A 113,042-nucleotide genomic window follows, 5' to 3' on the forward strand; every position below is an offset into this window, starting at 1 on the left:
GACGCGGGCTCAGGTCATGGCTGGTCAGATCAGAAGCTTCGAACTTAAGTTTCTGAGCAGACTCATAGGACACATAAAGTTCCGGGATTGGGGCCAGATTACTTAACATCGTCATTGGAATACTCTTATCGCAGTGTTGGTTAGCCAGTGGGTAGTGGCATTTTCGGTGCATTTGCACCGACTGTTAGGCAAAGTCCACCGGCGTCAATGAAACAAAGGAGGATATGCGCTGATTTTTTCCGAATTGGAAGAGATTTCTGACATGGAAGCACGCCGTGTAACATGGTTCTATGGAATGGAATTAATTCCCTCACGCAGAGTATGACTGTTCCTGTTTTTGTACGTTTGGCTCTAGTTGCGAGGCGCGCATCACTGGCAGAGCAGGAATCGGCGCTGAGACGCCACGCAGCTCGAGAGCTCGGATATCTGCTTGCGCCACATCTACATCTGCGGCGCGCAGTAATTCGTTAGAAACCATCAGTTCAACTCCTAGAGCTTTGGTTTCGCTCTCAAGGCGGCTGGCTACATTGACCGCATCGCCGATGATTGTTTTTGCGGCATGTCCTTGTGCGCCGATTTCACCAAGAACCAGGTCGCCAAGATGCAGGCCCATTCCGATGCGAATTCCGGGGCTTCCTTCAGCCTCAAGCTGTTGGTTGAACAGATCCAGCGCCCGGCTGATCGCTATCGCCGCACTTAACCCAGCGCGAGCAGAGGCCGCAGAATCGCGTTTCTCGAAAACCGCCAACAAACCATCGCCCATATATTTGTCCACGATGCCGCCTTCGTCTGTAATGGCTGGCACCACCGCATCAAAGAATCGGTTGAGCAGAAACACGATGTCGTAGGGCAACTGCCCCGTCGTGCGGGCGGTAAAGCCGCGCATATCCAGAAACAACACCGCCAGTTGGCGTTCCTCTCCTTGGCTGGCGTGTCCACGGATGCGGCCGCCATCCGGCCGGAAAACACGAAAGACGGTGGTCGGCTCGGTTGGGCGGATCTGACAGGCCAGCCGCGTCTGGGGAGACGCGCCGACAGCGGCCAGACTGCGCGCCTCGACGTCGCTGGGTGGCGGCAGCGCGTTACCGCCATCCTCGACAATGACGCGGCATGTGGTGCAGCGTCCTTTACCGCCGCATAGGGCCGCATGGGGCACGCCGTTGGCTTGGGAAATCTCAAGCAGCGTCATTCCCTTTTCCGCGACTACATCCGGACCTAGGGCATAGGAAACGCGCACCGAATGCCTGCGTCGCCAGAGTTTGCGTCCGATGAAAATCAGACCTGTTGCGCCAAGTGCCAGCCAAAAGGCCATCAGGGCATTGTCCTTGACGCTGAACAGGGTTTGAAAAGCTTCGGGAGACGGCCAGTTGTAGTGCTCGATATACTGCTCGCGCAGAAACTCGTCGGCGAAGTCGGCCCAGATGCGACGGCCTTCGGTCAGAAGGCCAGCCAGCGCGAACAGAGGCACAAAGACGGCAACGCCGATCAGGTAAGGTGCAGTACGCGACCACCATTTTGTCAACCGCAGCCACATGTGCAGGCCGATGCAGCCATGCACCCAGACAACCAGCAGTAGCGCGCTTTGCATCCAGACCGCAATGCTGGGCCACATCAGGATGATGATGTATCCCATCTCGTCATTGACGTCATAAACCTCATGCGCGACCCGGGTGTGAATGATGTGCGAGATCAGCTGCAAAGGGATCAGCAGGCCCAACACCACCTGAAGTGCTGTGCTGAATGGCATGCGCAATGTCCTGCGCTGCGCGATAGATACCAGGGCAAGACCGGCATGAACGAACAGCGCCGCGTAGAGAAGCACGCTCATGGCGTCGTGGCGCGTCACCTCTTTCCGACCGTCTTGCATTCCGTGCAGATAATCGGTGTGAAACAGGCCAAGGCCAATGTTGATGAAGTGAAAAAACGCGAAAACAAACAGGATCAGGCCGCTGCCGATCCGAAGTCGGGTTGCCCACCCGCCGCGCCAAAGAGCGTTGTTCAAAAGCTCACCCGTGTTTCGCCCGTTCTGCAGCAATCCTGATACGGCACTGTGAAAGGGTCAAGGCGGAGGGGCGTAGTCCCCGACCCGTGCCGGGGACCAAAAATCGTTACTATTCGTTTTCTGCCAGAAAACGTTCGGCATCCAGTGCGGCCATACAGCCCATGCCAGCGCTTGTGACGGCCTGACGGTAAACATGGTCTGTCAGATCACCTGCGGCAAACACGCCGGGAACCGACGTTTCAGTTGTGCCCGGCTTGGTGACGACATAGCCGCCCATATGGGTTTCCAGCGTCTCCTTGACCAGCTCGTTCGCAGGGGCGTGGCCTATGGCGACAAAAACACCCTTGCAAGGGATTTCCGTGATCTCGCCGGTTTTGACGTGCTTGACGCGAACGCCTTCCACACCCAAAGGCGCGTCCGTTCCGATCACTTCGTCCAATTCGTGGAACCACAACGGTTCGATCTTTTCATTTTTCATCAGCCGGTCTTGCAGGATCTTTTCGGCCCGCAACTCATCCCGGCGGTGGATCAAGGTCACCTTGCTGGCGAAGTTGGTCAGGAACATAGCTTCTTCCACAGCTGTGTTGCCGCCACCGATGACCACGATTTCCTGTCCCCGATAGAAGAACCCGTCGCAGGTGGCACAGGCCGAGACGCCAAAGCCTTTGAATTTCTCTTCGGACGGTAGGCCAAGCCATTTCGCACGCGCACCAGTGGCCAGAATAACCGCGTCTGCGGTGTAAGTCGTGCCGCTGTCGCCCTTGGCGGTAAACGGGCGCTGGCTGACATCCAGATCGCTGATGATGTCGCCGATCACCTCACAGCCCATTGCCTTGGCATGGTCCTGCATGCGCACCATCAGGTCCGGGCCCTGAACCTCGGTGTCGCCGGGCCAGTTCTCGACCTCGGTCGTTGTAGTCAGCTGACCGCCAGGTTCGATCCCCTGAACTAGAATGGGTTCTAGCATGGCGCGGCTGGCGTAAACCCCTGCGGTGTATCCTGCAGGTCCTGACCCGATGATCAGAACCTTAGTGTGTCGTGTGTCGGCCATGCTGTCCCCGCTCGAATTGCCTGAATTGGGCGTTTAGCCCGTCGCCCCGATATAGCGATCGACTGACCCGGCTTAAACCCCCATCCTGATTGTGATCCCCTACGCTGCACATTGAGCAATTGAGTGATTAGAAAACAAAGAAAACTGCGCATGTGCGAAACATTATTGCGCGCGCTTAGGGGGCTGATATAAGAACCGAAAAACCAGGAGCATTCTATGGTCACGACTCGGCTGGATGACATTGATCGCAAGATTCTGGCGGAATTGCAGGCAGACGGTCGCATGACTAACGTTGAACTGGCGAAACGGGTCGGCATTTCGGCGCCGCCGTGTCTGCGTCGGGTGCGCACACTTGAGGAATCCGGCTATATCACCGGGTATCACGCCGACGTCAATTCACGCGAGTTGGGCTTTGAGGTGCAAGTCTTTGCCATGGTCGGTCTGGACAGCCAGGCTGAAGCCGAGCTGCGCGCGTTCGAAGAACGCTGCCGCGAATGGCCGCTGGTCCGGGAATGCCACATGCTGAATGGCGAGGTCGACTTCATCCTGAAATGCGTGGCACCCGATCTCAGCAGTTTTCAGCAATTCTTGACCGGTGAACTGCTGACCACGCCCAACGTGGCCAGCGTCAAGACTTCGCTTGTCATCCGCGGCGCAAAAGACGAGCCAGGCGTGCCGTTCGACGTTCTGGAAGAACGCATGAACCGGATGGCGTAACGCCCACACGTTTCGGCTGTGCGGTGATTGGTGGCAGCATTGCAGCCACCGCAAGGGATAGAACCCAACTTAATACCAGCTGCATGATGCCCCCCATAATGCAGTACCCATTATCACACTCAGGCCGACATCGCGTCGATCTCTCCGTCTCCGGCGCGTGGCATCAGCAGCGGACCGAAATCGTTGAGCGACTCGATGTGAGCGAACAGGTTCAGATAAATCGACCGCAACGAATGGCTGATCATGCGAACCGCGTTCACACCTGGGTGATATGTTTCGAACTGTAAACCATCTACACGAATAACGGAATGCCGTTTCAGGCAAATGTGAAACAGTTCGACAGGCGTTGGAGGCATTGTTTCAATTACACCCATCCCGTCCTGAAATTCAGAAACTGGCGTGAGAATCGGTTCCCCGCCGTGCAGGCGCCGCAAATGCGCCGGAGCGCCCACGATTCGCGCTGCGGGTCCGGCGATTACACCTGACATCGGTTTTTGCATTCCGAATGTATCTGCCATGATCCGCGTTAACGGGCGTGTGCGACCGCGAGAATCTTCGCGCCCAGGGATCAGAGTGACTGACCCTTTCCATAGCACCGTTTGCGAGCTGCCATCTTGCGTCAGAACCGTGTCCCCTGGCATCAGGTCCTCGATCGCCATTGGCCCATGTTCCGTTTCAACCAACGACCCACGCGAAAAAGCGCAAAAGGCGTCTTCGAACATCGGCAGAGCGGGCGCGATGTGACGGGTCTGAGCCACGTCGCCGTTTGGCAGCAGGCTGCTGACTTCGTAGCGGCGCAATTGCGCCTTGGGTTTCGCGACCGGTCGCGGTGCTTCCCGCAGCATAGCCGACGTTTCGATGGCATTTCTGGCCGCTCGGGCCAATGAATTAGGAATAGTCATAAATATTCCGTCCCCTCAAATGTCCGAACAGGCCTGGCGTACCCCCGTACAGGCCCACCTGACGAACAGGTTCTTTGTCTTGAAACGAATGGAAGACCGTTGGACGGTGACCGTTCTGGCCCCGCATGGCGACTAAATCTCGCGTTCCAATGGTCAACACATTGACCCCCCAGACAAACTCGTACTTCACGGGCGAAAATTGCCCGCACACACACAAACTCCTGAAAAAAGTCGTAAATTTTTACCTACGACTTACGCAACATCGGGCCGGAGCATGCCCGCTGCGCGCTTACCCCGTCTTCAGACCGGCAGCTTGGTCTTGGGGTGATCCTGCTTCAGCGCCGAACCGCAATGCGGCTGGCAACTCTGGCAGAATGGCTTGATACCCGTTTCCATGGCATTTCCAGCTTCTGGTCCCGAGTGGCGGCAACCATGGCTTTGAGAAAGCGTGATTTGGATTTCATAATTCTGGTCCTGCATTGCTCGGGAAGGTCATTCCCGCATCCTTCATGAACCTTTTGTGACGCCGATTTGCGGCAGGGATAAGGCTTATCCGGGATGTTTTGCAGACAAGAGATAAAGATGCACAGTCCTTTCACTCAACACGCCAGCGCTCAAAAAAGGAGCGTCAGATAGCCATCTGATGGCTGGCAAAACTCGTTACGATTCTTGGGTCCGGTAAACACAACAAATGTGGCGGAAAAGAGGCGGGGTGTCTAAATCTGGGGCTGAATCACAGTTTTATGACCGAGATAAGCCGGCCGTAATCGGCCTCTTTCGCATGTGTCGCGCGACGATAGGAATAGAACCGGTCAGAGTCCGAATATGTGCAATGCCGTGTCCACTCCGCCTGCCCAACGCCAGCCGACCGCAACCGGTTCAGGCCAAAGGCGGGCAAGTCGAATTGCAGCCGGTCATCCTGGCCATTGGCAAAGAACCGGGCGTTATCGGGGGATTCCGCTATGAAAGCGTCCAGAAACTCGGGGCCCACTTCATAAGCGCGTTGCGAAATACTCGGGCCGATCACGGCTCTGACGTTGTTGCGTTTGGCCCCTAAAGCCTCCATGGCGGCCAGCGTAGCCTCCAGTACACCGTCCAACGCCCCGCGCCAGCCCGCATGGGCTGCACCGATTACATTCGCATCCGGGTCGGCAAACAAGACGGGCTGACAATCCGCCGTCAGAATCGTCAGGGCAAGACCAGGGGTTGCAGTGACGATGGCATCGGCTTTTGGTCTGTCGCCGATAATCGGGCCGTCTACGGTCAGAACCTCGGGCGAATGGACCTGATGCACCCCGATCATGGCTTCGGGTGCGACATCCATTGCGTCAGCCACCCGCTTGCGGTTCAGCGCCACGACCTCGGATTGATCGGATGAGCCGTAGCCGCAATTCAGCCCGTCAAATATCCCGGACGAGGCCCCGCCGCGACGGGTGAAGAACCCGTGGCGCAAAGGCGACAGCAAGTCTGAGGTTAGAATTTCCAATGTCATGGTTCTAATCCTGGCGGTGGGGCGGCATAGGCCGGGAAAAGGCCCATCACTTTGAACAGATTTCCCATTTCATCCGGGTGCGTCAACCGGCGATGCGCGGCAATCAATACATCCAGCTCAGAACCGCTCAGCGCCTTGGACAGTGCCTGCGCGCGCGCTGTGATGCCAAGCCGCTCCAGAAACACGCCCTGAGGTGTCACGTGTGTATGGCGACACCCACAGGCACGAGTTGTTTCGGCCAAAGGCTCAAAATCCACATGTGCAGTCAGATCGGCCTGACCCGGTGCCGCCAGAGGTTCAGTGCGTTCGTGGTTTTGCAGGGCCTGCAACGTGTCGCCCAGCGAATGCCAGTCGCCATAATCGACGATCAGAGCCGCACCACCATGGCTGGCGATCCGGCCAGCAATCACGGTCAAAATGGGAATCGCTGCCGCACATAGCTCGATCAGATCACCGTCTTTAGTGTCCGCAAGCCTGTCCTTCAACGCTGCTTGCGGTCCGATTGGGCCCCGCCCAAACAGTAGCGCGCCGTCCCGCTCACCCACCAAGCGTTCACTCCACCCGTCGCCATCACGCAGAAACTGACGAATAGGCAGGGCATCAAAGAATTCGTTTGCCACCAAGAACAGAGGCTGGTCCGGCAGGTCTGCGACGCTGTCTATCCAGGTCGGCGCGTAATCCTTCAGGGTCTCGGCCTGCAGCTGCTTAAACGCCGGTGAGACCTCGACCAGTGTCACTCTTGCGGCATCGTGGAACCCGGGTACACCCCGCGTCGCGCGTAGAATGTCGGCCATAAGTGTGCCGCGCCCCGGACCCAGCTCGCACAAGGTAAACGGCGTAGGCTTTCCCTGATCCATCCAGCATTGCGCCAAGGACAGGCCGATCAGTTCTCCAAACATCTGGCTGATCTCGGGCGCGGTGGTGAAATCCCCCTTGGTCCCGAGTGGATCGCGGGTTGTGTAGTAGCCCAGCGTGGGGTGCAACAGGCATTCGGCCATGTAGTCTGCCACGCTCATCGGCCCATCCTGCCGGATGCGGGCGACCAGATGATCGGTTAGGGTCATGCCGCCCGCCGCGCGCGCAGCGCAAACCAAAGGCCAATCGCGATCATCGGCAATGACAGGATTTGACCCATGGTCAGGCCATAGCCGCCCACATGCCAGGCCAGCCCCAGCGGGTTGCCGGGTGACACGAACTGAGCATCCGGTTGACGGAAGAACTCGACAATAAAACGCGACGCGCCATATCCCGCCAGAAACAGGCCCATGATCATGCCCGGTTTTTTAAAGGCCCCTCTGTGATAGACCAGCCACAGCAGCAATGCGCCCAACAACACGCCTTCAAGCGCGGCTTCATACAGTTGTGACGGGTGCCTTGCGCACATTCCCGCAACCACGCCGGGGCAATCCTGTGCGGCGAAGCCGGGGAAAATCACGGCCCAAGGTAGCTCACTTGGTCGGCCCCACAGTTCCGCATTGACGAAGTTGGCCAGCCGCCCCAATAGCAGGCCGGGCGGAACGGTGTAGGCGACCAGATCGCCCAGTGACAGGGTGGGGATCTGATGTCGGCGGGCAAACATGTAGGACGCGAGGATAACGCCCAGCAGGCCGCCATGAAAGGCCATGCCGCCTTGCCAGACTTTCAGAATCTCTAAAGGGTTCGATAAGTAATAGGCCGGCTGATAAAACAGCACAAAGCCAAGCCTGCCACCCAGAATCACGCCCAGAATGATCCAGGTGACCAGATCCTCCAGCTGATCCGGTTTCATCGGAGGGGTATCTGCGGGCCATAGGGCAGGACGCCGCAGCGCCACAACGGCAAGTCGCCAGGCGATCAGAATTCCGGCAATATAGGCCAGCGCATACCACCTTAACGCGAACTCCATCCCGAACAGTGAGATCAAGAACAATTCGGGCGACAGATCGGGGAAATTCAGAACAGCCTGCATGTGCGTCTCATTGCCCGGGGTTTGCAGGGCAAGTCAACCTTGAGCCTGCGCCATTCTTTGCCCATATACAGATAAACCGTGAGACCGGAGTGTACACATGCAGACCCGCAACAAGATCCTGGACGACGTGTCCCAACTGATGACTAACGCCATGGGCGTGGCGCAAGGCGCGCGGGAAGAGGCCGAGAACGCGATGAAGTCGATGATCGACCGCTGGCTGGCCGACCGCGATTTCGTCACCCGCGAAGAATTCGACGCTGTCCGCGCCATGGCCCAGAAAGCGCGCGAAGAAAACGCAGCGCTTGAGGCCCGCATCGCAGCGCTTGAGGCGAAACTGGACAAATAACGCCCCGGCGTTTCCCGTTTCCAAATTATCAGGGCAAAGCTTAAAGCCGCGCAATCCAGCCCGGATTGTGCGGTGATGTGTATTTTGACGCATCGCAGAATTTAATCAAGACAAAGCTGGTGCGAGCGCCAATATTTTGATCGCCGTTGCCGACTGTCCACAACTTATTGCTGTTATCCCCAAGAAATAGGGTTGCCAGAACTCACGCCACATCGCACCATATTTAGTACAGGCCCACGGGGGAAGCCCGGCTTGTAGAGCAGGCAACTAGCGCTGGGGCGCTGCCAGCCCCAAATTGCTAGAGATTAGTGAGGTGGCATTATGGCCCTTTCCGAGCAGTATCTCGAAGAAGACATTCATCCGATCGACATTGTTGAACACCTGGCGGAACACCATGACTGGGATTTTGATCGTATAGGAGACGATCAGATCGCCATGGCTGTCGAAGGACAGTGGCGGACCTATTCGATCACTCTGGCCTGGTCCAACTATGACGAAACGCTGCGTATGGTGTGCTCTTTTGAGATGGAGCCGCCGACAGAGCGTGAAATGCAGCTCTATGAGTTGCTCAACAAGATGAATGACCAGTGCTGGGCAGGTGCCTTTACCTATTGGGCAAACCAGAAGCTGATGGTCTACCGCTATGGTCTGGTTCTTGCAGGGGGACAGACAGCCAGCGCGGATCAGATCAACACGATGATCACCGCCGCCGTCATGAGCGCCGAGCGGTATTATCCGGCGATCCAACTGGTGACCTGGGGTAATCGAGAGCCAGAAGAAGCCATGCAAGTGGCCATTGCAGAGGCTTACGGCCGGGCGTAAAGCTTTGCCCCAAACCGATATGTAACGCGGGAGGGGCAAATGGACATTACACGTGTGGCCGAACAGGGGCTTGTGCTTCTGGGGTGCGGAAAGATGGGGTCCGCAATGCTGGCGGGATGGCTGGAACAAGGCCTTCCGCCAGCGTCCGTTTGGGTGATCGATCCGTACCCGTCAGACTGGTTGAAAGCGCAAGGCGTCAACATCAACACCCCACTGCCCGAAGCGCCCGCCGTGGTACTTGTCGCCGTTAAACCCCAAATGATGGGTGAAGCTTTGCCAGCCATTCAGGCGCTGGGCGGTGGTAAAAGCCTGTTTGTTTCGGTAGCCGCAGGCACATCGATTGCCACATTTGAATCCGTTCTGGGCAGCGACACGCCCATCATTCGCGCGATGCCCAACACGCCTGCAGCGATCCGCCAGGGTATCACGGCACTGATCGGCAACAACCACGCTTCTGGTGATGATCTGACATTGGCTGAAAACCTGCTGTCGGCGGTGGGTGAGACCGTTCGTCTGGACAATGAGGCGCAGATGGACGCCGTGACCGGCCTCAGCGGCTCTGGCCCGGCCTATGTTTTCCACCTGATTGAAACGCTAGCCGCCGCCGGACAGGCGCAGGGCTTGCCTGCGGAACTGGCAATGAAACTGGCAAAGTCCACGGTGGCGGGGGCCGGTGCATTGGCCAAGGTCGCCGAGGATGACCCAACGCAACTGCGCATCAACGTGACCTCTCCAAACGGTACCACGCAGGCCGCTCTTGAAGTTTTGATGCATGATGAGCAGGGATTCCCCGATCTGCTGCACCGCGCCGTAAAGGCGGCAACCGACCGATCCAAGGAGCTGTCACGTGAGTGAGATTTCATTCGACGACTTTCTCAAGGTCGACATCCGTGTGGGCGAGGTGATCCGCGCCGAACCCTATCCCGAGGCCCGCAAGCCCGCGATCAAGATGTGGATCGACTTCGGTGAGGAAATTGGCGAGCGCAAAACCTCGGCTCAGATCACGGCGCATTACGATCCGTCGGCTCTGGTGGGCAAGCAGGTCATGGCGGTTGTCAATTTCCCGCCGCGCCAGATCGGTAAGTTCATGTCTGAAGTTCTGGTGCTGGGCCTGCCTGATGAAAACGGCGAGATCGTTCTGATCGGACCGGATGGCAAAGTTCCAACTGGCGGACGGATGCACTGATGAAACTGCTGATCACGCGCCCAATGACACCGGCGGTCGAGGCCCGCGCCCGTACCGAGTTCGACGTGGAGATACGTGAAAACACTCTGCCCATGTCGCGGCGGGAAATGTTGTCTGCTTTGACGGAATTTGACGTTGTTGTGCCAACACTGGGCGATTTGTTCTCGGCGCAGGTTTTTGCAGGTGTCGGTACAGTGCGCTGCAAGCTACTGGCCAATTTCGGCGTTGGTTACAATCATATCGACGTCGAGGCCGCGCGCGCGGCAGGGATTGAGGTAACCAACACGCCTGGCGCGGTCACCGATGCAACCGCAGATATCGCTATGACCCTGCTGCTGACCACGGCGCGTCGCGCAGGCGAAGGCGAGCGGCTGGTCCGATCGGGCCAGTGGCAGGGTTGGCACCCGACGCAGATGCTTGGGCATCACGTGACAGGTAAGCGTGTTGGTATCGTTGGTATGGGCCGCATCGGGCAAGCCATCGCGCGTCGTTGTCATTTCGGCTTTGGCATGCAGGTGGCCTATCAGTCCCGCAGCGTCAAAGATCTGGACTTCCCGGCAGAGTTCTCACCTGACCTGCACAAACTGGCGGCTTCCATCGATTTCCTCGTGCTCGCGGTTCCCGGCGGCGCGGAAACTCGCCATTTGATAAATGCGCAAGTTCTTAAGGCGATGAACTCTGGGGCTATTCTGGTCAACATTGCGCGGGGCGAGGTCGTGGACGAAGCGGCCCTGATCTCGGCGCTTCAATCGGGTCAGATCGCAGGAGCCGGGCTGGACGTTTACGAGTTTGAACCCAAAGTACCTCAGGCCCTCTGTAATATGGAGAATGTCACCCTGCTGCCTCATCTCGGCACAGCAACCGAAGAAGTGCGCAGCAGTATGGGCCATATGGCGCTTGATAACGTGGTGGCTCATGTGGCGGGCAGGGCGCTGCCCAACCCGGTTTAGTCGCCCACGGCCTCGCGCCAATGCTTACGGCAGAGCGAGACATAGGTTTCGTTCCCGCCGATCTGCACCTGGGCACCTTCGGTAATGGCATTGCCGTTTTCGTCCTGACGAATCACCATTGTGGCTTTGCGGCCGCATTTGCAGATGGTGCGCACCTCGCGCATTTCGTCGGCTAGGGCCAGCAGAGCGGCAGATCCGGGAAAAAGTTTGCCACGAAAATCCACCCGCAGCCCGTAGGCCAATACCGGTACATCCAGATCATCCACGGCACGTGCCAATTGCCAGACCTGATCATCCGACAAAAACTGAGCTTCGTCGATGAAAACGCAAGCAACCCGGCCCTGGTTCAGGCGGTTTTCGATCATGGCAAAGACATCGTCATCGGGCCGGAACATATCAGCCTGTTCAGAAATACCGATGCGCGATGCAATCCGCCCGGCACCTGCGCGCCCATCAATGGCGGCGGTCATCAGATAAGTCTGCATCCCGCGCTCGCGATAGTTGTGCGAGGCTTGTAACAACACGGTCGATTTACCCGCGTTCATGGTCGAATAGTTGAAATACAGCTTTGCCATGACCGGGGTCTAAAACGCTTGGAGATTATGAACAAGACGGCAATCGCTTTTTACGGAAGCGACGTCGCCGTTGCTTTTGCAGGGGCCGAGCTACGCTCTAGGGGATGGAACCCCCACATCTGCAACAGCGACGCCGTCGGCCAACATGTGGCCAAAACGGAGCGAGGCCCAAACAATACCACCTCGCAATCACTCATTACCGGCATGAACTGCCGCCACTCACTCACGAAATCCCTCGCATATCTGAGGGATAGCCAATGTATGACATTTCAATTATGAATCTGTTATGGGAAATTTCCCGGCGCTTTCCCCCGTTTGGACACCGGGCAGGCGATTGCAGGTAACAAAGGTAAAACAATGGCAGATATTGGGGCCTATCTGAAAAAGCATACAGAAGCATTGGTCAAAGACGTCGGAATCGAAGCCGCATGTGAAATTACGGGGAAATCCAAAGCCACATTGGGCCGGTACTATTCCGACAATGCCGAACACGCAGACAGGTTCATGCCTGTGGACGCCGTAGCCCGTCTTGAAAACGCGGCAACTTATCCGCATGTCACGTCGGCCTTGGCGGATCTGAAGAACATCACCTTGTCTTATACCGACCGCAATTCGGAAGAACCGCGCACTGGTGGTGTAAACTCGGACGTGATCGCGCTCAGCCAGCGGTTTGCGATGCTGATGACTGAATATCAGGCGGCCATAGAAGACGGTATCATTACCGTTAACGAGGCCAAGCGGCTGTTGAAAGAAACCAGTTTGTTGCAACAGGTCCTGATCGAGATGAAGCTTCACCTGGAAGAAGAAAGCGTCAGTTAAGTCACTTTTCCGCTGTCGTCGTGGCCAATTCCAGCTAATTTTCGCCGGTCGGGTCGTTTGTGTGGCGCGACACAGATCAGCGGTCAGAGCAAGGTTCCAGATCGCGCCGCCTGCCTCAATAAAGTCACGTCCGTGCGATAGGCTCACCGCGCAGACAATTCCGTTGAGGACCCAAAAGCATGCACCCATCGCAACAGCGTTACAGGAGTCATACGGACCCGGTGGTTCGTTGGGGTTTTCTATGCGCCTGTGCGGCACTTGCGATCCTGATGACGCTCAGCGGCTATTACGAAGGGTCTGATGATGTGATGCGCTTGGTCGGTGTGCGAGATTTGCTGGCCGGACAAGGCTGGTTCGACACGTATCAGCATCGCCTGGGTCCCGACGAGGGTACCTTGATGCATTGGTCCCGCCTGGTCGATGCCCCGATTGCCGGGCTATACGTCGCGCTTCGTGCGGTCCTGCCAGCTGAAACCGCCTTGCAGATCACGGCATTTGTCTGGCCCGCCTCGTTGGCTGCCCTGACCCTGTGGGCCTTCGCGGTCACTGGCGGAGTGCTAGGGCGGCGCGAGGGCGCAATCTCGGCCTTGGTTATCGGAGTGCTGACGCTCGAACATTCGCGGAAGTTCGACTATTTCTCGTTCGATCACCACAACCTACAAATTCTTCTCTTTGCTGCGGCACTAGCGTTTTTTGTCTTACGCAAAGAAAGGCGCTATGCCGCCTGGATGCTGGGTGTCTGCCTAGCCCTTTCAGTGTCCGTTGGAACCGAGTCGATTCTTCAGATCGCCCTGATCGCGGTGTTTTGCGCCATCGACTGGATTTGCAACGGTGCTTCCGCGCGCCACCGCACCATAAGCTTCGGTGTTGCCTTGGTCTTTACTCTTGCGTTGACCAGCCTGGCGACGACCGGGCGCGACGGGTTTCTTTACCCAAGCTGCGACGCTCTGACCCTCAGTGTGGCCTTACCTGCAACTGCTGCTGCTCTTGGGCTTTTGGCTGCGGCCTGGATCGGCTCTGGCTGGTCAATGCCGGGCCGGTTCGGGGCCTGTCTTGGTGTTGGCATCATGACGCTGGCCGTTGCCTTTGCCTTTGCGCCCCATTGCCTCAGCAATCCAATTGACGCGTTGCCTCAGGACATGCGGGACTACTGGCTGAGCCAGGTGGCCGAAGCCCAGAATATCTCGGTTGTGTTAGAGCGGCACAGGGGTGAAGCCCTGGCTCTGATGGCCATGTCTATGCTTACGATGGGTGCAGCACTTGCTTTCGCCGTCAAATCACGTGCTGGGTTGGACTATACCTTGTTTCTGGTTTTGATTGTGTTAGGGTTCTTCGTCTTCCTTTATCAGACACGAATGATGACCTTCCTCAGTGTTTCGCTTGTGGCGGTTCAGGCGCAGATTCTTCGCGTGCTTTATTGTTCTTATGCGCAGGATCGCCGAGTGATCACAGGGTTGGCAATGGTGGCATTTGTAATCTGTGCCTCACCCAAGGCGGGTATCAGTCTGGAAAGGCAGATCGGGTCGCTTTCCGGGCCCGCTTATTCGGCCACGGCCGCAGCCGTAGGGCAGGACACATCTGATACAGGTGCGTCTTGTCGCGCACCGCAAGCCTACGCCGCCCTGCAAGATCTGCCCAGCGGCATGATTCTTGTTGATTTCGACTTTGCTGCGCATGTTCTGCGCTACACGGATCATTCGGTTCTGGGCGGAAATTATCACCGGAATCAGGCAGGGATTCTGGCGCAGATCGACCTGTTCCGATCCAATGCGTCTGAAATCGCGCCGCGATTGGGCGCGCTGGGCGTCGACTACATTATGCTTTGTGCTTCCGCGCCCCGGGCTGAGTTCTGGGCCTGGGCGTCGGGCAGCAAGGGTTTGCAAACCAGGCTGGTTGAAGGCGAGGTCCCGAACTACCTCAGCAGCATTCCGGGCGCGCCCAGCGACGCGTTCCGAATGTTCAAAGTGACTGCCGAAAAATAGGTGCTGGTCAGGCGTGGCGCTTCACGATGACCGATCCAACCGAATACCCGGCTCCAAAAGAACAGATCAGACCTAGGTCACCTTCTTGCAGGTCATCGGAATATTTTGAGAACGCGATGATCGACCCGGCGGAAGAGGTGTTGGCGTAATCCTGAAGGATGTTTGGTTGCTCACCGGTCTCGGGCGTGCGGCCCAAAACCTTCTTGCCAATGAAATCGTTCATGGTCTTGTTGGCCTGATGCAACCAAAGGCGTTTCAGGTCGGTGTTTTCGATCCCTTCCGCTTCCATGTGGTCACTGATGTGCTTGCTGACCATCGGCAGAACTTCTTTGAACACTTTTCGCCCGTTCTGCATGAATTGCATGTCGCGCCGGTCGATCAGACCATCCGGGCGTGAGCGGCGCAGGAAGCCGTTGTTGTTGCGGATATTGTTGGAAAACGCTGTGGCGCAACGGGTCGAGAGGATTTCGAAATGTGGGCCTTGCGCCTCTTCTATCCGTTCGATCAGGGTTGCCGTCGCCACGTCGCCAAAAATGAAGTGGCAATCGCGGTCCCTCCATTCCAGATGACCCGAGCAGATCTCGGGGTTGACCACCAGCGCCGCTCGCACCGATCCAGACCTCACCATGTCCGCCGCCGCCTGTATGCCAAAAGTGGCCGAGGAGCAGGCAACGTTCATGTCAAAGCCAAATCCGTCGATGCCCATCTCTTGCTGGATCTCGATTGCAATCGCAGGATAGGCACGCTCATGGTTCGAAGCCGCGCAGATCACCAGATCAACATCCGCCGCCGTGCGCCCCGCCTGCGCCAGCGCCTTGTTGCAGGCATCGATCGCCATCTCGGTCATGATCCCGGGCTCGTCATCACTGCGCTGACGCAGCGACGGGTGCATTATATCGGGGTCCAACACCCCGGCCTTGTCCATCACATAGCGGTTCTCGATCCCCGAGGCCTTTACGATGAACTCCTCAGACGAATGCTGCATCGGCTCGATCTGACCTGCTGCGATGGCCTCGGCGTTCTTCGCGTTCTGTTTGTCGGCATAAGCGTTGAATGCTTCGACAAGCTCGGCGTTGGTGATGATGTTTTCTGGCGTGAAGACACCGGTACCGGTGATGGCGGGGGTATACATGGCGGGCCCTGAATGTTTCGGATCTGCCCAAAATGCAGTCATGGTGTCATTTGATCAAGGTATGTTGACCCAAGGGAATGCAAGGGGAAGAGCCGCTTCATATCTTGAATAGTTCATAAATTGAAGTATATCGCCCCGTAACGCGCGCGGAGATTCCTAATGACAGACGATATCAGCACCAGACTTGGCCGTCTCAGCCCCGAGATCCAGGCGATCATGGGGGTGTATGCTTTGTATTGGAAACTGGAAGAGACATTTGAATGTATCGAAACGGACCTAAGCCATCCCGAATGCCACATGCTGATCAAGTTGGATCAGCCAAAGCGCATGGGGGTGCTGGCCACAGACATGCTGAGTCTGCCGTCAACGATCACGGCCACTGCGGATTCCCTTGAAAAAGCAGGCTATCTGACGCGCAAACGTGACCCCGAAGACCGCCGGGCGTGGTTGCTGGTGTTGACCGAGCAAGGTGAAGAGGCCCGCAACATGCTGGTGGCCGAGGCCGGAGATCTTTTTCACAGAGCCTCTGGTCTGGACAAAGAAGAAACAGCCGAATTCGCGCGACTGGCGCGCAAAATCCGTGACAACGTGTTGAAAACGGGAATTCCCGAGGGATTGAAGAAATGAAACTCCTGACCTCTATCGGCCTTGCAATGGCCGTTCTGGCAAGCCCAATTGCCGCTCAAGACACCCCGAAACCGGTGAAACTCATTGAGGTGCGCGAAACGGCTCCTGGGTTCACCCGCCAATTCTTTGGCCGCGTCGCTGCGCGTCAGACTGTTGATCTGGCCTTTCAGGTGGCAGGCCAGATCGTCGAGATGCCCATCAACGAAGGTTTTGTGATCCCCAAGGATGGCCTGATCGCGCGACTGGATCAGGAGCCATTTGAGCTGCGCCTCAACCGGGCCCGGCTGCAAAAGGAACAGGCCGACCGTACCGTCGCGCGCCTGTCGCGCCTTAGGGGGACAACCGCCAGCCAAGTGACTGTGGATGACGCCGAAACCGAAGCGCAACTAGCCGCAATCACTTTGCGCGACGCGGAATACGATCTTGAGCACGCGACACTAACCGCGCCCTTTGACGCGCTGGTTTCAAGCCGTGCGGTCGAGGCTTACACCACCGTCTCTGCAGGCACCCCCATTGTCCGTATCCATGACATGTCCGAACTACGGATCGAGGTGGATGTTCCTGAAATTCTATTTCAGCGCTCAGGCCAGAACGACGATATCACGATCACCGCCAGATTCCCTGTTAGTGACGAGGTTTTCCCACTGGAAATTCGTGAATTCGACGCTGAAACCTCAAGCGTTGGACAAACTTTCCGCATCCAGTTTGGTTTGACCCCGCCCGAGGGGCTGCAAATCCTCCCTGGCTCGTCGGTCACTGTCAACGTACAGGTTCAGGACGAGCGTACAGGCATCATCGTGCCGGCGACAGCAATAGTCGCTGATGCGACGGGTGAGCTGAGCGTTATGGTGTTTTCCCCGGCCGGCGCCGACGAAGGCACCGTTCGTCGCGTTCTTGTGACCATTGAACCCACGCAAACTGGCGATGTTCGGGTGCTAACGGGCTTGTCCGATGGTGACGAAGTGGTCGTGGCTGGCGGCGCTGCACTGGCAGACGGTCAGGCCGTGCGCCGGTTCACTGGTTTCGCGAACTGAGGTGCTGACAGATGAACATCGCTCGTGCCTCGATTGATCGGCCGCTATACACATGGCTGATCATACTCATAGCCCTCTTTGGTGGCATTTGGGGTTTTCTGTCGCTGGGCCGGTTGGAAGACCCGGCCTTCACGATCAAAAACGCTGTTATAGCCACGCAATACCCCGGTGCCACAGCGGAACAGGTGGCGCTGGAGGTCTCGGAACCGCTTGAATCCGCCATTCAGCAAATGGGTGAGGTGGACGTTATCACCTCGGTCAACCAACCCGGGCAATCGCTGATCGAGGTTGAGATCAAGTCAACATATGACGGCTCCGAACTACCAGACATCTGGACCCGCTTGCGGGCCAAGGTGCGCGACGCCGCCCGAAGTTTGCCGTCTGGCGTTGGCCAGCCTTTTGTAAATGACGGATTTGGCGATGTTTTTGGCCTTTTCTATGCCGTCACTGCAGAGGGCTTCTCGGACGCCGAAAAGCATGATCTGGCCACGTTCCTGCGGCGAGAATTGTTGGCCGTGGAAGGTGTGGCGGATGTTGAAGTACAGGGCCTGCCCAACGAAGCGATTTTTGTGGAACCTGATCTGGCGATCTCGGTAAACCAGAACGTCCCGCTTCAAGCGATCAACGAGGCCATTGCCAATGCGGATTCAGTAAATTCTTCGGGTTCCCTGCGTTCGGAAAACGGTCGGACACCTATTTTGACGGCTGAAGGGTCCGACAGCGTGTCGGCCATCGCCGGTTTGTCGGTTGGCTCACAGGGGCAGGTGATCAACCTCTTTGATATGTCCGACGTGTATCGTGCCCGCCAAAACGATCCCGATATCGTGATCCGCTATAACGGGACCGAAGCCTTTACCCTTGGCATCGCCGGGCTTTCAACGGAAAACATCGTCGAAGTTGGCAAGCGGGTCGATGCCAAATTCGCCGACCTGAACACCAATATCCCCTTCGGTGTCGATATCCTGCCGATCTACCAGCAACACGTTGTGGTCGAGCAGGCCTCGAACGATTTCCTTGTGAACCTTGCCATGTCGGTGGCCATCGTGGTTGCCGTGCTGGGTATCTTCATGGGGTGGCGTGCGGCCATTGTTGTGGGCTCAACCCTGTTACTGACCGTGGTGGGTACGCTCTTGTTCATGTCGCTTTTCTCGATTGAGATGGAGCGCATTTCGCTTGGGGCCTTGATAATCGCCATGGGGATGCTGGTGGACAACGCCATCGTGGTGGCCGAAGGGATGCAAATCGCGATGTTGCGCGGTAAATCCTCGCGCGATGCTGCCGAAGATGTTGCATCGAAAACCCAGATCCCGCTGCTGGGGGCCACCGTAATCGGTATCATGGCCTTTGCAGGGATCGGCCTCAGCCCGGATGCAACGGGTGAATTTCTGTTCTCGCTGTTTGCGGTGATCGGCATTTCGCTGCTGCTTAGCTGGATACTGGCTATCACCGTGACACCTTTGCTTGGGCACTACTTCTTCAAGCAAGGCAAAGAAGGTGAAATTGATGCTTACGGAGGCATTCTGTTCCGCGTCTACGGCGCGATCCTACGATTTGCGCTGCGCTTCCGCTGGCTGGTTGTCGCAGGTCTCATTGGAGTAACGGTGGTGTGTTACGCCGGGTTTGGGCTGATGAAACAGCAGTTCTTTCCCAACTCGAACACGCCTTTGTTCTTTGTCCATTACAAGCTGCCTCAGGGCACACCGATTGCGCGTACGGCAAAGGATATGGCGGTGTTCGAAGAATGGTTGGCTGAACGCGAAGACGTGGTTTCCGTCACAACTTTCGTTGGACAGGGAGCCACACGTTTCATGCTGACCTATTCGGCGGAGAAACCGAACCCGAGTTATGGGCATATGATCATTCGCACCGAAAGCCTGAATGACATCCCGGCATTGCAAGCGGATCTGGAAGCGTTCGGGTCTGTTGAGTTCCCCGAAGGTGAGTTCGGCACAAAGCGTCTGGTCTTTGGCCCCGGTGGTGGAGACCCGATTCAGGCCCGGTTCTCGGGCAGTGACCCGGTTGTTTTGCGTCAGCTTGCCGACGAGGCGGTTCAGCGTATGGCAGCGGCGTCGCCCAACGCGCTGCTTGTTCACCACGACTGGCGTGAACAAGAGTTGGCGGTGCAGCCGATCTATGCCACGGAACGGGCGCAGACCGCAGGTGTCACGCGCGAAGATATCGCCGCCACGCTGCAATTCTCGACCGACGGCATCACGGGTGGTGTGTTGCGTGAACGAGACCGTTTGATCCCGATCATCCTGCGCCGACCGGCGGATGGGGATTATTCAATCGTCGATCAGGTGGTGTATTCGGATCAGTCCGAGAAGTTTGTGCCCATCGAACAGATGGTCGACGGCTTCGAGTACAAATCGCTCAATACACTGGTGCATCGTCGTGACCGGGTTCTGACCATCACAGTCGGCGCGGACATCCCACCCGACCTGACGGCCGCGCAGGTCCATGCCGAAATCCGCGACGCCATCGAGGCTATCGAGCTGCCCCCCGGATACAAGATGGAATGGGGCGGGGAGTTTGAAAACTCACGCGATGCGCAGGAAAGCCTGGGCAAGCAATTGCCGCTGAGCCTGCTGATCATGGTGCTGATCTCGGTCCTGCTGTTCAACGCAATCCGCCAGCCGATCATCATCTGGCTGCTGGTGCCGATGTCGGTGAATGGCGTGGTGATTGGCCTGTTGGGAACCGGCTTGCCCTTTACGTTTACCGCACTTCTTGGCCTGCTCAGCCTGTCGGGCATGCTGATCAAGAACGGCATTGTTTTGGTGGAAGAGATTGACCTTGTCCGCGCCACGGGCAAACCCCTACGCGAGTCTATCGTTGATGCGTCGGTATCCCGTTTGCGCCCCGTGATGCTGGCGGCGGTCACCACCATTCTGGGCATGGCGCCGCTGCTGACGGATGCGTTCTTTGTGTCGATGGCGGTGACGATCATGGGCGGTTTGGCCTTTGCCACCGCCCTGACCATGGTCGCCGCGCCGGTGTTCTACCTGCTTTTCTTTAAGCGGGAAGAGGCAAAATCGGAAACCGTCGTGGCCTAAATCTGCATAATCTGGTCCATGCCCAAAGCCACACGTTGGTTTTGGGCAAGGCCGCCTGAACCACGCGGGTTTGCAACTTGAAGCCGGTAGGCGACCAGCCCCGCAGATTGTCTGGGACCTGCGCATTCGGGGTAAACATGCGCTGGAAAGCGACTTTTTCGCGCGGTTGTGTTATAGTTCCCTTTTATAAGTTTATTCACATACTTTGGGGGAAGTTTTGGTATGAGCCCTTTAATCGTTTTAGCGTCCAACATCCTGCCCGAAATCCTGAAATCTGTGCTGAGTGCGAAGCACAGGCAGTCAGTTGATACCGTGTCAGACGCAGTAATCAGTGCAGTCAAGGAAACCACAAAGAAAGAAGACCCGGAAGAAGTTGCGGACATTCTGGCCAAGGATCCGCAAATTGCTGCAGACCTGCGGATGAAGCTTGCCGAGATCGCGGCAAAAGAAGAAGCTGAGCAACGCGCTTTCGAGCTTGCGCAACTGGAGAAGAACCAGACTCATGCGCTGAGCGTTATGCAAGCCAAGCTTGATGCAAACAAAGAAGATCAGCAGCAGCAATTTAACGTGTTCAAAGAGGAAATCGCAGATACGCAGGACGCGCGCGGGCGGTTCGCCCAACTTGCAGAAACCGGAAGCAAGCTGGCCTGGGCGCAACCCATAATTTCCATCGTCATAATTCTGGGCTTCTTTGTCGTGCTTGGACTTTTGCTGATGGGAAAGAACCTGCCAGCGTTCAGTAGCGGGCCCGATAACCCATTCGGGGAACGCCTGTTTCAGATAATCAACATTGTGATCGGCGCGCTCACCGCTGCTTTTGCCACGGTTGTCAGTTTCTGGCTGGGGTCGTCGCAAGGGTCCAAGCAGAAGGACATCAACAACTTCAAGGCCCAGGCTCAGCAGTTCGAAGCAGAAGAACAGCGCACCCGGATGCTGGTCAATACGGTCAAGTCAAATCAGCCCGCGGCAGTTCCAACCGTGATTGCGCCGCAGGAAGAGAAGAAGTTTGCCAATGAAAACAATTTTCCCCGCTGCGTGGATATCATCCTCAGCAAAGAAGGCGGCTATGTCGATGATCCGGACGACCCCGGCGGCGCCACGAACATGGGCATTACATTCGATACTTTGAAATCCTGGCGGAAGGCACCGATTACCAAGAAAGACGTAAAGGATCTCAGCGTCGAAGAAGCCAAACAAATATACCGGGCAAACTACTGGAACGCACTCAGTTGCGACGATCTTCCGGCGGGCGTTGATCTGGTTGCGTTCGACTTTGGCGTGAATGCGGGAACAAGCCGATCCGGCAAACTCTTGCAGCGAATCGTCGGTGTGGCACAGGATGGCCAAGTTGGCCCAATAACGCTTGCCGCAGTCAAGGCCGTGGATCCCGCCCATATCATTCGACGCTTTAGCGAACTGCGGCTGAACTACTATCAGAGCCTGCCCCATTTCCCGAAATTCGGCAAAGGCTGGACCAACCGCACAAACTCGATCGAAGCTGACGCGCTGAAGTTTTTGAACGTGTGAGGGCTGGGTGCGCAGGGCAGTTTCAGCCCTGCAGCGACTTTACCTCTACATCCCCTTCGGCCTGCGCCTTGATCGCAAGCGCAGCGGCGTTCGCTCCGGCGGCGGTGGTGAAATAAGGGATCTTGTCATATAGCGCGATGGACCGGATGGCCTTGCTGTCTTCGACCGCCTGCGCGCCTTCGGTGGTGTTCATCACCAACTGCACCTGACCGTCTTTCAGCATGTCCACAACGTCCGGGCGGCCTTCGTAGACCTTGTTCACAACGTCACAGGCAACGCCTTGCTCGTCCAGCCAGCTTTGGGTGCCACGCGTGGCCACCAGGGTAAAGCCCTGATCCACCAGAACCTGCGCCGCTTCCTGCATGGCGTAGCCCTTGTCGGCATCCTTGATTGAAATGAACGCACGGCCCGACGACGGCAGCACCATCCCCGCGCCCATCTGCGCCTTCAGGAAAGCGCGCGGGAAGTCGCGGTCCCAGCCCATGACTTCACCGGTCGAACGCATTTCCGGGCCCAAAATGGTGTCTACGCCAGGGAAGCGAGCGAAGGGCATCACAGCCTCTTTCACCGAGAACCACGGCATATCCGGGTCGGCCAGCGTCATCTGGTCGGCGATCTTGGTGTCCTGACCTTCCTTGTAGGCAGGGCGCATCGGGAAGTTGGCCAGTTTCTCACCTGCCATGACGCGCGCTGCGATCGAGGCAATCGCGCTGTCGGTCGCCTTGGCGACAAATGGCACGGTGCGTGAAGCGCGCGGGTTCACTTCGATCAGATAGATCTCATCGTCTTTGATCGCGAACTGCACATTCATCAGACCAACAACGTTCAACGCTTTGGCCAGCTTGAACGCCTGATCCTTGATCTGGTCGATAATCTCTTTGGACAGCGAATAGGGCGGCAGTGAACAGGCGGAGTCACCCGAGTGAACGCCTGCCTCTTCGATGTGCTGCATGATGCCGGCGACGTGGACGTCAGTACCGTCGCACAGCGCGTCGACATCCAGCTCCACCGCGCCAGCCAGATAACTGTCGAGCAGAACGGGGCTGTCACCCGAAACCACTACGGCCTCGTTGATGTACCGTTTCAGCTGATCCATATCGCGGACGATTTCCATCGCTCGGCCACCCAAGACATAAGAGGGGCGAATGACCAGTGGGAAGCCGATTTCTTCAGCGATATCGAGCGCTTGTTCGTCAGTCGCCGCGATGCCGTTCTTGGGCTGCTTCAGGCCCAGTTCGTTGACCAGCGCCTGGAACCGTTCGCGGTCTTCGGCCAGGTCGATGGCGTCCGGGGTGGTGCCAAGAATCGGAATACCTTCAGCCTCAAGCGCGTTCGCCAGTTTTAGCGGGGTTTGACCACCGAACTGAACGATCACACCGTGCAGCGTGCCGTTTTCCTGCTCTTTGGTCAGGATTTCCATGACGTGCTCAAACGTCAGAGGCTCGAAATACAGACGGTCCGAGGTGTCATAGTCGGTCGAGACCGTCTCGGGGTTGCAGTTGACCATGATGGTTTCATAGCCCGCCTCGGTCAGCGCGAAACAGGCGTGACAACAGCAATAATCGAACTCGATACCCTGACCGATACGGTTCGGGCCGCCGCCGAGAATGACGACCTTTTTACGGTCGCTCGGGCGAGCTTCGCATTCGACCTCGCCCATCATCGGGGCCTCATAGGTCGAGTACATGTAAGGCGTCTGAGCTTCGAATTCGGCGGCGCAGGTGTCGATGCGTTTGAACACGGCGTTGACGCCCAGATTGCGGCGGGCGCGGCGGACGTTGTCTTCGTCACGGCCGGTCAGATTGCCCAAACGGGCATCGGTGAAGCCCAGCATTTTCAGCTTGCGGATACCGTCTTCGGTGACGGGCAGGCCGTCCCTGCGAACCTGACGCTCGGCGTCAATGATCTCGCGGATGCGGGCCAAGAACCAGGGGTCGAACTTGGTCACACCGAAAATCTCGTCGTCAGTCAGACCATGACGCATCGCTTGTGCAATGGTGCGCAGACGGTCTGGCGTTTGCTGGCTGATCGCCTTGATCACAGCGGCTTTGTCGTCGGCTTCCTCCCACACGCCCACGTTCAGGCCGGGGATTTCGATCTCGTCAAAGCCTGTCAGGCCTGATTCCATCGAAGCCAGCGCCTTTTGCATCGATTCGTGGATGGTGCGACCGATGGACATCGCTTCACCCACCGATTTCATGGCGGTGGTCAGGTAGGGCTCGGACCCCGGGAACTTCTCGAACGCGAATTTCGGGATCTTGGTAACGACATAGTCGATTGTCGGCTCGAACGACGCTGGCGTAACCTTGGTGATGTCATTGTCCAACTCGTCCAGAGTATATCCGACGGCCAGCTTCGCGGCGATCTTGGCAATCGGGAAACCGGTTGCCTTGGACGCCAGCGCCGAAGAGCGTGACACGCGCGGGTTCATCTCGATTACGACCATGCGGCCGTCATCAGGGTTGATCGCCCATTGCACGTTCGACCCGCCGGTCTCGACCCCAATCTCGCGCAGAACGGCGATCGAGCCGTTGCGCATGATCTGGTATTCCTTGTCGGTCAGCGTCAGGGCAGGGGCCACGGTGATCGAGTCACCGGTATGCACACCCATCGGATCGACGTTTTCGATGGAGCAAACGATGATGGCGTTGTCAGCGGTGTCGCGCACCACCTCCATCTCATACTCTTTCCAGCCCAGTAGGCTTTCATCGACAAGAATTTGGTTCACCGGCGAGGCGTCCATGCCCGAACGGCAGAAATGGATGTAATCCTCGCGGTTATAGGCCACACCGCCACCTGTGCCGCCCAAGGTAAAGGCAGGGCGGATGATCGCGGGCAAGCCGATCTCTTCCAGCTCGTCCAGCGCCATTTGCACACCTGCCTCCAGATCGGCAGAACCGTCTTCTTTCTTAGGTGCGGTCACGATCGTCGCTTTGGGGTTCTCAAGACCCAGCCGGTCCATTGCCTCGCGGAACAGTTTGCGGTCTTCGGCCATTTCGATGGCGTCACGCTTGGCGCCGATCATCTCGACACCAAACTTGTCCAGCACACCCATCTCTTCCAGTGCGAGCGATGTGTTCAGGCCGGTCTGACCACCCATGGTGGGCAGCAGAGCATCAGGGCGTTCCTTTTCGATGATCTTAGCGACAACTTCGGGGGTGATCGGTTCGATATAGGTGGCATCTGCCAGACCGGGATCGGTCATGATCGTCGCAGGGTTCGAATTCACCAGAATGACCCGGTAGCCTTCCTCGCGCAGGGCTTTACACGCCTGAGCGCCGGAGTAGTCGAATTCGCAGGCCTGGCCGATAACAATGGGGCCCGCCCCGATGATCATGATCGACTGGATGTCGGTTCTTCTCGGCATTGGCCTTGTTCCTTCGATTGTCCGCGAGTCAGGGCACCGCCCCAGTGCCCAAATTGTCCTGCGTTATAGGGACCGCGCAAAAAGGTTCAAGGGGTATCGGAAACAGGGGCGAAATTGCCGCTTTCCCCTCTTTCACTTGGCGGAGTATCCTCTATACGGCCCCTTACGGCAATTGAGGATGCAAGTGCGTATTCGTTTCGATCAGGGACCGGCCGGGCGTGGCACCCGGTTTCAGCGCCCGTCTCAGATCATCCGCGCGGATGTGGCGGAAGAGGTGCCCCAGGCTCTGGCGGCGCTGGATGAGGCGCGCGTGAACGGTGCCTGGGTGGCGGGCTATGCGAGCTATGAGCTTGGTTACGCGTTGGAACCCCGGCTGCTGAACCTGTTGCCCAAGGACCGCCGTCTGCCTTTGCTGTGCTTTGGGGTGTACGACGCGCCGGATCGCGCAGCGTTGCCAATGTCCAGCGGCGAGGTCAGCGACTTTCAACCGCGCTGGGATGAGGCGCGCTATACTCAGGCATTCCGCGCCGTGCACGATGCTATCGGCGCAGGCGATATCTATCAGGCCAACCTGACCTTTCCCATTGACCTGACGGTTTCAGGCGAAAGTGAATCGCTTTATGCGGCGCTGGTCGCCGGGCAACCGGTGGGGCATGGCGCGCTGGTGCAGCAGGACGGGTTGCCGGATCTGCTCAGCCGGTCGCCCGAACTGTTCTTCCGCACGGACGAAGGTGGCAAGATTGAAACCCGTCCGATGAAGGGCACACAGCCGCGCAGCGATGACCTGGAAGAAGACGCACTGCGTCGGGCCTTTCTGACCTCGGATGAAAAGAACCGTGCCGAGAATCTGATGATCGTTGATCTGCTGCGCAACGATATCAGCCGCGTGGCGCTTCCCGGATCGGTGCATGTGCCCGAGCTGTTCAAGGTCGAGACCTACGCCACTGTGCACCAGATGGTCTCTCTGGTGCGTGCTCAGTTGCACAAATACGTGGGGCTGGGTGAGATTCTGACAGCGTTGTTCCCGTGCGGATCGATTACAGGCGCCCCCAAGATACGCGCGATGGAAATTCTGGCCGAGCTGGAACCCTGGCCGCGAGACATCTATTGTGGCACCATTGGATGGGCCGCGCCGGATGGCCGGTCCGAGTTCAACGTGGCTATCCGCACCCTGATGCTTGAGGATGATCGCGCCACGCTGAATGTGGGTGGTGGCCTCGTTTGGGACAGTACTGCCCCTTCAGAATACGAGGAGGCGCTATGGAAAGCCCGCTTTGCCCGGCAAATGAGCCTGATTTCCGCCTGATCGAAACCCTGGCCTTCCGGCCAGACGAGGGATTCGTGCGGCAGGGCCGCCATCTGGCTCGTATGGCCCGCACGGCACGGGTCTTTGGGTTTCCTTTTGACTTGGAAGAAGCCGTAGCCGCGCTGACCGCCGCAAAAGGCGAAACCGCGCTGCGCTGCCGATTGACGCTGGACTCTGCTGGTGCGTTTGACTTGACCATTGGTGCCTTGGCTGAGAATCCACCGGTTTGGCGCGTGGCCGTATCCGAGAACCGTTTGGCGTCCAACGACCTTTGGTTGCGGCACAAGACCACCCACCGTGCGCTTTACGACTCGGCACGGGCGGCTCTGCCGGCAGGTATAGATGAGTTGCTGTTCCTGAACGAACTAGGCGAGCTGTGCGAGGGGACGATCACGAACCTGTTTGCCAAGATGCCCGATGGTCGGTTCCAGACACCTACGCTGTCCTGCGGGCTGTTGCCGGGCATTTTGCGCGAAGAACTGCTGGATAAAGAAACAGTGACCGAGGCCGTGCTGACCTTGACCGACCTGAAAAACGCGCAAACTGTTTATGTAGGCAATTCATTGCGCGGGCTGATCCGGGTGGAGCTGATAGACACGTGACTAAAGACAGCACGATGATCGGACCGCCGGTTGCGCTGCCGCGGCTGAGGCTGGAATTTGGCCTTTTCTATATCGGACTGCCACTGTTGATTGCCGTACTCTTTCCGCCTAACTGGATGTTTCCGGCGCTGTTCGCGCTGACCGGGCTGGGCATCGTTTTGCTGCATCAGACACCTGGCTTTCACTGGGCCGAACTGCGTTATGAATGGGCCAATTGGTCTTTGCGCGAGGTGTTGCTGTTCACCGTAGTAGTGACGGTTTTCTGCGTAGGGCTAATCCAGATGACGCGCCCGGACGCCGCGTTTTTCTTGGCAATCCATCGGCCTGATATGCTGGCCTTCATCTGGGTTGGCTATCCGCTTTTGTCGGCTTTGCCGCAAGAGCTGTTGTTCCGCCCTCTGTTCTTTCGCCGGTACCACGCGATCCTGCCAAAGGGGCGCGCGGCCTATCTGCTGAATGCGGCGATATTCTCGTTCGCGCATCTTATGTATTGGAGCTGGATTGTTGCCTTCATGACCTTAGCGGGCGGGCTTCTGTTTACATGGGCTTACCGGCAGCGCGGCTCATTCTTCTACGCAGTTCTGCTGCACGCGATTGCGGGCAATATCATCTTTGCGGTTGGGCTGGGTGTCTATTTCTACTCGGGCAACGTGCAAAGGCCGTTTTGACGAGGCGACCCGCCTTGACTTTCCGGGCCTGACAGGGTGTATCGGCGCGACGAATTCTGCGCCCGAAGGGATATGATCCATGCACGCCTATCGCAGCCACACCTGCGCCGCTCTGACCGCCGCAAATGTCGGTGAAACTGTCCGCCTGTCCGGATGGGTGCATCGGGTTCGAGATCACGGCGGCGTGCTGTTCATCGACCTGCGCGACCATTTCGGGGTAACTCAGGTTCTGTGCGACGGCGACAGCGCGGCCTTTGCCGAGCTGGAGAAGGTCCGGTCCGAGTGGTGTATTCGCATTGATGGCACCGTCAAGGCGCGCGATGTCGAATTGGTGAACCCGAAACTGCCGACCGGTGAGATCGAGGTTTACGTGCGAGAGCTAGAGGTTCTGGGTGCGGCCGACGAACTGCCGCTGATGGTGTTTGGCGATCAGGAATACCCCGAGGAAACGCGCCTGCGCTATCGCTATCTGGACCTGCGCCGCGAGGCGATGCAGCGCAACATGACCCTGCGTTCGGATGTTGTGGCATCCATGCGTAAACGTATGTGGGATCAGGGCTTCCGCGAGTATCAGACGCCGATCATCACTGCATCCTCGCCCGAAGGCGCGCGTGACTTTCTGGTACCGTCGCGTCTGCATCCCGGCAAATTCTACGCCCTGCCGCAGGCCCCGCAGCAGTTCAAACAGCTGATCATGGTGTCGGGTTTCGACAAGTATTTCCAGATCGCGCCCTGCTTCCGTGACGAAGACCCGCGCGCAGACCGCTCGCCCACCGATTTCTACCAGCTGGATCTTGAGATGTCCTTTGTCGAGCAGCAGGATGTGTTCGACACGATCCAGCCCGTTCTGACCGGCGTGTTTGAAGAGTTCGGAGGCGGCCGCAAAGTCGATCAGGAGTGGCCGCAGATTTCCTACAAGGACGCAGCGCTGTGGTACGGCACCGACAAGCCCGACCTGCGGAACCCCATTAAAATGCAAGTGGTCTCGGACCACTTCCGCGGGTCTGGTTTTGCAATCTTCGCAAAACTGTTGGAGCAGGACGGCACCGAAATCCGCGCCATCCCCGCTCCGACCGGCGGCAGCCGTAAATTCTGTGACCGCATGAACGCGTTCGCCCAGAAAGAGGGTCTGCCGGGGATGGGGTATATCTTCTGGCGCGATCAGGGCGAAGGCATGGAAGCCGCTGGTCCTCTGGCCAAGAACATCGGCCCCGAGCGTACAGAAGCGATCCGTCAGCAACTGGGTTTAGGCGTGGGCGATGCCGCGTTCTTCCTGGGTGGCAAGCCGAAAGCCTTCGAAAAGGTCGCTGGCAAAGCGCGCGATGTGATCGGTGAAGAACTGAACCTGACCGAGAAAGACCGCTTTGCTTTTGCCTGGATCGTGGATTTCCCGATCTACGAGCAGGACGAAGAAACCGGCGCGATCGATTTTGAACATAACCCGTTCTCGATGCCGCAGGGTGGCATGGATGCGCTGAATGGTGATCCTCTGGACGTGCGCGGATACCAGTACGATCTGGCCTGTAACGGGTACGAGCTGGTGTCCGGCGCGATCCGGAACCACAAGCCTGAAATCATGCTGAAAGCCTTTGAACTGGCGGGGTACGGCGAGGATGAGGTCAAATCCCGCTTCGGCGCTCTGTTCAACGCTTTCCACTACGGCGCACCGCCGCACGGTGGCTGTGCTGCGGGCATTGACCGGATTGTCATGCTGTTGGCGGACGAAGCCAATATCCGCGAAGTCATGATGTTCCCGATGAACCAGCGTGCCGAAGATCTGATGATGGATGCGCCCTCTGATCCTACTTCGGATCAGTTGATGGAGCTTGGTCTACGCATTATCCCTCAGGACTAAGAAAAATCGCCCGCATCAAGCGGGCGGTTTTCGTTTGGCGATTGGAAACGTTCCGTCTGTTAGTCCAGTGGGTTTTCCAGATGATCTCGGTTGACCCGAATACTGCGGGCAGCATGACGTGTCTGAAGATATGCCCAAAGGCACACGAGCGTTGCGGTTATGAAGTAGGCCGTCACCATTTTCAGATCGCCTCTCGCTGTTCCAGGCGAGACTGAACCATCCCAGCGACTTGCGCCGCCTGTACGGTAAAGGGCGCGCCGTTTGCGCGGGACCAAGCAAGTTTACGCGCAGCTTCTGCCAGAGGGTTATCCCCGGCTTCCCGTGCGACGCCCTGCAGGAATTGGGCGGCATAATCCAGAGTGTGATGGTCGTTGGGTCCTGTCAGAACATCGGCGATATGGGCCATGTCGTCCTGATAGGCCATTGGATCAGGTTCGATAACCTCATCCCGGATCGCATGTAAGCCGCTTGGTCGCCGGTCTTCGGGTAGGCGTTCCAGAATGGATTTCTGAAAATAAGCCATTGATTTGATCGGCTTGGACAAAAACCCGTCTGCTCCGGCGGCCAGAGCGCTACTTTCGTAGGTATCGTTGCCTGACAGGCCCATAATGACACCGATACGGGGTGTTGCTTCGGCCAGCTCAGAAATTAGGTCGGCCCCGCACCCATCTGGAAGGCCCATATCGATAAGTATGACCGAGGGGCGATAGATCTGAAGGTGTCGTCGGGCCGATTTCAAACAATCCGCGCGGCGAATGCGTGCACCGCTGTGCAGGCACATCAGGCGGATCGCGTCGCAAGCGTAGCGGCTGTCTTCAACAACCAAAATGGTCTGACCCAGCAAAGGCCGCGTTGCGGTGGGCGTGACGGTGGTGGTGGCAAGTAGGCCCGAATCGTCCATGGCAGCTCTCCTATCCAGCAGATGCTTCACGCTAGGAACTTCTGGCTAACACGACGTTAACGCGCGATTTGGCGCACTTGTCCTTTCACGAAACAGCCCCCATAACCCATGAAAAGCAGGACATAGGAGTGAGACATGATTGGACGCCTGAACCACGTCGCCATCGCCGTACCGGATCTTGAGGCGGCGTCCGAGCAATACCGCAATGCACTGGGCGCCAAGGTCGGCGCACCGCAAGATGAGCCGGATCACGGTGTCACGGTTGTGTTTATCGAATTGCCCAATACCAAGATCGAGCTGCTTTACCCGCTGGGTGATGACAGCCCGATAAACGGGTTTCTGGAAAAGAACCCTGCCGGCGGCATCCATCATGTGTGTTACGAGGTCGAAGACATTATCGCAGCGCGCGACCACCTGAAAGAAACAGGTGCCCGTGTTCTGGGATCAGGCGAGCCCAAGATCGGTGCGCATGGCAAGCCCGTGCTGTTCCTGCATCCCAAGGATTTCAACGGCTGCCTCGTCGAGCTGGAGCAGGTGTAACACCCCAAACCCCGGAGGGTTTGAAATGACCATTACTGCCGCACTTGTACTTTTCGCAGTCATCTGGTTTCTGACGCTGCTGATCGTTCTGCCCGTTCGCATAAAAACACAAGGCGATCTGGGTGATATTGTCCCTGGCACCCATGCTGGCGCGCCGGAAGTGCACCACATGAAGAAAAAGATGTGGATCACAACCGGCATTTCCGTGGTTTTGTGGGCCATCATTGCGGGTATTATTTTATCGGGATTGATCTCGGTCCGGGATTTCGACTGGTTGAACCAGCTAGAGCCCCGCTGACCCAATGTCAGGCCCTTGGGCCTGACACCGCGTGATAAATGTGGGTGAACGTGGCTGCACCTATAATTGGAATCACCAGATTGACCAGCGGTACGGACAGTGGAATTGCCATCAAGGTGCCTGCCACCCAGATGGTTGTTGCATGTTTGGCACGTAGCTTGCGCGCTCCGTCGCGCCCGACCCTGCGAATAGCGGCCAGCGTGAAATACTCTCGACCCAGCAGGAACCCGTTCATCGCCCAGAAGATAAAGGGCGCGAGCGGTGTGAAAATTGCATAGAGGATCAGCGCCAGCAGGTTGGCGACAATGAGCACGCCAAGAAAGCTGAGACCGTCAAGTACCGCCTCCGACACCGGAATACGCCGTGCGGGCTGCAGGGATGGAAAATGCTTGTCCTCGACCGCCTGTGCCACCTCATCCAGAAAAATCGAGGTGATCGCCGAGGCCACAGGTACCATCAGGAAAACCGGCAGAATCAGGACCAATACGATGCCGGAATAATTCAAAACGTCGTTCAGCCAGGGCACAGCGCCGATGAAGGGCAGGGAAATTTCATTTCCGGACAACCAGTTGATCAACCAGATCGCCCCAGCGCAGGCGGCAATCAGGAGCAGGATCGTCAAACCAACGCCGCGCAGCAGAACACCCCGGAACTTCGGATCGCCGATCTGTCCGAGTGCGTTGAAAAAGGCATTCAGGATGATCATTCGGTGATCCATTCCGTCAAAGCAGCCACGTCGGGTCGGGGACGTTCGGGCGGTACCGATCCTTCGGTCGCGATATGGATCAGCCCGGCCACACGTTCATTCTCGGCAAGTCCAAAGGCTTCAGCGCAGAAGTCGCGGTCATGCGTTTGCCAGCCAGACAGCCAGTTTGCGCCCCAACCTGCCGCCAGCGCAGCATTCAGCAGGGCCAGACAGACTGCGCCAGCCGAATAGGTTTGCTCAATAGCGGGGATTTTTTCGGACGGTTTTTGCACTTCAATCACGGCCACCGCCAAGTGCCCCATATCAAACTGGCTGCGTGCCTTGGCGATGTCTTCGCTGCTTTTGCCCAGCTTTTGACCACACGCCTCGGTCATTGCCGCCAGGCGTGACATGGCACCTTTTTCCAAAACGACAAAGCGCCAGGGCTCAAGTTTGCCATGATCGGGGCTGCGCGCGGCGGCGGTCAGCAGAGGCAGCAGTTCGTCCCGTGTCGGGGCCGGTGCAATCAGTGTTTTGGCGGGCCGGGACCGGCGCGCCTGTAAAAACTCCAGAGCGGCGGGGTTCTTCAGGGACATATGTTAACCTTCTTTACATCACGACGTTGTATGTTGGTCGGCAACTCGCCTGTTTCAAGGGTGCGCCGATGCGTTGCGTGGATCATTTTCATTCTGGTGCCCGTCATGCAAGACTTTGAAGAAAAAGGGATGACAATGGCGAAATCCAACCTGCGTGACTTGCCTGATCTCAAGTCGCTCGCACAGGCCGGGGCAACATTGAACGTGAAGGTGACGCCCAAGGCAGCGCGGGATCGGGTGATCAGCGAAGATGATCAGATCAGGGTATTCGTGACCGCTGCGCCCGAGCACGGCAAAGCCAACCAGGCGGTTCTGCAGTTGCTTGCCAGCTGTCTTGGCGCTGCGCCTTCAACGTTGAGACTGCAACAGGGGCAGACCGCGCGCAATAAGGTCTTTGTCTATGACCCCTGAGGTCCGGTTTCGCGAATCTGATAAACGCCTTCGGGCAAGTCCAGCGCGGCAGCTAGGTCACGTACCTGTTCCGGTGACAGCGTGATCTTTTGAACCTGTTCGGTGCGTGGATCCAGCTGCTCCAGCGTGACACATTCAGCGAAATTGTTGATCACGACATCTTCCTGCAAAGGTTTCTCACCTTCGTCCACAAGCGTAATGACCGTCGAGTCGAATTCATGCTCAATCGAAAACATGTGACCACAGTGCAAGCCACCGGGATGCAATGCAAGCCGTTCCTTCCGCTGTGGGCTGTGGCATCGGCTGAAGGGGCATACTATGTTGAAATGACGGCCCGAATGGCCCAAAGGAAACACCATGCGCAGATGCTTTGTTTTACTGTTGTCCCTGCTGCTTGCGGCCTGTGCGCAGGATACACTGCGTGTGCAAACATCCGAAGATTGGCTGAGGGACGAGCCTGGTTCCCGTGCCGAGGTTCAGACCTTTCAGCAGGTCAGTCAGGCCATCGGCGCCGAGGCGCGTAATCAATGCCTAAAGCAACCCGGACGAAAGAATTGCGAGTTCAGGATATTTGTTGATCTTAACCCGCGCGCGCAGGCCAACGCGTTCCAAACACTCGATGAGAATGGGCAGCCGGTAATCATCTTCACTCAGTCTATGATCCGATCCGCGCAAAACGCCGATGAACTTGCCTTTGTTATGGGCCACGAAGCGGCCCATCACGTGCTGGGGCATATCGCCCGGCAAAGCGAAAACGCCAGCGCCAGCGCCGCGGAGTTTGGCAGGCGCGAGCAATTGCGCGGCGGCGATGCAGCGGCCATAGAAGCGGCGCAAAAGCAGGGGGCCAAGGTCGGCATTCAGGCTTACGTGAAGGATTTCGAGCTAGAGGCAGACCAGTTGGGTACGATCATAACCTATAATGCTGGGTATAATCCTCTGATTGGGGCAAAGTTCTTTGAACGAATTCCAGATCCCGGCGACACGTTCCTAGGAACCCACCCGCCAAATGCACAGCGTGTTCAGATTGTGATCGAAACCGCGGCAAAGCTGGGCCTGACACAATGACCGATCTTGTGCGTTTGGGGATGATCTTGACAGACCGAGGCTCGAAATATGCGGTTTCAGGGGCGCCCGTGGCATCTCGGGCTGAAATCGATGCCGTGCTGGATGACCTGAAGTCGGACAAAAGCTATGCCAAGGCAACCCACAACACCTGGGCGGCAACTCTGCCGACCGGTGCGCTCAAGGCAGATGATGGGGAAAGCGGGGCTGGAATGGTGATCCTGCGTATGATCGAACGGGCAGGCCTGCAGAACCACGTGATCATCGTCACGCGGTGGTATGGCGGCAAGAAGCTGGGCGGGGATCGATTTCGCCGGGTTCAGGATGCCACCCGGGCCTATCTGGATCACATCGGCGTCCAATCTTGACCTGTGTCAATGTTTCAAGGTGCAATTCTACTACCCTTTTTGGCAAAGCGCGAAAGGGAAAGGAAAACACCATGCCCACTCGAAACACCTTGAGGCTGCACGCCGGTTTGGTGGACGATATGGCCAGAATGCTGGACATCGACCTTGAAGAAGCGGCCATTGGCGGTTCGGTTTCCGTGGATCAGATTTCCGAAGCAGTCCTAAGATGCACCGACTGCCCAAACCCGCAACACTGCCGGTCTCTGTTGAGCCAGGCCACAACCGCGCGGCGGGCGCCCGAATACTGCCGAAACCAGGAATTGCTCCATAAACTCATGCCTTAACCCGGAGGTCATGCCATGTCACGTCTGGGCAACATCATGACTCATTTGCGGCTTGTGCTGCGGATGGGGCAAGCCACCGGCACAGACCTGGTCGGGGCTTATCGCAAGGGCCATCTGAACCACGAAGAATGGGCTGAGATCGTACAACAATGCCGTGGCTGTGCTTGGGCGCATGATTGCCCAGAGTGGCTGGAGCAGCGGGACCAAGTCGATCAAGCGCCTAGTACCTGCCCTAACCGGGACCGATTCGCTGCACTGAAAGCGCAGCAATTGGAGGACGCATGATGGCACAGGTTCCCTTGGGTGAGATTGAAAAGCACTTTTGGCTGACGCGATCTGTCTCGCGATGCATGGGCATTTCACTGACCGAGGCAATGGCGGACGGTCGCCTGACGCCAGAAGGTTATTCGGAACTTGTCACAAGGTGCCGGGCTTCAAATTGCGAGGGCCAATGTGCATTGTGGCTGGCCGAGCAGCAGATGCTGGCCAACAGCGCCCCGGATTTTTGTGCAAATGCCAACACCTTGAATGGTTTGAAAACCTGATCACAGCTTACTGTGGCTGCCGTCGCACAAAGGTCGTTTCGCGCTGTGTTTGCAGCCGCAAAAGAAGACCTTTTTACTGGTATCCGCCGTATATTTCACGGGTTCAAACGCACTGCCCTTGTGGGATCCATCACAAAACGGTTGTCGAGAAGACTTTCCACATGAGCACCAAAAATAGGTCTTCCCTTCGACAACCTCGACCGGAATCGGCGATTTCTGGGCAATGCTTGGGGCGTCTGACATGTGGCTTCTCCGTCTTTGGCTGATGTTGTGACACACTTTAGAGCAGTGCAGTCAAAAAGGTAGGTTCGACCCAGTAAATTGCTTTTCCTAAAGGCAAAACTGGCATGGAATCGCCCTGACTCACAAAGTCGTGATCGATTCAGTTGCCAGATCGAGGTTCTACCCGTATTCTGAATACGGCCCCGAAAAGTTGGGCAATATCAGAAAAGTAATAGAGGATTGACGGACATGAAACTGAAACTCGCTGCCGTTGGCGCATTTGCTCTGATCCTGACTGCCTGCGCGCAGCAGGAAGAACCGACACCTGTATACGTCCAGCCCAGCTATGACAAAGCCGGCACCCCCAGCTGCCCAGGTGGGTATGAGCTGGCGACAACCGAAGCAGGCCAGACTGTCTGTAACCCGGTTACTCAATAAGCTATTCGCAGGCGGTCCAAGACCGGGCCGCCTGCACCATTTTGCATTTGCCGCCGCCTTTCATGGCGGCTTTTTCTTGCCTGTATCTACCGATATGCCTGTTGGCGCGCGTTTCGCGGTGGGTCAGTACTTCTTGAAACGGTAGGGGTATTTGAACCGATGCGGTTTTAATTTGTGCCGCTTGATCGACGTGTAGGGAATATGCCCGAACACGCGCCGCTTTGGTGTGTAGTTGCCAAGGGTTGGTCGTGATCTTTTGCGATGAACCTTGGGGCGTACCTTGGCTTTTGGGGCCAGGTAATACCGCTTGATCTTGATTTGACCGTGTTTGTGCAAGCTTGGTTGCTTGCCGCCTGCCGCGATGAAGCTCATTGATCCGACATAAATGGCCTGCGCATAACCGGGCGTCGCCAAAAACTGCGTAGCCAACAGAAAAACCACGCTGTTTAAGCTAAGTCTAAAGGCAGAAGACATGAAAACCTCCGTATTTGGCTTTCCGTCTAAGATCGGGCGTGGCGGCGTATTAGGCCAATAAACTCACTTCACGCTTTGCCCATGTGGCGTGTGACTACTGAGGTTTCAGGGGTTACACAGGTTTCCCCCACAAATCGTATTCCCCGGCTTCGTCCACTTCGACTGTGACAATGTCCCCTGGTTTGAGGTCTTCGAAACCTTCGTCAATGAACAAGTTTCCGTCGATCTCTGGTGCGTCTGCTTTAGTGCGGCAGGTCGCGGCCTCGCCATCGACGTCGTCCACGATCACCTGCAGCGTCTGCCCGACTTTGGCGGCTAGTTTGGCCTCGGATATCGCCTGAGCCTTTTCCATGAAACGATCCCAGCGCTCTTGCTTGATATCTGCCGGGACGTGATCGGGCAGGTCGTTCGACCGCGCGCCCTCAACATTTTCATACTGAAAGCAGCCGACGCGATCCAGTTGCGCTTCGTCCATCCAGTCCAGCAGAGTTTGGAATTCAGCTTCGGTCTCACCCGGATAACCGACAATAAAGGTCGACCGCAGGGTGATGTCCGGGCAAATCTCGCGCCAGGCCCGGATTTCGTCCAGCGTTTTGGCTGCGGCGGCCGGGCGGGCCATACGTTTCAAAACGTCTGGGTGAGCGTGCTGGAAGGGAATATCCAGATAGGGCAGCACATTGCAGCCTGCATCCGCCATCAGTGGGATCAACTCGCGCACATGCGGGTAGGGGTAAACATAATGCAGGCGCACCCACGCCTCCAACTGTCCCAACTCCCGCGCCAGATCGGTGATATGGCTGCGCAAATCGCGGTCTTTCCACGGGTTCACATCATATTTCCGGTCCAGCCCATAGGCCGATGTGTCCTGCGAGATCACCAGCAGCTCGCGCACACCGTTATCGACCAGCTTCTCCGCCTCGCGCATAACCGCATGGGCCGGGCGGCTGGCCAGTTTCCCGCGCATATCTGGGATGATGCAGAACTTGCATTTATGGTTACAGCCTTCCGAGATCTTCAGATAGCTGTAGTGGCGCGGGGTCAATTGCACGCTGCTGGCTGGAAGTAGATCGACAAAAGGATCGGGCGCGGGTGGTACCGCAACATGCACCGCATCCAATACTTGTTCGTATTGATGCGGTCCGGTGACGGCCATAATGCGGGGATGATGTTCCCGGATGTAATCCGGTTCTGCCCCCAGGCATCCTGTGACGATGACTTTACCGTTTTCGACCAGGGCCTCTCCGATCGCGTCCAGCGATTCTGCCTTGGCGCTGTCCAGAAATCCGCAGGTGTTCACAATGACGGCATCAGCCCCGGCATAATCGGGTGAAATGCCGTATCCTTCGGCGCGAAGCCGGGTCAGGATGCGTTCGCTGTCCACCAATGCCTTGGGGCAACCCAGCGACACCATGCCGATGGTCGGCTGGTCGGAACGGGGTGTCTCGGTGATCCGGGCGGCGGGCGCCAGGTCGGGGCGGAGGTTTGGCGGGTTCGTTGTCATGGCGCGGCATATAGTGGGGAACGCTTCCCCCTGCAAATGTGACGTGTGATTTGAATGATCACGGCAATGATAAGCCAAAAGGCGGAGAGCAGATTATGAAATGGCTGATGCGCATCCTTTTTGTTGTGGTCGCAGTTCTGGGCCTGGTCATCGGCGCGCTTTTGCTGATGCCGGGTGACAAACTGGGTGCGATTCTGGCCGAGCAGGTGAAGGCGCAAACCGGGCGCGACCTGACGCTGAGCGGCGACGTGCGTCTGTCCTTTTGGCCTGTGCTGGGGATGGAAACAGGTCCGGTACAGTTCGGCAACGCAAGCTGGGCAGAGTCCGGGCCGATGCTGAGCGCCGACAGTCTTGCCGTTGGCGTGGACGCCGCCGCGTTGTGGAACGGCGATCTGCGAATCAAACGTGTTTTTGCAGACAATCCCGTGTTGCGTCTGGAAACATCTGAAGGCCAGGTGAATTGGGAGTTTGGCACCTCTGCACCTGCTTCGACCACAAATAAGACCGAGTCCGCCGGGACCAACGAGGCGACAGGTGAGGTTACTTTGGATCAGCTAGAGCTGACCAACGCGCGGCTAATTTACGTTGAGAACGGCGCCACCCAGATGGATTTTTCTGGTGTGACACTGGCCGCAAGCTGGCCCGAGGTCACATCTCCCATGATCATGCAAGCCACAATGGCCGTGCCTGGCGGAGCCGTTGAAGTAGACTTGAAAATCCCGGACCTGCCTGCCTTTTCCGATGGCGACGTTACGGCGCTGGAACTGTCTTTGACTGCGCCGGGGGGCGAGATCGGGTTTGACGGGCGCGTCAATCTGGCTGGTGAAATGGACGGAACCACCAAAGTTGTGGCCCTGGACAGCGAAAGGATGTTTGCCGCATTTGGGCAGGCCGGTGTGTATATTCCACCGGGGCTGGGCCGAAAGGCCAACATCGTTGCGCACATGACCTATACGCAAGATGGGCGGATTTCTTTGCGGGATATGACCGCACAGCTGGATAACAACCGTTTCAAAAGCGAGGCGGACATCGCCATCTCGGATCCACCAAAGATCGTGGCGCGACTCGTTACAGGTGATTTTGATCTTTCGCGGATTTCTGAATCTGAACCCACCAAGGGCGGCACGTCTAAGTCGAGTGCACCTGAAGTGGACGGGTGGTCGCAAGAGCCTATTGATGCATCCGTTCTGGCGCTGGCGAACGGTAAGATCCGTCTGACTGCAAACTCGATCGCAGTTCCGGGAATGACTTTTGGCAAAAGTGATCTGACCCTGTCTTTGGACCGATCACGCGCAGTTCTGGAAATGCATCCGGCCACATTGTTTGCAGGTCAGTTGAACGGCCAGGTGGTTGCCAACAATCGCAATGGCTTGTCCGTAGGCGGCAATATCACGGCCAGCGGGATTGATCTGAAACAGGCGCTGACCACGCTTGCCGGGGTTGAACGCCTGTCCGGCTCGGCTGCGGGCAGTCTGGAGTTTCTGGGCGTTGGCCAGTCTGAGGATCAAATCATGCGCTCTCTCAGCGGTAAGGGGAATCTGGATGTCGGGTCAGGGGTGATTTCCGGATTCGATCTGGATCGGCTTATGGGGCGAGGAACCGGATCGGGCGGAACAACAGTTTTCAACAGCCTGACGGGCAGCTTCACAATGGATCAGGGTGTTCTGACGAACAATGACCTGCTGATGTCGCTGAAGAACTATCGCGCTGATGGGGCGGGCCAAGTTGGGCTCGGCGCGCGGGATATTGATTACCTTTTCACGCCCGTAGCGCTTCGGGCCAATTCCGGACAGGGTATCTCGGTGCCGGTTCGTATTGTTGGTCCGTGGAGCAACCCGTCGATCAAGCCGGACCTGACCAAGGTCATCGAGGCGGCGGCAGATGTGAAGGTCAAGGAACTGGAAGACGATGCCAAGCAGAAGGTATTTGAGAAGGTTGGGAGTGAGTTGGATACAACCATCACCGACAGCAATCAAATCGAAGATGCGCTTAAGAAGAAGCTTGAAGACGAGGCGAAGAAAGGTCTGCTCAAGCTGCTTGGCGGAGATTGAGCTTGCTTGGCTTGGAGCACGATGATGCTCCAAGCCGATACATTCAGATGGTCTGGTCGTAATCACCAACACCCGGCTCGGTTCGGATGACGGCATCGATATCGGCAAAGATCGCGCGCATCTCAGCTTCGCTTTCGCTGCTTTCGCAAACAACCACCAGATTGGGGGTGTTGGACGATGCCCGCACCAACCCCCAACTGCCGTTGTCCAGAATAACGCGCGCGCCGTTGACTGTAACAACCTCCTTGATAGCGCGGCCCGCAAAGGTTTCGCTCGCTTCGCCTTTGGCAACCAGCTTGTCGACCAAGCGCTGAAGGATATCGTATTTCTCGGTGTCAGAGGCATAAGGTGACATGGTCGGGGTTGACCAGGTTTTTGGCAGCGCTTTGCGCAGGTCCGACATGCTTTGATCCGGGTTGCGGTCCATTAGCTTGCAGATCTCGACCGCCACGCGCATACCGCAGTCATAGCCACGCCCAACGGGCTCGGCCAGAAAGTAGTGGCCGGACTTTTCGAACCCGGCCAATGCGCCAATTTCTTTAACGCGTCGTTTCATGTGGCTGTGGCCGGTTTTCCAGTAATCCGCTTTGACATCCAAAGCCTTCAATTCGGGGTCACTGGCAAACAAGCCGGTGGATTTCACATCCGCGACAAAAGTCGATCCCGGATACAGCTTGGCCAGATCGCGGGCCATGATCACGCCCACCTTGTCTGCGAAAATCTCTTCACCCTCGTCATCGACGACACCGCAACGGTCGCCGTCCCCGTCAAACCCAAGCGCCAGATCGGCACCGCTGGATTTCACCGTGGCGGACATGTCGTGCAACATCTCCATCGCTTCGGGGTTCGGGTTGTAATGAGGGAAGGTATAGTCCAGCCGGTTGTGGCTGGGTACGACCTCGACCCCGATCCGCTCGAAAATCTCAGGCGCAAAGGCCGAGGCGGTGCCATTACCAGTGGCACAGACCACCTTCAGCGGGCGGGACATTTTGAAATCACCGACGAGGTCATCGATGTAAGCTTCCTTCACGCCTTCGACGAATTCGTATGATCCACCTTCGTGCTGTTGGCCTTCACCGTTCAGCACGATATCGCGCAGTTCCGACATTTCGTCCGGGCCATGGGTCAGAGGGCGATCAAAACCCATTTTCACACCGGTCCAGCCGTTTGGGTTGTGGCTGGCCGTGACCATCGCAACGGCAGGCACATCAAGATGAAACTGCGCGAAATAAGCCATCGGGCTGAGCGCGGGGCCAATATCCTTAACGCGGATACCGGCCTGCATCAGGCCAAGGATCAAAGCATTTTTGATCGCCAACGAATAATCGCGATAGTCGTTGCCAACGGCGATCACGGGCTCAATGCCGCGCCTGCGTATCTGGGTGCCCAGCCCTAAGCCCAGTGCAGTCATGCCGGGCAAGTTGATCTCTTCGGGGTATTTCCAGCGGGCATCATATTCGCGAAACCCGGTGGGTTTGATCATCGCGTCGCGCAGAAAGCTCCAGGTGTTGGGTGTCACCTCGGGGAGGGGTTTGGTCATAACAGGTCTCAATCGTTAAATCTGAATAGGATTCGCTTTGGCCAGCGCATCAAAACGCATCAATGTGTCAATAAGTTGGGGCATTTGGTCCAATGGGATCATGTTTGGGCCGTCAGACGGCGCTGTGTCAGGTTCTTGATGCGTTTCAATAAAAACTGCGCCAATTCCCAATGAAACAGCCGCCCGGGCCATCACGGGCGCGAACTCGCGCTGTCCGCCGGACGAACCGCCTTTTCCACCGGGTTGCTGGACCGAATGGGTCGCATCCATGACAACCGGATAGCCGGTTTTTGCCATTTGGGGCAGGCCGCGCATGTCTGCGACCAAGGTGTTGTATCCAAACGACGTGCCACGCTCGGTCAGCAGAATGTTCTGGTTTCCCGTGCTTTCGACCTTGTCGACGATATTCGTCATCTCCCAAGGGGCCAGGAATTGACCTTTCTTGACATTGACGGCCCTGCCGGTTTCACCAGCGGCCAGCAGCATGTCTGTCTGACGGCACAGGAAGGCTGGGATTTGCAGGACGTCCACCGCCTCGGCGGCGATAGCGCATTGTGCTTCGGTGTGAACATCTGTCAGGACCGGGATGCCCATCGTTTTGCGAATGTCATCCAGAACCTGCAGGCCCGCATCGATTCCCATGCCACGCTTGCCTGACAGTGACGTCCGGTTCGCTTTGTCATAAGACGCCTTGAACACATATTGCGCCCCAGCCGCATCACAGGCTTCTTTCATCTTGCCCGCAATCATTTGCGCGTGGTCTGCCGTTTCAAGCTGGCAGGGGCCTGCGATGATGGTCAGCGGAAGGTCATTGCCGACTGTCAGGTCGGAGATTTTTACATGTTTCATGGGTCTTATGAGGATACCTGTTCACGAAGGACCGACGCGGTAAGCGAGATCATCAGGTAGATACCAGCAAATAACAGGAATGCCAAAATCGTATTTTCGAACTTGCGCGGATAGGTGGGTTCCTGACTGGGAATAGGGTTCACCGAAACGGTCAGGTACCGAACTTGCCGGTTGGCTTCGGATCGGGTCGATTCCATTTGCTGCATTGCCGTTTGCAGCATCATGTCACGGGCGGCCAGATCAGCCTGGGCGATCTGTATGCGCACGCTCAGCCTTGCCAGCGAGTTTTCGCCGGCTGAGGCATCCAGCATTTCGGCATTCAGGTCTTCCAGCACTTTTTCCAACCGGGCGATATCGGCCTCAACCCCGTCAACTTTGGCTTTGTTTGGTCGAAGGTTGTCCAGCAGGGCGGCAAGCTCAAGCTCTTTGTCTTGAACCAATATTTCGATTTCGGTAATTCGGCTTCTCAGGCTGGCGATCACGTTTTCTGGGTCCAGAACCGCGCCCTGAAGCTGAAGCTCAATCAGTTCTTCCTGCGCTTGTTTGCGCGCCTCCTGCGCGGACTCAAAGCTTTGGATGGCGTCGCGCATCTGGTCTTCGCGCTTTTTCCCAGACAGCGCGTTCACCCGGTTTTCCGCATAGGAGATCAAACGTTCCGAAAACTCGGTAGAGGTTTGTGGATCCGGGGCGGCGACTTCCATCCGGATGACCCCTTCTGTTGGGTCATAGCCGATGGTGATCATACGTTTGAACAGTTTGTATGCGTCTTCCAACGAGGCATCGGGCGCCAGTCTCTGGATCGGGTCGATCCAATCTTGTTTGAAGACATCAGAAAATCCTGCGTCCTGATCCAGCAGCAGCAGCGCCTCTTTCGATTCAAGGAAAGACTGTACCGAAATCGAATCCTGTGTTGTGGCAAACTGGGTTCCCGCCAACAAGCCGCCGACGCTGCCTGGCCCGCCATCGGCCTGTAGGATCAAAAACTCGGAATCGCTGGCGTACATCGGAGTAGCGATGCGGTAGAAATAGAAGCCCACGACAAAGGTCGGCAGAAAAACAAAAACGGCCAGACGCGCAAATAAGGCAAACAGCTTGCGCCGACGTCTGCGGGCAATGTCTTTCTGTATTTCCCCAATCTCAAGGTTGCGGCGTTCAGTGGGGCTGAGCTCGGGTCCGGGTAGGTTGGATTTTTCCGCGCCTACGGCCTGCGGCAGTTTTATACTGACCTTGTCTTTGGCGTTCTTGTTCTCGTTCTGAGCAGAGGGCTTGGCCGCAGCAAGATCCAGAAGATTTGTGCGTTGGAAAGGGTCGATGCCTTTCTGACGCAGCAGGCGCACGGCATCGTAATCCGAGGTCGCAGCCAGCCCATGTTTCTGCGCCAGCCTGCGCGCGATGCGCAATTGTCGGCCAGTCAGGCCCTCACGTTTGATGTCGTCCAGCTGCGCGCCCGGCTGGGCTTCATCTACAGAAGGCTGGCCTTGCGTTGCATTGCGAATGCGCGAGATCGCATCGGCCCGCGCCTCAGCCGAACCTTCGCTTGGCCGGTTGCGGTGCCCGCTATACTTTCTAACCTTGGGATTCGTAGTCATATAGCTGCTTAGCCTCTTCCAAGGATTCAAACATGTACAATTGACCGTTCAGCAAAACGGCGGCTTGCTGGGCAAACTTTTCCAACACAGACGAGCTGTGCGAAACGATGACCAGCGTTGTGGTCCTTAGTTTTTCTTTCAGGATTGATCCGGCCTTTTCGTTGAATTCGACATCCGTCGACGCAGGCATCCCTTCGTCGATCAGATACATGTCGAAATCCAGCGCCAGCATCAGTGAAAAGGTGAACCGGGATCGCATCCCGGCAGAATAGGTCGCAAGCGGCTGATCGAAATACTCACCCAACCCGCAGAGCCATTTGCAATAGGCTTCGACATAGTCCGGGTCCATGCCATAGATCTTGGCGATATAGCGCGCGTTCTCCAGCGCGGACAGTTTTCCCGACACACCACCGGTGAACCCCATGGGAAACGACACACGACATTCGCGACGGATCACGCCTTCGTCAGGTTTTTCCAAACCGGCCATCATGTTGATCAGCGTGGTTTTTCCGGTGCCGTTCGGGGCCAGAACGCCCAGCGACGTACCCAGTTCGACCCGGAACGAGACCTGATCCAGAATCACCTTGCGGCGTGTTCCGGTCCAGAAGGACTTGCTGACATTGTCGAATTCTAACATTCGGGGCCTGCTGCTCGTGTTCCGTGGCGTTGCCGTTCTTTGAGACGGCTGCAAAGGGTTATTTTTACCAATCCATGTTGGCTACATTATGTCGAATTATGAAACAAATGATCAATGCATTGCGGTAAAACCTGTGACAACTGCATTGGCGGTGTGGCTGGTGGACCCTATGTTCCCCATCGTGACACTTGGGCCGCAAGAGGTTTTGAATTCCGATGGACAGCCTTGCCGAGGAAATTCGCGCTTGCCGACTGTGTGCTGATAAGTTTGCGCAGACTGAAACAGCCCATGAACCCCGCCCGGTTGTTTGGTTCCGCGTTGGTACGCCCATTTTGATCGCAGGGCAGGCCCCAGGTGCGAAAGTGCACGAGTCGGGGCGGCCCTTTACCGATCCGTCAGGTGACAGGCTTCGGCAATGGTTGGGGATTGATGAGACGATCTTCTATGATCGTGACCGCGTGTCGATTGTACCTATGGCGTTCTGCTTTCCCGGTTACGATGCACGCAGCGCGGACCTTCCGCCGCCCGCCGTGTGCCGAAAGACCTGGCATGATCGGGTGATGAGCGTTTTGGGCCAGGTGCCGCTGACCGTTTTGGTTGGTGGTCATGCGCACAAGTATCACCTTGGTGCGCGAGGTTCGGTCACAAGCACCGTGCAAGGCTGGCAGGACCATGCGCCGCGGGTCTTTGCCTTGCCACATCCGTCCTGGCGCAATACGGCATGGTTGAAGAAAAACCCGTGGTTCGAGACCGAGCTTTTGCCGGTTCTGCGCGCGCGGGTCCAAGAGGTGTTGAATGACTGAAACCACGGCGTTGGACGCAGCACATGCCGCGATGCAGGCGGATCCGCGAAACGATGCCGCCCGGCTACGTTTCTTTGAGCGGCTTGCCGACAGCGAGCTGTTCCTGATGCTGACCGAGGAAGCGAAGGACGAGAATATCTCGCCCGAATTGTTCGACGTAGCGGATGGGCGCTATGTGCTGGCCTTTGACCGAGAGGAACGGTTGGCGCAGTTCGCAGGTCGCCCTGTACCTTACGTGGCGCTTTCAGGGCGGGTGCTTTCCGGGATGCTGGCAGGGCAGGTGATTGGGCTGGGCCTGAACCTGGAAACCGCGCCTTCATCGATGCTGGTGCCGGCAGAGGCATTGGAGTGGCTGGCCGAAACGCTGCAACACGATCCACAAGAGGTCGAGGAAAAGCTGGCTGAATTCATGCCGCCGTCTGGCTTGCCCGATACTTTGCTGACCGCCTTGGATGCCAAACTGGCAACCGCGGGCGGGCTGGCGCGCGCCGCCTATTTGGTTGCAACCAAGTCAGAGGCCGGCGCACAGGGGCATATGTTGGGCTTTGTCGATGCAGTTGACGGGGCCGAGGCCGCGTTGGCCAAGGCCGCGTCCGAGGCGCTGACCTTTTCCGGGATCGAGGCTGGTGCAATGGATGTTGGTTTTTTCGCGGCCAGTGCGCCCACTGCCGCGTTGCTGGCCAAAGTGGGGCTTCGGTTTGATCTGCCTCAGCCGCAGGTGGCTGAGCCGATGCGGGAAGCCCCCGGCAGCAACCCTGACAACCCGCCAATTCTGAAGTAACCGACAAGACGCAAACACGCGGCGCACGTTGCACCGCGTGGTGTTTCGCTTGGAATGCGGTTACTCCGCAGCCGCTTCCAACTTGTCCTGCGTACGGTTTTCGAAATCGCTGGCGTCATGGCGCTCGTGAAGCTGCGTGTGCGGCTCGCCAAAGGCGCGGTTGACCATTCGACCACGCTGAACTGCTGGACGCGCGTCAATCTCTTTGGCCCAACGCATGACGTTCTTGTATGATTCAACATCCAGGAACTCGGCAGCACTGTAGAGGCGACCCAGAACCAGCTGGCCATACCACGGCCAGATCGCCATGTCGGCAATCGTGTACTCGTCTCCAGCGATGAAGGTCTTATCCGCCAATTCCCGATCCAGAACGTCTAGCTGGCGCTTGGTCTCCATCGCGAAACGATTGATCGGGTATTCCCATTTCTCGGGTGCATAGGCGTAGAAATGGCCGAACCCGCCGCCCAGATAGGGCGCGCTGCCCATCTGCCAGAACACCCAATTCATCACTTCGGTCCGCTCAGGGCCGGACGCGGGCAGGAACGCTCCAAATTTTTCGGCCAGATGGAACAGGATCGAGGCGCTTTCGAACACGCGAACAGGCTCTTTGCCCGACCGATCCCAAAGGGCGGGGATTTTTGAGTTCGGGTTGGCATCGACAAAGCCCGAACCAAACTGATCACCCTCACCGATGTTGATCAGCCAGGCGTTGTATTCGGCCCCCTCGTGGCCTAGCGCCAAAAGCTCTTCCAGCATCACAGTGACCTTCACGCCGTTGGGCGTGGCCAGCGAATACAGCTGCAGGGGGTGGCGTCCGACAGGCAGGTCTTTGTCGTGGGTCGCACCGGCAATCGGCCGGTTGATATTGGCGAACTGGCCGCCGCTTTTACTGTCCCAGGTCCAGACCGCTGGGGGGGTGTAGGGGGATTGGTCGCTCATCTCTTGCCTTTCATGCCTATACCATGGCTGTCTTACAGCTAATATTGCAAATCGCCGAGTCCAACCCGGTGCTTCAGGCTTTTTCTGTAACAATCCGCGACCAAACTCTCACGTTTTCCCGTGCGGGGTCACAGGGGCGTTAGGAGGACTACGAACCGCGCGGGAATCGCATATTGTCTTGGCAGACCTGCCATGACGGCTCCACGGACACAGTTGATACGAAAAGGATAGACCACATGAAACACTTTGCATTGACCTTCGCTGCAGCCATGGCCTTGGCGGTACCCGCTTTTGCCGGACCTCAATATGTTGATGGAACCGGTTTTGCGGTTTCGGGCTATGACGTTGTTGCCTATCGCAGCCTGGATCAGGTTTCGATCGGCCAGTCACAGCCAGAAGGTGTGCGCGGAAACGCTGATATAACCGCAGAATACAACGGCGCAACCTGGGCTTTCGCGACTGAAGAAAACCGTGACAAGTTCCTTGAGAACCCGGCCTATTATGCTCCGCAATATGATGGCCACTGCGCTTATGGTGTGTCCAAGGGCGGTAAAGTTCCAGCCAACCCTAACCTGTGGCGCATCGTCGATGACAAGCTTTATCTTAACATCACCGATGTGGTTGTTGGCTTCTGGGAAGAAGATGTGCCGGGCAACATCAACATCGCAGAAGGCAACTGGCCAGGCATCGAATCCTCGGACGCCTCGACCAATGTTATCCCAAAATTCACCTCGGAAGGTCCTGTTACCAACTGATCTGACAACGAGACTTTGAAAAGTTCAAAGCCCGGCTACCTTAGCCGGGCTTTTTGCGATCAACCCGCCAGCCAGAATTGATCCCGGATGTCCTGATCGGCGTCAAACCGGATCTTCACGCTCTTGGCCCCTGGAAATTTGCGTTCACGGATCGTGTCCGGGATCACCACCTCTCCGGCGCCGGTATCCTTGGACTGAAAGCTCAGGATCTCCGCCTCGGTATGTCGCGCACCGCTTAGCACCGTGGTCGGTAGAGCCACCCGATTTGCGCCATGATGCACAGGCGTGGTGACGAAGTAGGTCAAATGCCGACCGTAGCAGCCAACTGCGTCCGGTACATGGTCCGATACGCACGCTTCGGGTATGCCTGGTGTATCATCTTCGCCGTGTCGATGTGACAACACCTGATCGGGACTTAGCATTGCCTTGCAGGCCGAAATTTCTTCCTGCGGAAGTTCAATGATCCGCTTTTTCAAATGGGGACGGCGCGGCTGAGTCGGGCCAGCTTTGCCCCCACCTTTTTTTGCCAAACCCTCTTTCCGCAGAAAGTCATAGGCGGCCTTGGCGCGTGAAAACCCAGAACTGTCCCCTTCCCTGTGATCGGGATGCGAATGAAAGGCGATCTGTCGCCACGCCTCTCGGATTTCGCGGGAACTGGCAGATGGGGGTAATCCCAAATCTGCAAGGGCATCGGTGCGCGCACGCACTTTATCTACAGGTTCCATACTCAAAACACTCATTACAAACTACACGCCCCAAGTGTCGCCCTGGACATAGTTTTGTCAAATTTCGGGGTGGATTTGCTGGGGTGCGGATAACAATTGGGATCTTGAGATTCAATTGTCGCGAAAACTGTGAATTTGGTTATGAGAGTGTGAAACAGTTTGCACAAAGTAGGATGAAAATCGCCTGAGTGTGAACGTAACCCGTGCGAATCATTGAAAATTTTGGTATGTTAGGCGACGTTTTCCAGTTCAACCTGCGGCGTAATGCCGAGTGCGAAACATACATCCCGCGTCAGTTCCGGGCGGTTGAGGGTGTAGAAATGCAGCTTATCCACGCCGCCATCGATCAAATCTGAACACAGCTCGGTGCAGATCGCTGTTGCCAGCAAATCTTCACGCCCGTCGCGCACAGCTTTTTCAAAGGCGTTTTCGACCCACACAGGAATATGTGTACCGCAGCGCTTGGCGAAATTGCGGGCACCTGCCCAGTTCTCGATCGGCAGAATGCCGGGCACAATCGGCTTGTCGATGCCCGCTTTGGCGCAGGCGTCACGGAACCGAAAGAAGGTTTCAGCCTCGAAGAAAAACTGCGTCAGAGCTTCATCAGCACCAGCGTCCAGCTTGGCCTTCAGCCAATCCACATCCGCAGCCATATCTGCGGCCTCAGGGTGAGTGTCTGGATAGGCGCCGACGCGAATGCTGAACATCTCGGTTTCGGCCAGGGCTTCGATCAACTCAACCGAATTGGCAAATCCGTCGGGGTGGGGTTCGAATTTGTCCTGACCCTTCGGCGGGTCACCGCGCAGGGCAACAATGTCCTGCACACCGGCGCGCGCAAACGTGTCGGCGATCTCCAATGTTTCCTGCCGTAAGGCATCGACGCAGGTCAGATGTGCAGCGACGTTCAACCCTGACGACTTATGCAAGGTCGAGACCGCGTCGCGTGTAAGTTCACGTGTCGTGCCACCTGCACCATAGGTGACCGAAACAAAGCGAGGGTCCAATGGAGCCAAGGTCTGAACCGTGTCCCAAAGACGAAAAGAGGCTTCCAGAGTTTTGGGCGGAAAGAACTCAAAGGAAATTTCAGGTTTGGACATAACGGCCTCGCTGGATCATCTGAGCCTCTTGTGCCATGGCGGGCAATGTGAGACAAACTCATATTATTCAACAACAACATGAATGCTGTTCGAAATGCACATTGAGTTCCGGCACCTGCGTACTATCAAAGCGATCCATGAATGCGGTGGGCTGGCCCGTGCAGCAGACCAGTTGAACATCACTCAGTCTGCGTTAAGCCATCAGATCAAAGGGTTAGAGGATCAGGCGGGGGTCGAACTGTTTCTGCGCCGCTCGAAACCCATGAAACTGTCGGCCGCCGGGTTGCGCTTGCTTCGCTTGGCTGAACAGATCCTGCCGCAGGTTGAGGCCGCTCAGCATGAATTTTCTTCGCTGAGGGACGGGCGCACCGGGCGGATGCATATCGCAATCGAATGCCACGCCTGTTTCGAATGGCTGTTTCCGGTGCTCGAAGCCTTCAGAAAGTCTTGGGGCGATGTCGATGTGGACATCCGCCCAGGTCTGGCCTTTGACGCGCTTCCGGCCTTGCAAAAGGAAGAGGTAGATCTGGTGGTCTCGTCCGACCCCGAAGACCTGCCGGGTGTCGAGTTTGTGGAGCTGTTTGACTACAACGCTGTCTTTGTGGCGGCTTCAACCCATCCCCTGGCTGAAAAAGAGTATATCGAGGCCGAAGATTTTCGGGGACAAACCCTGATCACCTATCCGGTCGAGCGCACGCGTCTGGATGTGTTCAGCCAGTTGCTGATCCCTGCACGGGTTGAGCCCGCAACAATCCGCCAAGTGGAACTGACCGCCGTAATACTGCTGCTGGTCGCGTCAAACCGGGGGGTTTCGGTCCTGCCGGATTGGGTTGTGCGCGAGGTGAAATATAACTCGGATTACGTGACCCGACCCCTGACAAAAGAAGGGATCACGCGACGCCTGTACGCTGCGATCCGGTCGGAGGATCTTGAGAAACCTTACGTTCAGGAACTGGTGAAACTGGCCCGGGATGAGGCGCGCAAGCTGCAATCCCAGTAACGGCGTTTTCCGGGGGTCTGTTATGCGTATCATTCCTCTTGGCAAGGGCGCATTGCAGCAGTATACGCGCGGTTTGACCGGACAGGAGCCTTTTGACAATGGTTGGCAGTGCAAATCTCAACATCATGATCAAAGCCGCGCGCAAAGCGGGGCGTTCTTTGGTCAAGGATTTCCGTGAAGTCGAGAATTTGCAGGTGTCGATGAAAGGCGCGGGAGACTTCGTCTCAAAGGCCGATATCGCAGCCGAAGCCATCCTGAAAGAAGAGTTGCTGGGCGCGCGTCCAACCTATGGCTGGCTGGCCGAAGAAGGTGGCGCGATTGACGGCGAAGATCCGACCCGCCGCTGGATTGTCGATCCGTTGGATGGCACCACCAACTTCCTGCACGGCCTGCCGCATTGGGCGATCTCAATCGCTCTTGAACACAAGGGCAAGATTGTTGCCGGTGTGATCTATGACGCTGCCAAGGATGAAATGTTCTTTGCTGAGAAGGGCGAGGGTGCATGGATGAACGACACCCGCATTCGCGCGTCGGGCCGTCACCGCATGATCGAGTCGGTCTTCGCGACTGGTCTGCCCTTTGGGGGTCGTTCGGATCTGCCCGCGACCCTGCAAGACCTGGCGCGTTTGATGCCCGCTTGCGCCGGTGTGCGCCGCTGGGGTGCTGCTGCGCTTGATATGGCGTATGTCGCCGCTGGCCGGTACGAAGGTTTCTGGGAACGCCGCCTGAACGCATGGGATCTGGCGGCTGGTATCATCATCGTGAAAGAGGCAGGCGGCTTCGTGCAGGCACTGAACCCCGAAGGCAATGTGCTGGAGGATGGTGAAGTGATTTGCTCGAACGAACCGATCTTTGATCAGTTCGCCAAAGTGATCCGGGGCTGAGCCGCTCTTAACTTTACCGGCGCGGAACACGCGGAATACGTGACCGCGAAAGCTTGTACTTCGCTTCCGGGTGGGGCGGGTGCCCGCGGGTGCGGTCCCAGAACTGCGCGCCTCCACGCCGCAGCCAAAGCGGTATGCACAGGATCAAACCCACGGCAAAGCCTCCGGTATGGGCCCAATAGGCAATACCGCCTTCGTCTGGATTGCTGGTGATGCTGCCAAAGAACTGTATCGCCAGCCAGATCCCCAGCATGATGAAGGCCGGAATGGTGAAGACCCTGAAATAGACGATCAGGATCAGCAGGATATCCACCCGTGCTTTCGGAAACAGCAGCAGATACCCGCCCATCACACCTGCAATCGCGCCCGAGGCGCCGACGGTCGGCACCTGAGAGTCCGGCCCAGTGATGATGTGAATGAGGCCAGCGCCAATCCCAGCTGCCAGATAGAACAGAAGGAAGGGCAGGTGGCCCATCTCGTCTTCCAGGTTGTCTCCGAAGATCCATAAGAACAGCATGTTTCCCGCCAGATGCATCCAGCCGCCGTGCAGGAACATGGATGTTACTAGGGTTTCCAACCCAAACCCATCGCTGACGCGCGCTGGGATGATGGCGTAGTCATAAAACAGCCTGCTGATCTTCGGCCCTTCATCCATGATCCCCACATAGCTGAGAAAGATCAGGATGTTGGCGGCCATCAGGGCATATACAACGTAAGGCGTGCGCCCCGAAGGGTTATGGTCACGGATCGGAAACATGATGAGACGCTGGGCTTTTGCGCGCCCAGCGTCAATGCAAGCTTATGCCGCACCTCCCAACAACGCAGCGTTTCCGCCCGCAGCTGTCGTGTCGACGCAGACATGACGTTCGCCCAGAACCCGCGCACGGTCGGGCTTGCCGGGGATCAGCGGCAGAATTGGGCCGTCGCGGCGCGCCAGATGCTGCTCGATCTGCCGGGCTGTTTCGTCATCCCCCCACCACAACACGCCTGAGATGTCGGTCAGGTTTTCCAACCGGTGCAGGTCCAGCATCCCGATCGCTTTAATGACCGTACCGCCAAGCGCCTGAACAGCCTCGGCCTGCGCACGCGCGGCGGCCTCTCCAGGGCCCATACACAGCAAGGGTGAGCGTGGGTATTCGCTCAGGCGGTTTGATTCACCTGTGGGACCGGGCAAGGATTGAGTTTTGACCGGCACAGGCTGCCCTTGAGGGGCGGGCAAATCGGCTACAGCACCCCAGGTATCCGCCGTATTTTGACGATCCGGCGCGCAGAAGCGGGCCATGTAGTTCGGCCCACCCGCCTTGGGGCCGGTGCCCGAAAGCCCTTCGCCCCCAAAGGGCTGAGAGCCAACGATGGCGCCGATCTGGTTGCGGTTCACATAGATGTTGCCCGCATGGATCGCCTCGGTCACATGCTGCACCCGGTCGTCGATGCGCGTGTGCAGTCCAAAGGTCAGCCCGTATCCAGTGGCGTTTATTTCGGCGATGACCTTGTCGATCTCCTGCGCCTTGAATCGGGCCACGTGCAGCACAGGACCGAAAATCTCGCGTTCCAGCGCGGCAATACCAGAAACCTCGATCAGGGTAGGGGCAACAAAAGTGCCTTCGGGCGGCAGCGGAAGCTCTTTCAGAACCCGCCCTTTGCTGCGCGCTTTGGCCACGTGATCAGCTATGCCTTGCCGGGCCTGTTCGTCGATGACCGGGCCGCAATCGGTTGAGATCAGCCAAGGATCTCCAATGCTCAGCGCGTCCATTGCCCCTTTGAGCATTGTCAGCACGTCTTCGGCGATGTCTTCCTGCAGATACAGACACCGCAGGGCTGAACAACGCTGACCCGCCGACTGAAAGGCGCTTTCGATGATTGATTGTACTGCTTGTTCGGGCAGGGCCGTGCTGTCGATGATCATGGCGTTCAAGCCGCCAGTTTCCGCGATCAGCGGCGTACCGGGGCGCATGTTCCCGGCCATCGCGGCCCTGATCTTTAGCGCGGTGGCTGTCGACCCGGTAAAGGCCACACCCGAAATGCGTTCATCCGACGTCAGCGCCGTGCCTACAGCAGGTCCACCAGGCAGCAATTGCAGTGCGTCGCGCGGTACGCCCGCCTCGTGCATCAATTGAATGGCGCGATGTGCAACCAAAGGCGTCTGAGGCGCAGGTTTGGCCAACACTGCATTTCCGGTGGCCAGCGCCGCTGCGATCTGCCCTGAGAAAATGGCCAGAGGGAAGTTCCACGGGCTGATACAGGTGAAAATACCCGCAGGCTTGGCCGCAGGAATGTTGGCCGCGTAATACCGTAGGAAGTCCACCGCCTCGCGCAGTTCCGCCACAGCGTCAGGCAGGGATTTCCCGGCTTCGCGAGCAAGAAGGGCGAAAAGCTCGCCATAGTTCGCTTCATAAAGATCGGCAGCAGCGTTAAGAACGCGCGAACGCTCAGCAGCCGGTGCGTCCCAGGGGTTGGCCGAGGCCAGGGCCAACTCTGCATCCGCAGCGCTGGCTGGCGCAACGGAACCGGGCCGGTCCTGCGGGTTGGCCGGGTTGGTAACAGGTTCTTCGGCCTCTGGTTTGGCCTTGTCGGCCAATAGAGGTTGAGCAAACCAGTGATAGGCCCGGAACCCATCCCGCGCCGCCTCGATCCGATCCAGAGTGGGCGTGTGGTGCAGATCAAACCCTTTGGAATTAGGGCGTTCTGGTTGAAACAGCTCGGGTCCTGTCGGAAGGGCGGGCGGCGGCGTCTGTACAGTGACAAACGGATCTGCGGCGACCTCTTCCGGGGGCACGTTTTCATCGACGATCTGGTTGACGAAAGACGAGTTTGCTCCGTTTTCCAACAGGCGTCGCACTAGATATGCCAGCAGGTCACGATGCGCCCCGACCGGCGCATAAATCCGGCACCGGGTGTTCTGTTTGTTCATCACGATCTGATGCAAAGTTTCGCCCATGCCATGCAGGCGCTGGAACTCATAAGGTTGATCGTCGGCCATATGCAGGATGGCGCTGACCGTATGGGCGTTGTGGGTGGCAAATTGCGGGTAGATCCGGTCGGTCATGTTCAGCAGTTTGCGGGCATTGGCGATGTACGAGACATCGGTTGCTGCCTTGTGGGTGAACACTGGAAACCCATCCACGCCTTCGACTTGCGCGCGTTTGATCTCGGTGTCCCAATAGGCCCCTTTGACCAGGCGCACCATCAGCTTGCGGTCGTGGCGCTGCGCCATGTCGTACAGCGTATCCAGAACCAGCCCGGCGCGCGGTCCGTAAGCCTGCACCACGATACCGAACCCGTGCCACCCGGCGAGGGCCGGATCAGACATGACCGCTTCGATAACCTGCAGCGATAGCGACAGGCGGTCTGCCTCTTCTGCATCGACGTTCAGACCCATGCCGGCGGCTTTGGCCAGCAATGCCAGAGCCCGCAGTCGCGGGACCAACTCGTCCATGACCCTCTGTTCTTGCGCCAGCTCATAGCGAGGATGCAGGGCGGACAGCTTGACCGAGATACCTGGATTGGCACGGATGTCGTCATGGGTGCAAGCATCGGCAATGGCCGAAATAGCGCGGGAGTATGACAGGTGATAGCGCGCTGCGTCCGCCTCAGTCCGCGCGGCTTCGCCCAGCATATCGTAGGAGTAGGTATAGCCCTTTCCCTCCATTCCACGGGCGCGATCCATCGCGGATTGAATGGATTCACCCAGAACGAATTGCCGTCCCATTTCCTTCATCGCTCGGGCCACGGCGGTTCGGATCACTGGCTCACCCAGTCGTTTTATGGCCCCTCGCAATGCCCCGACCGGAGAGGCTTTGCCCTCGTCCAGAACCTTACCGGTCAGCATCAGCGCCCACGTGGACGCGTTCACCAGCGATGACGAGGATTTTCCCAGATGTTTGCCCCAGTCGGACGGAGCGATCTTGTCATCGATCAACGCGTCGATAGTGTCAGCATCCGGCACGCGCAGCAACGCTTCGGCCAAACACATCAATGCGATGCCTTCATCAGTAGACAGGCCGTATTCGGCCAGAAACACTTCCATCAACCCCGGCGAAGTGCTGGAGCGGATGTCGCGAACCAACTGCGCCGCGGCGGCGCAGATTGTGACACGATCTGCATCCGTCAGGTCTGCTTGAGTGATCAGGGTATCAAGGACAGCCGATTGATCGGCATAGGTTGGCGTGTCGATAAGTGTGCGCAGGCTGTGTGACATGAGTCCTCCGGTCTTTGCGCTAATATAGGGTGGAAAATACAGGACAATGGCCCAAAATTTATGTATCCGAAGGCAAGTGTTCTGATTTTGTGGAAATAGGCAGTGCAAATGGACTTTCCTGATCTGGATCGGTTCGATCGGTCGATTCTGAAAATTTTGGCTGAAGACGGTCGTGCTTCGGTCGCCGATCTGGCGCGCGAGATCGGCTTGTCGAAATCCCCGACACAGGCGCGGCTCAAGCGGTTGGAGGCGAGCGGAGTGATTAAGGGGTATCGGGCAATGCTGGATCCGATCCGCCTTGGGCTGGATCACGTGGCTTTTGTCGAAGTGCGCATGACGGACACGCGCGAAAAGGCGCTGGCCGAGTTCAATGCCGCTGTCCGTAAGATCGCCGAAGTCGAGCAGGCGCATATGATTGCATCGAATTTCGATTATCTTCTAAAAGTTCGCACCGCCACGATGTCCGAGTACCGTCGTGTCTTGGCCGAGAAAATCTCATCCCTGCCGCATGTTGCCAGCACGTCAACTTTTGTGGCGATGGAGGCTGTTAAAGAAACCGGTATGCTTGGCGGGTTTGAACAACAGGCTTGACGGAACAGGATTTCAACCCACCCTAGGGGCATGAAACGAGTATTCGCTGCCACGAGTCTTATGATCGCCTTTCCGCTTTTGGCGCTCGCTGAAACATGCCCTATGTCTCCGGATCATACGGAAGGGGTTGAGGCGCTCATTAAGCAGGTTCAAAAGGCAGAGTCGCAAAGCGACGCGCGTGCCATCTCGGATCAGATGTGGGTGCTTTGGACGGATGCACCGGATTCTCGATCACAAACCTTGTTGGATCGGGGGATGGCACGACGAGAAGCTTGGGATTTGCTGGGCGCCTTGGACGACTTCAACCAACTTGTCGACTATTGTCCGACCTACGCTGAAGGTTACAATCAGCGAGCTTTTGTAAACTACCTCAGGCAGGATTTTGGTGCGGCTTTGCAAGACTTGAACGTCGCAATTGAATTGTCGCCAAACCACATTGGGGCACTCAGCGGGCGTGCTTTGTCTTTGCTGGGTTTGAAGCGCCAGGAGGACGCGCGCGCTGCACTGTCTGAGGCTCTTGATCTCAATCCCTGGCTGTCAGAGCGGGCGTTGATAGAGCCGGGTGGTCTGTTGGAACCGCCTGGAAAGGACATCTGACAATAGGGCCTTGGTATCCGAATAGCCGGTGGGCACGCATTAACGTGATAGTATTCGCCGCTTTTCAGCCATGACCTCACGTCGTCTCTGTTCAATTCCCAGTTTGAAAGACTTTTCGACAAAGTCGATGTGTTCGGTTGCCGCTTTTTCGGCTCGTTCTTCATCACCGTCGATCACCGCGCGACCCAATTCTAGATGCTGCTGCAGCAGCTTTTCCCCCGTTCCGTCAATCGTGCGCAGGAAATCACGATTGTAGAAAACGCCTTTACGGGTGAGTTCGTAGATCGACGCCATCATATGGATGAGGGTTGCGTTCTGACTGGCATCGACAATCGCTGAGTGAAGCGCAAAGTCTGCCTCTTGCGAGGCTTTGGCGTCTTGCTCCTGCCACGCACGCTCATTTTCGTCTAGGATTTCGGCGATCCGCTCCTTGTCCGCCTTGGTTGCCCGACGTGCAGCAAGGCGGGCCGCGAAGCCTTCCTGCTCGCGGCGGTATTCCAGATAATCAAAAAAAGCAGGCTCGTGCCGTTCATACAGTGCAAGAAGAGCAGGCATCATGGCCTGTCCGGTCAGGGCTGCCACGAACGTGCCTTCGCCGTGCTGCGTGGCAACCAGACCGCGTTCTTCCAGCACCTGAAGCGCCTCGCGTAGCTTTGGGCGCGATACGCGCAACATTTCGGCAAGATCGCGTTCCGAAGGCAGTTTCCGGCCCTGTTTCAGGATGCCCGAGGCGATCAGATCTTCGACTTGTGCAACCACAGCCTCGGCCAACGATTCGTGTCCAACCGGTTCAAAAATTGCCTTGGTGTTCATGATGCACTGCCCTGTTTGAAGCTGGAAATCCGCAGCAACTGGTAAACAAACATAACCGTATCCGCGCGAAACTCAAGCTTCTGAGCGTTCTTACAAGTAGCTAGGTACTTTGTTGTTCGTGAAAGGTTTTTGGGATTTGTCCTATTTTTTAGCAGATCTCAAAAGTTGTTCTTTAGGCCGCGTCTAACGTCGCAGGGATTTTTGGGAATCAACCAATGGTAAATAAAATTGTTGACTGGCTAACTCTGGTAAAGTTAGTTTACCACCGGAGCGGCGCTGGAAGAGCCTGCGCCAATGATCGGGCTGAAACCCCGACCAACCCTGGAGGAGAATTCATGAAGAAGACCCTGACGAGCTTGGCCGTGGCGGCCAGCATTATGGCCGCGCCTGCGGTTGCCGCAGACAAACTGCTGTTGAAAACGCCGATTGCGTTCTCGACCGAATTGCCGGGCTTGGGCTCGCCGATCCCGCGTGTTGCCGAACAGCTTGACGTGATGTCGGGCGGCACGCTGAAGATGAAAGTGTACGAGCCGGGCAAGCTGGTTCCGCCGTTCGAAATTTTGGACGCGGTATCCACTGGAAAGATCAACTCGGGCTACACCACAGCCGGATATTGGGCCGGTAAAATCCCGGCTGCGCCGCTGTTTTCGGCTGTGCCTTTTGGCCCCGAAGCGGGTGAATACATGGCGTGGCTCTACTACGGCAACGGCATGACTCTGTATCAGGAAATGTATGATCAGGCCGGTTACAACGTAAAAGTTCTGCCTTGCGCAATCATCGCACCCGAAACCTCGGGTTGGTTCGCAACCGAGATCAACTCGCCCGAAGACCTGAACGGTCTGAAGATGCGTTTCTTTGGTCTGGGCGGCAAAGTTATGCAGAAGTTGGGTGTTGCAACGTCGCTGCTGCCGGGTGGTGAGATATTCCCCGCGCTGGAAAAAGGCGCGATTGACGCGACTGAATTTTCGATGCCCGCCATTGATGCGCGCCTGGGCTTCCATAAACTGGTCAAGTTCAACTATTTCCCCGGCTGGCACCAGCAGGCGACTGTGTTCGAACTGCTGATCAACAAAGACGTCTGGAATGAAACCAGCGACCAGCACAAGGCAATCATTGAAAGCGCCTGTAAGGCGTCGATGGCGGACAGCTTTGCCGAAGGTGAAGCGATCCAGCATGCCGCGCTGATCGACAACGTTGAAAACAACGGTGTCACCATCAAGCAGTGGTCGCCCGTGATGCTGGATACCTTCCGCGCCACCTGGGACGAAGTTGCCGCTGAAGAAGCCGCAAACGATGCCTTTTTTGCACAAGTCCTGGCCGACATGAACGAATTCCGCGACGGCTACAACCTGTGGAAGACCAACGCGTTCCTCCCACGTCAGTAAACTCTCCCTAACTGACGTTACCGGGGCGGCGGAATCCGCCGCTCCGAACTCTCCCAAAAACGGAATTTCTAACCTTTCACTGCCCCGCACGCCGGGGTGCTGAGCGAGGAATGACCATGGCCAACGAACTATATACAAATGATCCGGTCGAAGCCTATGAAGGCATTCTGGAGCATCCCGAAACAGACCGCCAGAAAATTGCCGTCGCTATCGACACGGGCGTCAAAGCGGTAGGCCATGTGGTCATGTGGGCGAATATCCTGCTGATGGCTGCGATCTTCAGCCAGGTTTCGCTGCGCTACCTGTTCAGCCAGAACTATCCCAAGCTGGACGAGATCCAGTGGCATTTCTACGGCATTGTCACGATGATCGGCATTTCCTATGCCTTGATCACAGACAGCCATGTCCGCGTTGACGTCCTGCATATGCAGCTGTCACGCCGCGCGCAGCGGATCATCGAAGTGATCGGTATCCTGACCCTGCTGACACCGTTCATCTATTTGATGGTCGACCAGGGGTACGACTATTTCTACGAAAGCTTCCGCGTCAATGAACGCTCGGACAGCCCAACTGGTCTGCCTGCGCGCTGGGCGTTTAAGGCGGTCATTCCGATCAGTTTCATCCTGCTCGCCCTGGCTGCACTCGCACGGTTGATCCACGATGGGCACGCGCTGCTTTATGGACCGGCCTCGGAACGTGAAGGCGCGCCACTGCGTCGTATTCTGCTGGTTCTGGCCGTGTTCGCCGCTGTTTGCGTGGGCTTGACCTTCCTTGTCGAAACGACCGAGGAAAAGCTGGTCATCGCGATGTTCCTGACCTTCATCGCGCTGCTGTTCACCGGCTATCCGGTGGCGTGGGTGCTGGCCGGTGTCGGCGTGGCCTATTGCGGTCTGGCTTACCTGTTCGACAACGATCTGATGCTGTGGACGGGGCTGGAGAGCACCTTTACCGGGCTCGATTACCTGACCCTCGGTGCGGTCGTGAACCGCGTTTATGCCACCATGTCCAACGCGGTTCTGGTCGCCCTGCCGATGTTCATCTTCATGGGCCTGATGCTGGACGAATCCGGTGTGGCCGAGCGTCTGATGTCCTCGATGCAGCGCCTGTTCGGTACCGTGCGTGGAGGTTTGGCGATCACCGTGACTCTGATTGGGATCATTCTGGCGGCCTCTACAGGCATTATCGGAGCCTCGGTGGTTCTGCTGGGCGTACTGTCGTTGCCGTCGATGATGCAGCAAAAATATCAGCCAACGCTGGCCGCCGGTGTCGTCTCGGCTTCTGGTACGCTGGGTATCCTGATCCCACCCTCGATCATGCTGGTGATCATGGCCGACCAGATGGCCTTGTCTGTCGGCGATCTGTTCATGGCGGCTGTTTTCCCCGGTGTCATCATCGGTGGACTGTACCTGACCTATATCTTTCTACTTGCCTTGATCAAACGTGACGCAGCCCCTGTGCCCGAGGGCGCAAAAGCCCCCGACTGGGCCGCTGTCAAAGACGTGCTGATCGCCGTCATCCCAACGCTGATGCTGATCCTCGCCGTGCTAGGTTCGATCTTTGCGGGTCTGACCACGCCGACCGAAGCCTCGGGCATCGGTGCGCTGGGTGCGACGCTGCTGGCACTGGGCTATCGCAAGCTGACCTTTGCGAAACTGTGGAACGTGCTGGTGTCGACCTTCAACACCACTGCGTACATCTTCGCGATCTTCCTTGGGGCGACCGTATTCTCTTACGTCTTGCGTGAATTGGGCGGGGACGAGCTGATCGAGCATGTGGTGCAATCCACCGGTTTCGGAGCCAACGGCACAATCCTTTTCATCCTGTTCATCGTCTTCTTGCTGGGCTTCGTTTTGGACTGGATCGAGATCACGCTGATCGTGTTGCCTCTGATGCGGCCCATCGTGAACGGGTTGGGCATCGACATCCCCGGCTTTGGCGTTCTGGATGAACCCGCGCTGGTGTGGTTCGTGATCCTGGTGGCGGTGACGCTGCAAACCAGCTTCCTGACGCCGCCTGTGGGCTTCGCCCTGTTCTATCTGAAAGGCGTTTGCCCGCCCGAGATCAAGCTGACCCACATTTACAAAGGCATCATCCCCTTCGTGTTGTTGCAGTTGACCGGCCTGGCGTTAGTCTTCCTATGGCCGACACTAGCCACCTGGCTGCCCTCGGTCGCCTACTAAGGAGCCTGCCTGATGCGTCTGAGCCAATGTCATAACTTCCACGACTTCCGGCGGCTGGCCCAACAGCGGCTGCCGGGGCCCATCTTCAACTATATCGACGGTGGAGCGGATGATGAGGTGACGTATCGGGAAAACACCAGCGCGTTTGACCGGTGTGATCTGTTGCCGTCGGTCCTGCGTGGGGTGTCCGATGTGGACATGTCGGTCACCGTGATGGGGCAAAAGCTGGATATGCCCATCTATTGCTCACCCACCGCCTTGCAGCGCCTGTTCCACCATCAAGGCGAGCGCGCGGTTGCGGCGGCGGCTGAGAAATACGGGACGATGTTCGGCGTATCCTCGCTGGGGACCGTGTCGTTGGAGGAGCTTCGGCAAAAACACAAGAACCCGCAGGTCTATCAGTTCTATTTCCACAAGGATCGCGGCCTGAACGCCGCTATGATGCAGCGCGCGAAAGAGGCGGGTGTCGAGGTCATGATGCTGACCGTCGACAGCATCACCGGCGGCAACCGTGAGCGTGATCTGCGCACCGGCTTCTCGATCCCATTCCGTCTGACGCTGGGCGGCATGATCCAGTTTGCAATCAAGCCGATGTGGGGGATCAACTATTTCACGCACGAGAAATTCCGCCTGCCGCAGCTGGAAGAACATGTCGATATGGGTGGAGGGGCCAGCTCGATCGGCGGCTACTTTACCGACATGCTCGATCCGTCGATGAACTGGGATGACGTGGCACAGATGGTGCGCGACTGGGATGGGCAGTTTTGCCTTAAGGGGATCATGACCGTCGAAGACGCCAAACGCGCGGCTGAAATCGGCTGCACCGGGATCATCTTGTCGAACCACGGGGGCCGCCAACTGGACGGCTCGCGTACGCCCTTCGACCAACTGGCCGAGATCGTCGATGCAGTTGGTGACAAGCTGGACGTGATGATGGACAGCGGCATTCAGCGCGGCACGCATGTGCTCAAAGCGTTGTCAATTGGGGCCAAAGCCGTGGGTGTTGGTCGTCACTACCTGTACCCGTTGGCTGCCGCAGGGCAGGCGGGGGTTGAGCGCGCCCTTGGCCTGATGCGGGCCGAGATCGAACGCGACATGAAACTCATGGGCGTCACCAGCGTTGACCAGTTGAGCCGCGAGAATATCCGTTTCCGCAACGCCTGAACCCAAGATGGGGGCCGAGATGACCAATGAAGAATTGATCAAGCACTTCCGCTCCGTCGTTGGATCGCGCCACGTCCTGACAGGCGAGCGCGCGACCGAGCGGTTTCGGCGTGGGTTCCGCTCGGGCGAGGGGGAGGCGCTGTGTGTCATTCAGCCTGGTACGCTGTCGGAACAGTGGAAGGTTCTGCAAGCTTGTGTTGCATCGGACAAGATCGTCATCATGCAGGCCGCCAACACCGGCCTGACAGAAGGATCGACACCGTCGGGCAGCTATGACCGCGATGTCGTTCTGGTCAACACCCGCCGGATGGATACACTGGTCCCGTTGAACAATGGCGAGCAAATCGTCAGCTTTCCCGGTGCCACCCTGTTTGCTTTGGAAAAACTTCTGGCCCCGCTGGGGCGCGAGCCGCATTCGGTGATCGGTTCCTCGTGCATCGGTGCATCGATTGTGGGTGGGGTCTGCAATAACTCGGGCGGGTCTTTGGTCGAGCGTGGGCCCGTTTACACCGAACTGTCCGTGTACGCCCGGATATCCGAGCAGGGCGAGCTGGAACTGGTCAACCATCTGGGCATTGATCTGGGCGACACGCCCGAGGAAATTCTGGCAAGCCTTGACGCCGGTACTTTCGACCGCAACCCGGGGGCCACTAACAAACGGGCGTCAGCAAGTGACTACGCACAGATCGTGCGGGATGTGGACGCAGAAACGCCTGCACGTTTCAACGCAGACAAGGCCAAACTGTTCGAATCCGCTGGTTCTGCCGGAAAACTGGCGGTTTTTGCTGTTCGCCTTGATACCTTCCGGAAAAACGACGCGGAAAAAGTGTTCTATATTGGAACGAACAGCCCCGATGATCTGGCCGCTTTGCGCCGCCATATCCTGTCTAGGTTCAAGTCACTGCCTGTTTCGGCCGAATATATGCAGCGTGAAGTGTTCGACATCACCGCCAAATACGGCAAGGACACAGTTGTGATGATCGACAAACTGGGGACGGATCGCTTGCCGTTCTTCTTCGCGATGAAAGGCGCGGTTGATGCGCGGCTTCGGCGTATACCGCTCCTCGGCAATTTTACTGATCGTTTCATGCAAATGGCCGTAGCGCTTTGGCCGCGTGTTCTGCCCAAGCGGATGGTCGAGTTCCGCGACAAGTACGAACATCACCTGATCCTGAAGATGAAAGATGACGGGATCGCAGAGGCTGCTGCGTGGTTGCCGGATTTTCTGAAAGACCGTGAAGCTGGGTTCTTTGAATGCGATATGCGCGAGGCCAAGATTGCCGGCCTGCATCGTTTCGCAGCCGCCGGAGCCGCCGTGCGTTACATGGCGCTGCATAACTCGGATGTAGAAGATATTATTGCACTGGATGTCGCGCTGCGCCGCAACGATTACGACTGGCTGGAAAAACTTCCACCTGAGATCGAGGATAAGCTGGTGCACAAACTCTACTACGGCCACTTCATGTGCCACGTCATGCATCAGGATTACATCGTCAAAAAGGGCGCGGACCCCAAGGTGTTGAAGGCAGCGATGCTCAAACTGTTTGACGAACGGGGGGCAGAATACCCGGCTGAACACAACGTGGGTCACCTGTACAAGGCCAAGCCGGACCTGGCAGCGCATTACAAGTGCTGCGACCCGACCAATTCGTTCAACCCTGGTATCGGTAAGATGTCGAAGGCGAAATACTACAACTAAGCGGGCTTCACGACGCGGCCGAACGTTTGTCGAAGGCATCCAACAAACGGTTGCCCGTGTCAAAGAACGCGTCTTCGCCGATCAGATCGGTCACGCCATAGCGATCAAGCTCTGCTTTTACATCTGGTTCAACCAGCGTGAACACGAGGCGAATGCCGTTTTCATGCAGAAACTCGACCAAGCTGCGCAGGGCATACCCGGCGGTAAAATCGATCTCATCTATGGCCGATGCGTCGATGCAGAACCATTCAGGTTTCGCGTCCGAGCCTTGCACAATGGCCGTGGCTTCATTCGTAAAACGCTGTGTGTTTGCGTAATACATGCCGTGCGAGAACCGATAGATCACAAGGCCGGGTTCAAATTGATTGGGTGGTGTCAGGGCTTTTGAATGCCAGCCACCGTTTTCGGTTTTGACGATCGCGGCGTTCTTTGGGCGATACCCCCGGCGGGTGTGATCGATCAGAGAAAAGACCACGGCAAAGACAATGCCTTGTTCGACGCCCACAAGCACGACCACGGCGGCCGTTGCGGCGGCCACCCAGAACTCTGAGCGGGCTTGTTTGTAGATCGTGGTAAGACCACGCAGATCAATCAGCTTCAAACCAATCAGGAAGACAATGGCCGACAAGGCGGCACTTGGCAGATAAGCAAGCGGTTTGGTGAGAAACAGGATCACCACAAGGACAATGGCCACAGTAGTCAATTGGGCCACCTGACTGCGCCCACCGGCGCTGGCGACCATTTCGGTTTTGGTGGGGCTACCGTTGACCACAAATGTGCCGGAAAATGCCGCGCCGAAATTTGCAAGGCCCAACCCGATCAGGTCTGTGTTCTCGCTGAACTTCTCATCGTACCGGGCAGCGTAGGCTCGTGAGGTCGCTGCGCTCTGTGCCAGAATAACCACGAAGATGGACAGTGCCGTGGGCAGGAGTTGTTTGAACAAAGTCCAACTCCAATCCACATTCGGTATCGAGAGTGACGGCAAGCCGCTTGGAACTGTCCCCAGAACAGCAATGCCGATTGTTTCGAAGGAAAAGGCCCAGCTGCAATAGATCACTCCTACGATTGCGATCAGGGGGCCGGGTATTCTTCGCGACAGCATTGTGGAGGCGACAACAACGCCAAGCACGGCGGCAGAGACAAACACAGTTGGCCAGCTGATATGAGCCAAGTTCAGGTATACGTCGTTCAGCCGCGCAAGCGTACCGTGTCCGCTGGCTTCGATCCCCAATAAACCGGGTATTTCGCCAGTGGCAACCTGAACGCCAACGCCGGTCAGAAAACCGACCAAAACGGTGCGCGACAGGAAGTCGGCCAGAAATCCAAGCCCGATGATCCGCGCAGCGATCAAAAGCACGGCCGCCATCAGCGCCAACAGGGACGCCAAAGCGAGGTATTCCGACGAACCCGAGACCGCCATGCCCGCCAGCGCCGAGGCTGTTATGGCCGCCGTTGCCGAATCGGCCCCGACCACAAGATGTCGCGACGACCCGAACAGGGCGAACAGCGCCATGGGAATCAGAATCGTATAGAGCCCCGTAATGACCGGCGTACCCGCGATTTTGGTATAGCCCATGACTTCGGGGATCGCGAGGCAGGCAAAGGTAAGCCCGGCAAGCATCTCGGTCGGAAGACGCGACCGGTCAAAAGGCAGCACGCCCTGCAGCACCGGTGACGGTGATGATTTGGGATTTCTGCCCGGGTTTTCCATGGGTTACCTTTTTACCCGATTTGTTCTGCGTGTGATCTTGGTTGCCAACAGAGCGTCGGGGCAAAATTTAAGCAAGGCATGATGGGCAAATCGAAAGGCTCCTGCTGGGTTTTTTAACAGGTTTTCAGGGAAAATAGCGCGACTACGGGAAACCCCCAATTTTGCGCGGCAACGATCAGGGGTAAACATGACCTACCGTACTTACCACACAAACACACGGTAATTACTTTCCCCGATGAGGGGCTGGTCACACCCCCTCGGCCGGCCCCTCTTAACTTTTTGGGAATGTGAAACAGATCTTGCCGCCCGCAGATTTGGTGGGCGAGTTCAGGACACGTGTTCGTTTTGGGCCAGCGTCGCCACATGAATGGGAAGGTCTGCAGCAGCCTCATAGGCGATGTCATGTGGAATGTTCTGCACGCGGGACTTTCGGTATCCTTCCGTGAACAGCAGAAACGGGATTTTCGCTCTGACGGCGGTTTCCGAGTCTACCTCGCTGTCTCCAACAAATACGCGGGGACCTTTTGCCTCAAGGGCATCGAAGCTTGCAAAAAGATGCTTGGGGTCCGGCTTTCTGGTCGGCAGACTGTCGCCACCAATCACCACATCGAAGAACCGCGACAGGTTCAGCGCTTCTAACACGTGGCGGGCAGGGGCTTCGGGCTTGTTTGTGCAGATGCCCAGAGCGCAACCCATCTGTCGTAACGCATCCAGCGATTCGGGGATGCCGGGGTAAGGAATGGTCGTTTCGCTGGCCGCTGCGTTGTAGTGCTTCAGGGTCAGTTGTGTCAGTTCCGCATGACGGTCCAGCGGCAGTTCGCAATGGTGGATCATGCGTTCGACTAGCTTGGGCAGGCCATTGCCAACGAATCCCTTGATGATGTCGATCGACAGCGGGTCATGCCCAACGTCATTCAATGTTCGATTGGCCGCTGCGGCCAGATCGCCAAGGCTGTCCACCAGCGTTCCATCGAGATCAAAAATAACTGTTGCGGTCATGCCCAGCGCGTCCTTTTCGTCTGACCGCAGACGTAACCCGCCCTCTTCAGGGGTGCAATCGCTTGTGTTAAAACGACACTTGACAATCCTTACTAAAATAATCAGATTAAGCTGCAGGAACAGAAAGCCAGCCCAGTCGGGGTCAGCCAGACTATATGAAACGCAACAGGTATGGCGCTAAGCCGACACGCTCTGGAGATGTCCTGATGAACATACAGAACCCGACCCCCACCCAAGGTTATCCTGTCTCGATGCTTCCCGCGCACAAGGCCGAGGAGCTGACAAAGGGCGGAAATCTTGCCCATATCGAACTTGGCGATCAGCTTTACACTTTGCGGATCACCCGCGCAGGCAAACTGATCCTGACGAAATGAGCATGCAATCCACACGCGGTGGCGCCACGGTTGGCCACCTTGCGGATCTTGGTCCGGTTGAAGCATGTGCGGTGATGTATCTGCGGATGTGGAGCGAGGGTGAGGGCGGTCGAACCGACGCAGCCAGTGATTTTCAGATCGCCTTGGGCGCAGATTGCGGAGAGGCCGCGATGCAGACGCTGGAAAGTGTGTGTTCCCTTTGTGCCGCCTATGGACGCCGCCCCCTAATCCGCCATGGGCTGAAATGCGCGTGCCTGGGCGCTGATGAGAATTGCTTCGCCCAGATGATCGCCGCAGCATCCGAGGGTGCGCGTGAAGATGCGATGATGTTGGCGTCTCTGATCGTGCGCCAGGATTTTGCGCCTGCGCTCGCATCGTTGTCAGAAGAGTTGGGTCTTGCCCTCAAGCGCATCACGGCTCGGTTCAGGATTCCGACAACCGGACACCATACCCCCTCGGCCGTTCTCCACTGATCCCCGGTTCAGGGCGGCTTAACCCCGGCATTGCGCCGGGGTTATCTTGTTCAGCAGCATCCACATCCTGCGTGGTGATGATCATGATCGCAAACCGGCGCAGGGGTGTAGTCGCCCACCTCAGACAGCACGTCCCGCAAGGCCCACAGGATCATGTCCACATCCTCGGCCTCGATGGTCAGCGGCGGGCGGATTTTCAGGATGTTGTCTTTGGGACCTTCGCTGCCGATCAGAATGCGATGATCGCGCATCCGGTTTTTGACATAGCTGCAAATCTCGGTTCCTTCTGACCCGTCAGTGTTGATCAGCTCAACACCCAGAAACAACCCCATGCCCCGCACGTCGCCAACACAGCCAAAGTCGTTTTCGATCTGACGCAGCCCGGTCATCAGACGGTCTCCCATGAGGCGGGCATTGTCTTGCAGACCTTCGTCGTCAACGATGTCCAGCACCTCCTTGCCGATCCGGCAGGACAGGGTCGAGCCGCCGAAGGTGGAAAAGAATTCAATCCCATTGTTGAAGCTGTCCGCAATTTCCCTGGTCGTCACCAACACGCCCAGAGGGTGCCCGTTGCCGATCGGTTTGCCCATGACAACAATGTCAGGCAGCGCGCCCTGGTGTTCAAAGCCAAAGTAGTACTCGCCCAGACGACCAAGACCTGTCTGCACCTCATCTGCGATGCAGACACCACCGGCGGCACGGATTTTCTCATAAACCGCAGGCAGATAGCCCTTGGGAGGAATGATCTGTCCTCCGACCGAAGGGAAGGTTTCCGCAATAAACCCTGCTACGCCTTGCCCGCGCGCGTTCAAGGCTGTGATTGCCGGGTCTAAAAGATCGGCAAATTTCTGGGCCCGATCCGCATCGTCTCGCTTGAACGAACCGCGGTAGTCATCCGCGACTTCGACCAGCTCAACCCAGTCGGCTTTGCCGATGCCACCAGGCTTGTTGAACTTGTAAGCCGAGATCGCCACAGCCGCGTTTGTATTCCCGTGATAGCCGTGATCCGGCGTCACGATCCCTTTCGCTCCGGTATGGGCACGGGCCAGTCGCAGAGCCAGCTCATTGGCCTCGGTCCCGGAATTGACGAAGAAGCAGACCTCGAAATGATCTGGCAGTTTGGACAGGATCTTGTCGGCAAAAGCGGTTTGGGCCGGATGCAGATAACGGGTGTTCGAATTCATCCGCCTCAACTGATCCGCTGCCACGGCCTGAATACGCGGATGCGCATGGCCGACATGAGGAACGTTGTTATAGGCGTCCAGATAGGGGCGGCCCCATTCGTCGAACAGGTGGTGTTTCCACCCACGCACCAGCATGACCGGATCGTCATAGGTCAGAGACAGGTTACCGCCAAAATGATCGCGTCGCCCTTGCTGGATCGCCTGCTTGTCAGTGGGTTGGTAAAACACCTTGTCATCCGGCAGGTTCAGCAAGGCGGCGGGGTTCGGACAGACCGCGTGCCACAGCTCCATCTCGTCAGGATCGCCAACACCGGGCCAGTCCGCCTCCATACCATCGGTGGTCAGGGCCAGTTGGAAATGCACATGAGGGGCCCATCCGCCATTCTGGCTGGCATCGCCCAGCCGGGCAAACGCCGCCCCCTGTGCTACCGGATCGCCGGGTTTCAGCCTGTCACAGCATTCTGGATCCAGATGACCATAGAGCGTATAGAACGGATCACCTTCGGGCGTTTCGTGATGCAGGATGATCACCCCGCCATAGTCGAGGTGGCTGTCGCGTTTCTCGACGACCTCAACCCGCCCGCTCATGGGCGCGTGCAGCACCGTCCCGGCAGGCGCAAACACATCCACGGCCAAATGCACTGTCCGCCGGTCCGAGGCTTTCCACGGGCCCTTGCGGAACCCCGGTTCGGCATAGATCAGGCGGGGCTCGTTGTAATAGCCCAGCCACAGATCTTGCCCATATTCCTCGCCGACCCGCGCGGCTTCGGCCAAAGGCATGTGGAACGGGTTCTGAGGCCAGACACAGTTTTCAACCGACAGCGAGCCCATGGGCGCATCGCTCAGATCCTGACCGAACATATCGGCAAACTGGCCACGATGATCCTTCAGATAGGCTTGGATGCGCTCAGCTCCGTCGACAACAGGCAGGCCGCACGCCGCGCGCAAGCGCGCCGCCATCAACCCGCCATTGACCGAGGCGTTCTCAAGGAACCGCCATGCGGGTGCCTGCGAGATGGTTACATAAGGGTCATCCGGGTTCTCGGCTGCCATCAGGGTCGAGTTGACGACCGACACGGCAAGCCGCATCCGCAGCAGCGGCCAGATCAAGTCTACTTCGTCGACGCTCAGCCGGTTGGCCGCGTGATAACCTTTCACCAACGCAGACAGCGCCCGTTCTGGTTTGGGATGGTCCAACACTATGTAAGCCCCGGCAATCGCCAGATCGCAGACTCGCGGCGCCGCGCACATGTCACCCAGATCGATCAGGCCCGAGATCCGCCGCCGTTCACTCAATTCCCCTTCGACCAGAATGTTATAGTCATTGGCATCATTGTGGATGGCTTGTTTTGGCAGATCCGCAAGGGTGCCGGAGATCGCAGCAAACCCGCCGCAGATTTCCTTTAGCAAGGCTTGTCGCGAAGGACCAGAAATCGCGTCCAGCTTACCCGCAATCCAATCCGCCTGCATCAAGTCCCATTTGAAATCGGCCCGATGCAGCCCCTCATGCTGGAAACCTTCCAGGGCCCGATCGGTTGCTCCCAGCACGCGCCCAAGTTTCAGGATCAATTCTTCGGATTTTGGTGCCGCCTTTGCGTAGCATCGCCCGGGCAGGCATTCCAGCAACCATGCCAGCCTAGGCTGAGCCTCAGAGTCTGTAATCTCGGGTAACACATCGCCGTTCAAATCGGGGAACACTTTGGGAAAAGGCAAACCCGGTGCTTCCGATGCAATATGGGCCAGTGCCTGTATCTGCAGGTCCACCAAACCGGCTTCGCAACCTGCTCGCATGACCTTCAGAACATAGTCCTGCCCATTGGTGGCCTGCACCAGAAAGTTTAGGTCGTATTCGCCATCCAACCGCTTCAAACGCGCGTCCAGCCCCCAGTGCTGCCGCAATGCATCCGCCCAGAACTTCACCAATTCGCTCATGTCGCTCTCCGCCCCGGTGCACCCGGGATCCTCTTCATCTGGCTAAAAATACCTTCGGGGGTGAATTGGCCCAACGGGCCAAGAGGGGGCAGACAGCCCCCTGAACCCTCAGTCCAACGCGCGCAAGCGCTTGAACAGAGACGACGTATCCCACCGCCCACCGCCGAGTTTTTGAACGTCCTTGTAAAACTGGTCGACCAATGCGGTCACGGGCAGTGATGCACCATTGACGTTGGCTTCATCCATACAAATACCCAAATCCTTGCGCATCCAATCCACGGCAAACCCGTGTTCGAAATGATCGTCCAACATCGTCTCGTGACGGTTCACCATCTGCCAGCTTCCAGCCGCGCCCTGGCTGATTACCTCTACCACGGATCGCCCGTCCAACCCTGCTTTCTCGGCAAAATGCAGCGCCTCGCTGAGGGCCTGAACCAAACCGGCAATCGCGATCTGGTTACACATCTTGGTCAATTGGCCCGCGCCGCTGTCGCCAATGCGGCGGCAAATCTTGGAATAGACCTCCATCAGCGGTTCGGCCGCATCGTATGCGGCCTGATCACCACCGCACATGATGGACAGAACACCGTTTTCAGCCCCGGCCTGACCGCCCGAGATCGGCGCGTCGACAAAGGCGACCCCCTGCGCGGCGCCGGCCTTGCAAAGCTCACGCGTGACATCTGCCGAGACCGTTGTGTGATCGACGAAGATGGCTCCGTCGGACATGCCGTGAAACGCACCGTCCTCGCCTGAGCAGACCATGCGCAGATCGTTATCATTGCCCACGCAGGCCATGACAAATTCCGCGCCCAGGACGGCGTCTTTCGGAGTAGCCGCCATGGCCCCGCCATACTGGACCACCCAGGCTTCGGCCTTGGCTGTGGTGCGGTTGTAGACGGTAACGTCATGACCTGCGGCTTTCAGATGTCCGGCCATGGGATAGCCCATGACACCAAGGCCAAGGAACGCGACTTTTGCCATTTTGTGATCCTCTCCACTGTTCGACCATGGTCTCAGGCCGAAATCTTTGGCGAAGACAAAGCAAAGCTGCGCCCAAAGGGCAACCCCGTGTCAGCCTTTCCCTCCCAGATCTTTCAGGATCGGGCAATCAGGGCGGTCATCTCCGGCGCACGCATCGATGAGATGGCTAAGCGTATCGCGCATCGCGTTCAGGTCCGCGATCTTGGCCTCGATCTGCGCCAGATGATCCCGCGCGACCCGTTTCACATCGGCGCTTGCGCGGGTTTCATCCTCATACAACGCCAACAGGGTACGGCAATCTTCGATGGTGAACCCAAGCGCACGGGCGCGGCCCAGAAAGTTCAGCTTGTGCACGTCCTGATCGCGAAAACGGCGATACCCGTTGTCGTCGCGCAGAGGCTTGATCAAGTCGATATCCTCATAATAGCGGATCGTCTTGGCGGGCAGACCTGTGCGTGCAGATACGTCTCCGATATTCATGGGTGCACCTCGTTGGCGGCCAAGGTCGGGGTTTCCGACACGCTGGTGCGAACGCGACGCAGACGCAAAGCATTTGAGACCACAAAAACACTCGACAAAGCCATCGCGCCTGCTGCCAAAGCAGGCGACAACAGATGACCGCCAAACGGATACAGTGCGCCAGCCGCCACCGGGATCAGCAGGACATTGTAACCAAACGCCCATCCGAGGTTCTGGCGAATGTTTCGCATTGTGCGACGGCTGATCTCGGTCGCGTTTGCAACGCCACGCAAATCACCCGACATCAGCACAACGTCCGCCGTTTCGATCGCCACATCCGTACCTGTCCCAATGGCGATGCCGATATCCGCAGATGCAAGCGCCGGGGCATCGTTGATCCCATCGCCAACAAAAGCCAGCGTTCCGAAACTACCCCGCAAAGCCGTGATCGCATCTACTTTACCGTCCGGCAACACCTCGGCAGTGACGTGATCGATCCCCAACCGATCAGCCAACGCCTGTGCCGTCCGCGCGTTGTCTCCGGTGACCATGGCCACAGTCAGCCCCATCTGGTGCAACCTCTGCAGCGCTTCTTCGGTGCCGGACTTAATCGGGTCGGACACAGAAATCGTCGCAGCGGCCTGCCCATCTAAGGCAACGAATAGCGGCGTTGCCCCTTCAGAGGCGCGCTCTTCGGCCTCGTCCGCCAAGCGGCCAAGTTCAATCCCCCGGTTTTTCATCAGCCTGTACGACCCGACCAAAACTTCCTGACCTTCAACGAGGCCCTGTACACCCAGTCCGGTGATTGATTGGACATTCGACGCCCTGGGCAGAGCAGAAGGACCGGCCCGAGTGATGGCCGATGCAATTGGATGCTCTGACTGTGCTTCGAGGGATGCAGCTAGTCGCACAACCTCATCCCTGTCAAACCCGTTCGCCGTCATCACGCTATCCAACTCGGGACGGCCGAGCGTCAGTGTCCCGGTTTTGTCCAGCGCGATAATGCGTGCTTGTTGAAGCTGCTGTAACGCGTCGCCTTTGCGGAACAATACCCCCAGTTCTGCTGCGCGCCCCGTGCCCACCATGATAGAAGTGGGCGTCGCCAGCCCCATCGCACAGGGGCAGGCAATGATCAGCACCGAAACACCTGCCACAAGCGCGAGCGGCAAGGCGGGGCTGGGACCGATAATCAGCCAGATTAGGACGGTGATTACAGCAACGAGAATGACGGCGGGGACGAAGCGATAGGTGATCTGGTCGACCAGCCCTTGAATGGGCAATTTGGCCCCCTGTGCCTGCTGCACCATGCGGATGACCTGAGCCAGAACCGTGTCGTCCCCAACGCGCGCGGCGCGTACCCGCAAGGCTCCGGTCCCGTTCACCGTGCCGCCAACAACAGCGGCCCCTTGCGATTTTCCGACCGGCACAGGCTCGCCAGTGATCATGCTTTCGTCGACGTAAGATGTGCCCTCAAGCACTTCGGCATCTACTGGCAGGCGCTCGCCCGGACGAACGCGCAAAATGTCTCCGACAACTATTTCAGCAATCGGACGGTCCTCTGTTCGGCCATCCACTTCGACCCTTGCGGTTTTGGGCTGCAAGCCTACCAGCTTCCGGATTGCGGCCCCGGTTCTGCCTTTGGCGCGCGCCTCCATAAGCCGACCCAGAAGGATCAGAACAACGATGACTGCTGCAGCTTCGAAATAGACATTGGCGGTGCCTTGCGGCAGCACATTTGGGGTGAATGTGGCCACCACGGAATAGAGATAGGCCGCCCCGGTCCCCAACGCGACAAGCGCGTTCATATCCGGCGTGCCGTGTAGCAGGGATGGGATGCCCTTGCGGTAAAACACTCGTCCCGGACCGATCAACAGGGCCGAGGTCAGAGCAAACTGGATAAGCTGACTGGTCTGCACACCGACGGTGGCGTGTACCCAATGATGGAATGCGGGGATCATGTGCCCACCCATCTCAAGAACAAACACGGGCAGCGCGAGGACGGCGGCAAGCATCGTGGTGCGGCTCAGATTGCGAATTTCGTCATCTTCGCGGCTTTCAGGTTCCTGGGCGTTTTGAAGGCGCGCAGGGTATCCGATTCCGGTGACTACCTGTGCTAACTGCTCTGGCGTAGTTGTCCCCGCCGCGTATGTCACTTTGGCGGTTTGAGTTGCGAGATTTACCTGAGCGTCTATTACACCCGGGTTGGCTACTAGCGCGCGTTCGATATTGGCCACGCACGAGGCGCAATTCATCCCGTCGACACTCAGATCTACGCAATTGGTTTCAGCAGGATACCCTGCCGCATCCAGCGCCGTAGTCAGAGCCGTAACCGGCCCGTCAAACGCCACTTGCGCTGATTTGGTTGCAAAGTTGACCGAAGCCGCATCGACACCTGGCACATCGCGCAGGGCCGCTTCGACACGGCCCACACAGGACGCGCAGCCCATGCCGGTGATTTTGAGCTCTTTGAGTGTTTCATGTGCCATGCGACTCGTTCCGCAGCTTACCTTGCCCTTCAAATGGGGTTTCCAGTCACGGGAAGGTCAAGGGGTCATGGCAAAAATCTATTCTGCTGGCCCGCGTATATTGCGCTCCATCATGCGTTGATACAGGCGCGGTGAGAGGCTGTTCAGCCACCAAGACAAACGCGCCACACGTCCAACCGGAATCATCGGCTGCGATTTGTCTAATCCTCGCAGGATTGCTTTGGCGGCGGCCTCAGGGCTCATCTCATCCATACCATCCTTTGCCGATCCGGGTCTTGCCGTTCCATCGGCCTGCTCTTGTGCGTTGCCCGGGTTGGTGGCCACGAAAGACGGTGCCGCGATCTGAACCCGAACACCATGAGGTGCTTCTTCGGAGCGGAGCGATTTGAAAAACCCCTCAAGCGCGTGTTTCGATGCAGCATAGGCCGTCCGGTGATAGAGCGGTGCAAACCCTGCCACGGACGAAATCGCCAAATGCGATCCCTTTGATGTCCGGACTGGTTGCAGAAACGCGCGGGCCATTTCAACGGCTGCAAAGTAGTTAATGTCGAACACCATTCGGTGGCTGGCGGCGTCGGACTGATCAAACCCCCGAATTTGCGTGACCCCGGCGTTGTAGATGACCAGATCAGTACTTTCGCTGGATTCGATCACCCTTTGGGTTGCGTCAGCAAGCTGCTCGGGGTCTGTCAGATCGCAAGCGATTGGCAACTGGTTTGGCCTGGTGTCCAAGCCTGAGACGTCAAGGTCCAGCAACACGACCCGCCAACCGCGGGCTTGCAGGGCATGGCTCAGGGCTTGCCCCAAACCACCTGCTCCACCTGATATGACAGCTGTCTTCATAGCCCGGCCTGCTTTTGCCAGAACGCGAACACCTCGGCGCTGGTTTTTTCGGGTGTATATCCGAATTCTGATTTGAGGGCGGAATTGTCCAAAACAGGTCGATATTGCAGAAACCGTACCTGTTCCGGCCCATAGCGAGACAAGCCAAGCGGGCGTGCCACGGATAAAGCCGCCTTCAGTGCCCAAGCAGGAAGACGCAGAACCGATTTCCCCATGGCATCGGCCAGATCGGTGACACCCATCGCTCCGTCCCCGGCGACGTTATAAACGCCGGGTGGCCCGTCTGTCGCTGCGCGCCGCAGGATACGGGCCAGATCGTGCGTCCAGATAAACACAAACGGGCTTTCGCTGCCGGCCACAGCCAGCAGGCGCGGCTTGTGAAACAGGGCGGTGATCTGGTTTTCAGTGCCAGCCCCCAGCACCGTCCCCACGCGCAGAACGACCTGTTCAAGATCAGGGGCAGCGCTTCGGGCTTCCGCCAACAATTCCTCGACCTGTCTCTTGTGGTCGGAATAAGGGAATTCCGGATTGCCCCGCAGCGGGTCACGCTCGCGCAGTGGAATGCGGTTGTCTGCGTGATACCCATACGCAGCCCCCGATGATGTGACCACCAGTCTGCGTACGCCGTTGGCAATCGCCGCATTCACCACCGTGCGTGTTCCTTCGACGTCAACAGCGTATGCTGCGGCGCGTCCCATCTTGGGCGTGGGCGTCACGATTGAGGCCAGATGCACGATGACATCCGGCTTCACCTTGGTGATCACGCGGGCAGGGGCGTCGCTTGTCACGTCCATGGGCAGGAAGGCGACGTATTCCGGCAAAGACTCCGGGCGTCTTAGGTCGGTGGCAAAGACCTCATGCCCCTCAAGCTCCGGCAACAGTGCTTGCCCGACCATACCGGCTGCGCCTGTGATCAGAATACGGGTCATCGCGCGGCCTCGGTTCGGGCCATGACCGACGCAAGCGCAATGCCCGATATCGCGTGCCAGATGCCCCAGAACGCGGCCACAACCGCCATGCCGCCCAGCCCGTGGAAAAAAGCGAAGATCAAGACCAGTCCAAGCCCTGAATTCTGAATGCCGGTCTCTATGGTGATTGCGCGACGATCAAAGGGGGATAGCCGGGTCAGAGTGGCCACGACCCAACCGCCCCCCAGCGCCAGGGCGTTGTGAAGGATCACAAGCCCGGCAACCGCCCCGGCAAAGCTGAGGAAGAATCCCCAGTTGGCGGCCAGGGCAAGCAGGATGAAGGCCGCGAAGATACCCATCGACAGGTATTGCAACGGCGCCCGCAGACGGGCGGTCAGGGCTGGTCGACGCTGATTCAACGCAATACCCAGAACCAGGGGCAGGATCAGCATCAAGCCGACGAGAATGGCGATTTGCACCGGATCGATCTGGGTCTGCTGCAGGATCGCTCGGGTTGGTGGATACAGCCCGCCCCAAAGCGCGATGTTGAAAGGCGTCATGAAGATTGCGCCAATAGTGGCAAACGCTGTCATCGACACAGACAGAGCTGCATTGCCGCCCGCGCGATGCGTTATGAAGTTCGAGATGTTGCCTCCGGGACAAGCCGCAACAAGGATCAGCCCTAACGCGATGGATGCACGTGGCTCTGTGATCCACACCAGCGCAAAGGTCAGTGCGGGCAGGACCACGAACTGAGACAACAGCCCGACAATCACCGGTTTCGGCGCGCGTCTCAGGCGATCAAAATCCCGCGGCGTCAGGTCGATCGCGATCGAGAACATCACAATCGCCAGAATGGCGTTCAGCAACGTCAGCGACGCCGGGCTGAAATTCAGCGTGACTTCGTCAATACCACTCATGCGGCGGCTTTCCGCAGCCGGTCGATCCAGCCAGTGACGGCCTTTCTATATGTGGCCTTGTCCACGTAATAAGCCATGCGGGGCAGATCGATATAGTTCATGCCTCCGGTGGCGCGCGTGTAGTCTTTTTGTTTTTCGGTTTTCAGATCGGCCGCCGCCGGGCAACCGCATTGAAGACCCTTGATATAGCGCGCCACCATCTCGGCCTGTTCGTGCCTCCCCTGCCAGCCAAGACCCGTGGCCTCGACCATGCCCAGCACAAACAGATCGTCGCGTTCGGGGTGTATGGTGTTCAGGAAAAGATGCGGGGCATCGCCCTGCCAGTTCAGCAGGTCCTTATCGATGAAAGGATAGTGCAGCTTGTATCCGGTTGCGGCGAGGATCATGTCGTAGTCTTCGCTGGTGCCGTCCTTGAAGTGAACGGTGTGACCCTCAAGCCGGTCGATATCGGGGCGAATGCGCAGATCGCCGTGGCCTGCGTGATACAGGACCAGTGAATTTACCACCGGATGGCTTTCGTAAAGCTGATAATCGGGTTTGGGAAAGCCGTATTTCTGCGGATTTCCGACGAACCAGCCGAGGATCAGACTGTCGACCTTTCGCTTTAACCACATGGGCAGGCGGATCTTGCCACCCATCGTGTCAGCAGGTTTGCCAAAGACATATTTCGGGACGAAATAGTATCCGCGCCGCATCGACAGGTCGCAGCGTTTTGCATGATGGATCGCGTCCACTGCAATGTCGCAACCGGAGTTGCCTGCACCCACAACCAATACGCGCTTGCCGTCGAATTGACTGGGATACCGGTATTGAGAGGCATGGATCAATTCGCCGTCGAAGGTTCCGGGGAATTCTGGCATGTTCGGTTCCGACAGGGTGCCGTTTGCTATCATAACCCCTGCGAAGTCGGCCTGATGGTCACCTTCGGCATCCCTCCAAGACACGCGCCAACCGTCTCCCGAGTTGCCCAGCGGCGTGATCTGGGTGACTTCGGCATTGAACCTATAGTTCTCACGCAACCCGAAATGATCTGCAAAAGCACGGAAATAGTCGCGCATCGCCCAGTGAGAAGGGTACTCGGCCACAGCCTCATCCATCGGGAAGTCTTCGAACTCGGTCATGCGCTTGGACGAGATCAGATGCGCTGTCTCATACATGGTTGATCTGGGGGCATCGATGTCCCACAGACCGCCCACATCCGAATGCAGCTCGAACCCTTGAAATGCGATGCCTTGTTCTTTCAGCACCTTGGCCGCGGCCAATCCCATCGGTCCCGCCCCGATCAGGGCGAATGCGTCGCGCGTTTCTTCCATGAACCCTCCCAAAGTTCGTGAGGCTTAACTTGAACGAACGACCAAAATAAGGCAAGGTGAAATTCATGACTCTAAAAAACACTGAAAAACCAAGGCAAAGAGCACCGTCCAAGCGGTCTTTGGAGACCCGGGCGCGGATCATGGATGCAGCGGAATTGGTCTTTGCCGAACGGGGATTCGAAGGCGCCTCGATCCGCGATATTGCCGCTTTGGCGGGTGTGCAGATCGGCCTAGTGCACCATCACGGCGGTGGAAAAGAAGAACTTTTCTATCGCACCGTCGCCCGCCGCGCGGATGAACTGGCGCAGTTACGGGTCGAGACGCTGAACAAAGCTAGGGCCGAGGGGTCGCTGACATTGCACAGCATTCTGGACAGCTTTATCCGCCCTTATGTGGAGCTGGCTGAAACAGGTGGTCCGGGCTGGATGGCCTATGGCCGGCTAGTGGCGCATGTGTCCGTCGATCCAAGGTGGAGCGACATTGCGGCTGAGTGTTTCGATCCGACGGCCCAGCATTTTATCGCAGAGATTGCTACGCTTTACCCCGATGTTGATCCGGCAGTGTTGGCCAGTGGTCAGGTGTATTCGGTTTCAGCCATGTTGGCGCATCTCAACAGCGGCTGGCGCGTTAGGGCGCTGTCGCAAGGTGGTGATCAGCCTGACATAGAGCCCTTGGTCGAGTTTTGCGCCGCAGGTATTGCAGCAATTGTCAAAGCCGGTCGGGGCTGATCGCCTTTCACTCCTGCTTCAGGTGATCAAATAGCATTGTGCTGAACACGGAAGAAGACGTGCGCACAGCGCTGGGTGAGGCGAAAAACCCAAGCATCAGGATCAGCAATATCAGGGCCGCCGCTGCAAGACACGCCGCCGAGAGTTGAAAGACTGAACGAACCATTGCGCAAATTCCTTTCCTGAATATCGAATTTCTTTGAAAGTCCGGCGGGTTAGTCTGACTTGGCCAGTTGTTGCTTCAGCCGTTTATTCTCTGCCTGCAACTGGGCCAGCTGTTGTCCAAGCGTGTTCAGATGGGGGCGCAGCTCGGCTTCGGTGAAGCGAGGGGTAATGTGACGCGGGCAGTTCCAGTCCAGTGCCTCGACACGGATGATCACGGCCCGTTCCGCCGGGGCCTCGGCCCCTTCGGGATACAAACTGGCTGCGGCTGCTTCGCCTTCGGTAAATTCGACACGCCCCAGGATCTTCAGGCGGCGTTGGTTGGCGTAATCCATCAGGATCATCGCGATACGATCATTCCCATCTAGGTTCCCGCGCGAGATATATTGCTTGTTGCCGGAAAAATCCGCATAGCCGATGGTCTGCGGCCCCAGCACTTTCAAAAACCCCACAGGACCACCGCGATACTGCACATAGGGCCAGCCGGTTTCGGACACAGTGGATTGATAGAACCCATCCCGTGTCTGAATGAACTCTTTTTCGGGCTCGCCGATCAAGTGGCCCTGCTGTGGTCCACTTTCGATGAACTTGGCATAGGTTTTTGCCGATCCCATCCGCTCTTGATGGGCGCGGACGGCAGGGGTGAAGGCACGTTGGGAAAAGGCACGGGGCATGGTAAGTCCTTTCAAAGACCCAAATCTGACAGTCCGGGATGATCTTCGGGGCGTTCGCCTTGCGGCCAGTGAAACAGACGGTCCTCTTCGGTGATCGGCAGATCGTTCAATGAGGCGTGGCGATGCGACATGCGCCCGTCTTCGGCAAATTCCCAGTTCTCGTTACCATAAGAGCGGAACCACTGGCCGCTGTCGTCTCGCCATTCATAAGCATAGCGCACTGCAATGCGATTTCCGGAAAAGGCCCAGAGTTCCTTGATCAGGCGATAGTCCAGTTCCTTCCGCCATTTGCGCGTCAAGAAGGCGTGGATGTCGGCATGGCCAGTCAAAAACTCGGCCCGGTTTCGCCAATGACTGTCCTCGGTGTAGGCGGGCGTCACCCGGTCGGGGTCGCGACTGTTCCAGGCGTTTTCCGCCATCCGCACTTTCTGAGTCGCGGTTTCATGCGTGAAAGGGGGCTGAGGGGGGCGAGACATAAGGCAAGAGCTTTCAGGCAAGTGATGCGGCCAGAAGGGCCATGGTCAGAAGGAACGGAACGTACTGAGATGGAAAAATGCTGGCGCGACGTTTCATCGGTCAAATCCTCTGGTGTACTGATCGGTTAACTTTCGACCTCAAAGTGTACCGATCTGTTAACTTTTGCAAGGGCAATCTTCAAAAAATTTCGGTTTGAGACTGTTGAAGTCAATAAAGTCTTATAAAATCAGGAGCTTGATTTGATGTTATTGCACTTTGCGTTTTGGGTTAATATGTACAGAACGGTACACTATGGAGCCGAATCATGCGCCCAAACAAACGGGACGAACTGGTGAGTAAGGCCCTGAAGGTCTTTTACCGCGATGGATTTCACGCGACCGGCATGGACAAGCTGGTGGTGGAAACGGGCGTGTCCAAAACATCGATGTACAAGCACTTCCGCACCAAGGAAGAACTGATCCTTGCGGCACTACGTCTGCGGGACGAAAACTTTCGCGATTGGTTCTTGAAACGCATCGATGAGATGGCAGAGACTCCGGCCGAGCAAATCCTTGTCAGTTTTGACGCTTTGAAAGAATGGTTCGAAGAAGATGAGTTCCGGGGGTGCATGTTCATCAAGGCAGGCGCTGAATTCCAGGACCCGGATCACCCGATCCATGTGCAGGCTGCCGAGCACAAGCAATTCCTGCTGGACCATTTCACTTCGGTTGCTGAACAGGCCGGTGCTCAGGATCCGCAGAAACTGGCCTGCCAGATTGTACTTTTGCAAGAGGGAGCCATTGTATCTGCCGTTCTGCTTCACCACTGTGATCCTGCGCGGGACGCCAAGGATGCGGCGAAAAAACTGCTGGCCTCGGCACTGAACTAAACCTGCTCAGCTAAACTTTTTCTGCTTGGATTGTCGGGCAATGAACGTTGCGTTGTTCCACTTCAGGACGCGGCGTCACACGCATTGGCGTGAATCGGACTGAGCGCTAGGCTTTAACAAAAGACTGTCTGGAGAGCGTTCGATGCCACTTTTCACTTCAACCGCAGCTTGGGTCACCGATGAACACCGCATGTTTGCCGAGATGGCGGGCCGGTTCATGGATGACGAACTGACGCCGAATATCGAAACCTGGGTCGAAAACGGTGTGGTGGATCGCGACTTTTGGCGTAAGGCGGGTGAAACCGGACTTATGGCGGGAGCAATCCCCGAAGAGTATGGTGGTGTCGGCGGCGGCATGGGGTTCGATGCAATCACTGCCTACGAACAGGGCGCGCGTGGCGATGCCGGTTGGGGCTATGGCATTCAGTCGATTGTGACGCATTACCTCACCGCTTATGGCAACGAAGATCAAAAACAGAAATGGCTGCCTAAACTTGCCTCGGGCGAGATGGTTGGCGCGCTGGCGATGACGGAACCTAGCACCGGGTCAGACGTGCAGGCGGTGCGGACGACGGCTGAAAAAGACGGAAACTCTTATCGTTTGAACGGCTCGAAAATCTTCATCACGAATGGGCAGTCAGCTGACCTGATTATTGTGGCGACCAAGACAGACAAATCCGAAGGCGCGCGTGGTGTGTCTTTGATCGTGGTTGAAACCGAAGGGGCCGATGGCTTCCGCCGGGGGCGCAACCTTAAAAAACTGGGAATGAAGGGCAACGACACGGCCGAGTTGTTCTTTGAAGATGTCAAAGTGCCAATGACGAACCTGCTGGGAGCTGAGGAAGGGCAGGGCTTCTATCAGCTTATGAAACAACTGCCGTGGGAGCGGCTGAACATCGCGATCATGGCGCTGGGCGCTATTGATTTCGCTATCGCTGAAACGGTGAAATACGTTCAGGAACGCAAGGCTTTTGGGCAACGGGTGATGGACTTCCAAAACACCCGGTTCAAGCTGGCCGAATGCAAGACCAAAGCCGAGGTTCTGCGCAGCTTCATCAACGACTGTATCGGAAAGCTGGAAGCTGGAGAGCTGGACGCGGCCACCGCCTCGATGGCCAAATATTGGGGATCTGAGGTGCAGAACGAGATCATGCATGAATGTCTGCAGCTGTTCGGCGGCTATGGCTTCATGATGGAATATCCGATTGCACGTCTTTATGCGGATGCGCGCGTGCAGATGATCTACGGCGGCACCAATGAGGTGATGAAAGAGTTGATCGCACGCTCGATCGACGTTTGACGGTTTCCAAGGGGCTTACCTCCGTCGTCATCATTCCTGCCGGAATACCTTCTTCGGTTGGGCCTGCCAGACCCCGGAAAAGCCCGCGACTGCGGAGTCTTTTTCGTCGCAGGCACGCTTTGACGTGCCCGCTTGCCAAGGGGGGAAAACGATATGATGATCCGGGCCAAAGACTCAGAGGCCCGACGTGAACGATCCCGAAAATGCTCTGTGGCGCAGCACCTGTGCCGAGACTGTTTCAGCACCTCGCCTGACCGCTGATACTTCTGTTGATTTGGCGGTCATTGGCGGTGGATACACCGGATGTTCAGCGGCTTTGGAAGCTGCCCAGGCCGGTGCTTCGGTCTGTCTGCTTGAGGCGCAGGAGATCGGCTTTGGCGGATCGGGCCGTAATGTCGGTTTGGCCAATGCAGGGCTTTGGTTGCCGCCGGACGAAATCCGCGCGCATATCGGACAGGTGGCCGGAGATCGCCTGATCGATCTGCTGGCGCGGGCCCCGTCTGATGTGTTTGCATTGATCGAAAAACACAGCATCGCATGTGAGCCTGTGCGTAACGGAACCTTGCATTGCGCGCATTCCGCAGCTGGTTTGAAAAACCTTCAAACGCGCCACGCGCAGTTGAGCGCAGCAGGTGCACCGGTGGAATTGCTTTCGATGGATCAGGCGCGGGAAAGAACCGGTAGCGATGCCTTCCATGGGGCGTTGTTCGATCCTCGCGCCGGAACCATACAGCCGATGGCTTATGTGGTCGGATTGGCGCGAGCGGCGGCGCAGACCGGGGCGCAGATACACGGGCAAAGCCCGGTGCAGACCATGCGCCATGAAAACGGCCAATGGGTGCTGACCACACCGGGCGGGGTGGTGCGAGCCAAGTCCGTCATTCAGGCGACCAACGCCTATCACCTTGGCTTGCCAGATACCGCGCCCGCCTATGTGCCGGTTTATTATTTTCAATACGCGACCGCTCCGCTGTCGCATAACTTGCGCGCCAGCATTCTGCCGCAAGAAGAAGGGTGCTGGGATACCGGTTTGATCATGACGTCGTTTCGCCTGGATCAGGCGGGGCGCATGATTATTGGCGGCATGGGCGACCTTGGCAATGCAGGTCAGAGCGCACACACCGCCTGGGTCCGGCGTAAACTGGCAGAGCTTTACCCGCAATTGGCCGACCAGCCGTTTGAGCAGGGTTGGCACGGGCGGATCGCCATGACCTCGGACCATATCCCGAAGATCACGCAGATCGGTCCGAACGCTTTGGCCGCCCACGGGTATTCCGGTCGCGGCATCGGACCCGGCACGGTGTTTGGTCGCATGATGGCCGAGAGCCTTCTTGCCGAAGACCCGTCACGTTTACCTGTGCCCGCCGTGCCTGAGCATCGCGAAAGCTGGACACGCGTGCGCCGCGCCTTTTTTGAATCCGGCGCAGCGTTGACACATCTGATAAAGGCACGGTTCTGAGGTCAGACAGACCGGGTGATGCCGCCATCCACCCGGATATTCTGCCCGGTGATGTAGCCGCCCCCTTCGGATGCCAGCAGGGCCACGACCGAAGCGATCTCGTCGTAGCTGCGTCCATAGCGACCCATTGGAATGCGACTGCGGAACTCCTCTTTCTCGGGCAGGCTGTCAATGAAGCCCGGAAGAACGTTGTTCATGCGGATGTTCTCAGAGGCATATTTGTCCGAGAACAGCTTGGTGAAAGCGGCCAGACCAGCCCGGAACACACCAGATGTCGGAAATACCGGATCAGGTTCGAATGCGGCAAAGGTCGAGATATTGATGATCGACCCACCACCTTGCGCCTGCATGATCGGCGTCACCAGTCGCGTCGGACGGACCGCGTTCAGGAAATAGACATCCATGCCTGTGTGCCAATCGTTGTCCGTCAGCTCAAGGATCGGCGCGCGGGGGCCGTGACCTGCAGAATTGACCAGAACGTCGATGCGACCCCAATGGGCCATCGCCGCATCGACAAGCTTTTGCAAATCTTCAGTGGACTGGTTCGAGCCGGTCACACCGACGCCGCCCAACTCATGCGCCAGGGCTTCGCCTTTGCCCGAGGCGGACAGAATTCCCACCTTGTATCCGTCTGCAGCCAGTCTGCGTGCGGAATCTGCACCCATGCCGCTACCGCCGGCTGTAATAAGAGCTACTTTTTCCATCTGACATCTCCGTTTTCATTTGGTTCCAAGATGGCGATCAAGGCCCGGTTTGACCAATCAGTTATGCTGGCTCTATGCTGTAGAAAATCTACAGGATCATGCCATGGCCGCCCTTCCCCCTCTGAACGCCTTGCGGGCATTCGAAGCCTCTGCGCGGCATTTGAACTTTCGGCTGGCCGCCGAAGAACTGGGCGTGACGCAAGGCGCCGTTGCGCAGCAGGTACGGGGGCTCGAGGCGCGATTGGGCGAGGTGCTGTTCGACCGTCTGCCACGTGGCTTGCGGTTGACGGAAGCCGGGCGCCGGTTTCACTCACCTTTACGCCGGGCTTTCAGGTTGATCGAAGAAGCCGTTGAAGATTTGTCTCCTGACCGCCGGGTCACATTGTCCGTCACGCCCAGCTTTGCCTCAAAATGGCTGGTACCGCGATTGTCGGGGTTCACAGACCTGTATCCGGATATCTCGGTTCAAGTGGATGCACGCGAGCGCCTGGCGGATTTCAAATCGGATGGCGTGGATCTGGCGGTCAGGCAGGGCAGGGCGCCGTTTGGATCTGACCTGGTTGCCGAGCCATTGTTCTCAACCGAATTCGTCCCAGTGTGTAGCCCCGCCATTGCCGGACAAGTCACCCATCCCTCTGACCTGCTGGGCCAAGTGCTGCTCAATGACACTCATGGACTGTGGCCCTTGTTTCTTGAGAGGGTGGGCGTAAACGGCAAGCCCCGAATGATGAGTTTCAGCCAGACCAGTCTTGCGATTGATGCCGCGCTCTCAGGGCAGGGGATCGCGCTGGCCAATGCACCGCTGGTCGCACCCGAGGTTGCCTCGGGCCGTCTTGTCCGGCCGCTTGAGGATGTTTTGATCGAAGATCTTGGATTTTACATCGTCGGGCCGGGCCAGCCGCGCCAGCCGCAACTGGTTGAGATCATGCGCAGCTGGCTGTTGTCTCAGGTCTGAAGCGTGGTTGCGATTGCCTCGATCCGGGCACGCAACCAGCGGTGGGCAGGGTCATTTGCGGATCGCTGATGCCAGACCATGTAGATGGACACAGGCGGGCACTCGAAAGGCAGCGGGGCACAATCCAGAGTGGCGAGTGGCCCCTGTTTCATCAGCGCAGTATCGGTCGAGATCAGATTGCTGCCCCGCACAAACGCGGGGATTGCATTGAAATGCGGCAAGGTCACAACAGAGGGTCTGATCTGGCTTTGATCCACGCCACGCATGACCGCACGGGCGCTTCGGCCATCAGCAAAGCGCACCTCGACATGATCGCTGTTGCAATAGGCTTGCCAGGTGTCCGGCGGATTGCGTTGCGCGGCGTCGTAGAACACCATCAGAGGGCTGTTAATCAGCCGTTTCTGAAAGATGTCCGGCCCGTCGGGTGGAAGCGGAGTAAGCATCAACTGGCATCGGTCACTGCGTAGCAAGTCAGGTTCTGGTACTCCTGAGGGAATAAATTCCAATTGCAGACGCGCACCCTCGGCTCGGAATTCGCGCAGCAACCGTGGAAAGATCAACTCGCGCGGCATGTCATTGGTTGCGATGCGAATTTCCATCCGTTCAGACAACGGATCGAACGGCCGCTCGTCGGTCAGCGCGCGCATCCCGTCCAGCACGCTCTGCACCGGGTCTTTCAGGGACAAGGCACGCTCGGTTGGGGTCAGGCCCTGACCCGAACGGACAAACAGCGGATCACCCAACACCTGCCGCAGCTTGGCCAAGGTGTGGCTGATCGCGGATTGTGTGACGCCCAGTCGGTCCGCAGCTTTCGAGACCGAGCTTTCCTCGAGTATGGTCAGAAATGTGCGCAGGACTTTGCCGTCGAGGTCAGTGAAATCGATTTTGCTCATATCATTTATGATTAAGCATGAATGGTTTTGCTGTCCATGGCGGGTTAGGGGACGGGCAGCAACAGGAGGCGCATAATGGGAATCCGCTTTTTCTCGGATAAGAACCGGCCCGTTCATATGGGCCGCTATCCGCTGGAGCGTTTGGCCCGACAGGATGATATGCCAGACCTGTCGCTTGTGCCTTCGATGGCTGAACTGAGCTTTCATCGACCGGAACATCCCGACAGCATCGTCAACGCGATGGGCGAGTTTCAGGCGATGATGGACGCCATCCGCGACGGGTTGGTAAACCCGGTTGCGTCAGAGATACCTTCAGACCCGCAGGAACGGGCCAATCATCTAAAGGCATTTGGGTATTTTAACGATGCGTCAATGATGGGCTGCGGGCCATTACCATCGGATGCATTATTGGCTGAGCCACGACGCAACCCGGATATCGACCGGCTTGCCCATGCATTGCGCACGCGACAAACCAAGACATTGGCTTCGGGCATCGACGTCATCATGGCCGATCTGAAAGACAGTATGGAGGCTTCGCCCGGGCCGATTGACAGCCACAAGCATAGCATCGTGTTTCTGTACGAACACAACCGCGACCCAGACCCGTCAGAACCCGGCGCAGACTGGATAACCGATGCGCAGGATCATCGCGCCTGTCTGCTGGCCACCGAGAATGCCGTGGTCATCGCCAACTATATCCGTCTGCTGGGTTATGACGCGCGCGCGCATAGCGTGATGTCCTCTGAGGTTGATTTGGGCAAGTTGGCCGTGGCCGCCGGGCTGGTCACAGTCGAAGACGGTGAATTGATTGCGCCGTGGCTGGGCACGCGATTTGGTCTGGCTGCCGTCACGACTGAGATGCCGATTGCCCATGACCGACCGCTCCGACCCATGGCGCAACAGCCGTGGTTCCGGACGCAAGGGCCAGCATGGTGGTTGGGAACGGGCTTTGCCAAGAATGCCCTGAACCGTGATCCGTATTCCAAACGACGGTACGTGGACGGGGCGCATCCATTCGAGAAACTCAAACGGGTCGAGACACCAACCACGTATATCGACGAAGAAAACGTCGCCCGCGTTCCCAAACGCGCTGACATGTTTGCCCGTGCGCAATTCGGGGATATGGGCAAATGGCTGCAGGATGCGGCAAAGGGCGGTTACTATGTCCGCAAGGCCGCGCCCAGCTTTGCCCAACGGCGTGCCTTGGGGGCTTTCGTGCTGTTGCAGGATGGCGAAAGCGCTGAGGCTATAAAACCAACTGACGCCCAAAGGAATGCGGCAAATGTAAAAGCGGCGACCTATTTCCTCGGAGTCGATGCGGTGGGCCTTAGCCGCTGCCCAGAATGGGCGTGGTATTCTCATGATGCGACGGGTGAAGAAATCGTACCGCCCCATGATCAGGCGATCAGCATGATCATCGATCAGGGCTATGAAACGATGGAAGGCGCCAGCGGTGACGACTGGATCAGCGTTGCCCAATCCATGCGCGCCTATCTGCGCTTTTCGCTGCTGGGCGGCGTGATTGCGCAACAAATCCGCAACCTCGGCTACAAGGCCAAGGCGCATACGGTGATGGATGGTGAGGTGCTGCAACCGCCGCTTCTGTTGCTGTCCGGTCTGGGTGAGGTCAGTCGGATCGGAGAAGTGATCCTGAACCCATATCTGGGCCCTCGTTTGAAATCCGGGGCTGTGACCACCGATATGCCGATGGAGCATGACAAGCCGGTTGACTTCGGCTTGCAGAGCTTTTGCGAGTCTTGCAACAAATGCGCGCGCGAATGTCCGTCGGGTGCGATCACGGCCGGGCCGAAGCTGATGTTCAACGGCTATGAAATCTGGAAATCCGACAGTCAGAAATGTGCGACCTATCGTGTGACAACACCGGGAGGGGCGATGTGTGGGCGGTGCATGAAAACCTGCCCGTGGAACCTTGAAGGCATCTTCAAGGAACGGCCGTTCCGCTGGGCCGCGATGAACATCCCCTCTGCCGCGCCTGCATTGGCCAAGCTGGACGATGCGGTCGGCAATGGCGGTCTGAACGACATCAAGAAATGGTGGTGGGATATCGAGCTGCAGCCGGACGGTTCCTATCGCCCCACAACGCACCCGTTGAACCGGCGTGACCTGCAAACGGATCTGGACCTGAAATACGAAGATCAGACGCTGGCTGTCTATCCCGCCTATCTGGCCCCGCATCCTTGGCCCTATCCCTTTGCTATGGATCGAGAGGCCGGGATTGCGGCCTATGAGGCCATGGTGACAACCGATGAATACAAGTCGCGCAAGGCCAGCGGGGATATGTCGGTCATCCACCGCTATCAGATCAGCGGTGATGCACCGGTGATGCGGGTTGCCGTGACCAAGGTCGATAAGATGACTGCTGATGTAACGAAGTATGAATTCTCAACGCTGGACGGTGCGCCCCTGCCGGGATGGACAGCGGGCGCACATCTGGACGTATTGGTCGCACCGGAATACCTGCGGCAATATTCGATGTCCGGCGATCCGTCAGACAGGTCGACCTATCAGATCGGCGTGCTGCGCGAGGATGAGGGGCGCGGTGGTTCGGCGTTGCTGCACCGTATCTTCTCTGAGGGGCGCAAGGTTTTCATTTCAAAACCCATTAACCATTTCGAACTGGACGAAACGGCTACCAAGACCTTCCTGATGGGCGGTGGTATCGGCATCACTCCGATGATCGCCTTTGCCCATCGCCTGCACGCCTTGGGTCGAGAGTTCGAGTTGCATTACTCGGCTAGCACGCGGGGCGGGGCGGGGTATCTGGAGGATCTGGCTGCGATGCCGTGGGCAGATCACGTGCATTATCATTTCTCAGATGAAGGTACCCGCGCCCATTTGGATGCGGTCCTGTCTGGGTACAAGGAGGGTTGGCATGTCTACACCTGCGGGCCAGATCGCTTCATGGATGGGGTAATGCAAGCGGCAGAACAGCAAGGCTTCCCCGAAGAGGCCCGGCATCTAGAATACTTTTCGGTTCCCGAACAACCCGAATATGAGAACCAACCGTTTAAGCTCAGACTGGCACGGTCCGGGAAAACGCTGACCGTGCCCGCAGACAAGGATGCGGCGCAGGTTTTGAACGAGGCGGGTTTTCATGTGGATGTGAAATGCGCAGACGGCATCTGCGGCGTCTGTAAATGCGGTGTTATCTCGGGTGAGGTCGAACACCGAGATTTCGTTTTATCAAAGAAACAGCGCGAAGGGGCCATGATCCTGTGCCAAAGCCGCGCAGCAGAAGCCGATGGGGTGATCGAAATCGATCTGTGAACCCTAACCTTACGTGACATTTGGAGCGCTAATTTTAGTCGCTCGGCCCATAGACGCCGGGCGAGGGGTGAATTAACGTCGCCCGGAACCCAGATATTCCTGACCAACAGGTACGAGGTAGCTTCATGGATTATCACAGCCCCGCCAGCTTTGCCGAAGCTTCGGCTCTGGCCGCGAATGCGACGGGTATTACACGGTTTCTGGCGGGTGGCACCGATGTTTTGGTGCAGTTGCGCTCGGAACTGGTGACACCCGATACGCTGATCGACATCAAGAAAATCAACGGTGTACACGACATCACTCGCAATGCCGATGGCAGTTGGACACTGGGTGTGGCCACTACAGGCGCCGAGATGAGCGAGCATCCTGATCTGGGCAAGGACTGGCCTGGTGTGGTCGAGGCGATGGACCTGATCGGATCCACCCAGGTGCAGGGGCGTGCAACTTTGACCGGCAACTTGTGCAACGGGTCTCCGGCGGCTGATTCCGTGCCAGCGATGGTTGCAGCGGGTGTAACTGTCACGGTCACTGGTCCGGATGGCACCCGTGAGATTGCAGTCGAGGATATCCCAACCGGCCCCGGCAAGATCTCACTGGCGAAGGGTGAAGTTGTTTCCGCCGTCAACATTCCCGCGCGCGGTGAGAATGCAGGCGACGCATATCTGCGGTTTATCCCGCGTACGGAAATGGACATTGCCGTGGTTGGTGTAGGTGTCAGCTTGCGTCTGGATGGGGATACCATCACCGAGGCTCGGGTGTCGCTGGGGGCGGTCGCTCCCACGGTTCTGCTGGTCGAGGATTGCGCGAAAGCCCTTGTCGGCAGCAAGCTGGACGATGCCGCGCTGGATGCGCTGGCGGCCGCCGCCTCTGCCGCCTGCAACCCGATCGACGACAAACGCGGCACGATCGCATTCCGCACCGAGGTCGCTGGCGTTCTGGCCAAGCGCGCTGCGAAAATTGCCTATGCCCGCGCAAAGGGAGAAAACGCATGAGAAAGCTCCACGTATCCACCACCGTGAACGGGGACGCCGTTGAATACCTCTGCGACCCGCGCGAAACCTTGCTGGATTGTCTGCGCGACAAGCTGAACCTGACCGGCGCGAAAGAGGGCTGCGGTACAGGAGATTGCGGTGCGTGTTCCGTCACCGTTGATGGCCGTCTGGTCTGTTCCTGCCTGATGCTGGGCGTCGAGGCCGAGGGTAAGCAAATCGAAACCGTCGAAGGCATTGCAGACGGCGACGTTCTGCATCCGCTGCAAAAGAAGATGATCGAATACGCTGCTTTGCAGTGTGGTATCTGTACTCCGGGTATTCTGGTGGCGGCAAAGTCGCTGCTGGAGAAAAACCCGAACCCGACCGAAGAGGAAACCCGGTATTGGCTGGCAGGCAACCTGTGCCGCTGCACCGGGTATGACAAGATCATTCGCGCCGTGATGGATACGGCGGCTGAGATGCGGGAGGCGTCGTAATGGCTCTGGACGATCGGAAATCAGACTTCACATTTGTGGGCACCCGCCCCAACCGTCCTGACGGTCTGGACAAGGTGACAGGCCGCGCCAAGTTCGGCGCGGATATCTCAGCGCCCGGAATGTTGCACGGCGCTGTTCTGCGCTCCCCTCACGCCCATGCACGGATTGTGAACATCGATACGTCAAAGGCCGAGGCGCATAATGATGTCAAAGCCGTTGTGACCCGAGCGGATTTTGCCGACGTGCCCTTCAAGCCGGGGCTAGAAGGCGAGTTCTGGAATGTTCTGGAAAACGTCATGGCCGGTGAGAAAGCTCTGTATGACGGTCACGCGGTGGCGGCCGTGGCGGCAACGTCTGCGCTGGCGGCCCGTGATGCGCTCAAGCTGATCGAGGTTGAATACGAAGTACTGCCCCATGTCACCGACGTGGACAAGGCAATGGCTTCGGACGCACCTATCATCCGCGACGGCGCGGCAGACTATTCCGTACCCGAAGGGATGCACCCCAACGTCGTGCGCTATCACGAAAGCGGTCACGGAGATGTCGAGGCAGGTTTTGCCGAGGCCGATCTGGTGATCGAAGACAGCTTTGTCACCGAGGCGACGCACCAGGGTTATATCGAACCGCACGCCTGTCTGGGCATGCTGGGTAATGACGGCAAGGGCGAACTGTGGTGCACAACGCAAGGCCACTGGATCGCGCAGAAAACCTGTGCAGCTTTGCTGGGCATCGAAACCTCGCAATTGCGGGTGACTGCGTCCGAGATCGGTGGCGGGTTTGGTGGTAAGACCACCGTTTTCATCGAGCCTGTTGCACTGGCGCTGAGCCGCAAGGCCAATCGTCCGGTCAAGATCGTCATGACGCGATCCGAGGTATTCCGAGCAACCGGCCCAACCTCTTCTGCGTCGATGGATGTAAAAATCGGGATGAAGAAGGACGGTACAATTTCGGCAGCACAAGGCGTGTTCCGCCTGCAAGGTGGGGCGTTCCCCGGCGCACCGGGCGACATGACCGCTATGTGTGCCTTTGCGCCCTACAATCTGACCAACGTTAAGCAAATTGGCTATGACGTGATGTCGAACCGGCCCAAGCAGGCGGCCTACAGGGCACCGGGCGCGCCGATGGGGGCGTTTGCGGTTGAATCGGTCATCGATGAGCTGTGCAACAAGCTGGGTCTCGACCCCGTCGACGTGCGCCTGAAAAACGCCGCCCATGAGGGTACCAAGGCCAGCTATGGCCCGACCTATGAACGCATCGGTCTGGTCGAAACGCTTGAGGCTGCCAAGGCGCATCCGCATTACGCAGCACCGCTGAAACCGGGGCAGGGGCGGGGGATTTCCTGCGGGTTCTGGTTCAACCATGGTGGTGAGACCAGCGTATCTTTGGCCTTGTCCGAAGATGGCTCGGCCCAGCTGATGGTCGGAACGCCTGACATTGGCGGGTCGCGCGCGTCGATGGCGCTGATGGCGGCCGAGGTTCTGGGCATTGCCTATGAGAACATCCGTGTCACCGTCGCCGACACCGCGACACTGGGTTACAACGACGTGAGCCACGGCTCGCGCGTAACCTATGCCTCGGGTCTTGCTACGATCAAAGCCGCAAAACATGCGGTCGAGAAGCTATGCGAACGAGCGGCGGCCAAATGGGGCATCCCGGTCGATGCAGTGAAATGGGAAGACGGTTGCGCGGTGCCTTCGGGGCCCAATGCAGGCGATTTCGATCCGATGCCGCTGGCCGACATCACTGCGGATATGGGTTCAGCCGGTGGCCCGATCTCGGGCCACTTTGAAGCCACCCCGGAAGGTGCGGGCGTGTCTTTTGGCACTCATATTGTCGATGCCGAAGTCGATCCTGAAACCGGCAAGACCTCGATCACCCGTTACACGGTCATTCAGGACGCCGGTAAAGCGATCCACCCGACCTATGTTGAGGGTCAATTCCAGGGTGGAGCCGCACAAGGCATCGGTTGGGCTCTGAACGAGGAGTACATCTATGGCGAGGACGGGCGCTTGCAGAACTCGATCTTCCTCGACTATCGCATTCCCGTTGCCAGCGACCTGCCGATGATTGACACGGTGATTGTCGAAGTGCCCAACCCCGGCCACCCGTTTGGGGTTCGTGGTGTCGGCGAAACGGGCATTGTCCCGCCGCTGGCGGCCATCGCCAATGCGGTGTCCAACGCCGCTGGCGTTCGGATGAAGCAACTGCCGATGTCCCCGCCGCGCATTCTGGCCGCGCTCAAGGACAATGGTTGAGGTTCACCTTTGGTCCGGCCTCCGGTCATTGACCGGGGGCCAACAGGTGGTGGAGGTCGAGGCCAAAACCACCGGCGAGCTTTTACGTGCGTTGGTTCAGGCCCACCCGCAGTTGCAAGCCCCCATCGATGCGGGGGTCTCCATCGCGATTGACGGGCGCGTCATTGCCACGGGGCTTACGGAACCAATCCCCGAGGGCAGCGAGGTCTATCTGATGCAACGCCTCAGGGGCGGTTAGGCATCAGGCGACCAAGGCTCGCGCCCGACCATCCTGTCGGCTTCGGCTGTGATGTCGTTCATGTGCTGCTCAAGGCTCAGGCGCAGGGCCTCAAACTCTTCTTCGCTGGCTTTGCGAGGCACCGTTTCGGTCCATTCGCGGCACAAAAACACTCCTTCATTGCGCCAGGGGCGTGGCATCAGCAGGCGGTCCCATGTACCGGCCTCGCGCGCGTGTTTCGCAGAAAAGGTGATGCCGAACACCCGTTTGCCGGAGGTGCGCGCCCAAACCAGCGGTACAGTCGACAGCACCCGTTCTGGTCCGCGCGGCCCATCAGCAGCAATACCGATGGAAATACCCTGCTTCATCTTACCAAGCACTTCACGCGACAGGGCCACGTGCCGCTTGTGACTGGACATGGCGATTGTGTCCATGCCGAACTGTTCCTGCACCCGGCCCACCATGCTGCCGGCGCGGGCTGCGGACGTGATCGAACAGATCCTGCCCTTGTCCAGCGGAAAGAAATACGGGGACTGCGCCAGCCGCTGGTGCCACAGCACAACGATGACCGGCTCTCCCTGTTCAGCCAGTTGGTCCAGTTCTTCATACCCGATGCGTTGCCAGCGCGTGTTGCGGTTGACCCATCGAATATAGCTGGCGATCCGACGTGCCACCCAGTTCAGCACAACTTCGCTGTCTGCGATCTTCTTGCGGAGGTTCACTCGGGCTTCCTTTAGTTGACCGGACCTTGTCTTAGCGCACTGCACATTTTGCGCAACTTGTTTGTCGGATCAGATAGTGGAGCGGAATTTGAAAAAGCCTCTTGAGTCCGCTGCGCGGCTGGCATATCTGGGTGCTCACCACAGGGGTATAGCTCAGTTGGTAGAGCGACGGTCTCCAAAACCGTAGGTCGCGGGTTCGAACCCTGCTGCCCCTGCCATTAAAAACCACAGCAAGAACTTGGTTTGGTAATGTGCAGAGCACGCCCATTGGTTCGCACGTTTTTTAGGTGTAAACACTGCTGACAACCTGAAGCGCGCCGGGACGCGTCTTGCGATGTGGTTCAAGTCATTCTGAATTTTCAGGAAGAGAGATTGGCTTCGGTTTCTGTGCCCAAATTTGCCGATAATCCTGAAACAGTTCGGAATTCTTTGGGTGAAGAGTTGCCAAGGAGCAAGCGGCCCAAGTGGCGATGCCGTATTCGGCGTCGCTTTTTTTGGTATTTGAGCGTGCAGTGCAGCGGCTTCCAGTGTTGACGACTTGTGCGTTGGCGCCAAATCCCCGCGTCAGTCGAAACCGTTTCAATAAAGGCGTGGCGCGTGAATTGGCCACTTTTTCATGGTCCGTTATGCAGCTGCCACATGAACGTGTGGCCAACGGGGCGTCCACGGACTGTTAACCATTAGCGAAAACAGTTTGCTTCGACGGATAAAAGCTAGGCGACCGAGGGGTCAGACCAGCAGTGCTTGGTCTCCGATGTTTGTCTTCCGCCGAGTAGGCATCGTTTTTGCAGGATGCCCGCCGATCGTCAGCGCAAGGTCCTGATAAAACCCGTCGCTGTCGAACCACCAGCGATGGGATTTCATCATTTTGCGCTGCGCCTTTGGTACGTCGCGCTTGTATTGCTCGTTGCAATAAATGTCCCAATGACCTTTCGAGGTCAGCTTTGGCATTCCAACGCGACCCACGCGTTGCCGCCCGCCATGCACAAGTCCGCCAGACAGGGCCAAAACCTTGTCCCTGCTGCTGTAATAGTTGGTGAATCGCTTGCTACGCTTTTTGAGAACCAGATCTCCCCAAGCGCCTTTTTCAAGCCACTCTGCGTCGACATCGCCAGACGCAAACATGATCTGACCCGCGGACCAAATCTTGTTTCCCGGTCCAGCCGAATCCCCGAAATCCGAGAAACCGCGCAGAACGACCAAAGCCCCCATGGAATGTGCAATCAGGTGAACCCTTGGGCGAGAAGGCATCCCCAACAGCGGTAAAATTCCATCCCCCACGAGGTGTGGGGCAACTGCCTTGGCGTCGGAGCGGTCTGAGTCATACGCATGAATCGACCCATCACTTGGCCAGTCAAAGGCCACAACGGCCCCCTGATACCCGTTGGCCCTTACCCCGTTTTCAATCTTTTCAAGCCGGTCCAGCATACTCTTCTGGCTGGTGTTGAAACCATGGACATAGATCAGGACGTCCGAATCTCCGCCCTCTTGGCGGACAAGATCAAGCCATTTGGCCTTTTTGACGATGCCGCCTTTGCGAATTTTACCGCTCGGGCTTTTTTGCGTGATGTGAACGTATCTGGTTTTTGCAGCGGGCTTGAAAGTGAATTTCTTTTTTTGCGCGTTATAGGTGCGGCGGGAAAAAAACAGGGCCATGTGTCAAACTCCATTCCAAGTAATCGTCGAAATGTGCCACGAAGCGCCCTTTTCACAAAGCTCTATGTTCTGATCAATGCTTTGGACTTCTTCAGCCAAAGCGCAAACAGGGTTCCTCTGGCCAACCAATCCCTGTTTCCTCTGACCGCCGAATGCCCTAGTGTCCGGTGCAAACGAACACACGCACGAGGACCCATGTCGCGCTTTGATGGATATTTCCTGCGGCAATTGCTGATTCTGTTTGGCTTTTTCACCCTTGTGCTAGTCGGCGTTTTCTGGATCACCCGGTCGGTCAGCCTGTTTGACCGCGTGATCAGCGGTGGTCAGTCCGCGATGGTTTTTCTGGAATTCACTGCCCTGACCCTGCCAACTTTGATCCGCACGGTCATGCCCATGGCCGTGTTTGCTGCTGCTGTTTACGCCACCAATCGTCTGAGCCGGGAAAGTGAGTTGACGGTAATGCTGGCCACGGGCTCCAGCCCTCGCAGGTTAGCCCGTGCCGTCGTTCTGTTTGGGGCGATTACCGGCCTGATGATGGCGGCAATCAGTGTTTTTCTGCGCCCCGCTTCGGTCGAGCAATTGGAGATTCGGCAAGCAGAGGTCGCTGGCGATGTGACGGCGCAGTTGCTGAACGAAGGCGAGTTCCTGCACCCGGCCGAAGATGTTACTGTATATATCGGCCAGATCGATCTGGACGGGACACTGCGTGAGGTATTTGTCTCGGACCGGCGCGATCCTGAAAACGCGGTCAGCTACTCCAGTGCCACTGCCTATCTGGTCAACAATGACATCGGCATTCACCTTGTTATGGTTGACGGCGTGGCGCTGCGCCTGACCAAAGAAGGCAGACGGTTATCTTCGACCCTGTTTCAGGACGCGTCATACGACATCTCCGAATTGACCAGTACAAGCCCGATGGCCAAACGTAGTCTTGAGGCTATCCCAACCGTTGAGCTGATTCAGAACCGCAGTGAGATTTCTGCCGCCGAAGGGTATAGCGAGGGCAAGCTGGTCGAAGAATTGCATCAGCGGTTTTCCTGGATCGCCATTTGTGTCGCTGTTGCCCTGGCAGGGTATTCGACACTTATGCTGGGCAGCTTTTCGCGGTTTGGACTCTGGCCCCAAATCCTGGGTGCGTTCACGATTCTGGTGCTGCTCGAAGGTGTGCGCGGGTTTGTATCTCCTGTTGTTATCGACGACCCCAAGCTTTGGATCCTACTCTATCTTCCGGCTATAATGGGGGTGCTGATTTCCGGTGTCTTCCTGTTGATCGCGGGGCGTCCGATCCTGCGCAAGCGACTACGTTCGGACAAGACGTTGGTCACGCCCGCCTAGGCGCGCAGGTCGGTGAGGCAACTCAGAAGCTCGTCAAGGTCCGGCTGGTCACTGCGTGTGACCAAATACACTGGCAACCGCAATGGAACGCTTTCTGCAACACGTTCCAGATTGCCAGATTTCAAATGGTCTGAAATGACGTAATCGGGGAAATAGCCGCGTCCGCCCCGTTTTAGGACATAACGCAGCGCCATTATGCAATTGCCCAGAAACAGGGTCTGACCAGACGCCTGTCGCGCAGCGGATCTGACATGGTCCTGATAGACTTCGCCCAGCTCCAGATTGACGAAAACCAGATCCTCTTCGGCGGTATGCTTCTGTGGCGTCTGCACCAATGACAAAGCCTCAGGTTCCAATTCGCACCAAGTCACCCGCCGGTCCGCAGGCTTTTCATGCGTGATGGCTGCATCCAGCACATGAGTTGCCACTGCCTCGATCATGTTCAGATCGTGGTCGTAGTTGAGCGTCAGTAGAAGCTTGTCAAAGCGCTGTTCAAAGCGTACGGCAAGGTCCACCAGCAATGGGTCCCATATGCTGAGTTGCCCACCCAGGCGCAGCGCAGGGCGGCTTTGGGTCTGATCAGGTAATTCGCGCGAGGCAAACGCCCATAGCGACAGCATCTGCTCAGCATAAGGCTTGAATTGCTGCCCGAATCCAGTCAGCGCCGTGCCACCGGCACCACGTGTGAAAAGCGGTCTGCCGGTTTCCTCCTCGATCAGGCGAATGCGGGCACTAACGGCTGTCTGGGTCACGTTCAGCTTTCGGGCCGCCGCGTGGAACCCACCCGTTTCAGCAACACATAGAAAAGTCTCAAGAGCTTTGGTTTGCATATTGAAAGTATTTTTTCATCGAAGCGATAAAATCAATTCATTTTTTTGAGTAGGAGACTCGCTGTATTCTGCGGGGCAGGAAACACGCCGGAGAAACAACCATGCTGGATAAAAGCCACAAGCCGACCTGGACTAGTTTTGAAGAAGCGACCAAGGCCGACTGGGACGCCGTATTGGAATATGAGGAAGCGTATAATGCCGCATTGCCTGACCGCATCCTCGACGCCATACGGTCATTGGACGAGGAATGGACACCCTATCCCGTGAACCGCTATCAACACAGCCTGCAGGCCGCTACGCGCGCGTATGAAGACGGGGCAGATGAAGAGTTGGTGGTCGCGGCCCTGATCCACGACACTGGCGATATTCTGTCACCCTACAACCATGGTGAGCTGTCAGCGGCGATGATGAAGCCCTATGTCAGCGAGCGGACCTACTGGATTCTCAAGCATCACTGTGTGTTTCAGGGCTATTATTACAACCATCACCTCGGCGGTGACCGCAACGCCCGTGACAAGTACCGCGACAGCCCCTATTGGGAGGACTGCCGCTATTTCTGTCACGAATACGATCAGAAAGCGTTCGACCCGGATTATCCGACCAAACCGTTGGAGTTTTTCGAGCCCATGCTGCGCCGTGTCCTGAACAAAGGCGAGGGGCATATGGAGTTGAACGAAACCTCTGACGCTTAGCAGGCCGCCATCAGGCGATAAACGATCTGCGCGGCAGTGAAGTCCCAGGCGGCATTGCCGTCCGGGGCCAGTTCGACCACGTCGAAACCTACGCATGTGCGGCCCTTCAGTGCGTGTTCGACCAGTCGAAGCGCCTGATAGTAGCCCAGACCGCCGGGTACTGGCGTGCCGGTCGCTGGCATCTGTGACGGATCCAGGCCGTCCACGTCAAAACTAACATAGACCAGCTCGGGGAAATCTTCGGGCAGGTCGATTGCGTGGATGTTGCCGGTGACCAGTTCCTCGGCATCCACGTGAAAGACGTGGTTTTTCAGACGGCTTTTGGCTTCTTCTGTGGAAAAGGCGCGGACGCCGAACTGGGCCAAACGGATGCCTTCCTCGGCCAGCAGATGCATGACCGAGGCGTGGCTGTGTTTTTCGCCCTGATAGGCGTTGCGTAGGTCAGCATGAGCGTCGATTTGAACGATCCCGATGGGTTGGTTCAGCGCGCGCGCCACGCCCATCACTGCGCCGTAGCTGAGGGAATGCTCGCCTCCCAATGTTACGGGCACTTTGCCTGCTCGGACGGCAGCTTCGGTGCGTTGGGCGAGGCGTTCCATGATGTTGGGCAGGGCAGCGTCGCAATCCAGCGGCTCTTCGGTGAAGATACCTTCGACACAGGGTTCCGCGTGGCCGGTGATACGTTCCAGTTCGTTGCTGGCTTCGATAATCGCCTCGGGGCCTTTGGCTGTGCCTGACCCGTAAGACACGGTGCGTTCCAGCGGGACCGGGATCACGCGAAAACGGGCGTCCTCGGTACGCTCGGCTTCGGTCAGTTCACTATCGAGGAAAATGCTCATGAGAGGCGGTCCTTAAAGTCGTTATAGCCGAACTTTTTGATGATTTTCAGTTCGTCCGTTTCGCTGTTCCACAAGGCGATGGTTGGCAGGGGAACGCCGTTGAAGGTGTTGGTTTTGACCATTGAATAATGGGCCTGATCAAGAAAGGCGAACCGCTGACCGATCTGCAATGGCTTGTCCCAAGTGTAGTCGCCGATCACGTCGCCGGCCAGACAGGAGGGACCACCCAAGCGGTAGGTATGGCCCGCCTCGGCCTCGTCCATCAGGGCGGGGCGATAGGGGGCTTCGATCACGTCGGGCATGTGACATGTGGCTGAGATATCAGAAATTGCGAGGTTCATGCCGTTTTTCGGCAGGTCGAGGATTTCCCCAACCAGAATTCCCGCATCCAACGCGACGGCTTCACCGGGCTCGAGGTAGACGTCGACGCCATGGGACTCGCGGATGGCTTTGATGAAGGCAACCAGCCCTTCGCGGTCATAATCGTCACGGGTGATATGATGGCCACCGCCAAAGTTCAGCCATTTGAGTTGGCCCATAAAGGGGGCGATTTTGGGTTGAACGGCCTCCCAAGTGCGTTGAAGCGGTTCGAACCCTTGTTCGCAGAGCGTGTGCATATGCAGGCCATCGACACCGGCCAAAGCCTCGGTGGTCAATTGACTCACTGGGGTTCCAAGCCGCGAACAGGGGGCGCAGGGATCGTATTTTGGAATTTCGCCTTCGGAATGTTCCGGGTTGATGCGCAGACCGACTTGCACCTTGGCAGCCTGAGCCCTGGCAAGAAACCGGTCCTTTTGTGCCGGAGAGTTAAAGATGATGTGGTCCGAAAGCGACAGGATTTCATCTATGTCGGCGTCTTTGTATCCCGCGCAGAAGGTGGCAACCTCGCCACCATATTCCTCGCGACCCAGGCGGGCCTCATAGATGCCGGACGCGCAAGTGCCGCCGAGGTGTTGGCGCACCAACGGAGCCAGCGAGAACATCGAAAACGCCTTTAGCGCGCTTAGGACATGTGCACCGGACCCTGTGCCGACATCCGCGAGGATACGCAGATTGCGTTCTACAGCGTTCTCATCGACGACAAAGCAAGGCGTGGGTACACGGCTGAGATCGAAATTGCGGAAGGCACCGGCGTCTCCGGCCTGCGTGGTCATCATGTCGGGCATGTCCGGCGTCTCTGGGTTGTGGAGAGGCCGGGGGCTCTGCCCCCGGACCCCCGCCGTATTTGTGAACAAGAAGAAGGGGAGCGATATCCCCACTGGTTAGTCAGAATTCGACCGGGCGGTCAAGTTCGTGGACCTGCCATGGCAGACCGTGTTCGTTCAGCATATCCATGAAGTCATCAGGGTCGAGTTGTTCCATGTTCCACACGCCCGGCTCACGCCAGTTGCCTTTTAGTACCTGGGCGGCACCGATCATGGCGGGAACGCCAGTGGTGTAGCTGACGGCTTGTGATCCTACCTCGGCGTAGCATTCTTCGTGGTCGCAGATGTTGTAGATGTAGAAGGTTTTCTCGCCCGAGCCGTCCTTGGCCTGACCCGTGGCGATATCGCCGATGCAGGCCTTGCCTTTGGTTTCCGCGCCCAGATCGCCGGGGTCGGGCAGCAGGGTTTTCAGGAACTGGATCGGGATGATTTCCTTGCCGTCATGCATCACAGGGTCAATGCGGGTCATGCCGACGTTTTCCAGCACTTTTGCGTGGGTGATATAGGCGTCGCCGAAGGTCATCCAGAAGCGGGCACGCTCGATCTCGGGGAAGTGGGTCGAAAGCGATTCCAGTTCCTCGTGATACATCAGATACATGTTCTTGGGGCCGATGGCAGGAAAGTCGAACTCGACCTTGTGGGTCATGGCGGGGGAGTGTTTCCACTCGCCACCTTCCCAGTGGCGCACCTCGGCCAGAACCTCGCGGAGGTTGATTTCCGGGTTGAAGTTGGTGGCGAATTCCTGATCGTTCGAGCCGCCATTGGCGTCCAGCACGTCGATCTGGCGGATCGTGTCCAGTTTGTGTTTTTTCAGCCATTTGGCAAACACGCTGGTCACGCCTGGATCGAAGCCCGAACCGAGGATGGCGGTCAGGCCGGCCTCTTTGAACCGTTCCTGATAGGCCCATTGCCAATGGTATTCGAACTTGGCGTCATCCTCGGGCTCGTAATTTGCGGTGTCGAGGTAGTGAATACCGGCCTCAAGGCAGGCGTCCATCAGGACCAGATCCTGATAGGGCAGGGCGAGGTTCACGAGGATTTCCGCGCCGGTGTCCTTGATCAGCTTGACTGTGTCTTCGACCTTGTAGGCGTCCAGTTCGGCGGTGGCGATATCAACACCCACACACTCTTTCACCGCTTTGGCTATGGCGTCGCATTTCGACTTGGTCCTGCTGGCCAGGGTGATTTCGGTAAAGATGTCCGAGTTCATCGCCATCTTGTGCACGGCTGCGTGGGATACGCCGCCTGCACCGACAACCAGTGTTTTTCCCATTGGGTCGTCTCCTTATTATTCGTAATAGGTGTAGCCGTTGATCGAGTCGCGATAGGCGCTCATCAGGGTTTTGCGGTCCTTGGCTTTCAAAGTACCGGTCGAGATCGCCTCGTCCACCATTTTGCGGAAGGCGGCGACGCAATCCTGCGGATCAAACTCGACATAAGACAAGACTTCGGAAATCGTGTCGCCTTCTTGTTCGTGCAGCAGGTCAAAGCCGCCATCGGCGCGCAGGTCGATGGTGACGACGTTTGTGTCGCCGAACAGGTTGTGCAGGTCGCCCAGCGTTTCCTGATAGGCGCCGACGAAGAAGACACCCATCAAGTATTCCTGATCTTCGGGCAGAGAATGCACCGGCAGGCTGGGCGAGACGCCGTCGGACAAAATGAACCGATCAATCTTGCCATCGCTGTCGCAGGTAATGTCGGACAGCACCGCGCGGCGGTCGGGTGTCCGGTTAAGACTCTGCAGCGGCACGATTGGATGGAGCTGGTCGATGGCCCAGACGTCGGGCAGGGATTGGAACAGCGAAAAATTGCAGTGGTAGATATCGGCCACTTTCTCAAGCTGATCATCCACATCCGTTTCCAGATCGTCGCTGGCAGCAAGCGCCTTGAGACGCGCCATCAGGGACAGGTAGATACGTTCGGCACGCGCCATCTGCCGCAAGTCGACATAGCCACGGCGGAACAGGGCGCGCAACTCGTTGCGATAGAAGGTGGCGTCGTTCCAGCATTCCTGCAGGCGATCTTTGCTGAGATATCCACGCACTGCAGCAAGGTCCGAGACCATGTGGTGATCATCGGGCTCAACCTCGGGGCCGTTTGGCGCATCATACAATGTGCTTTCCAGCACGTTGAACACCAGCATTGAGGACGTCGCCACCACTGCGCGCCCGCTTTCGGTGACCAACGTGGGGTGGTCGATTTCGGCCTCATCCATTGCATAGGCCACGGTTTCAACGACGTTGGCGCAGTATTCTTCGACCGTGTAGTTGATCGAGTTTTCTGCGGCCTTCTTCTCGCCGGTATAGTCCACTCCCATGCCGCCGCCGAGGTCGAGATGGGTCAGCGGCACGCCTTCACGGGTCAACTCGGTGTAGTACCGGCAGGCTTCGCCCACAGCACGGCGCACATCGTTGACGTCCTGAACTTGGCTGCCCAGATGCGAGTGTTGCAGCTTTAGGCAATGCAACAGCCCTGCGTCGCGCAGCTTGTCCACCGTAGCGACCAGTTGATCCGTGTTCATGCCAAAGGCCGAGCGGTCGCCCGAGCTTTCTTCCCATTTGCCGCTGATCTGGTTGGTCAGTTTGACCCGGACACCGATCAGAGGTTCGATGCCCAGTTCGTTGTAGACCTTGATCACCGTGTCGGCCTCTTTCGGGCTTTCCAAAACGATGACTGTGTTGAAACCAATCTTACGAGACAGGATCGCCAGCTGGATGAACTCGGCATCTTTGACACCGTTGCAGACGATCAGCGCCTCAGACGCCAGTCGATGCGCAAGGGCTACCACCAGTTCAGGCTTGGACCCGGCCTCGAGGCCATAGTTGTACTTCTTACCGAACTCGACGATCCGGTCGACGACCTGTGCCTGCTGGTTCACCTTGATCGGGAAAACGCCGCGATAGGATCCCTTGTACCCAACACGCGCGATGGCCTCGCGGAAGCTATCGTTCAGATGCGCGATTTCATGTTCCAAATAAGAGGTCACGCGCAGAACCATGGGGGCTTTGATGCCACGGTCATCTAAATCGCTGATAATACCCAGCAGGCTGATCGCTGCTGTCTCTGGCGACATGGGGTTGCGCAGACCGATCTCGCCCTGATCCGTCACCTCGATGAGGCCTTTGCCCCATTTCTCAATCCCGTAGATGGAATGCGGTGCATCGGGCGTCTGTTTCAATCAAGTTGATCCTTAACGTAAGGGTGCCAGTTTCGCGCCCGCCAATACGGCAGCAGTTTGATTCTTCCAAGTGTAAACTAAGTGACGAATAAAACCGAGTTTTACTCAGGGTGGCGGATCGGTATCAGGTGATTGTCCCACTGACAGTGTGCGTGGGCGCGGATCATAGGGGACAAACCGGTCAAAGTACCAAACAAGCCAGTTCCGGTGGTAAAGACCAACCCGTCTGACCCTGCACCCAAGCCGCAGACATCCTCTAATGCATGGGCATTCGCAAAGGTCCCGTTGGTGACGTCAAACTGATGTAGTACATTGCCGCGCGGGCAAGTGATGGCAATGGCCGTACCGTCCGCCGAAAACGCGACACTCCCCGCATAGCCTTGGAGCATGCTTTGATCCTTGTCGGGGGCCGACAGCAGGCGCGGGGCTTCGCCGAGACGGTGCAGGCCCAGCAGCGGCGGGTGTTCAGACGTGCTGCCCTGCCACTGCATCGCAAAGCCCACCAGCCCGTCTTGTCGAACGGCCAGATGCCGGATCGAGTTCTTGTGTAGATATCGGGGCAAGGAAATCTGCTCAAGAAAAGTGCCGGAAAGGCTCAGATAGGTCAGATTGGGGTCCATCACCGGCAGGTTCAGTTTGGTGCGCCCGGTTTCGGGATGTGTCTGGATCCCGCCATTGGCAATCACCAGCGTTTGCCTATCGGGCATCAAGCGCATGTCATGCGGTCCGACGCCACCCGAGGGAAACTCTGCTATCCGTACAAAGCTGTCCGCGTTCCAGACACTTATGACTCCTATTCCGGCCTCATAGTTGTTCTCGGTCGCGAAGAAAGTTGTACCATCGGGTGAAAAGGTGCCATGGCCATAGAAATGGCGGCCCTCAGGAGCGGTGAGTTGCGCAATCTGCGCGCCGGTGGCGCAGTCGACCACCACGGCAAATGTTCCGGGGCGACGGGCAAAAGCTACGGCCTGTGCTTTGAACGGATGCGCTGCGGCGGCATGCCCACGCGCAGGCAAGGGCACCGAGAACAGGGTTTCGCCCTGCTCATTCAGACCCGCCAGCCTATGTGAACCATCGGGAAACAGCCCTGCAGCCAGAAAGTCGGGCGCCCCAACCGAAGCCCAGCCGCGGATCGGCGAGAGAGTGGCTGCGGTCAGACCGGCCAGGAAGTGACGGCGTGACGGCACTGATCAATCTCCGTCCAGCGAATTGAAACCTGCGCTGATCCCCAGTGTCGGGCCAAGTTCTGTGAAGGCAATGGCACGGATGTCGCGAATGGATTGTTGCAGGGCCTCGATGCGGAACCGCGCTTGCGGATCAGCGACACCCGCCAACGCGGGATCATCAATGGATTGGGCTTTCTCGATGGCGCGCGCAAACGCAGCGTCCAGATTGGTTGCAATTTCGGGGTAATCGAAGGACAGCCGGGCGGCCAGATCGCGCAGGGCGATCAGCGAGAGCTCTATGTGGTGCAGGGACCGCTCGGACCGGCGTGCTTCTGCGCGGTTGGGGTGGGGGCGGTCGAATGTGCCCAATGGACGACCCAGCCGGGTTTCGGCGGTGAACTCAAGACCTGTAGACAGGGCTTTGAATAACTCCTGCATCGCCTCATCCTGCGTCCGATAGCGACTGTCCTCTCCGGGTCGGGTTAGGTTTGGGGCATAGCTCAGCCAGTCTTCGGCCATTGCTTGTGCGTTGGCACTGATATCCGCCGTGATAGCCTGAATCAGAGCACAGCGGTATTCTGCATCGCCCTGATCAGCAAACGCAGGGTCGTACAGCATCTGTTCCAGGGCAAAGAAACCGCGCCCTGCGATTGACGTCTCGGCATAAGCTTCGGGGCTTTGGACCGCTTCATCCTTACTGGCGATATGTTGCGACAGCGCCTTGGAGGTGAACCCTTTCGTGTCGGGCCAAAAAGCCATTGCGAAAGCGCGGTCATCTACCTCGGTTGGGCCAAATCGCAGATGGCTGGCGGAAATCCAGCTGTCAAAGGCGTCATCGTATGCGGCACGCAGCCCGGGTGAGGTCGGGGTGCAATCCACCAACGCGGCACTGACCAGAGCACCTGTTGTCTCTGGCAGCTTGTCGAACCGAGGCAGGATATGCGTTTCGGTCACATCCATCAGGATTGGGGCGCGATCTTGTGCCAGTGACACGACGGGCATTATCAACGCAGCGAGGAGAGGAAGGTAACGCATGTTTAAAGGCTCTCCAGGAAACGGATCAGGGCATCGCGGTCCGGTTTGGGCATCGACACCACGCTATCGCGTGCAGCTTGTGCTTCGCCGCCATGCCATAGGATCGCCTCTAACAGATTGCGCGCCCGCCCGTCATGCAGGAACTGAGTGTGGCCCGAGACGCGTTCAGTCAGGCCGACACCCCACAAGGGCGGTGTGCGCCATTCGCGGCCCGTTGCGCGGGCCTCGGGGCGATTGTCTGCCAGACCGTCGCCCATGTCATGCAGCAGCAGATCGGTATAGGGCCAGATCAGCTGAAAACTATGTTCGGGCCGGTCGTCCATGCGGTGGGTGACATGCGACGGCGTGTGGCAGGAAGCGCAACCGGTGGCGTGAAATACTTCCTTGCCGCGCAGCACTTCGGGGCTGTCTACATCCCGGCGACCGGGCACCCCCAGATTGCGACTGTAGAAGGCCACCAGGTCCATGCCCAACTGATCAATCTCGAACCCGCGCAAATCATTGTCGCCATGAGGTGCTTCAACGCAATTCACCTGCAATTCGGTGCAATCGCCTTGCGGGGCAGGATAAAGTGGGCTGGAGATTCCAATATCCCCGGCAAATGCCGCAGCCGATTGTTCCATGATCGTCGGCATTCCCGCTTTATGCCCGAACCGACCCATCATCGGTGCGCCATATTCCAAGGACCAGACGATGTTGGGACGACCCGAAATGCCATCCCCATCCGCATCTTCAGGATCAGCGTTGACCAATAGATCTTCGACTGGGATCCCCTCAAGCAGGCCAAGCCCGATCATCTGAGGGGCGACCCGTGGGCTTAGCATCGCCTCGGGGTGCAGGGGCCCGTAGCCAAGGTCGGCTGCCCGGTAGGTTGGGCGGCGCAGTGACGCGGTTTCACCCCCTGACAACGCGATCGGGATTTCCTCGTACGAGATATCCAGCCGGTACTCCGCCGGATGCCCTGCTAGTGCAAAATCCTGCATCTGTCCGCCATAGGTGGGCTCGGGAAGGGTGGCGACATAGTCTGCGATCTCGGCATAGCCATCTTCTGGCGCTCCGGGGATCGAGATCCGAAGGAACATGGAAATCGCCTTGTCTTCAAGCCCGTTCGGGGTATGCCCGCGTCCATCCTTGATATGGCAGCGTTGGCAGGATCGTGCGTTAAACAGCGGCCCCAACCCGTCAGAGGCCAGCGTGGAGGAAGGCGACGAGACCCAGATTTTTTTGAACAACCCATTGCCGACCTTGAAGTCCAGCTCTTGATCGAAGCTCAGATTGCCAGAGGGCTGTGAAAACGCATCTGCGTCATTGCGCACTCGTACAGTCGCGGCCCCGGCAGAGAGCTCTTCAAACGGCTGCGGTGCGCTGAAGTCCTGCGGTGGGGCTGTGACGACGGCGATGCGGGCGCGTTCATCCGTGGTTCGAGGGGTGATGTTCAGATGCAGATCCTTCAGATCCGCAGACAGGGCAGGGGCGGCCGCAAAAGCGGCCACCGACAGCGTAAAAAGGCTACTCGCCTTCGTCCATTTTTGACGCGTTGAGTTGCGCATAATTTGCTTCGCCGATCCTTTCGTACAGGTCGAGCTGCGTTTCGAGGAAGTCGATATGACCTTCTTCATCCGCTATCAATCCTTCGAAAAGCGACATTGAGACATAGTCGCCCACTTCGCGGCAGTGATCGCGTGCTTCGGCATAAAGTGCACGCGCGTCCAGTTCGGCGGCAAGGTCACATTCCAGTGTTTCCTTGGGCGTTTGCCCAATGCGCAGCGGGTCCAGTTTCTGCAGGTTGGGGTGGCCTTCCAAAAAGATGATCCGCTCGATCAGCTTGTCCGCGTGCTGCATCTCTTCGATGCTTTCCTCGCGGCTTTTCTTGGCCATGTGGCCAAGACCCCAATCCTCTTGCAGCCGATAATGCAGCCAATACTGGCTTACCGCGGTCAGCTCATGCCGCAGAGACTTGTTGAGATATTCGATGACCTTTGGATCGCCCTTCATCTGCTTTCTCCTGTGTTACTCCGGCACGCAAGGCGCGGAGTTGCATCGGTAATTCCAGACTATCGTTTGACCGCATCGTGGCTAGGAAAAGGGGCATGCACCCGCCTCAATCCGCCGACTTTCCAAGGGCATGATAGATTTTACCGGGGGTGATTACTGTCTACGGGTCCGCCGATCGCATCCATTCAATGGTCGCGCGGATATCATGATCGGAGATGTTGGTGCAGTGGCAGACAATCATTGTCGTTGGCTCGGTTTTTTCAGGCGATCAGGTGGGGATATGGGCCGGGAAACAGATCTTCCCGGCCCGCTCGGGGGTTATTGGAAAACGGCGTTGGGGTTATCCAGGCTGTCGGACCCTTCAAACGCGATCCCGTCCAGTTCAAGTGCTGTCACGATGCGTTCTATGGTTTTGGTTTGATCGACCAGACCGTTGACGCCACCCATGATCAGGGCTTCGCCACCTTCGTTGCCGCGTTCCAGCATCTGATCATAGGCAAACCCCGCTTCGGCGGTCGACTTGATCTTGCCCAATGCTTGCATGGTTCTGGCCAGTTTCGCCTTCATCTCGGTATCCAGCGCCGGGTCGGTTGCGACAACCAGATCCGACAGGGACGCGCCCGAAACCGGGGTGCCGTCGATGCGTGTGTAGCTGCCCAGATAGACGTTCTGGACACCCAGGCCATCGTAGTAATGGCTGTTATGGGTGTTGTCCGAAAAGCAGTCATGCTCTTCTTCTGGATCGTTCAGCATAAGCCCCAGACGCATCCTTTCACCGGCCTGCTCACCGTAAGACAGTGACCCCATGCCTGTCAGGATCGCACTGATGCCTGCGGCTTCGTTCTCCATCAGGGCGGCGCGGGCTGCTCCGCCTTCCTTCCACTGATCTGCCATCCAGGCAAGATCAGTGACCAACAGATTGGTAGCAGCACTCAGATATTGGGCGCGACGGTCACAATTGCGGCCGGTGCAGTCATCGCCTTTCGCATAGTCGGTGGCCGGGCGGTTGCCTGCACCTGCGCCGTGGCCATTCATATCCTGCCCCCATAGCAGGAACTCGATCGCATGATAGCCTGTTGCCACGTTGGCTTCGATTCCATCTGCCTCGTGCAGCGTTTCGCTCAGCAGTTCGGGGGTAATTTCGCTCGCGTCAATGGGCATGCCCGACAACTCGAAGCTCGGGTTGGCGATGACGTTCAATACGGCGAATTCGTTCTCGTCGGTGGCGCCGCCATAGGCCGCATCCACATAATCGATCAGACCTTCATCCAGCGGCCACGCATTCACTTTGCCTTCCCAGTCATCAACGATGGCGTTGCCAAAGCGATAAACCTCGGTTTGCTGATAGGGTACGCGCGCCGCGATCCATGCCGCACGGGCTGTGTTCAACGTGTCATCCGACGGATCGGCAATCAGGGCATCGACCGATGCTTGCAAACGCTGCGCGGCAATGAGGCTGTCTTCAAATTTCGCTTCGGCAATATTGGCGTAGTTTTCAAGCACATCCGTTTTCACGGGCGCGTCAGCGGCAAATGCAGCGGTCGCTGTACAAAGTGTCAGAGAGCTGGCTGCAGCAAACAATTTTGTCATGGAAGTGGTGCTTTCTTATCTACTCGTGCGGGAATGCCCCGCTGATATTGCCTTGGAGTAACTGAGTGAAATAGTCAACAATGTCAACCTGAGTTTTATTGTCAGGTTTAGAATCTATGTTTAAGTGACGCTACCCTCCCCATATCTGGTAGGGCCGGAGCGGGCGGTTGCGATTGCGCGGCGGGTGCTTCCCGTTAGAATTAACTCGGTGATTCTGTTTGTGGTGGTTTGGTTGATGAAGTGTGCTGTTTTGGCCATGTCCCTGTTCCCCGCAGCTCTTGCGGCGCAAGCGACGCAAGTTACAACGCCTGATCACCGTGATGCTGGTCGACTGGATGTTGTCTTGTCCCAGACCGGGTTTTCCCTGAAACTCAATGTGCCAACCGTGGATGTCGTGGGGTTCGAAGCTCCGATCTCCAACGACGATGAGCGCACGAAAGTTGCAATCGCGATGTCCGAGCTGTCCAAGCCGCTTGACCTGTTTGTTGTCCCGCTCGAAGCAGGATGCTTCACGACTTCTGCCAATGTGATCCTAATGCACCAGATTGTGGATCAGAACGATACGGGCCGTGCGTCCAGCGGATCGCCGACCGACGAAAGTCATGCTGAATTTCAGGCGGACTATGTCGTTCAATGTCAGGACATGAGCGCGCTGGACAGGTTCGATTTTGCTTATTTCGACCGTTTCAGCGGATCGGAAACGCTGACTGTCCGCATTAAAGCTGATGGGACGGAACAAACCCGTGAAGCTACGCGCGCCGTGCCGCAAGTGACGCTTCCGTAGAAGTTTCGATAGCCTCGGGCGACGCGATGACCAAAGACATGCGACAGCATTCCGTCACACCATCTTTTTTGGTAACTGTATTTACCGATGGCTGTTCAAAGCTGGATAATTAAGATTGTATGCCCGATGCTGCGAAAGCATCTTGCAATTCTGATATGCATTCTCGGGCTGGTTGCGCCTCGGGCTTCATATGCCTGTGTAGTTTGTACAGACCTGCCGGACGCATCCATCGCGGATCACATACTATCGGCGGAAGTCATTGTGCTGGCTGGCCCGACAACAGAAAATCCATTCAGATTTACAGCGCGCAAAATCCTTAAAGGAAGTCCCGAACGTCTTAGTGCTGTGCCGGAAATCCCTTTTTTGATTGATAGTGTTACGCGCAGAGCATTCCGTGCCGATCCGACGCGAACCGTTCTGCTCACGTATGGGCCGACTTACAGGGATAGCGCCGGCCGTGGTCTTTCAAGGGGATGGCAGCGCATATTCACGATGAACCCGGACCGAACTGCGTTTTTTGAGAAACTTCAAACCACGGGTCGGCTGTGGGCCTATGGAGAAAGAGACAGCGCAGAGCGAGTTTTGTTCTTTGCTGAATACCTGTGGCACCCGGATCAAGCGCTGCATAACATGGCATTGGTCGAAATCGGCCTTGCGCCGTATGCACGCGTGCGTCCCTTGGGTGGCGGGTATTCGACAGAGCAGATTGTGAGCGAGTTGAATGACTTGAACCGCTTTGCCTACAGGTCGGCTGCAATTCGTTTGCTGGGGTTACAAACTGATCCTCACGCGCGTTCAGTCGTACGCTCCGGCTTCGCCAAGTCCTTGAAGTCCGGTGGTTTCAACGGCTACGAATGGGCCCTAGCTGGGATAGAGGCTGAAAATACATCTGCAATCAGAGCGATTGGCCTTGCGCTTCAGAATCCACAAAGGGCGTCAGAAGACAAGAAATTGCTGATCCGCGCGTTGACCGAGGCCGGTTCAACGCAGCCAAGGTTAAGACCAGAAGCCTTACGAACCCTGTCTGAGGCGTTAACCGGGAATAGTGACTTGGCTGTCCAAATTGCTGTTGGAACGCGGGATTGGGGGCGAACGGTTTTACATCAACAGTTTGAGGCTTTGGCTGCTGAGGAAGAAACAGACCCTGCAACTCAGTTTATGATCAACTTCGTTTTGGGAACTGAATTGTCAACTGAGTAGGTTGGTTTTGGAATTGCCGATCAGTATCGGGAGGGAACTTTGTTTGTCCAATCCCTCCGCTGGCAGACCCAAGCCCGGAACGGACTGCCTGATTGCACTTCTGGGGCTTCTGACCAGCGTTGGATCTACGCCCTCCGACCTTGATGGCCGGCACCGAAAATGACCTTACGAACAAAT

At 57.5% G+C, this 113,042-nt stretch carries 108 protein-coding genes, 1 tRNA gene and 1 pseudogene; 55 read left to right on the forward strand and 55 right to left on the reverse strand.

Annotated features, from left to right (window positions below; all coding sequences use genetic code 11):
• Positions 1-310: 310 nt before the first annotated feature.
• Positions 311-1,747, reverse strand: a complete 1,437-nt coding sequence (locus tag GS632_RS12185) for an adenylate/guanylate cyclase domain-containing protein (protein WP_253284465.1) — start codon at positions 1,745-1,747, stop codon at positions 311-313.
• A 45-nt stretch (positions 1,748-1,792) separates the two neighbouring features.
• Between GS632_RS12185 and GS632_RS22145 the strand changes: the two genes are divergently transcribed.
• A complete protein-coding gene (locus GS632_RS22145) occupies positions 1,793-2,041 on the forward strand; it encodes a hypothetical protein (protein WP_245224438.1) in 249 nt (82 codons plus the stop codon).
• Between the two features lie 70 nt (positions 2,042-2,111).
• Here the strand turns inward: GS632_RS22145 and trxB are convergent, their stop codons facing one another.
• Positions 2,112-3,053 carry a thioredoxin-disulfide reductase gene (gene trxB, locus GS632_RS12190; RefSeq protein ID WP_171238529.1) on the reverse strand — a complete coding sequence of 314 codons (942 nt, stop codon included), beginning with the start codon at positions 3,051-3,053 and terminating at the stop codon, positions 2,112-2,114.
• A gap of 216 nt (positions 3,054-3,269) precedes the next feature.
• On the opposite strand from trxB, the gene GS632_RS12195 reads away from it, so the two are divergent.
• Positions 3,270-3,770: an Lrp/AsnC family transcriptional regulator gene (locus GS632_RS12195; protein ID WP_171176142.1), complete on the forward strand. Its 501-nt coding sequence runs from the start codon at positions 3,270-3,272 to the stop codon at positions 3,768-3,770.
• A gap of 119 nt (positions 3,771-3,889) precedes the next feature.
• On the opposite strand, the gene GS632_RS12200 is transcribed toward GS632_RS12195, so the two are convergent.
• The 5 genes from GS632_RS12200 to lgt all read right to left on the reverse strand — a co-directional run bounded on the left by GS632_RS12200 (position 3,890) and on the right by lgt (position 8,112).
• Entirely contained in the window at positions 3,890-4,672 is a 783-nt protein-coding gene (locus tag GS632_RS12200; protein WP_171722033.1) for a Hint domain-containing protein, read from the reverse strand.
• A 335-nt stretch (positions 4,673-5,007) separates the two neighbouring features.
• A complete protein-coding gene (locus GS632_RS22275; protein ID WP_256368551.1) occupies positions 5,008-5,136 on the reverse strand; it encodes a hypothetical protein in 129 nt (42 codons plus the stop codon).
• A gap of 269 nt (positions 5,137-5,405) precedes the next feature.
• On the reverse strand, positions 5,406-6,164 hold the full coding sequence (gene pgeF / locus GS632_RS12205) for a peptidoglycan editing factor PgeF (RefSeq protein WP_171176138.1): 759 nt from the start codon (positions 6,162-6,164) through the stop codon (positions 5,406-5,408).
• Positions 6,161-7,228 carry a class I SAM-dependent methyltransferase gene (locus tag GS632_RS12210; protein ID WP_171722032.1) on the reverse strand — a complete coding sequence of 356 codons (1,068 nt, stop codon included), beginning with the start codon at positions 7,226-7,228 and terminating at the stop codon, positions 6,161-6,163. The genes pgeF and GS632_RS12210 overlap by 4 nt, the downstream gene beginning before the upstream one ends.
• Complete coding sequence (lgt, locus tag GS632_RS12215; protein ID WP_171722031.1) at positions 7,225-8,112, reverse strand: prolipoprotein diacylglyceryl transferase; 888 nt, start codon at positions 8,110-8,112, stop codon at positions 7,225-7,227. Before lgt ends, GS632_RS12210 begins: the two co-directional genes overlap by 4 nt.
• A gap of 97 nt (positions 8,113-8,209) precedes the next feature.
• On the opposite strand from lgt, the gene GS632_RS12220 reads away from it, so the two are divergent.
• From GS632_RS12220 to GS632_RS12240, 5 genes are all read left to right on the forward strand, one after another.
• Positions 8,210-8,458 carry an accessory factor UbiK family protein gene (locus tag GS632_RS12220; protein WP_050604795.1) on the forward strand — a complete coding sequence of 83 codons (249 nt, stop codon included), beginning with the start codon at positions 8,210-8,212 and terminating at the stop codon, positions 8,456-8,458.
• A gap of 321 nt (positions 8,459-8,779) precedes the next feature.
• Positions 8,780-9,280 (forward strand): YbjN domain-containing protein, encoded by a 501-nt coding sequence (locus GS632_RS12225; protein ID WP_171176132.1) that lies wholly within the window; start codon positions 8,780-8,782, stop codon positions 9,278-9,280.
• 39 nt (positions 9,281-9,319) lie between these two features.
• Positions 9,320-10,135: a pyrroline-5-carboxylate reductase gene (gene proC / locus GS632_RS12230; protein WP_171238532.1), complete on the forward strand. Its 816-nt coding sequence runs from the start codon at positions 9,320-9,322 to the stop codon at positions 10,133-10,135.
• The gene (locus GS632_RS12235) at positions 10,128-10,466 is read left to right on the forward strand and encodes a tRNA-binding protein (protein WP_171176128.1); all 339 of its coding nucleotides are present in this window, start codon (positions 10,128-10,130) and stop codon (positions 10,464-10,466) included. Before proC ends, GS632_RS12235 begins: the two co-directional genes overlap by 8 nt.
• Positions 10,466-11,416, forward strand: coding sequence for a D-glycerate dehydrogenase (locus GS632_RS12240; protein ID WP_171238533.1), 951 nt, complete (start codon positions 10,466-10,468; stop codon positions 11,414-11,416). The genes GS632_RS12235 and GS632_RS12240 overlap by 1 nt, the downstream gene beginning before the upstream one ends.
• Here the strand turns inward: GS632_RS12240 and GS632_RS12245 are convergent.
• Positions 11,413-11,991 (reverse strand): thymidine kinase, encoded by a 579-nt coding sequence (locus GS632_RS12245; protein WP_171235615.1) that lies wholly within the window; start codon positions 11,989-11,991, stop codon positions 11,413-11,415. The two genes, GS632_RS12240 and GS632_RS12245, sit on opposite strands and share 4 nt — an antisense overlap.
• Positions 11,992-12,348: 357 nt before the next feature.
• Between GS632_RS12245 and GS632_RS12250 the strand changes: the two genes are divergently transcribed.
• Together GS632_RS12250 and GS632_RS12255 are read left to right on the forward strand one after the other, a co-directional pair.
• Positions 12,349-12,810 (forward strand): hypothetical protein, encoded by a 462-nt coding sequence (locus tag GS632_RS12250; protein WP_171176122.1) that lies wholly within the window; start codon positions 12,349-12,351, stop codon positions 12,808-12,810.
• 179 nt (positions 12,811-12,989) lie between these two features.
• Positions 12,990-14,792 (forward strand): hypothetical protein, encoded by a 1,803-nt coding sequence (locus tag GS632_RS12255; RefSeq protein ID WP_171722030.1) that lies wholly within the window; start codon positions 12,990-12,992, stop codon positions 14,790-14,792.
• Positions 14,793-14,799: 7 nt separating this feature from the next.
• Here the strand turns inward: GS632_RS12255 and GS632_RS12260 are convergent, their stop codons facing one another.
• Positions 14,800-15,924 carry a beta-ketoacyl-ACP synthase III gene (locus tag GS632_RS12260; protein ID WP_171238535.1) on the reverse strand — a complete coding sequence of 375 codons (1,125 nt, stop codon included), beginning with the start codon at positions 15,922-15,924 and terminating at the stop codon, positions 14,800-14,802.
• A gap of 159 nt (positions 15,925-16,083) precedes the next feature.
• Between GS632_RS12260 and GS632_RS12265 the strand changes: the two genes are divergently transcribed.
• From GS632_RS12265 to GS632_RS12280, 4 genes are all read left to right on the forward strand, one after another.
• Positions 16,084-16,551, forward strand: a complete 468-nt coding sequence (locus tag GS632_RS12265; RefSeq protein ID WP_171238536.1) for a MarR family winged helix-turn-helix transcriptional regulator — start codon at positions 16,084-16,086, stop codon at positions 16,549-16,551.
• A complete protein-coding gene (locus GS632_RS12270; protein ID WP_171238537.1) occupies positions 16,548-17,585 on the forward strand; it encodes an efflux RND transporter periplasmic adaptor subunit in 1,038 nt (345 codons plus the stop codon). The genes GS632_RS12265 and GS632_RS12270 overlap by 4 nt, the downstream gene beginning before the upstream one ends.
• Positions 17,586-17,596: 11 nt before the next feature.
• Positions 17,597-20,641 carry an efflux RND transporter permease subunit gene (locus GS632_RS12275; protein WP_171722029.1) on the forward strand — a complete coding sequence of 1,015 codons (3,045 nt, stop codon included), beginning with the start codon at positions 17,597-17,599 and terminating at the stop codon, positions 20,639-20,641.
• A 222-nt stretch (positions 20,642-20,863) separates the two neighbouring features.
• Complete coding sequence (locus GS632_RS12280; RefSeq protein WP_171238539.1) at positions 20,864-22,168, forward strand: glycoside hydrolase family 108 protein; 1,305 nt, start codon at positions 20,864-20,866, stop codon at positions 22,166-22,168.
• 22 nt (positions 22,169-22,190) lie between these two features.
• Here GS632_RS12280 and carB read toward each other — a convergent pair whose 3' ends face one another.
• A complete protein-coding gene (gene carB / locus GS632_RS12285; RefSeq protein ID WP_171176108.1) occupies positions 22,191-25,535 on the reverse strand; it encodes a carbamoyl-phosphate synthase large subunit in 3,345 nt (1,114 codons plus the stop codon).
• A gap of 178 nt (positions 25,536-25,713) precedes the next feature.
• Here carB and GS632_RS12290 point away from each other — a divergent pair, with 178 nt between their 5' ends.
• From GS632_RS12290 to aspS, 4 genes are all read left to right on the forward strand, one after another.
• Positions 25,714-26,841, forward strand: a complete 1,128-nt coding sequence (locus tag GS632_RS12290) for an aminodeoxychorismate synthase component I (protein ID WP_171235624.1) — start codon at positions 25,714-25,716, stop codon at positions 26,839-26,841.
• Positions 26,796-27,443: an aminotransferase class IV family protein gene (locus tag GS632_RS12295; protein ID WP_171176097.1), complete on the forward strand. Its 648-nt coding sequence runs from the start codon at positions 26,796-26,798 to the stop codon at positions 27,441-27,443. Before GS632_RS12290 ends, GS632_RS12295 begins: the two co-directional genes overlap by 46 nt.
• The gene (locus tag GS632_RS12300; protein ID WP_348540087.1) at positions 27,440-28,111 is read left to right on the forward strand and encodes a CPBP family intramembrane glutamic endopeptidase; all 672 of its coding nucleotides are present in this window, start codon (positions 27,440-27,442) and stop codon (positions 28,109-28,111) included. Before GS632_RS12295 ends, GS632_RS12300 begins: the two co-directional genes overlap by 4 nt.
• A 79-nt stretch (positions 28,112-28,190) precedes the next feature.
• The gene (gene aspS, locus GS632_RS12305; RefSeq protein ID WP_171238540.1) at positions 28,191-29,966 is read left to right on the forward strand and encodes an aspartate--tRNA ligase; all 1,776 of its coding nucleotides are present in this window, start codon (positions 28,191-28,193) and stop codon (positions 29,964-29,966) included.
• A 181-nt stretch (positions 29,967-30,147) separates the two neighbouring features.
• On the opposite strand, the gene GS632_RS12310 is transcribed toward aspS, so the two are convergent.
• Positions 30,148-30,867, reverse strand: a complete 720-nt coding sequence (locus tag GS632_RS12310; protein ID WP_171238541.1) for a response regulator — start codon at positions 30,865-30,867, stop codon at positions 30,148-30,150.
• Between the two features lie 135 nt (positions 30,868-31,002).
• Between GS632_RS12310 and mce the strand changes: the two genes are divergently transcribed.
• Together mce and GS632_RS12320 are read left to right on the forward strand one after the other, a co-directional pair.
• Positions 31,003-31,407, forward strand: coding sequence for a methylmalonyl-CoA epimerase (gene mce / locus GS632_RS12315; protein WP_109313240.1), 405 nt, complete (start codon positions 31,003-31,005; stop codon positions 31,405-31,407).
• A gap of 25 nt (positions 31,408-31,432) precedes the next feature.
• Positions 31,433-31,705: a DUF1467 family protein gene (locus GS632_RS12320; RefSeq protein WP_171091626.1), complete on the forward strand. Its 273-nt coding sequence runs from the start codon at positions 31,433-31,435 to the stop codon at positions 31,703-31,705.
• 7 nt (positions 31,706-31,712) lie between these two features.
• Here the strand turns inward: GS632_RS12320 and GS632_RS12325 are convergent, their stop codons facing one another.
• Together GS632_RS12325 and GS632_RS12330 are read right to left on the reverse strand one after the other, a co-directional pair.
• Positions 31,713-32,411, reverse strand: a complete 699-nt coding sequence (locus GS632_RS12325; protein WP_171176090.1) for an EI24 domain-containing protein — start codon at positions 32,409-32,411, stop codon at positions 31,713-31,715.
• Positions 32,408-32,986, reverse strand: a complete 579-nt coding sequence (locus tag GS632_RS12330) for a nitroreductase family protein (protein WP_171238542.1) — start codon at positions 32,984-32,986, stop codon at positions 32,408-32,410. Before GS632_RS12330 ends, GS632_RS12325 begins: the two co-directional genes overlap by 4 nt.
• A 105-nt stretch (positions 32,987-33,091) precedes the next feature.
• On the opposite strand from GS632_RS12330, the gene GS632_RS12335 reads away from it, so the two are divergent.
• Positions 33,092-33,397 carry a DUF167 domain-containing protein gene (locus GS632_RS12335; protein ID WP_253284466.1) on the forward strand — a complete coding sequence of 102 codons (306 nt, stop codon included), beginning with the start codon at positions 33,092-33,094 and terminating at the stop codon, positions 33,395-33,397.
• On the opposite strand, the gene GS632_RS12340 is transcribed toward GS632_RS12335, so the two are convergent.
• Positions 33,385-33,633: a hypothetical protein gene (locus tag GS632_RS12340; RefSeq protein ID WP_050604775.1), complete on the reverse strand. Its 249-nt coding sequence runs from the start codon at positions 33,631-33,633 to the stop codon at positions 33,385-33,387. The two genes, GS632_RS12335 and GS632_RS12340, sit on opposite strands and share 13 nt — an antisense overlap.
• A gap of 121 nt (positions 33,634-33,754) precedes the next feature.
• On the opposite strand from GS632_RS12340, the gene GS632_RS12345 reads away from it, so the two are divergent.
• The 5 genes from GS632_RS12345 (at position 33,755) to GS632_RS12365 (ending at position 35,695) form a co-directional block, all read left to right on the forward strand.
• Positions 33,755-34,462: a M48 family metallopeptidase gene (locus tag GS632_RS12345; protein ID WP_171235630.1), complete on the forward strand. Its 708-nt coding sequence runs from the start codon at positions 33,755-33,757 to the stop codon at positions 34,460-34,462.
• The gene (locus tag GS632_RS12350) at positions 34,459-34,827 is read left to right on the forward strand and encodes a YigZ family protein (RefSeq protein WP_171176084.1); all 369 of its coding nucleotides are present in this window, start codon (positions 34,459-34,461) and stop codon (positions 34,825-34,827) included. The genes GS632_RS12345 and GS632_RS12350 overlap by 4 nt, the downstream gene beginning before the upstream one ends.
• 71 nt (positions 34,828-34,898) lie before the next feature.
• Positions 34,899-35,150, forward strand: a complete 252-nt coding sequence (locus GS632_RS12355) for a DUF6455 family protein (protein WP_171176082.1) — start codon at positions 34,899-34,901, stop codon at positions 35,148-35,150.
• Positions 35,151-35,165: 15 nt separating this feature from the next.
• On the forward strand, positions 35,166-35,435 hold the full coding sequence (locus tag GS632_RS12360) for a DUF6455 family protein (protein ID WP_171238544.1): 270 nt from the start codon (positions 35,166-35,168) through the stop codon (positions 35,433-35,435).
• Positions 35,435-35,695 carry a DUF6455 family protein gene (locus GS632_RS12365; protein ID WP_171235632.1) on the forward strand — a complete coding sequence of 87 codons (261 nt, stop codon included), beginning with the start codon at positions 35,435-35,437 and terminating at the stop codon, positions 35,693-35,695. The genes GS632_RS12360 and GS632_RS12365 overlap by 1 nt, the downstream gene beginning before the upstream one ends.
• Here the strand turns inward: GS632_RS12365 and GS632_RS12370 are convergent, their stop codons facing one another.
• Complete coding sequence (locus GS632_RS12370) at positions 35,696-35,938, reverse strand: CDGSH iron-sulfur domain-containing protein (RefSeq protein WP_171235633.1); 243 nt, start codon at positions 35,936-35,938, stop codon at positions 35,696-35,698. It abuts the gene before it with no gap.
• A 228-nt stretch (positions 35,939-36,166) separates the two neighbouring features.
• Here GS632_RS12370 and GS632_RS12375 point away from each other — a divergent pair, with 228 nt between their 5' ends.
• Complete coding sequence (locus GS632_RS12375) at positions 36,167-36,355, forward strand: hypothetical protein (protein ID WP_170346096.1); 189 nt, start codon at positions 36,167-36,169, stop codon at positions 36,353-36,355.
• A 123-nt stretch (positions 36,356-36,478) separates the two neighbouring features.
• Here the strand turns inward: GS632_RS12375 and GS632_RS12380 are convergent, their stop codons facing one another.
• On the reverse strand, positions 36,479-36,829 hold the full coding sequence (locus GS632_RS12380; RefSeq protein ID WP_171238545.1) for a hypothetical protein: 351 nt from the start codon (positions 36,827-36,829) through the stop codon (positions 36,479-36,481).
• A 112-nt stretch (positions 36,830-36,941) separates the two neighbouring features.
• Positions 36,942-38,330, reverse strand: coding sequence for a 30S ribosomal protein S12 methylthiotransferase RimO (gene rimO / locus GS632_RS12385; RefSeq protein WP_171238546.1), 1,389 nt, complete (start codon positions 38,328-38,330; stop codon positions 36,942-36,944).
• Positions 38,331-38,425: 95 nt separating this feature from the next.
• On the opposite strand from rimO, the gene GS632_RS12390 reads away from it, so the two are divergent.
• Positions 38,426-40,381, forward strand: a complete 1,956-nt coding sequence (locus GS632_RS12390) for an AsmA family protein (protein ID WP_171722028.1) — start codon at positions 38,426-38,428, stop codon at positions 40,379-40,381.
• 43 nt (positions 40,382-40,424) lie between these two features.
• On the opposite strand, the gene GS632_RS12395 is transcribed toward GS632_RS12390, so the two are convergent.
• The 4 genes from GS632_RS12395 to GS632_RS12410 are packed head-to-tail and all read right to left on the reverse strand — an operon-like array spanning position 40,425 to position 44,996.
• Entirely contained in the window at positions 40,425-41,921 is a 1,497-nt protein-coding gene (locus GS632_RS12395; RefSeq protein WP_171722027.1) for a phosphomannomutase/phosphoglucomutase, read from the reverse strand.
• A 15-nt stretch (positions 41,922-41,936) separates the two neighbouring features.
• On the reverse strand, positions 41,937-42,770 hold the full coding sequence (gene kdsA, locus GS632_RS12400; RefSeq protein ID WP_171176058.1) for a 3-deoxy-8-phosphooctulonate synthase: 834 nt from the start codon (positions 42,768-42,770) through the stop codon (positions 41,937-41,939).
• A 5-nt stretch (positions 42,771-42,775) separates the two neighbouring features.
• Positions 42,776-44,359, reverse strand: a complete 1,584-nt coding sequence (locus GS632_RS12405; RefSeq protein WP_171238549.1) for a capsule biosynthesis protein — start codon at positions 44,357-44,359, stop codon at positions 42,776-42,778.
• On the reverse strand, positions 44,337-44,996 hold the full coding sequence (locus tag GS632_RS12410) for an ABC transporter ATP-binding protein (RefSeq protein ID WP_171176054.1): 660 nt from the start codon (positions 44,994-44,996) through the stop codon (positions 44,337-44,339). Before GS632_RS12410 ends, GS632_RS12405 begins: the two co-directional genes overlap by 23 nt.
• 215 nt (positions 44,997-45,211) lie before the next feature.
• Between GS632_RS12410 and GS632_RS12415 the strand changes: the two genes are divergently transcribed.
• Together GS632_RS12415 and GS632_RS12420 are read left to right on the forward strand one after the other, a co-directional pair.
• Positions 45,212-45,799: a uracil-DNA glycosylase family protein gene (locus GS632_RS12415; RefSeq protein ID WP_171176053.1), complete on the forward strand. Its 588-nt coding sequence runs from the start codon at positions 45,212-45,214 to the stop codon at positions 45,797-45,799.
• Positions 45,792-46,580 (forward strand): SseB family protein, encoded by a 789-nt coding sequence (locus GS632_RS12420; RefSeq protein ID WP_171176051.1) that lies wholly within the window; start codon positions 45,792-45,794, stop codon positions 46,578-46,580. The genes GS632_RS12415 and GS632_RS12420 overlap by 8 nt, the downstream gene beginning before the upstream one ends.
• A 60-nt stretch (positions 46,581-46,640) precedes the next feature.
• On the opposite strand, the gene yghU is transcribed toward GS632_RS12420, so the two are convergent.
• Positions 46,641-47,519, reverse strand: a complete 879-nt coding sequence (gene yghU, locus GS632_RS12425) for a glutathione-dependent disulfide-bond oxidoreductase (RefSeq protein ID WP_171235640.1) — start codon at positions 47,517-47,519, stop codon at positions 46,641-46,643.
• A gap of 236 nt (positions 47,520-47,755) precedes the next feature.
• Here yghU and GS632_RS12430 point away from each other — a divergent pair, with 236 nt between their 5' ends.
• Complete coding sequence (locus GS632_RS12430) at positions 47,756-48,274, forward strand: YHS domain-containing (seleno)protein (RefSeq protein ID WP_171238551.1); 519 nt, start codon at positions 47,756-47,758, stop codon at positions 48,272-48,274.
• A gap of 59 nt (positions 48,275-48,333) precedes the next feature.
• On the opposite strand, the gene GS632_RS12435 is transcribed toward GS632_RS12430, so the two are convergent.
• A complete protein-coding gene (locus GS632_RS12435; RefSeq protein ID WP_171722026.1) occupies positions 48,334-48,999 on the reverse strand; it encodes a J domain-containing protein in 666 nt (221 codons plus the stop codon).
• A 230-nt stretch (positions 49,000-49,229) separates the two neighbouring features.
• Positions 49,230-50,096 carry a methylenetetrahydrofolate reductase [NAD(P)H] gene (gene metF, locus GS632_RS12440; protein ID WP_171722025.1) on the reverse strand — a complete coding sequence of 289 codons (867 nt, stop codon included), beginning with the start codon at positions 50,094-50,096 and terminating at the stop codon, positions 49,230-49,232.
• 94 nt (positions 50,097-50,190) lie between these two features.
• Here metF and GS632_RS12445 point away from each other — a divergent pair, with 94 nt between their 5' ends.
• Both GS632_RS12445 and GS632_RS12450 read left to right on the forward strand, forming a co-directional pair.
• Positions 50,191-51,096, forward strand: a complete 906-nt coding sequence (locus tag GS632_RS12445; protein WP_171176278.1) for a LysR family transcriptional regulator — start codon at positions 50,191-50,193, stop codon at positions 51,094-51,096.
• Between the two features lie 98 nt (positions 51,097-51,194).
• On the forward strand, positions 51,195-51,980 hold the full coding sequence (locus GS632_RS12450; protein WP_171238553.1) for an inositol monophosphatase family protein: 786 nt from the start codon (positions 51,195-51,197) through the stop codon (positions 51,978-51,980).
• A gap of 13 nt (positions 51,981-51,993) precedes the next feature.
• Here the strand turns inward: GS632_RS12450 and GS632_RS12455 are convergent, their stop codons facing one another.
• Entirely contained in the window at positions 51,994-52,737 is a 744-nt protein-coding gene (locus GS632_RS12455) for a rhomboid family intramembrane serine protease (RefSeq protein ID WP_171238554.1), read from the reverse strand.
• Positions 52,738-52,779: 42 nt separating this feature from the next.
• The gene (putA, locus tag GS632_RS12460) at positions 52,780-56,178 is read right to left on the reverse strand and encodes a bifunctional proline dehydrogenase/L-glutamate gamma-semialdehyde dehydrogenase PutA (protein ID WP_171238555.1); all 3,399 of its coding nucleotides are present in this window, start codon (positions 56,176-56,178) and stop codon (positions 52,780-52,782) included.
• A gap of 108 nt (positions 56,179-56,286) precedes the next feature.
• Between putA and GS632_RS12465 the strand changes: the two genes are divergently transcribed.
• Positions 56,287-56,769 (forward strand): Lrp/AsnC family transcriptional regulator, encoded by a 483-nt coding sequence (locus tag GS632_RS12465; RefSeq protein WP_171176036.1) that lies wholly within the window; start codon positions 56,287-56,289, stop codon positions 56,767-56,769.
• A gap of 30 nt (positions 56,770-56,799) precedes the next feature.
• Positions 56,800-57,366 carry a hypothetical protein gene (locus GS632_RS12470; protein ID WP_253284467.1) on the forward strand — a complete coding sequence of 189 codons (567 nt, stop codon included), beginning with the start codon at positions 56,800-56,802 and terminating at the stop codon, positions 57,364-57,366.
• 39 nt (positions 57,367-57,405) lie between these two features.
• Here GS632_RS12470 and GS632_RS12475 read toward each other — a convergent pair whose 3' ends face one another.
• Entirely contained in the window at positions 57,406-58,179 is a 774-nt protein-coding gene (locus tag GS632_RS12475; RefSeq protein ID WP_171722024.1) for a FadR/GntR family transcriptional regulator, read from the reverse strand.
• Between the two features lie 335 nt (positions 58,180-58,514).
• On the opposite strand from GS632_RS12475, the gene GS632_RS12480 reads away from it, so the two are divergent.
• The 4 genes from GS632_RS12480 (at position 58,515) to dld (ending at position 64,607) form a co-directional block, all read left to right on the forward strand.
• Entirely contained in the window at positions 58,515-59,564 is a 1,050-nt protein-coding gene (locus GS632_RS12480) for a TRAP transporter substrate-binding protein (protein ID WP_171238556.1), read from the forward strand.
• A 116-nt stretch (positions 59,565-59,680) separates the two neighbouring features.
• On the forward strand, positions 59,681-61,744 hold the full coding sequence (locus GS632_RS12485; protein ID WP_171722023.1) for a TRAP transporter large permease subunit: 2,064 nt from the start codon (positions 59,681-59,683) through the stop codon (positions 61,742-61,744).
• A 12-nt stretch (positions 61,745-61,756) separates the two neighbouring features.
• Positions 61,757-62,908 (forward strand): alpha-hydroxy acid oxidase, encoded by a 1,152-nt coding sequence (locus tag GS632_RS12490; RefSeq protein WP_171722022.1) that lies wholly within the window; start codon positions 61,757-61,759, stop codon positions 62,906-62,908.
• A 19-nt stretch (positions 62,909-62,927) separates the two neighbouring features.
• A complete protein-coding gene (dld, locus tag GS632_RS12495) occupies positions 62,928-64,607 on the forward strand; it encodes a D-lactate dehydrogenase (RefSeq protein WP_171722021.1) in 1,680 nt (559 codons plus the stop codon).
• 7 nt (positions 64,608-64,614) lie between these two features.
• Here the strand turns inward: dld and GS632_RS12500 are convergent, their stop codons facing one another.
• Complete coding sequence (locus GS632_RS12500; protein ID WP_171722020.1) at positions 64,615-66,318, reverse strand: SulP family inorganic anion transporter; 1,704 nt, start codon at positions 66,316-66,318, stop codon at positions 64,615-64,617.
• A gap of 327 nt (positions 66,319-66,645) precedes the next feature.
• Positions 66,646-67,317, reverse strand: a complete 672-nt coding sequence (gene gph / locus GS632_RS12505; protein ID WP_171176023.1) for a phosphoglycolate phosphatase — start codon at positions 67,315-67,317, stop codon at positions 66,646-66,648.
• Positions 67,318-67,523: 206 nt separating this feature from the next.
• Here gph and hemP point away from each other — a divergent pair, with 206 nt between their 5' ends.
• Positions 67,524-67,691 (forward strand): hemin uptake protein HemP, encoded by a 168-nt coding sequence (hemP, locus tag GS632_RS12510; protein ID WP_171176275.1) that lies wholly within the window; start codon positions 67,524-67,526, stop codon positions 67,689-67,691.
• Positions 67,692-67,693: 2 nt separating this feature from the next.
• Positions 67,694-68,164: a hypothetical protein gene (locus GS632_RS12515; RefSeq protein WP_371810060.1), complete on the forward strand. Its 471-nt coding sequence runs from the start codon at positions 67,694-67,696 to the stop codon at positions 68,162-68,164.
• Between the two features lie 50 nt (positions 68,165-68,214).
• Here GS632_RS12515 and GS632_RS12520 read toward each other — a convergent pair whose 3' ends face one another.
• The 8 genes from GS632_RS12520 to GS632_RS12555 form a co-directional block, all read right to left on the reverse strand.
• The gene (locus GS632_RS12520; RefSeq protein ID WP_171722018.1) at positions 68,215-71,280 is read right to left on the reverse strand and encodes an aminotransferase class III-fold pyridoxal phosphate-dependent enzyme; all 3,066 of its coding nucleotides are present in this window, start codon (positions 71,278-71,280) and stop codon (positions 68,215-68,217) included.
• Positions 71,281-71,388: 108 nt separating this feature from the next.
• Complete coding sequence (locus GS632_RS12525) at positions 71,389-72,261, reverse strand: NAD(P)-dependent oxidoreductase (RefSeq protein WP_171722017.1); 873 nt, start codon at positions 72,259-72,261, stop codon at positions 71,389-71,391.
• 90 nt (positions 72,262-72,351) lie between these two features.
• A complete protein-coding gene (gene cueR / locus GS632_RS12530) occupies positions 72,352-72,741 on the reverse strand; it encodes a Cu(I)-responsive transcriptional regulator (RefSeq protein ID WP_171238562.1) in 390 nt (129 codons plus the stop codon).
• Positions 72,738-75,206 (reverse strand): heavy metal translocating P-type ATPase, encoded by a 2,469-nt coding sequence (locus GS632_RS12535; RefSeq protein ID WP_171722016.1) that lies wholly within the window; start codon positions 75,204-75,206, stop codon positions 72,738-72,740. Before GS632_RS12535 ends, cueR begins: the two co-directional genes overlap by 4 nt.
• Before the next feature lie 78 nt (positions 75,207-75,284).
• Complete coding sequence (locus tag GS632_RS12540; RefSeq protein ID WP_171238564.1) at positions 75,285-76,049, reverse strand: SDR family oxidoreductase; 765 nt, start codon at positions 76,047-76,049, stop codon at positions 75,285-75,287.
• Positions 76,046-76,978, reverse strand: coding sequence for an SDR family oxidoreductase (locus GS632_RS12545; RefSeq protein ID WP_171238565.1), 933 nt, complete (start codon positions 76,976-76,978; stop codon positions 76,046-76,048). The genes GS632_RS12540 and GS632_RS12545 overlap by 4 nt, the downstream gene beginning before the upstream one ends.
• Positions 76,975-77,877 carry a bile acid:sodium symporter family protein gene (locus tag GS632_RS12550; RefSeq protein WP_171238566.1) on the reverse strand — a complete coding sequence of 301 codons (903 nt, stop codon included), beginning with the start codon at positions 77,875-77,877 and terminating at the stop codon, positions 76,975-76,977. The genes GS632_RS12545 and GS632_RS12550 overlap by 4 nt, the downstream gene beginning before the upstream one ends.
• Entirely contained in the window at positions 77,874-79,190 is a 1,317-nt protein-coding gene (locus tag GS632_RS12555) for an NAD(P)/FAD-dependent oxidoreductase (RefSeq protein WP_171238567.1), read from the reverse strand. The genes GS632_RS12550 and GS632_RS12555 overlap by 4 nt, the downstream gene beginning before the upstream one ends.
• Before the next feature lie 65 nt (positions 79,191-79,255).
• Between GS632_RS12555 and GS632_RS12560 the strand changes: the two genes are divergently transcribed.
• The gene (locus GS632_RS12560; protein ID WP_171238568.1) at positions 79,256-79,918 is read left to right on the forward strand and encodes a TetR/AcrR family transcriptional regulator; all 663 of its coding nucleotides are present in this window, start codon (positions 79,256-79,258) and stop codon (positions 79,916-79,918) included.
• Between the two features lie 7 nt (positions 79,919-79,925).
• On the opposite strand, the gene GS632_RS12565 is transcribed toward GS632_RS12560, so the two are convergent.
• From GS632_RS12565 to GS632_RS12575, 3 genes are read right to left on the reverse strand one after another with little or no spacing between them, the layout of a single operon-like run.
• Positions 79,926-80,084, reverse strand: coding sequence for a hypothetical protein (locus GS632_RS12565; protein ID WP_171722015.1), 159 nt, complete (start codon positions 80,082-80,084; stop codon positions 79,926-79,928).
• A gap of 49 nt (positions 80,085-80,133) precedes the next feature.
• On the reverse strand, positions 80,134-80,754 hold the full coding sequence (locus GS632_RS12570) for a pyridoxamine 5'-phosphate oxidase family protein (protein WP_171722014.1): 621 nt from the start codon (positions 80,752-80,754) through the stop codon (positions 80,134-80,136).
• 11 nt (positions 80,755-80,765) lie between these two features.
• Complete coding sequence (locus GS632_RS12575; protein WP_171722013.1) at positions 80,766-81,230, reverse strand: nuclear transport factor 2 family protein; 465 nt, start codon at positions 81,228-81,230, stop codon at positions 80,766-80,768.
• Between the two features lie 305 nt (positions 81,231-81,535).
• On the opposite strand from GS632_RS12575, the gene GS632_RS12580 reads away from it, so the two are divergent.
• From GS632_RS12580 to GS632_RS12590, 3 genes are all read left to right on the forward strand, one after another.
• Entirely contained in the window at positions 81,536-82,099 is a 564-nt protein-coding gene (locus GS632_RS12580) for a TetR/AcrR family transcriptional regulator (RefSeq protein WP_171238572.1), read from the forward strand.
• Between the two features lie 142 nt (positions 82,100-82,241).
• Positions 82,242-83,399: an acyl-CoA dehydrogenase family protein gene (locus GS632_RS12585; RefSeq protein ID WP_171238573.1), complete on the forward strand. Its 1,158-nt coding sequence runs from the start codon at positions 82,242-82,244 to the stop codon at positions 83,397-83,399.
• 187 nt (positions 83,400-83,586) lie between these two features.
• Positions 83,587-84,858 (forward strand): FAD-binding oxidoreductase, encoded by a 1,272-nt coding sequence (locus tag GS632_RS12590; RefSeq protein ID WP_171238574.1) that lies wholly within the window; start codon positions 83,587-83,589, stop codon positions 84,856-84,858.
• Positions 84,859-84,860: 2 nt separating this feature from the next.
• On the opposite strand, the gene GS632_RS12595 is transcribed toward GS632_RS12590, so the two are convergent.
• Positions 84,861-85,562 (reverse strand): SDR family oxidoreductase, encoded by a 702-nt coding sequence (locus GS632_RS12595; protein WP_171238575.1) that lies wholly within the window; start codon positions 85,560-85,562, stop codon positions 84,861-84,863.
• A gap of 103 nt (positions 85,563-85,665) precedes the next feature.
• On the opposite strand from GS632_RS12595, the gene GS632_RS12600 reads away from it, so the two are divergent.
• A complete protein-coding gene (locus tag GS632_RS12600) occupies positions 85,666-86,517 on the forward strand; it encodes a LysR substrate-binding domain-containing protein (protein WP_171238576.1) in 852 nt (283 codons plus the stop codon).
• On the opposite strand, the gene GS632_RS12605 is transcribed toward GS632_RS12600, so the two are convergent.
• The gene (locus GS632_RS12605) at positions 86,508-87,410 is read right to left on the reverse strand and encodes a LysR family transcriptional regulator (RefSeq protein WP_171175978.1); all 903 of its coding nucleotides are present in this window, start codon (positions 87,408-87,410) and stop codon (positions 86,508-86,510) included. The two genes, GS632_RS12600 and GS632_RS12605, sit on opposite strands and share 10 nt — an antisense overlap.
• Positions 87,411-87,485: 75 nt before the next feature.
• Here GS632_RS12605 and GS632_RS12610 point away from each other — a divergent pair, with 75 nt between their 5' ends.
• From GS632_RS12610 to GS632_RS12630, 5 genes are all read left to right on the forward strand, one after another.
• Positions 87,486-90,698 (forward strand): reductive dehalogenase, encoded by a 3,213-nt coding sequence (locus GS632_RS12610; RefSeq protein WP_171238577.1) that lies wholly within the window; start codon positions 87,486-87,488, stop codon positions 90,696-90,698.
• A 125-nt stretch (positions 90,699-90,823) separates the two neighbouring features.
• On the forward strand, positions 90,824-91,690 hold the full coding sequence (locus tag GS632_RS12615) for a xanthine dehydrogenase family protein subunit M (protein ID WP_171235668.1): 867 nt from the start codon (positions 90,824-90,826) through the stop codon (positions 91,688-91,690).
• On the forward strand, positions 91,687-92,166 hold the full coding sequence (locus GS632_RS12620) for a (2Fe-2S)-binding protein (RefSeq protein WP_171238578.1): 480 nt from the start codon (positions 91,687-91,689) through the stop codon (positions 92,164-92,166). The genes GS632_RS12615 and GS632_RS12620 overlap by 4 nt, the downstream gene beginning before the upstream one ends.
• A complete protein-coding gene (locus GS632_RS12625; RefSeq protein WP_171238579.1) occupies positions 92,166-94,421 on the forward strand; it encodes a xanthine dehydrogenase family protein molybdopterin-binding subunit in 2,256 nt (751 codons plus the stop codon). Before GS632_RS12620 ends, GS632_RS12625 begins: the two co-directional genes overlap by 1 nt.
• On the forward strand, positions 94,414-94,659 hold the full coding sequence (locus GS632_RS12630; protein WP_171105585.1) for a MoaD/ThiS family protein: 246 nt from the start codon (positions 94,414-94,416) through the stop codon (positions 94,657-94,659). Before GS632_RS12625 ends, GS632_RS12630 begins: the two co-directional genes overlap by 8 nt.
• Here the strand turns inward: GS632_RS12630 and GS632_RS12635 are convergent.
• A complete protein-coding gene (locus tag GS632_RS12635) occupies positions 94,656-95,360 on the reverse strand; it encodes a DUF374 domain-containing protein (protein WP_171238580.1) in 705 nt (234 codons plus the stop codon). The genes GS632_RS12630 and GS632_RS12635 overlap by 4 nt on opposite strands.
• Before the next feature lie 142 nt (positions 95,361-95,502).
• Between GS632_RS12635 and GS632_RS12640 the strand changes: the two genes are divergently transcribed.
• Positions 95,503-95,578: transfer RNA gene (locus GS632_RS12640), tRNA-Trp, on the forward strand.
• A 511-nt stretch (positions 95,579-96,089) separates the two neighbouring features.
• Here GS632_RS12640 and GS632_RS12645 read toward each other — a convergent pair.
• The gene (locus GS632_RS12645) at positions 96,090-97,016 is read right to left on the reverse strand and encodes an alpha/beta hydrolase (protein ID WP_171175963.1); all 927 of its coding nucleotides are present in this window, start codon (positions 97,014-97,016) and stop codon (positions 96,090-96,092) included.
• Positions 97,017-97,211: 195 nt separating this feature from the next.
• On the opposite strand from GS632_RS12645, the gene lptF reads away from it, so the two are divergent.
• Entirely contained in the window at positions 97,212-98,351 is a 1,140-nt protein-coding gene (gene lptF / locus GS632_RS12650; RefSeq protein WP_171238582.1) for an LPS export ABC transporter permease LptF, read from the forward strand.
• Here the strand turns inward: lptF and GS632_RS12655 are convergent.
• Entirely contained in the window at positions 98,348-99,181 is an 834-nt protein-coding gene (locus tag GS632_RS12655; protein WP_171238583.1) for a LysR family transcriptional regulator, read from the reverse strand. The two genes, lptF and GS632_RS12655, sit on opposite strands and share 4 nt — an antisense overlap.
• A 101-nt stretch (positions 99,182-99,282) precedes the next feature.
• On the opposite strand from GS632_RS12655, the gene GS632_RS12660 reads away from it, so the two are divergent.
• Positions 99,283-99,873, forward strand: coding sequence for an HD domain-containing protein (locus tag GS632_RS12660; RefSeq protein ID WP_171238584.1), 591 nt, complete (start codon positions 99,283-99,285; stop codon positions 99,871-99,873).
• On the opposite strand, the gene speB is transcribed toward GS632_RS12660, so the two are convergent.
• The 10 genes and pseudogenes from speB to GS632_RS12705 form a co-directional block, all read right to left on the reverse strand.
• Complete coding sequence (speB, locus tag GS632_RS12665; protein WP_171238585.1) at positions 99,870-100,712, reverse strand: agmatinase; 843 nt, start codon at positions 100,710-100,712, stop codon at positions 99,870-99,872. The genes GS632_RS12660 and speB overlap by 4 nt on opposite strands.
• On the reverse strand, positions 100,709-101,878 hold the full coding sequence (gene nspC, locus GS632_RS12670) for a carboxynorspermidine decarboxylase (RefSeq protein WP_171238586.1): 1,170 nt from the start codon (positions 101,876-101,878) through the stop codon (positions 100,709-100,711). Before nspC ends, speB begins: the two co-directional genes overlap by 4 nt.
• 100 nt (positions 101,879-101,978) lie before the next feature.
• Positions 101,979-103,190: a saccharopine dehydrogenase family protein gene (locus GS632_RS12675; protein ID WP_171722012.1), complete on the reverse strand. Its 1,212-nt coding sequence runs from the start codon at positions 103,188-103,190 to the stop codon at positions 101,979-101,981.
• A gap of 15 nt (positions 103,191-103,205) precedes the next feature.
• Positions 103,206-105,095, reverse strand: a complete 1,890-nt coding sequence (gene speA / locus GS632_RS12680; RefSeq protein WP_171238588.1) for a biosynthetic arginine decarboxylase — start codon at positions 105,093-105,095, stop codon at positions 103,206-103,208.
• Positions 105,096-105,196: 101 nt separating this feature from the next.
• Entirely contained in the window at positions 105,197-106,282 is a 1,086-nt protein-coding gene (locus GS632_RS12685; protein ID WP_171175949.1) for a DUF1513 domain-containing protein, read from the reverse strand.
• A gap of 3 nt (positions 106,283-106,285) precedes the next feature.
• Positions 106,286-107,296 carry an imelysin family protein gene (locus GS632_RS12690; RefSeq protein ID WP_171722011.1) on the reverse strand — a complete coding sequence of 337 codons (1,011 nt, stop codon included), beginning with the start codon at positions 107,294-107,296 and terminating at the stop codon, positions 106,286-106,288.
• Positions 107,297-107,298: 2 nt separating this feature from the next.
• Entirely contained in the window at positions 107,299-108,846 is a 1,548-nt protein-coding gene (locus GS632_RS12695; protein WP_171238591.1) for a di-heme oxidoredictase family protein, read from the reverse strand.
• The gene (gene bfr / locus GS632_RS12700; RefSeq protein ID WP_171238592.1) at positions 108,806-109,291 is read right to left on the reverse strand and encodes a bacterioferritin; all 486 of its coding nucleotides are present in this window, start codon (positions 109,289-109,291) and stop codon (positions 108,806-108,808) included. The genes GS632_RS12695 and bfr overlap by 41 nt, the downstream gene beginning before the upstream one ends.
• Positions 109,239-109,532, reverse strand: a pseudogene (locus GS632_RS22155) (bacterioferritin-associated ferredoxin). The gene bfr and the pseudogene GS632_RS22155 overlap by 53 nt, the downstream one beginning before the upstream one ends.
• A 77-nt stretch (positions 109,533-109,609) precedes the next feature.
• Positions 109,610-110,881, reverse strand: a complete 1,272-nt coding sequence (locus GS632_RS12705; RefSeq protein ID WP_171238593.1) for an imelysin family protein — start codon at positions 110,879-110,881, stop codon at positions 109,610-109,612.
• A gap of 235 nt (positions 110,882-111,116) precedes the next feature.
• Here GS632_RS12705 and GS632_RS12710 point away from each other — a divergent pair, with 235 nt between their 5' ends.
• A complete protein-coding gene (locus tag GS632_RS12710) occupies positions 111,117-111,665 on the forward strand; it encodes a DUF2796 domain-containing protein (protein WP_171722010.1) in 549 nt (182 codons plus the stop codon).
• Positions 111,666-112,157: 492 nt separating this feature from the next.
• A complete protein-coding gene (locus GS632_RS12715; protein WP_171238595.1) occupies positions 112,158-112,865 on the forward strand; it encodes a hypothetical protein in 708 nt (235 codons plus the stop codon).
• Positions 112,866-113,042 lie beyond the last annotated feature (177 nt).

The sequence above is a fragment of the Ruegeria sp. HKCCD7296 genome, assembly GCF_013110775.1.
GTDB lineage: Bacteria > Pseudomonadota > Alphaproteobacteria > Rhodobacterales > Rhodobacteraceae > Ruegeria.

Bases quoted from the DNA above. Each gene is read 5' to 3' on its own strand.
- GS632_RS12335 (WP_253284466.1), top strand. From the start codon at position 33,092: ATGCAAGACTTTGAAGAAAAAGGGATGACAATGGCGAAATCCAACCTG.
- GS632_RS12580 (WP_171238572.1), top strand. From the start codon at position 81,536: ATGCGCCCAAACAAACGGGACGAACTGGTGAGTAAGGCCCTGAAGGTC.
- metF (WP_171722025.1), bottom strand. From the start codon at position 50,096: ATGTCCAAACCTGAAATTTCCTTTGAGTTCTTTCCGCCCAAAACTCTG.
- GS632_RS12375 (WP_170346096.1), top strand. From the start codon at position 36,167: ATGAAACTGAAACTCGCTGCCGTTGGCGCATTTGCTCTGATCCTGACT.
- GS632_RS12445 (WP_171176278.1), top strand. From the start codon at position 50,191: ATGCACATTGAGTTCCGGCACCTGCGTACTATCAAAGCGATCCATGAA.
- GS632_RS12625 (WP_171238579.1), top strand. From the start codon at position 92,166: ATGGCTCTGGACGATCGGAAATCAGACTTCACATTTGTGGGCACCCGC.
- GS632_RS12615 (WP_171235668.1), top strand. From the start codon at position 90,824: ATGGATTATCACAGCCCCGCCAGCTTTGCCGAAGCTTCGGCTCTGGCC.
- GS632_RS12370 (WP_171235633.1), bottom strand. From the start codon at position 35,938: ATGTCAGACGCCCCAAGCATTGCCCAGAAATCGCCGATTCCGGTCGAG.
- GS632_RS12715 (WP_171238595.1), top strand. From the start codon at position 112,158: ATGAACCCGGACCGAACTGCGTTTTTTGAGAAACTTCAAACCACGGGT.
- gph (WP_171176023.1), bottom strand. From the start codon at position 67,317: ATGACCGCAACAGTTATTTTTGATCTCGATGGAACGCTGGTGGACAGC.
- GS632_RS12395 (WP_171722027.1), bottom strand. From the start codon at position 41,921: ATGACCAAACCCCTCCCCGAGGTGACACCCAACACCTGGAGCTTTCTG.
- GS632_RS12365 (WP_171235632.1), top strand. From the start codon at position 35,435: ATGGCACAGGTTCCCTTGGGTGAGATTGAAAAGCACTTTTGGCTGACG.
- GS632_RS12540 (WP_171238564.1), bottom strand. From the start codon at position 76,049: ATGAAGACAGCTGTCATATCAGGTGGAGCAGGTGGTTTGGGGCAAGCC.
- GS632_RS12320 (WP_171091626.1), top strand. From the start codon at position 31,433: ATGACCATTACTGCCGCACTTGTACTTTTCGCAGTCATCTGGTTTCTG.
- GS632_RS12310 (WP_171238541.1), bottom strand. From the start codon at position 30,867: ATGGACGATTCGGGCCTACTTGCCACCACCACCGTCACGCCCACCGCA.
- GS632_RS12675 (WP_171722012.1), bottom strand. From the start codon at position 103,190: ATGGGAAAAACACTGGTTGTCGGTGCAGGCGGCGTATCCCACGCAGCC.
- GS632_RS12345 (WP_171235630.1), top strand. From the start codon at position 33,755: ATGCGCAGATGCTTTGTTTTACTGTTGTCCCTGCTGCTTGCGGCCTGT.
- GS632_RS12430 (WP_171238551.1), top strand. From the start codon at position 47,756: ATGAAACACTTTGCATTGACCTTCGCTGCAGCCATGGCCTTGGCGGTA.
- carB (WP_171176108.1), bottom strand. From the start codon at position 25,535: ATGCCGAGAAGAACCGACATCCAGTCGATCATGATCATCGGGGCGGGC.
- GS632_RS12255 (WP_171722030.1), top strand. From the start codon at position 12,990: ATGCACCCATCGCAACAGCGTTACAGGAGTCATACGGACCCGGTGGTT.
- mce (WP_109313240.1), top strand. From the start codon at position 31,003: ATGATTGGACGCCTGAACCACGTCGCCATCGCCGTACCGGATCTTGAG.
- GS632_RS12405 (WP_171238549.1), bottom strand. From the start codon at position 44,359: ATGACTACGAATCCCAAGGTTAGAAAGTATAGCGGGCACCGCAACCGG.
- GS632_RS12390 (WP_171722028.1), top strand. From the start codon at position 38,426: ATGAAATGGCTGATGCGCATCCTTTTTGTTGTGGTCGCAGTTCTGGGC.
- GS632_RS12280 (WP_171238539.1), top strand. From the start codon at position 20,864: ATGAGCCCTTTAATCGTTTTAGCGTCCAACATCCTGCCCGAAATCCTG.
- GS632_RS12240 (WP_171238533.1), top strand. From the start codon at position 10,466: ATGAAACTGCTGATCACGCGCCCAATGACACCGGCGGTCGAGGCCCGC.
- GS632_RS12210 (WP_171722032.1), bottom strand. From the start codon at position 7,228: ATGACCCTAACCGATCATCTGGTCGCCCGCATCCGGCAGGATGGGCCG.
- GS632_RS12350 (WP_171176084.1), top strand. From the start codon at position 34,459: ATGACCGATCTTGTGCGTTTGGGGATGATCTTGACAGACCGAGGCTCG.
- GS632_RS12290 (WP_171235624.1), top strand. From the start codon at position 25,714: ATGCAAGTGCGTATTCGTTTCGATCAGGGACCGGCCGGGCGTGGCACC.
- GS632_RS12475 (WP_171722024.1), bottom strand. From the start codon at position 58,179: ATGAACACCAAGGCAATTTTTGAACCGGTTGGACACGAATCGTTGGCC.
- GS632_RS12465 (WP_171176036.1), top strand. From the start codon at position 56,287: ATGGACTTTCCTGATCTGGATCGGTTCGATCGGTCGATTCTGAAAATT.
- GS632_RS12595 (WP_171238575.1), bottom strand. From the start codon at position 85,562: ATGGAAAAAGTAGCTCTTATTACAGCCGGCGGTAGCGGCATGGGTGCA.
- GS632_RS12575 (WP_171722013.1), bottom strand. From the start codon at position 81,230: ATGTCTCGCCCCCCTCAGCCCCCTTTCACGCATGAAACCGCGACTCAG.
- hemP (WP_171176275.1), top strand. From the start codon at position 67,524: ATGAACATACAGAACCCGACCCCCACCCAAGGTTATCCTGTCTCGATG.
- GS632_RS12260 (WP_171238535.1), bottom strand. From the start codon at position 15,924: ATGTATACCCCCGCCATCACCGGTACCGGTGTCTTCACGCCAGAAAAC.
- dld (WP_171722021.1), top strand. From the start codon at position 62,928: ATGACCAATGAAGAATTGATCAAGCACTTCCGCTCCGTCGTTGGATCG.
- GS632_RS12220 (WP_050604795.1), top strand. From the start codon at position 8,210: ATGCAGACCCGCAACAAGATCCTGGACGACGTGTCCCAACTGATGACT.
- rimO (WP_171238546.1), bottom strand. From the start codon at position 38,330: ATGACAACGAACCCGCCAAACCTCCGCCCCGACCTGGCGCCCGCCGCC.
- GS632_RS22145 (WP_245224438.1), top strand. From the start codon at position 1,793: ATGAACGAACAGCGCCGCGTAGAGAAGCACGCTCATGGCGTCGTGGCG.
- putA (WP_171238555.1), bottom strand. From the start codon at position 56,178: ATGTCACACAGCCTGCGCACACTTATCGACACGCCAACCTATGCCGAT.
- GS632_RS12645 (WP_171175963.1), bottom strand. From the start codon at position 97,016: ATGGCCCTGTTTTTTTCCCGCCGCACCTATAACGCGCAAAAAAAGAAA.
- GS632_RS12520 (WP_171722018.1), bottom strand. From the start codon at position 71,280: ATGAGCGAATTGGTGAAGTTCTGGGCGGATGCATTGCGGCAGCACTGG.
- GS632_RS12570 (WP_171722014.1), bottom strand. From the start codon at position 80,754: ATGCCCCGTGCCTTTTCCCAACGTGCCTTCACCCCTGCCGTCCGCGCC.
- cueR (WP_171238562.1), bottom strand. From the start codon at position 72,741: ATGAATATCGGAGACGTATCTGCACGCACAGGTCTGCCCGCCAAGACG.
- GS632_RS12480 (WP_171238556.1), top strand. From the start codon at position 58,515: ATGAAGAAGACCCTGACGAGCTTGGCCGTGGCGGCCAGCATTATGGCC.
- GS632_RS12200 (WP_171722033.1), bottom strand. From the start codon at position 4,672: ATGACTATTCCTAATTCATTGGCCCGAGCGGCCAGAAATGCCATCGAA.
- aspS (WP_171238540.1), top strand. From the start codon at position 28,191: ATGCACGCCTATCGCAGCCACACCTGCGCCGCTCTGACCGCCGCAAAT.
- GS632_RS12515 (WP_371810060.1), top strand. From the start codon at position 67,694: ATGCAATCCACACGCGGTGGCGCCACGGTTGGCCACCTTGCGGATCTT.
- GS632_RS12620 (WP_171238578.1), top strand. From the start codon at position 91,687: ATGAGAAAGCTCCACGTATCCACCACCGTGAACGGGGACGCCGTTGAA.
- yghU (WP_171235640.1), bottom strand. From the start codon at position 47,519: ATGAGCGACCAATCCCCCTACACCCCCCCAGCGGTCTGGACCTGGGAC.
- GS632_RS12710 (WP_171722010.1), top strand. From the start codon at position 111,117: ATGAAGTGTGCTGTTTTGGCCATGTCCCTGTTCCCCGCAGCTCTTGCG.
- GS632_RS12410 (WP_171176054.1), bottom strand. From the start codon at position 44,996: ATGTTAGAATTCGACAATGTCAGCAAGTCCTTCTGGACCGGAACACGC.
- GS632_RS22275 (WP_256368551.1), bottom strand. From the start codon at position 5,136: ATGAAATCCAAATCACGCTTTCTCAAAGCCATGGTTGCCGCCACTCGG.
- GS632_RS12490 (WP_171722022.1), top strand. From the start codon at position 61,757: ATGCGTCTGAGCCAATGTCATAACTTCCACGACTTCCGGCGGCTGGCC.
- GS632_RS12555 (WP_171238567.1), bottom strand. From the start codon at position 79,190: ATGGAAGAAACGCGCGACGCATTCGCCCTGATCGGGGCGGGACCGATG.
- GS632_RS12485 (WP_171722023.1), top strand. From the start codon at position 59,681: ATGGCCAACGAACTATATACAAATGATCCGGTCGAAGCCTATGAAGGC.
- GS632_RS12420 (WP_171176051.1), top strand. From the start codon at position 45,792: ATGACTGAAACCACGGCGTTGGACGCAGCACATGCCGCGATGCAGGCG.
- GS632_RS12195 (WP_171176142.1), top strand. From the start codon at position 3,270: ATGGTCACGACTCGGCTGGATGACATTGATCGCAAGATTCTGGCGGAA.
- GS632_RS12245 (WP_171235615.1), bottom strand. From the start codon at position 11,991: ATGGCAAAGCTGTATTTCAACTATTCGACCATGAACGCGGGTAAATCG.
- GS632_RS12470 (WP_253284467.1), top strand. From the start codon at position 56,800: ATGAAACGAGTATTCGCTGCCACGAGTCTTATGATCGCCTTTCCGCTT.
- GS632_RS12565 (WP_171722015.1), bottom strand. From the start codon at position 80,084: ATGGTTCGTTCAGTCTTTCAACTCTCGGCGGCGTGTCTTGCAGCGGCG.
- GS632_RS12695 (WP_171238591.1), bottom strand. From the start codon at position 108,846: ATGCGCAACTCAACGCGTCAAAAATGGACGAAGGCGAGTAGCCTTTTT.
- GS632_RS12655 (WP_171238583.1), bottom strand. From the start codon at position 99,181: ATGCAAACCAAAGCTCTTGAGACTTTTCTATGTGTTGCTGAAACGGGT.
- GS632_RS12360 (WP_171238544.1), top strand. From the start codon at position 35,166: ATGTCACGTCTGGGCAACATCATGACTCATTTGCGGCTTGTGCTGCGG.
- GS632_RS12325 (WP_171176090.1), bottom strand. From the start codon at position 32,411: ATGATCATCCTGAATGCCTTTTTCAACGCACTCGGACAGATCGGCGAT.
- GS632_RS12355 (WP_171176082.1), top strand. From the start codon at position 34,899: ATGCCCACTCGAAACACCTTGAGGCTGCACGCCGGTTTGGTGGACGAT.
- GS632_RS12705 (WP_171238593.1), bottom strand. From the start codon at position 110,881: ATGACAAAATTGTTTGCTGCAGCCAGCTCTCTGACACTTTGTACAGCG.
- GS632_RS12450 (WP_171238553.1), top strand. From the start codon at position 51,195: ATGGTTGGCAGTGCAAATCTCAACATCATGATCAAAGCCGCGCGCAAA.
- GS632_RS12690 (WP_171722011.1), bottom strand. From the start codon at position 107,296: ATGCGTTACCTTCCTCTCCTCGCTGCGTTGATAATGCCCGTCGTGTCA.
- pgeF (WP_171176138.1), bottom strand. From the start codon at position 6,164: ATGACATTGGAAATTCTAACCTCAGACTTGCTGTCGCCTTTGCGCCAC.
- GS632_RS12265 (WP_171238536.1), top strand. From the start codon at position 16,084: ATGACAGACGATATCAGCACCAGACTTGGCCGTCTCAGCCCCGAGATC.
- GS632_RS12185 (WP_253284465.1), bottom strand. From the start codon at position 1,747: ATGCCATTCAGCACAGCACTTCAGGTGGTGTTGGGCCTGCTGATCCCT.
- GS632_RS12275 (WP_171722029.1), top strand. From the start codon at position 17,597: ATGAACATCGCTCGTGCCTCGATTGATCGGCCGCTATACACATGGCTG.
- GS632_RS12270 (WP_171238537.1), top strand. From the start codon at position 16,548: ATGAAACTCCTGACCTCTATCGGCCTTGCAATGGCCGTTCTGGCAAGC.
- GS632_RS12415 (WP_171176053.1), top strand. From the start codon at position 45,212: ATGGACAGCCTTGCCGAGGAAATTCGCGCTTGCCGACTGTGTGCTGAT.
- GS632_RS12610 (WP_171238577.1), top strand. From the start codon at position 87,486: ATGGGAATCCGCTTTTTCTCGGATAAGAACCGGCCCGTTCATATGGGC.
- speB (WP_171238585.1), bottom strand. From the start codon at position 100,712: ATGAGCATTTTCCTCGATAGTGAACTGACCGAAGCCGAGCGTACCGAG.
- GS632_RS12600 (WP_171238576.1), top strand. From the start codon at position 85,666: ATGGCCGCCCTTCCCCCTCTGAACGCCTTGCGGGCATTCGAAGCCTCT.
- nspC (WP_171238586.1), bottom strand. From the start codon at position 101,878: ATGCCCGACATGATGACCACGCAGGCCGGAGACGCCGGTGCCTTCCGC.
- GS632_RS12330 (WP_171238542.1), bottom strand. From the start codon at position 32,986: ATGTCCCTGAAGAACCCCGCCGCTCTGGAGTTTTTACAGGCGCGCCGG.
- GS632_RS12455 (WP_171238554.1), bottom strand. From the start codon at position 52,737: ATGTTTCCGATCCGTGACCATAACCCTTCGGGGCGCACGCCTTACGTT.
- GS632_RS12605 (WP_171175978.1), bottom strand. From the start codon at position 87,410: ATGAGCAAAATCGATTTCACTGACCTCGACGGCAAAGTCCTGCGCACA.
- lgt (WP_171722031.1), bottom strand. From the start codon at position 8,112: ATGCAGGCTGTTCTGAATTTCCCCGATCTGTCGCCCGAATTGTTCTTG.
- GS632_RS12585 (WP_171238573.1), top strand. From the start codon at position 82,242: ATGCCACTTTTCACTTCAACCGCAGCTTGGGTCACCGATGAACACCGC.
- GS632_RS12550 (WP_171238566.1), bottom strand. From the start codon at position 77,877: ATGAGTGGTATTGACGAAGTCACGCTGAATTTCAGCCCGGCGTCGCTG.
- GS632_RS12660 (WP_171238584.1), top strand. From the start codon at position 99,283: ATGCTGGATAAAAGCCACAAGCCGACCTGGACTAGTTTTGAAGAAGCG.
- GS632_RS12560 (WP_171238568.1), top strand. From the start codon at position 79,256: ATGACTCTAAAAAACACTGAAAAACCAAGGCAAAGAGCACCGTCCAAG.
- GS632_RS12525 (WP_171722017.1), bottom strand. From the start codon at position 72,261: ATGGCAAAAGTCGCGTTCCTTGGCCTTGGTGTCATGGGCTATCCCATG.
- lptF (WP_171238582.1), top strand. From the start codon at position 97,212: ATGTCGCGCTTTGATGGATATTTCCTGCGGCAATTGCTGATTCTGTTT.
- kdsA (WP_171176058.1), bottom strand. From the start codon at position 42,770: ATGAAACATGTAAAAATCTCCGACCTGACAGTCGGCAATGACCTTCCG.
- GS632_RS12380 (WP_171238545.1), bottom strand. From the start codon at position 36,829: ATGTCTTCTGCCTTTAGACTTAGCTTAAACAGCGTGGTTTTTCTGTTG.
- GS632_RS12630 (WP_171105585.1), top strand. From the start codon at position 94,414: ATGGTTGAGGTTCACCTTTGGTCCGGCCTCCGGTCATTGACCGGGGGC.
- GS632_RS12500 (WP_171722020.1), bottom strand. From the start codon at position 66,318: ATGGAAAACCCGGGCAGAAATCCCAAATCATCACCGTCACCGGTGCTG.
- GS632_RS12545 (WP_171238565.1), bottom strand. From the start codon at position 76,978: ATGACCCGTATTCTGATCACAGGCGCAGCCGGTATGGTCGGGCAAGCA.
- proC (WP_171238532.1), top strand. From the start codon at position 9,320: ATGGACATTACACGTGTGGCCGAACAGGGGCTTGTGCTTCTGGGGTGC.
- GS632_RS12435 (WP_171722026.1), bottom strand. From the start codon at position 48,999: ATGGAACCTGTAGATAAAGTGCGTGCGCGCACCGATGCCCTTGCAGAT.
- GS632_RS12535 (WP_171722016.1), bottom strand. From the start codon at position 75,206: ATGGCACATGAAACACTCAAAGAGCTCAAAATCACCGGCATGGGCTGC.
- bfr (WP_171238592.1), bottom strand. From the start codon at position 109,291: ATGAAGGGCGATCCAAAGGTCATCGAATATCTCAACAAGTCTCTGCGG.
- GS632_RS12295 (WP_171176097.1), top strand. From the start codon at position 26,796: ATGGAAAGCCCGCTTTGCCCGGCAAATGAGCCTGATTTCCGCCTGATC.
- trxB (WP_171238529.1), bottom strand. From the start codon at position 3,053: ATGGCCGACACACGACACACTAAGGTTCTGATCATCGGGTCAGGACCT.
- GS632_RS12340 (WP_050604775.1), bottom strand. From the start codon at position 33,633: ATGTTTTCGATTGAGCATGAATTCGACTCGACGGTCATTACGCTTGTG.
- GS632_RS12225 (WP_171176132.1), top strand. From the start codon at position 8,780: ATGGCCCTTTCCGAGCAGTATCTCGAAGAAGACATTCATCCGATCGAC.
- GS632_RS12250 (WP_171176122.1), top strand. From the start codon at position 12,349: ATGGCAGATATTGGGGCCTATCTGAAAAAGCATACAGAAGCATTGGTC.